This window comes from Psychrobacter sp. AOP7-C1-14 (genome assembly GCF_052376135.1).
Classification (GTDB): Bacteria; Pseudomonadota; Gammaproteobacteria; order Pseudomonadales; family Moraxellaceae; genus Psychrobacter.
Genome location: NZ_JBQSVH010000002.1, coordinates 1 through 115,343, shown reverse-complemented (window position 1 = coordinate 115,343; position 115,343 = coordinate 1). Strand labels below are relative to the sequence as shown.

Annotated in this window: 97 protein-coding genes, 1 pseudogene and 1 riboswitch (1 of these 99 running past the window's edge); of the genes and pseudogenes, 71 read left to right on the top strand and 27 right to left on the bottom strand. The window is 41.5% G+C overall.

What is annotated here, in order from left to right:
- Both ACT3QN_RS03225 and ACT3QN_RS03220 read left to right on the top strand, forming a co-directional pair.
- Positions 1-499: the end of an NADP-dependent oxidoreductase gene (locus ACT3QN_RS03225; RefSeq protein WP_444528875.1), read on the top strand. 527 nt of this gene lie to the left of the window's left edge; 499 of the gene's 1,026 nt are visible here — the last part of the coding sequence; its start codon lies off the left edge, out of view; it ends in the stop codon at positions 497-499.
- Positions 500-724: 225 nt separating this feature from the next.
- On the top strand, positions 725-1,537 hold the full coding sequence (locus ACT3QN_RS03220; protein WP_444528874.1) for an EcsC family protein: 813 nt from the start codon (positions 725-727) through the stop codon (positions 1,535-1,537).
- 63 nt (positions 1,538-1,600) lie between these two features.
- On the opposite strand, the gene ACT3QN_RS03215 is transcribed toward ACT3QN_RS03220, so the two are convergent.
- The 3 genes from ACT3QN_RS03215 to ACT3QN_RS03205 form a co-directional block, all read right to left on the bottom strand.
- Entirely contained in the window at positions 1,601-2,218 is a 618-nt protein-coding gene (locus ACT3QN_RS03215; protein ID WP_444528873.1) for an alpha-ketoglutarate-dependent dioxygenase AlkB family protein, read from the bottom strand.
- A 20-nt stretch (positions 2,219-2,238) separates the two neighbouring features.
- Positions 2,239-3,129, bottom strand: a complete 891-nt coding sequence (locus ACT3QN_RS03210) for an alpha/beta fold hydrolase (RefSeq protein ID WP_444528872.1) — start codon at positions 3,127-3,129, stop codon at positions 2,239-2,241.
- A 79-nt stretch (positions 3,130-3,208) separates the two neighbouring features.
- The gene (locus ACT3QN_RS03205; protein ID WP_444528871.1) at positions 3,209-5,131 is read right to left on the bottom strand and encodes an ABC transporter ATP-binding protein; all 1,923 of its coding nucleotides are present in this window, start codon (positions 5,129-5,131) and stop codon (positions 3,209-3,211) included.
- A 369-nt stretch (positions 5,132-5,500) separates the two neighbouring features.
- On the opposite strand from ACT3QN_RS03205, the gene ACT3QN_RS03200 reads away from it, so the two are divergent.
- Positions 5,501-6,349 carry an EamA/RhaT family transporter gene (locus ACT3QN_RS03200; RefSeq protein ID WP_444528870.1) on the top strand — a complete coding sequence of 283 codons (849 nt, stop codon included), beginning with the start codon at positions 5,501-5,503 and terminating at the stop codon, positions 6,347-6,349.
- 175 nt (positions 6,350-6,524) lie between these two features.
- Positions 6,525-7,415: a fructose bisphosphate aldolase gene (locus ACT3QN_RS03195; RefSeq protein WP_444528869.1), complete on the top strand. Its 891-nt coding sequence runs from the start codon at positions 6,525-6,527 to the stop codon at positions 7,413-7,415.
- Positions 7,416-7,510: 95 nt separating this feature from the next.
- Here ACT3QN_RS03195 and thiC read toward each other — a convergent pair whose 3' ends face one another.
- The gene (thiC, locus tag ACT3QN_RS03190; protein WP_444528868.1) at positions 7,511-9,637 is read right to left on the bottom strand and encodes a phosphomethylpyrimidine synthase ThiC; all 2,127 of its coding nucleotides are present in this window, start codon (positions 9,635-9,637) and stop codon (positions 7,511-7,513) included.
- A 246-nt stretch (positions 9,638-9,883) separates the two neighbouring features.
- Positions 9,884-10,028, bottom strand: a riboswitch (TPP riboswitch).
- 292 nt (positions 10,029-10,320) lie between these two features.
- On the opposite strand from thiC, the gene pstS reads away from it, so the two are divergent.
- The 5 genes from pstS (at position 10,321) to phoU (ending at position 15,521) form a co-directional block, all read left to right on the top strand.
- Positions 10,321-11,487: a phosphate ABC transporter substrate-binding protein PstS gene (gene pstS, locus ACT3QN_RS03185; RefSeq protein ID WP_444523569.1), complete on the top strand. Its 1,167-nt coding sequence runs from the start codon at positions 10,321-10,323 to the stop codon at positions 11,485-11,487.
- A 209-nt stretch (positions 11,488-11,696) separates the two neighbouring features.
- Positions 11,697-12,650 carry a phosphate ABC transporter permease subunit PstC gene (pstC, locus tag ACT3QN_RS03180; RefSeq protein WP_444519972.1) on the top strand — a complete coding sequence of 318 codons (954 nt, stop codon included), beginning with the start codon at positions 11,697-11,699 and terminating at the stop codon, positions 12,648-12,650.
- A 61-nt stretch (positions 12,651-12,711) separates the two neighbouring features.
- A complete protein-coding gene (gene pstA / locus ACT3QN_RS03175; RefSeq protein ID WP_444523567.1) occupies positions 12,712-13,617 on the top strand; it encodes a phosphate ABC transporter permease PstA in 906 nt (301 codons plus the stop codon).
- Positions 13,618-13,784: 167 nt separating this feature from the next.
- Complete coding sequence (gene pstB, locus ACT3QN_RS03170) at positions 13,785-14,621, top strand: phosphate ABC transporter ATP-binding protein PstB (RefSeq protein ID WP_444528949.1); 837 nt, start codon at positions 13,785-13,787, stop codon at positions 14,619-14,621.
- A gap of 117 nt (positions 14,622-14,738) precedes the next feature.
- Positions 14,739-15,521 (top strand): phosphate signaling complex protein PhoU, encoded by a 783-nt coding sequence (gene phoU, locus ACT3QN_RS03165; protein WP_444526734.1) that lies wholly within the window; start codon positions 14,739-14,741, stop codon positions 15,519-15,521.
- Positions 15,522-15,617: 96 nt separating this feature from the next.
- On the opposite strand, the gene ACT3QN_RS03160 is transcribed toward phoU, so the two are convergent.
- The gene (locus tag ACT3QN_RS03160; protein WP_057757820.1) at positions 15,618-15,908 is read right to left on the bottom strand and encodes an oxidative damage protection protein; all 291 of its coding nucleotides are present in this window, start codon (positions 15,906-15,908) and stop codon (positions 15,618-15,620) included.
- A gap of 316 nt (positions 15,909-16,224) precedes the next feature.
- The gene (gene argH, locus ACT3QN_RS03155; RefSeq protein ID WP_444528948.1) at positions 16,225-17,598 is read right to left on the bottom strand and encodes an argininosuccinate lyase; all 1,374 of its coding nucleotides are present in this window, start codon (positions 17,596-17,598) and stop codon (positions 16,225-16,227) included.
- Between the two features lie 239 nt (positions 17,599-17,837).
- Between argH and ACT3QN_RS03150 the strand changes: the two genes are divergently transcribed.
- From ACT3QN_RS03150 to ACT3QN_RS03125, 6 genes and pseudogenes are all read left to right on the top strand, one after another.
- Positions 17,838-18,863, top strand: a complete 1,026-nt coding sequence (locus ACT3QN_RS03150; RefSeq protein ID WP_444528867.1) for a histidine kinase — start codon at positions 17,838-17,840, stop codon at positions 18,861-18,863.
- A gap of 318 nt (positions 18,864-19,181) precedes the next feature.
- A pseudogene (locus tag ACT3QN_RS03145) lies at positions 19,182-19,899 on the top strand (LytR/AlgR family response regulator transcription factor).
- Between the two features lie 228 nt (positions 19,900-20,127).
- Positions 20,128-21,162 (top strand): hydroxymethylbilane synthase, encoded by a 1,035-nt coding sequence (hemC, locus tag ACT3QN_RS03140; RefSeq protein ID WP_444528866.1) that lies wholly within the window; start codon positions 20,128-20,130, stop codon positions 21,160-21,162.
- A 182-nt stretch (positions 21,163-21,344) separates the two neighbouring features.
- On the top strand, positions 21,345-22,280 hold the full coding sequence (locus ACT3QN_RS03135) for a uroporphyrinogen-III synthase (RefSeq protein WP_444528865.1): 936 nt from the start codon (positions 21,345-21,347) through the stop codon (positions 22,278-22,280).
- A gap of 60 nt (positions 22,281-22,340) precedes the next feature.
- Positions 22,341-23,375 (top strand): hypothetical protein, encoded by a 1,035-nt coding sequence (locus ACT3QN_RS03130; protein ID WP_444528864.1) that lies wholly within the window; start codon positions 22,341-22,343, stop codon positions 23,373-23,375.
- A gap of 52 nt (positions 23,376-23,427) precedes the next feature.
- Entirely contained in the window at positions 23,428-23,919 is a 492-nt protein-coding gene (locus ACT3QN_RS03125; protein ID WP_444528863.1) for an acyl-CoA thioesterase, read from the top strand.
- 142 nt (positions 23,920-24,061) lie between these two features.
- On the opposite strand, the gene ribBA is transcribed toward ACT3QN_RS03125, so the two are convergent.
- A complete protein-coding gene (gene ribBA, locus ACT3QN_RS03120; protein ID WP_444519963.1) occupies positions 24,062-25,174 on the bottom strand; it encodes a bifunctional 3,4-dihydroxy-2-butanone-4-phosphate synthase/GTP cyclohydrolase II in 1,113 nt (370 codons plus the stop codon).
- Between the two features lie 325 nt (positions 25,175-25,499).
- Positions 25,500-26,789, bottom strand: a complete 1,290-nt coding sequence (locus tag ACT3QN_RS03115) for a replication-associated recombination protein A (protein ID WP_444528862.1) — start codon at positions 26,787-26,789, stop codon at positions 25,500-25,502.
- A gap of 422 nt (positions 26,790-27,211) precedes the next feature.
- Here ACT3QN_RS03115 and ACT3QN_RS03110 point away from each other — a divergent pair, with 422 nt between their 5' ends.
- Positions 27,212-27,745, top strand: coding sequence for a type IV secretion protein Rhs (locus ACT3QN_RS03110; protein ID WP_444528861.1), 534 nt, complete (start codon positions 27,212-27,214; stop codon positions 27,743-27,745).
- A gap of 192 nt (positions 27,746-27,937) precedes the next feature.
- Positions 27,938-28,879 carry a hypothetical protein gene (locus tag ACT3QN_RS03105; protein ID WP_444528860.1) on the top strand — a complete coding sequence of 314 codons (942 nt, stop codon included), beginning with the start codon at positions 27,938-27,940 and terminating at the stop codon, positions 28,877-28,879.
- A gap of 132 nt (positions 28,880-29,011) precedes the next feature.
- On the opposite strand, the gene gltA is transcribed toward ACT3QN_RS03105, so the two are convergent.
- Positions 29,012-30,292 carry a citrate synthase gene (gltA, locus tag ACT3QN_RS03100; RefSeq protein ID WP_444519959.1) on the bottom strand — a complete coding sequence of 427 codons (1,281 nt, stop codon included), beginning with the start codon at positions 30,290-30,292 and terminating at the stop codon, positions 29,012-29,014.
- Positions 30,293-31,310: 1,018 nt separating this feature from the next.
- Here gltA and sdhC point away from each other — a divergent pair.
- The 19 genes from sdhC to ACT3QN_RS03005 all read left to right on the top strand — a co-directional run bounded on the left by sdhC (position 31,311) and on the right by ACT3QN_RS03005 (position 55,424).
- The gene (gene sdhC, locus ACT3QN_RS03095) at positions 31,311-31,697 is read left to right on the top strand and encodes a succinate dehydrogenase, cytochrome b556 subunit (protein ID WP_444519958.1); all 387 of its coding nucleotides are present in this window, start codon (positions 31,311-31,313) and stop codon (positions 31,695-31,697) included.
- A 2-nt stretch (positions 31,698-31,699) separates the two neighbouring features.
- Positions 31,700-32,104, top strand: a complete 405-nt coding sequence (sdhD, locus tag ACT3QN_RS03090; protein ID WP_444528947.1) for a succinate dehydrogenase, hydrophobic membrane anchor protein — start codon at positions 31,700-31,702, stop codon at positions 32,102-32,104.
- A 351-nt stretch (positions 32,105-32,455) separates the two neighbouring features.
- Complete coding sequence (gene sdhA, locus ACT3QN_RS03085; protein WP_444519957.1) at positions 32,456-34,306, top strand: succinate dehydrogenase flavoprotein subunit; 1,851 nt, start codon at positions 32,456-32,458, stop codon at positions 34,304-34,306.
- 224 nt (positions 34,307-34,530) lie between these two features.
- Positions 34,531-35,241, top strand: a complete 711-nt coding sequence (locus tag ACT3QN_RS03080; protein WP_444523554.1) for a succinate dehydrogenase iron-sulfur subunit — start codon at positions 34,531-34,533, stop codon at positions 35,239-35,241.
- Between the two features lie 930 nt (positions 35,242-36,171).
- Positions 36,172-39,051, top strand: a complete 2,880-nt coding sequence (locus tag ACT3QN_RS03075; protein ID WP_444528859.1) for a 2-oxoglutarate dehydrogenase E1 component — start codon at positions 36,172-36,174, stop codon at positions 39,049-39,051.
- Between the two features lie 155 nt (positions 39,052-39,206).
- Positions 39,207-40,454 carry a 2-oxoglutarate dehydrogenase complex dihydrolipoyllysine-residue succinyltransferase gene (gene odhB, locus ACT3QN_RS03070; RefSeq protein ID WP_444528858.1) on the top strand — a complete coding sequence of 416 codons (1,248 nt, stop codon included), beginning with the start codon at positions 39,207-39,209 and terminating at the stop codon, positions 40,452-40,454.
- A 260-nt stretch (positions 40,455-40,714) separates the two neighbouring features.
- Positions 40,715-42,169 carry a dihydrolipoyl dehydrogenase gene (gene lpdA, locus ACT3QN_RS03065; RefSeq protein WP_444523551.1) on the top strand — a complete coding sequence of 485 codons (1,455 nt, stop codon included), beginning with the start codon at positions 40,715-40,717 and terminating at the stop codon, positions 42,167-42,169.
- 158 nt (positions 42,170-42,327) lie between these two features.
- A complete protein-coding gene (sucC, locus tag ACT3QN_RS03060; protein ID WP_444523550.1) occupies positions 42,328-43,494 on the top strand; it encodes an ADP-forming succinate--CoA ligase subunit beta in 1,167 nt (388 codons plus the stop codon).
- 151 nt (positions 43,495-43,645) lie between these two features.
- Positions 43,646-44,521, top strand: a complete 876-nt coding sequence (gene sucD, locus ACT3QN_RS03055; protein ID WP_444528857.1) for a succinate--CoA ligase subunit alpha — start codon at positions 43,646-43,648, stop codon at positions 44,519-44,521.
- 105 nt (positions 44,522-44,626) lie between these two features.
- Entirely contained in the window at positions 44,627-45,745 is a 1,119-nt protein-coding gene (gene neuC / locus ACT3QN_RS03050; protein WP_444528856.1) for a UDP-N-acetylglucosamine 2-epimerase, read from the top strand.
- A gap of 14 nt (positions 45,746-45,759) precedes the next feature.
- Positions 45,760-46,449 (top strand): acylneuraminate cytidylyltransferase family protein, encoded by a 690-nt coding sequence (locus ACT3QN_RS03045; RefSeq protein WP_444528855.1) that lies wholly within the window; start codon positions 45,760-45,762, stop codon positions 46,447-46,449.
- Entirely contained in the window at positions 46,446-47,489 is a 1,044-nt protein-coding gene (locus tag ACT3QN_RS03040) for an N-acetylneuraminate synthase family protein (RefSeq protein ID WP_444528854.1), read from the top strand. Before ACT3QN_RS03045 ends, ACT3QN_RS03040 begins: the two co-directional genes overlap by 4 nt.
- Positions 47,490-47,503: 14 nt before the next feature.
- Positions 47,504-47,782 carry a hypothetical protein gene (locus tag ACT3QN_RS03035; RefSeq protein WP_444528853.1) on the top strand — a complete coding sequence of 93 codons (279 nt, stop codon included), beginning with the start codon at positions 47,504-47,506 and terminating at the stop codon, positions 47,780-47,782.
- A 1-nt stretch (position 47,783) separates the two neighbouring features.
- Positions 47,784-49,469 (top strand): HAD-IIIC family phosphatase, encoded by a 1,686-nt coding sequence (locus ACT3QN_RS03030; RefSeq protein ID WP_444528852.1) that lies wholly within the window; start codon positions 47,784-47,786, stop codon positions 49,467-49,469.
- Positions 49,462-50,466 (top strand): hypothetical protein, encoded by a 1,005-nt coding sequence (locus tag ACT3QN_RS03025; RefSeq protein WP_444528851.1) that lies wholly within the window; start codon positions 49,462-49,464, stop codon positions 50,464-50,466. The genes ACT3QN_RS03030 and ACT3QN_RS03025 overlap by 8 nt, the downstream gene beginning before the upstream one ends.
- A complete protein-coding gene (locus tag ACT3QN_RS03020) occupies positions 50,463-51,410 on the top strand; it encodes a polysaccharide deacetylase family protein (protein WP_444528850.1) in 948 nt (315 codons plus the stop codon). The genes ACT3QN_RS03025 and ACT3QN_RS03020 overlap by 4 nt, the downstream gene beginning before the upstream one ends.
- Before the next feature lie 3 nt (positions 51,411-51,413).
- The gene (locus ACT3QN_RS03015) at positions 51,414-53,054 is read left to right on the top strand and encodes a hypothetical protein (RefSeq protein WP_444528849.1); all 1,641 of its coding nucleotides are present in this window, start codon (positions 51,414-51,416) and stop codon (positions 53,052-53,054) included.
- Positions 53,055-54,257 (top strand): DUF6716 putative glycosyltransferase, encoded by a 1,203-nt coding sequence (locus ACT3QN_RS03010; RefSeq protein ID WP_444528848.1) that lies wholly within the window; start codon positions 53,055-53,057, stop codon positions 54,255-54,257.
- 24 nt (positions 54,258-54,281) lie between these two features.
- A complete protein-coding gene (locus tag ACT3QN_RS03005) occupies positions 54,282-55,424 on the top strand; it encodes a polysaccharide pyruvyl transferase family protein (protein WP_444528847.1) in 1,143 nt (380 codons plus the stop codon).
- A 68-nt stretch (positions 55,425-55,492) separates the two neighbouring features.
- Here the strand turns inward: ACT3QN_RS03005 and ACT3QN_RS03000 are convergent, their stop codons facing one another.
- On the bottom strand, positions 55,493-56,473 hold the full coding sequence (locus ACT3QN_RS03000) for a capsular polysaccharide export protein, LipB/KpsS family (RefSeq protein WP_444528846.1): 981 nt from the start codon (positions 56,471-56,473) through the stop codon (positions 55,493-55,495).
- A gap of 129 nt (positions 56,474-56,602) precedes the next feature.
- On the opposite strand from ACT3QN_RS03000, the gene ACT3QN_RS02995 reads away from it, so the two are divergent.
- The 3 genes from ACT3QN_RS02995 to ACT3QN_RS02985 are packed head-to-tail and all read left to right on the top strand — an operon-like array spanning position 56,603 to position 60,581.
- Complete coding sequence (locus ACT3QN_RS02995) at positions 56,603-57,475, top strand: UTP--glucose-1-phosphate uridylyltransferase (RefSeq protein ID WP_444528845.1); 873 nt, start codon at positions 56,603-56,605, stop codon at positions 57,473-57,475.
- Between the two features lie 3 nt (positions 57,476-57,478).
- Positions 57,479-59,158, top strand: coding sequence for a glucose-6-phosphate isomerase (gene pgi, locus ACT3QN_RS02990; protein WP_444528844.1), 1,680 nt, complete (start codon positions 57,479-57,481; stop codon positions 59,156-59,158).
- 37 nt (positions 59,159-59,195) lie between these two features.
- Positions 59,196-60,581, top strand: coding sequence for a UDP-glucose/GDP-mannose dehydrogenase family protein (locus tag ACT3QN_RS02985; RefSeq protein ID WP_444528843.1), 1,386 nt, complete (start codon positions 59,196-59,198; stop codon positions 60,579-60,581).
- A gap of 101 nt (positions 60,582-60,682) precedes the next feature.
- On the opposite strand, the gene ACT3QN_RS02980 is transcribed toward ACT3QN_RS02985, so the two are convergent.
- Entirely contained in the window at positions 60,683-62,170 is a 1,488-nt protein-coding gene (locus ACT3QN_RS02980) for a phosphomannomutase CpsG (protein WP_444528842.1), read from the bottom strand.
- Between the two features lie 138 nt (positions 62,171-62,308).
- Between ACT3QN_RS02980 and mazG the strand changes: the two genes are divergently transcribed.
- The 8 genes from mazG (at position 62,309) to yjgA (ending at position 69,921) form a co-directional block, all read left to right on the top strand.
- A complete protein-coding gene (gene mazG / locus ACT3QN_RS02975; protein ID WP_444528841.1) occupies positions 62,309-63,175 on the top strand; it encodes a nucleoside triphosphate pyrophosphohydrolase in 867 nt (288 codons plus the stop codon).
- Positions 63,159-63,533, top strand: a complete 375-nt coding sequence (locus ACT3QN_RS02970; RefSeq protein ID WP_444528840.1) for a ComEA family DNA-binding protein — start codon at positions 63,159-63,161, stop codon at positions 63,531-63,533. The genes mazG and ACT3QN_RS02970 overlap by 17 nt, the downstream gene beginning before the upstream one ends.
- Positions 63,534-63,699: 166 nt before the next feature.
- A complete protein-coding gene (pcnB, locus tag ACT3QN_RS02965; protein WP_444528839.1) occupies positions 63,700-65,922 on the top strand; it encodes a polynucleotide adenylyltransferase PcnB in 2,223 nt (740 codons plus the stop codon).
- A 1-nt stretch (position 65,923) separates the two neighbouring features.
- Positions 65,924-66,445, top strand: coding sequence for a 2-amino-4-hydroxy-6-hydroxymethyldihydropteridine diphosphokinase (gene folK / locus ACT3QN_RS02960; RefSeq protein ID WP_444528838.1), 522 nt, complete (start codon positions 65,924-65,926; stop codon positions 66,443-66,445).
- Between the two features lie 126 nt (positions 66,446-66,571).
- Entirely contained in the window at positions 66,572-67,372 is an 801-nt protein-coding gene (gene panB, locus ACT3QN_RS02955; protein WP_444528837.1) for a 3-methyl-2-oxobutanoate hydroxymethyltransferase, read from the top strand.
- A 66-nt stretch (positions 67,373-67,438) separates the two neighbouring features.
- Positions 67,439-68,341: a pantoate--beta-alanine ligase gene (panC, locus tag ACT3QN_RS02950; RefSeq protein WP_444528836.1), complete on the top strand. Its 903-nt coding sequence runs from the start codon at positions 67,439-67,441 to the stop codon at positions 68,339-68,341.
- Positions 68,342-68,447: 106 nt separating this feature from the next.
- Positions 68,448-69,359: an RNase adapter RapZ gene (gene rapZ, locus ACT3QN_RS02945; RefSeq protein WP_444528946.1), complete on the top strand. Its 912-nt coding sequence runs from the start codon at positions 68,448-68,450 to the stop codon at positions 69,357-69,359.
- A 49-nt stretch (positions 69,360-69,408) separates the two neighbouring features.
- Entirely contained in the window at positions 69,409-69,921 is a 513-nt protein-coding gene (yjgA, locus tag ACT3QN_RS02940) for a ribosome biogenesis factor YjgA (RefSeq protein WP_444528835.1), read from the top strand.
- A gap of 166 nt (positions 69,922-70,087) precedes the next feature.
- Here the strand turns inward: yjgA and ACT3QN_RS02935 are convergent, their stop codons facing one another.
- Complete coding sequence (locus tag ACT3QN_RS02935; protein ID WP_444519935.1) at positions 70,088-70,708, bottom strand: thiol:disulfide interchange protein DsbA/DsbL; 621 nt, start codon at positions 70,706-70,708, stop codon at positions 70,088-70,090.
- 505 nt (positions 70,709-71,213) lie between these two features.
- On the opposite strand from ACT3QN_RS02935, the gene ubiG reads away from it, so the two are divergent.
- The 4 genes from ubiG (at position 71,214) to ACT3QN_RS02915 (ending at position 74,246) form a co-directional block, all read left to right on the top strand.
- Positions 71,214-72,059, top strand: a complete 846-nt coding sequence (gene ubiG / locus ACT3QN_RS02930) for a bifunctional 2-polyprenyl-6-hydroxyphenol methylase/3-demethylubiquinol 3-O-methyltransferase UbiG (protein ID WP_444528834.1) — start codon at positions 71,214-71,216, stop codon at positions 72,057-72,059.
- Between the two features lie 67 nt (positions 72,060-72,126).
- Positions 72,127-72,837: an HAD family hydrolase gene (locus ACT3QN_RS02925; RefSeq protein ID WP_444528833.1), complete on the top strand. Its 711-nt coding sequence runs from the start codon at positions 72,127-72,129 to the stop codon at positions 72,835-72,837.
- Between the two features lie 156 nt (positions 72,838-72,993).
- Positions 72,994-73,830: a YciK family oxidoreductase gene (locus ACT3QN_RS02920; protein ID WP_444528832.1), complete on the top strand. Its 837-nt coding sequence runs from the start codon at positions 72,994-72,996 to the stop codon at positions 73,828-73,830.
- A 149-nt stretch (positions 73,831-73,979) separates the two neighbouring features.
- The gene (locus ACT3QN_RS02915) at positions 73,980-74,246 is read left to right on the top strand and encodes a DksA/TraR family C4-type zinc finger protein (RefSeq protein WP_444528831.1); all 267 of its coding nucleotides are present in this window, start codon (positions 73,980-73,982) and stop codon (positions 74,244-74,246) included.
- Between the two features lie 77 nt (positions 74,247-74,323).
- Here the strand turns inward: ACT3QN_RS02915 and ACT3QN_RS02910 are convergent, their stop codons facing one another.
- Both ACT3QN_RS02910 and ompR read right to left on the bottom strand, forming a co-directional pair.
- Complete coding sequence (locus ACT3QN_RS02910) at positions 74,324-75,541, bottom strand: CobW family GTP-binding protein (protein WP_444528830.1); 1,218 nt, start codon at positions 75,539-75,541, stop codon at positions 74,324-74,326.
- Between the two features lie 64 nt (positions 75,542-75,605).
- Positions 75,606-76,364, bottom strand: coding sequence for an osmolarity response regulator transcription factor OmpR (gene ompR, locus ACT3QN_RS02905; protein ID WP_444522669.1), 759 nt, complete (start codon positions 76,362-76,364; stop codon positions 75,606-75,608).
- Between the two features lie 378 nt (positions 76,365-76,742).
- Between ompR and ACT3QN_RS02900 the strand changes: the two genes are divergently transcribed.
- On the top strand, positions 76,743-79,277 hold the full coding sequence (locus tag ACT3QN_RS02900) for a helix-hairpin-helix domain-containing protein (protein WP_444528829.1): 2,535 nt from the start codon (positions 76,743-76,745) through the stop codon (positions 79,275-79,277).
- A 131-nt stretch (positions 79,278-79,408) separates the two neighbouring features.
- On the opposite strand, the gene ACT3QN_RS02895 is transcribed toward ACT3QN_RS02900, so the two are convergent.
- The 3 genes from ACT3QN_RS02895 to ACT3QN_RS02885 form a co-directional block, all read right to left on the bottom strand.
- Positions 79,409-79,837 carry a hypothetical protein gene (locus ACT3QN_RS02895; protein ID WP_444528828.1) on the bottom strand — a complete coding sequence of 143 codons (429 nt, stop codon included), beginning with the start codon at positions 79,835-79,837 and terminating at the stop codon, positions 79,409-79,411.
- 77 nt (positions 79,838-79,914) lie between these two features.
- On the bottom strand, positions 79,915-80,250 hold the full coding sequence (locus ACT3QN_RS02890) for a hypothetical protein (protein WP_444528827.1): 336 nt from the start codon (positions 80,248-80,250) through the stop codon (positions 79,915-79,917).
- A gap of 756 nt (positions 80,251-81,006) precedes the next feature.
- Positions 81,007-82,293: a saccharopine dehydrogenase family protein gene (locus ACT3QN_RS02885; protein ID WP_444528826.1), complete on the bottom strand. Its 1,287-nt coding sequence runs from the start codon at positions 82,291-82,293 to the stop codon at positions 81,007-81,009.
- A gap of 468 nt (positions 82,294-82,761) precedes the next feature.
- Between ACT3QN_RS02885 and ACT3QN_RS02880 the strand changes: the two genes are divergently transcribed.
- Positions 82,762-82,917 carry a DUF1328 domain-containing protein gene (locus ACT3QN_RS02880; protein WP_021814049.1) on the top strand — a complete coding sequence of 52 codons (156 nt, stop codon included), beginning with the start codon at positions 82,762-82,764 and terminating at the stop codon, positions 82,915-82,917.
- Between the two features lie 112 nt (positions 82,918-83,029).
- Here the strand turns inward: ACT3QN_RS02880 and ACT3QN_RS02875 are convergent, their stop codons facing one another.
- From ACT3QN_RS02875 to ACT3QN_RS02860, 4 genes are all read right to left on the bottom strand, one after another.
- On the bottom strand, positions 83,030-83,323 hold the full coding sequence (locus ACT3QN_RS02875; protein WP_444528013.1) for a 4a-hydroxytetrahydrobiopterin dehydratase: 294 nt from the start codon (positions 83,321-83,323) through the stop codon (positions 83,030-83,032).
- A gap of 158 nt (positions 83,324-83,481) precedes the next feature.
- Positions 83,482-83,775, bottom strand: a complete 294-nt coding sequence (locus ACT3QN_RS02870; RefSeq protein WP_444528014.1) for a GNAT family N-acetyltransferase — start codon at positions 83,773-83,775, stop codon at positions 83,482-83,484.
- A 200-nt stretch (positions 83,776-83,975) separates the two neighbouring features.
- Positions 83,976-85,424: a fatty acid desaturase family protein gene (locus ACT3QN_RS02865; protein WP_444528825.1), complete on the bottom strand. Its 1,449-nt coding sequence runs from the start codon at positions 85,422-85,424 to the stop codon at positions 83,976-83,978.
- 158 nt (positions 85,425-85,582) lie between these two features.
- Positions 85,583-86,785 (bottom strand): flavin reductase family protein, encoded by a 1,203-nt coding sequence (locus ACT3QN_RS02860; RefSeq protein WP_444528824.1) that lies wholly within the window; start codon positions 86,783-86,785, stop codon positions 85,583-85,585.
- A 445-nt stretch (positions 86,786-87,230) separates the two neighbouring features.
- Between ACT3QN_RS02860 and ettA the strand changes: the two genes are divergently transcribed.
- Complete coding sequence (gene ettA, locus ACT3QN_RS02855; RefSeq protein ID WP_444528017.1) at positions 87,231-88,892, top strand: energy-dependent translational throttle protein EttA; 1,662 nt, start codon at positions 87,231-87,233, stop codon at positions 88,890-88,892.
- A 106-nt stretch (positions 88,893-88,998) separates the two neighbouring features.
- Here the strand turns inward: ettA and plsB are convergent, their stop codons facing one another.
- Entirely contained in the window at positions 88,999-91,788 is a 2,790-nt protein-coding gene (plsB, locus tag ACT3QN_RS02850) for a glycerol-3-phosphate 1-O-acyltransferase PlsB (RefSeq protein WP_444528823.1), read from the bottom strand.
- 247 nt (positions 91,789-92,035) lie between these two features.
- On the opposite strand from plsB, the gene ybaK reads away from it, so the two are divergent.
- Both ybaK and ACT3QN_RS02840 read left to right on the top strand, forming a co-directional pair.
- Entirely contained in the window at positions 92,036-92,524 is a 489-nt protein-coding gene (ybaK, locus tag ACT3QN_RS02845) for a Cys-tRNA(Pro) deacylase (RefSeq protein ID WP_444528822.1), read from the top strand.
- 205 nt (positions 92,525-92,729) lie between these two features.
- On the top strand, positions 92,730-93,104 hold the full coding sequence (locus ACT3QN_RS02840; protein WP_444528821.1) for a 5-carboxymethyl-2-hydroxymuconate Delta-isomerase: 375 nt from the start codon (positions 92,730-92,732) through the stop codon (positions 93,102-93,104).
- Positions 93,105-93,299: 195 nt separating this feature from the next.
- On the opposite strand, the gene ACT3QN_RS02835 is transcribed toward ACT3QN_RS02840, so the two are convergent.
- The gene (locus ACT3QN_RS02835) at positions 93,300-95,120 is read right to left on the bottom strand and encodes an acyl-CoA dehydrogenase C-terminal domain-containing protein (RefSeq protein ID WP_444528820.1); all 1,821 of its coding nucleotides are present in this window, start codon (positions 95,118-95,120) and stop codon (positions 93,300-93,302) included.
- Positions 95,121-95,501: 381 nt separating this feature from the next.
- Here ACT3QN_RS02835 and ACT3QN_RS02830 point away from each other — a divergent pair, with 381 nt between their 5' ends.
- Positions 95,502-96,623, top strand: coding sequence for an FUSC family protein (locus tag ACT3QN_RS02830; protein WP_444528819.1), 1,122 nt, complete (start codon positions 95,502-95,504; stop codon positions 96,621-96,623).
- A gap of 32 nt (positions 96,624-96,655) precedes the next feature.
- On the opposite strand, the gene aroE is transcribed toward ACT3QN_RS02830, so the two are convergent.
- Positions 96,656-97,519: a shikimate dehydrogenase gene (gene aroE, locus ACT3QN_RS02825; protein ID WP_444528818.1), complete on the bottom strand. Its 864-nt coding sequence runs from the start codon at positions 97,517-97,519 to the stop codon at positions 96,656-96,658.
- A gap of 492 nt (positions 97,520-98,011) precedes the next feature.
- On the opposite strand from aroE, the gene ACT3QN_RS02820 reads away from it, so the two are divergent.
- Positions 98,012-98,674: a hypothetical protein gene (locus ACT3QN_RS02820; protein WP_444519913.1), complete on the top strand. Its 663-nt coding sequence runs from the start codon at positions 98,012-98,014 to the stop codon at positions 98,672-98,674.
- Between the two features lie 3 nt (positions 98,675-98,677).
- Positions 98,678-99,688 carry an aminotransferase class IV gene (locus ACT3QN_RS02815; RefSeq protein ID WP_444519912.1) on the top strand — a complete coding sequence of 337 codons (1,011 nt, stop codon included), beginning with the start codon at positions 98,678-98,680 and terminating at the stop codon, positions 99,686-99,688.
- A 3-nt stretch (positions 99,689-99,691) separates the two neighbouring features.
- Here ACT3QN_RS02815 and ACT3QN_RS02810 read toward each other — a convergent pair whose 3' ends face one another.
- Positions 99,692-99,877: a DpnD/PcfM family protein gene (locus tag ACT3QN_RS02810; protein WP_192520584.1), complete on the bottom strand. Its 186-nt coding sequence runs from the start codon at positions 99,875-99,877 to the stop codon at positions 99,692-99,694.
- 163 nt (positions 99,878-100,040) lie between these two features.
- Between ACT3QN_RS02810 and ACT3QN_RS02805 the strand changes: the two genes are divergently transcribed.
- Together ACT3QN_RS02805 and ACT3QN_RS02800 are read left to right on the top strand one after the other, a co-directional pair.
- Positions 100,041-100,607 (top strand): hypothetical protein, encoded by a 567-nt coding sequence (locus ACT3QN_RS02805; RefSeq protein ID WP_444528817.1) that lies wholly within the window; start codon positions 100,041-100,043, stop codon positions 100,605-100,607.
- Positions 100,608-100,935: 328 nt separating this feature from the next.
- Complete coding sequence (locus ACT3QN_RS02800) at positions 100,936-101,430, top strand: hypothetical protein (protein WP_444519910.1); 495 nt, start codon at positions 100,936-100,938, stop codon at positions 101,428-101,430.
- Here ACT3QN_RS02800 and ACT3QN_RS02795 read toward each other — a convergent pair.
- The gene (locus ACT3QN_RS02795) at positions 101,427-102,191 is read right to left on the bottom strand and encodes a DpnI domain-containing protein (RefSeq protein ID WP_444528816.1); all 765 of its coding nucleotides are present in this window, start codon (positions 102,189-102,191) and stop codon (positions 101,427-101,429) included. The genes ACT3QN_RS02800 and ACT3QN_RS02795 overlap by 4 nt on opposite strands.
- A gap of 170 nt (positions 102,192-102,361) precedes the next feature.
- On the opposite strand from ACT3QN_RS02795, the gene mltG reads away from it, so the two are divergent.
- Positions 102,362-103,648, top strand: a complete 1,287-nt coding sequence (mltG, locus tag ACT3QN_RS02790; protein ID WP_444528815.1) for an endolytic transglycosylase MltG — start codon at positions 102,362-102,364, stop codon at positions 103,646-103,648.
- 88 nt (positions 103,649-103,736) lie between these two features.
- Complete coding sequence (tmk, locus tag ACT3QN_RS02785; RefSeq protein ID WP_444528814.1) at positions 103,737-104,462, top strand: dTMP kinase; 726 nt, start codon at positions 103,737-103,739, stop codon at positions 104,460-104,462.
- A 155-nt stretch (positions 104,463-104,617) separates the two neighbouring features.
- On the opposite strand, the gene ACT3QN_RS02780 is transcribed toward tmk, so the two are convergent.
- Positions 104,618-106,891, bottom strand: coding sequence for a cation:proton antiporter domain-containing protein (locus ACT3QN_RS02780; RefSeq protein WP_444528813.1), 2,274 nt, complete (start codon positions 106,889-106,891; stop codon positions 104,618-104,620).
- A gap of 710 nt (positions 106,892-107,601) precedes the next feature.
- Here ACT3QN_RS02780 and ACT3QN_RS02775 point away from each other — a divergent pair.
- The 8 genes from ACT3QN_RS02775 to ACT3QN_RS02740 all read left to right on the top strand — a co-directional run bounded on the left by ACT3QN_RS02775 (position 107,602) and on the right by ACT3QN_RS02740 (position 115,167).
- Positions 107,602-108,966, top strand: coding sequence for a Do family serine endopeptidase (locus ACT3QN_RS02775; RefSeq protein WP_444528945.1), 1,365 nt, complete (start codon positions 107,602-107,604; stop codon positions 108,964-108,966).
- A 265-nt stretch (positions 108,967-109,231) separates the two neighbouring features.
- The gene (locus ACT3QN_RS02770) at positions 109,232-110,434 is read left to right on the top strand and encodes a hypothetical protein (RefSeq protein WP_444528812.1); all 1,203 of its coding nucleotides are present in this window, start codon (positions 109,232-109,234) and stop codon (positions 110,432-110,434) included.
- A 451-nt stretch (positions 110,435-110,885) separates the two neighbouring features.
- Positions 110,886-111,791 (top strand): 4-hydroxy-tetrahydrodipicolinate synthase, encoded by a 906-nt coding sequence (dapA, locus tag ACT3QN_RS02765; RefSeq protein WP_444528033.1) that lies wholly within the window; start codon positions 110,886-110,888, stop codon positions 111,789-111,791.
- A gap of 125 nt (positions 111,792-111,916) precedes the next feature.
- Complete coding sequence (locus ACT3QN_RS02760; protein ID WP_444528811.1) at positions 111,917-112,228, top strand: hypothetical protein; 312 nt, start codon at positions 111,917-111,919, stop codon at positions 112,226-112,228.
- Between the two features lie 128 nt (positions 112,229-112,356).
- A complete protein-coding gene (gene purC, locus ACT3QN_RS02755; RefSeq protein WP_444519902.1) occupies positions 112,357-113,070 on the top strand; it encodes a phosphoribosylaminoimidazolesuccinocarboxamide synthase in 714 nt (237 codons plus the stop codon).
- A gap of 319 nt (positions 113,071-113,389) precedes the next feature.
- Positions 113,390-113,860: a hypothetical protein gene (locus ACT3QN_RS02750; protein ID WP_444528810.1), complete on the top strand. Its 471-nt coding sequence runs from the start codon at positions 113,390-113,392 to the stop codon at positions 113,858-113,860.
- Between the two features lie 325 nt (positions 113,861-114,185).
- Positions 114,186-114,818 carry a DNA-3-methyladenine glycosylase gene (locus ACT3QN_RS02745; RefSeq protein ID WP_444528809.1) on the top strand — a complete coding sequence of 211 codons (633 nt, stop codon included), beginning with the start codon at positions 114,186-114,188 and terminating at the stop codon, positions 114,816-114,818.
- A 37-nt stretch (positions 114,819-114,855) separates the two neighbouring features.
- Positions 114,856-115,167 (top strand): NGG1p interacting factor NIF3, encoded by a 312-nt coding sequence (locus tag ACT3QN_RS02740; protein WP_444528808.1) that lies wholly within the window; start codon positions 114,856-114,858, stop codon positions 115,165-115,167.
- Positions 115,168-115,343: the final 176 nt, after the last annotated feature.

Sequence of the window (115,343 nt, the reverse complement as noted above, 5' to 3'; positions counted from 1 at the left end):
CGGTGTCGGTCATTTGTTAATTCAGTTACTCATGGATAAAGTGGCGCAAGATAATATCAAAGTGACAGTAATTTGCTCACCAGAGAAGTATGCCAAGCTTGATGAGTTAATCGACGTATCTAAACTAGCGGGTTGGATAGATTATACCAAAGATGAAGACTTTCCTGACCTACAAGCCGATATGTTGCTAGATTTAGTCGGTAATGAAGCAGGTGTTCGTGCGCTTAGCATGCTTAAGTCAGGTGCTCGAGTGAATGTATTACCAACTATCTGGGTGGATAAGCTCAAAGAAGCGGGTGAGCAAAAGAACCTAGAAGTATCAGGCTACAAGGCGCAGCGTAGTGGTCAAGATATGGCGCGTGTTTTACAGCAAGTGGCTAATGGTAAGCTGGCCTTAAAAATCCAGAAAACTTATCCACTCTCAGACGTAGTGGCGGCCCATCATAAATTACAAAAAGGTGATGCGTTCGGTAAAATCGTCTTAGACGCTGCTAAATAAATATCTGTACGGATTGATCTGTAGGTAGTGTTCAGTACATTTTATGAGCTGCGAGGTAGATGTTGAACCAAACTAAAACTGTGATCTAACAAATCATACAAAAGTTTTATTTTCGACAACAGAACATCCCTGCAGCTGTCTTTTATTTATCATAGGATAGAGTACGTATGATAACTATAATGACAAAGGAAACTATATGAACGCTAATAAAAAACAGACGACCATATGGCTTATGAAGCACAAGTCCGTAAAGATATAGAAGGGTGGAAAAATCCTGATAAAAGCATACTGGATAAAGCGCTTTCTGTGATCAATACGCCAATCGTTGAGGCAGGTGATGCGCTGATGAATGCGCCGCAGTTTGGCGAAGCATTAAAGCAGGCAACGGAACAGTCTATTACGACGCTGAGTGATGCAGCTAATTGGACATTAAACACGCAAGATGTCATTGAGGCTTATCATAATGAGTCCGATACTGTAGGGGCCTCTATCACAACGTTATCTGATATCGAGCGCTTACCGATTGCAGTAGTTGATAAGCAGGTCAAACACTTTAAAAGCAAATATGTGGCAATGACCAGTGCCCAAGGGGTTACGACAGGGGTAGTAGGTTGGGCAGGGATTCCTGCTGATGTGGTGGCTTTAATTACTGCTAACCTTCGGGCAATTGGAGAGTATGCGACCTATTATGGGTTTGATATCAATAACGAAGGGGAGCAGCTGTTTGCTATGTCTCTACTAGCGGTAGCGACGTCTAATTCTGCTGAAGAATGCCAAGCGGCGTTAGATGACACCTATGCGATGGTCAAGGATCCAGAGACGTTGGCCTTCAATAAAGTCAATGAAGAAGTGATGTCACGGGTCCTGCGTCAAACAGCAACCAAAGTTGCTACCAATATCGTTAAGACAAAAGCCGCTCAAATCATTCCGGCCGTAGGTGCAGTAGTTGCTGGTGGTGTTAACGCCAGCTATACCGCCAGTGTCTGTAAGGCCGCTTACCAGTGCTACCGCGAGCGCTTTTTAGATCGTCAGTCTTAAGATTCGAAAGTAGCAAAATGGTTCACAAGAAAATAGATAGAGTTGTAGTAGAGAGGGTAGCTATTAAGCATTGAGCATGCGCCGAAATGTTAAACTGATGCGGCCCGTTGCGACTTGCTTTGTTTTAGTGATAGTGTGCTTCCAAAATCTTTGTGTGTCGCCATGCATTACAACGAGCTGTCCAGACTCAAGATAAAGTTCGACTTTATCTTGAGTTTTTTTATGTTTAAAAACAAATTTGCGCGTGGCACCAAGCGATAAGGAAGCTATGATTGGTTGATGACCGAGCTCTTTTTCGTCATCGGCATGATAGCCCATACCATCAGCGCCAGTAGGATAGTAATTAAGCAGGCAAGTATTAAATTCGACGATAACACCGATCTCTGCTAAAGCTTGTTCGACTTTCTGTTTCACGTGAAACACTGCATTTGACCATGGAACGGCTTGCCGCACGTGTCCCGAATATTGGTAATTAGTATTTTCGTTTCCCATCCAGACAATTTGTCGAGTGGTTATATGTGTCTTACCAAACAACGTCACGTTATCTGACTGCCAAGGCAACTCGTTTAGTAAAGTATCATAAAGAGTAATGGCATCATCGATAAGCACTCCTAGATCGTTCACTTTACCATCATGGGGTAGTAGGTTATCTGTGGGAGCAGGGGCAAAGAGATCAGTCATAAATCAGTCGTTTTACATTCTTATTTGCTACTTTGGTAGTGCTCGTTGATGATTTGCGCGCATAGTTCAGGCGCTTCCATTGGCAATAGATGACCATAATCTGACAGCGAAATAAGACTGCTATTTGGGACAAATTTTTGCCATTGCCTTCGTACTTTATTATTGATGAATAGAGTAGGCTTACCTGTAATCAAGGTATAGGGACAGCGTAGTTTTTTGAGCGCAGCATCGATATGAGGTGCGCCAAAATAATTGGCCAGCTCTTGTTCTGGTGCAAATATAAGTGTATAGCTATCATCTGTATTTTTGCTCAGGCTTTGCTCTGCAAATATTTGCAAGTGCTCGTCACTGATACGTTTATAAGCACGCTGCGCACGTAGGTTTTCATAATAACTACGAATGCTCGGCCAAGTAGATTGTTTAGTTAACGTACTTTTGAAAGGCTCGCGATTCAGTAGAACAGAGCGTGGCAAAAGGTTATATAAGGTGGCTTGGCTCTTGGTAAATGTGACAGGTTCGATCAGGTATAACTGCGAAAATAACTCTGGACGTTTGGCAGCTGCCATTGCTGTGGCTGTTGCGCCTTGCGAATGACCAATACCTACGACAGGCTTGTCTTGTGTCTTTTCCAAAAACTCAATCAGCATATTAGCATCTTGCTCGCGCGTGAGGCGTTGGCTTTTCGGCTTATCATACCAGTAGCCACGTAGAGCAAGGGAGCTGATATTAAATTCAGTGGCTAGTTTGCTCAGTAATGGCGTGTAGGTGCCAACGGTAAAACTATTGCCACTATAAAAATGTGCTGGTGCGCGAGAAGTAGAGCTCAAGTTTAACGGCTGATTAAACCGGCTAAGGTCATAGTAACGTGCCTGTTTTCCGCCAATATTAATGCGGTTTGTGAATGCTTCCATAAAATAAACACTTCCTTGTGGCTTATTTTGAGTGATTTCTTTTTGTAGTTTCGCTTCTTATGATTGTTCTTTATAAGTCTTAGTTATCTTCACCTAAGAAGCCACCGCTTTGACGCTGCCACAGTCGAGCATAGACGCCATCTAGTGCCAATAGTTCATCATGGCTACCTTGCTCGATGATGCGGCCTTGATGCATGACAACCAATCTATCTAGTGCAGCAATAGTAGAGAGTCGATGGGCAATAGCAATAACGGTTTTGCCAGTCATAATGTCATTTAAGCTCTCAGTAATGGCATATTCAATCTCAGAGTCTAGTGCACTGGTCGCTTCATCTAAAAGCAAAATCGGTGCATTTTTCAGCATAACACGTGAGATAGCGATACGTTGACGTTGACCGCCAGATAATTTGACTCCGCGTTCACCCACTTGGGTATCAAGTCCTGTATTACCTTTATCGTCGTACAAGTCTTTGACGAAATCCCACGCCTGAGCTTGTTTGGCAGCGAATATAATCTCTTCATCCGTAGCGTCAGGACGACCATAAGCGATGTTTTCACGCACAGTACGATGTAGTAATGAGGTATCTTGAGTCACCATACCAATCTGTTGGCGCAATGATTCTTGCGTGACAGTATCAATCGCTTGACCGTCAATCAGAATCTTACCGCTATCTACGTCAAAGAAGCGCAATAGTAAATTGACCAAAGTTGATTTACCCGCACCTGAACGCCCAACCAGACCAATTTTTTCACCCGGCTTAATATCTAAATGGAAGTTGTCTAATAGTTTGATGTATGAGTCAGGAGTATGCTTAGCGATGCTAGTACCATCAACATTAACAGTCTTGTCAGTTTGTCCATTGTCTTCTTCGTCATTCTCATAACTGAAGTCAACATGGTCAAACACGATGCGACCATCCGTGACAGCTAGCGCTGGCGCGTCAGGTTTATCAACGATCGTCTGCGGTGCTGACAATGTACGCATACCGTCTTGAACTGTACCTATACTTTCGAATAAGCTGGCTGTCTGCCACATAATCCAACGCGTCAAACCATTTAGACGTAATGCCATGGCAGTTGCAGCAGCAATGGCACCGACACCAACGGCGCCTTGTTGCCACAAGTACAATCCAATACCTGCCGTGCTACTGACCAAGATTACACTGATAAGATGGGTCGATACTTCTAGATAGCTGACCCAGCGCATTTGTGCATGTACCGTACCTAGGAATTGTCCCATCGCGTTTTTAGCGTAGCCCAGCTCACGACGCGAATGGCTAAATAGCTTGACGGTCATGATATTGGCATAAGCATCAGTAATCCGTCCTGTCATCAAGGCACGAGCATCAGCCTGCACAATCGCTGTATCTTTGAGTTTAGGAATAAAGTACCAAATGGTGAGTGCAACCAGTACAAGCCAAACGACAAAAGGAATGAGTAACAAACTGTCTAAATTAAATAAAATCACCCCTGAGGTGATAAAGTAGACAGAGACATACATAAACATATCGGTGACAGTCATCACGGTATCGCGTACTGCCAATGCTGTCTGCATTACCTTCGCTGAGACCCGACCCGAAAATTCGTCTTGATAGAACTGCATGGACTGCCCAAGCATCCGCTGATGAAACCGCCAGCGCATCTGCATAGGAAAGACGCCTTGCAAGGTCTGAAAGTGGATAAACGATGATAAAGCAATCCATAATGGGCTCACTATCATGACAGCCAACATGATAAGTAGCATGTCGCCTTTTTCTACCCATAAGCTTTGCGGTGTATAAACGCCCAACCAGTCGACGATATTACCTATCCAAGCAAACAGCATAGCCTCGTAGATACCGATACCAGCAGACAAAATCATAAAGGCTAGCAGCCAGCCGCGTAAGCCGTTGGTACATGCCCACAAAAATTTCAGCATGCCATCGCGAGGTGATGGTAATGGCATAGGTGTGTCTGGAAAGGCGGGTAGGCGGTTTTCAAAAAAGCGAAATAAAGCATTCATAGGCAGTAATAAAACATCAATAGCAGTACGTCAAGATGAACGAGAGGACTCGTTATCTAGAATCTTTACTTTTGTGATTGGAATTAGGTGCTATTTTAGCAAAATTACTAATCATACCTGCATGCTAATTGTAATTTACTTAAGAATAGCTATGTTTTGAAAACTTCAGCTTCAGCCATAATAAATAGATTGCCGCAGAAGAAATATTTTGTTACATTCCACGTTTAAACTTATTCACAGTTTAAATATTGATTTTATAGGTATGATTTCATTGGAAAAATTATCTGATTAGCAGGTATTTTACTTAATGCATTTTATCGATATGCAGATAGTAATAACTTAATGTTGAAGTTCAAAAGGTAGCAGTTAATGATGTATTTAATAATTGCGGTGCTATGTAGTGTCGCCGTCTCAGTACTTTTGAAAATATTGCGCCAGAAAAATATAGATATTCGCCAGACCATCGTGGCAGGCTATCCTGTGGCTTTTTTACTGACTTGGGTATTACTAAAACCTGATATAGGGGCCATACATGCGCTTGATAGTGCTTGGGGTATCATCCTCGCGCTTGGGATACTATTACCTGCCGTATTTATCATTCTCGGACGGGCCATTGAAGCGGTGGGGATGGTAGCAACCGACGCCTCTCAGCGCTTATCACTCATTATTCCAATCGTGGCGGCTTTCTTGCTATTTGGTGAGGTGCTGACTGGTACTCGTATATTTGGACTGGTGTTAGGCTTTTTGGCATTAGGTGCGCTTGTCTATCGACCACAGCATAATGATATTGCTCGGCAAGCAAAGTATACGCCGCTATGGTTATTCGGGGTATGGGCAGGCTACGGCATTATTGATATTTTGTTTAAGCAAGTTGCCAAACAGGGTGCGGCCTTTCCGCTGACTCTATTAATCAGCTTTGGCGTAGCAGGTCTACTGCTTTTAATCTATTTACTTGCCACACGGGTACGTTGGCAAAAAGAAGCGCTTATGACAGGTGTGCTGCTCGGCGCACTAAACATGGGCAATATTTACGCCTATGTACGGGCACACCAAGTGTTGCATAATTCTCCTAGTATCGTTTTCACTGGTATGAATGTCGGTGTTATTGCAGTGGCGACCTTGATCGGCGTCGGTGTATTCAAAGAGCAGCTAAACCGTGTCAATATAGTAGGATTAGTATTGGCAATCTGCTGTGTAGGGGTACTATTTTTGGCGTAATGCCCCTTACCCAAAAGTATTGTTTTCATAATTTTAACTCTTATTGTCACGTATCCTATATAGGCATACAAATCATCCTATGATAAGGTTATCTACAAATAACACGGCTTGTATGGAATAAAAAAGCTTAGTTTATAATATTTAACTTAACCAATAAAAATAGGATGCAGGCTCAATGGAGTACGATAAGCAATTACAGCGTATAAAAAACAGTTCAGGTTTTATTGCTGCTCTTGATCAAAGTGGCGGCAGTACACCGAAAGCGTTAGAGACTTATGGTGTCAATAGCGACGCTTATGATAATGATGAGGCCATGTTTGATTTGGTTCATGAAATGCGTGCTCGTATTATGACTTGCGACTGTTTTGATAGTGAGCGTGTACTTGGTGCAATTTTATTTGAAGACACCATGGAGCGCGAAGTCAATGGCAAGTCGACGGCTAATTACCTATGGGAAGATAAAAATATCGTACCATTCTTAAAGGTAGATAAAGGTCTGGCTGAGCAAATGAGCGGCGTGCAAGTTATGAAGCCAATGCCGAATCTAGATCTATTATTGGATAAAGCAAAAAATTACCCTGTATTCGGTACTAAAATGCGCTCAGTCATCTATGAGCCAAACGTCGATGGTATCGAGCTTGTAGTACAGCAGCAGTTTGATGTGGCTAAACAAATTATCTCAAAAGGCTTGATGCCTATTGTTGAGCCAGAGGTTAATATTGATAGCACCCAAAAGCATGAGTGCGAGCTATTGCTAAAAGCAGATATTTTACGAAATCTGGAGCGCTTAAATAACGAACATCAAGTGATGCTTAAGCTAACATTACCAGAAGAGGCAGGGTTTTATCAGGAGCTGATTGATCATCCAAACGTACTCAAAGTCGTGGCGCTATCGGGTGGTTATAATCGTAGCGATGCTTGCGCTAAGCTCAAACAAAACCCAGGTATGATTGCGAGCTTCTCGCGTGCCTTTACCGAAGGCTTGAGTAAGCAACAAAGTGATAGCGAGTTTGCTGACACTATCAATAATTCTATCGAAGAGATTTATCAGGCGTCGAAAGTTTAGTAGTATGGTATCAACCGACAATAAAAAGCCCGAACCTGACGGTCAGGCTCGGGCTTTTCTTTGGTAAGGCTGTTCTTTAATAGAGTTATAAAATTCTACACCTCTTTATATAACTGACGTCCTTCGTTGTTATATTTTTTAGTCATTTCAGCCATGCCTTGGCGAATTTCCTCAGCAGTAGCTTCACCAACTTGTCCGACAAGCTCTGTATCTACCTCTTTGATTAGGTGACCAGCCTCGGTTAAGTCGCCCGTTTGCGGCGTTACTCTTTGGTTGGTAGCATCTTTATCTAACCCTGCTGCATATTCACGCACGTTTTGAGTGATTTTCATTGAGCAAAACTTAGGGCCACACATAGAGCAAAAATGTGCCGATTTGTGTGCGTCTTTCGGCAACGTTTCATCGTGATATTCGCGTGCAGTATCAGGATCGAGCGCCAGATTGAACTGATCATCCCAGCGGAACTCGAAACGTGCTTTAGACAGTGCGTTATCACGTGCCTGTGCTCCTGGATGACCTTTAGCAAGGTCAGCAGCGTGCGCAGCAATCTTATAGGTGATGATGCCATCTTTGACGTCTTTTTTGTTCGGTAAACCCAAGTGTTCTTTTGGCGTGACATAGCACAGCATCGCTGTACCAAACCAACCAATCATCGCTGCCCCGATGGCGCTCGTGATATGGTCATAGCCTGGGGCGATGTCTGTTGTTAATGGCCCTAAAGTATAGAAAGGCGCGTCAGCACACAGCTCAAGTTGCAAGTCCATGTTTTCTTTTATGCGGTTCATCGCGACGTGTCCAGGGCCTTCGATCATCACCTGTACATCGTGCTCCCATGCGACCTTGGTCAATTCACCAAGCGTACGTAGCTCACCGAACTGTGCTTCATCATTGGCATCTTGCAAGCAGCCAGGACGTAGGCCATCACCTAAACTAAATGCCACATCGTACTGTTTCATAATCTCGCAGATATCTTCGAAATGCGTATATAAAAAGCTTTCTTTATGATGGGCTAGACACCATTGCGCCATGATAGAACCACCGCGAGAGACGATACCTGTCAGGCGCTTTGCAGTAAGTGGTACATAGCGTAATAGTACGCCAGCATGAATAGTAAAGTAATCTACGCCTTGCTCTGCTTGCTCGATTAACGTATCACGGAATATCTCCCACGTGAGGTCCTCTGCCACACCATCGACTTTTTCTAGTGCTTGATAAATAGGTACCGTACCAATCGGCACAGGCGAATTACGGATTAGCCACTCACGGGTTTCATGAATGTGATTACCTGTCGATAAATCCATAATGGTATCCGCACCCCAACGCGTGGCCCACGTCATTTTGGACACTTCTTCATCAATAGATGAACCCAACGCTGAGTTACCGATATTGGCATTGATTTTCACCAAAAAGTTGCGCCCAATGATCATCGGCTCAGATTCAGGGTGATTGATATTGTTTGGGATAATTGCGCGTCCAGCCGCCACTTCATCACGGACAAATTCAGGGGTGATAATTTGAGGCGTGTTTGCACCGAAGCTTTCGCCATCGTGTTGACGCATATCGGTCAGTTCATGCTGCTTTTGCGTTTCGCGTATGGCGATATATTCCATCTCGGGGGTGATAATGCCGCGACGCGCGTAGTACATTTGCGTGACGTTGCCAGCTTTTCCATCGACATTTTTGGCACGGCTTGGTTTGTCGATATGAGCGAATCTAAGGTTGGCAGTGGTAATATCACGGGCACGAGCTTGTCCGTAAGAGCTAGACAGTCCGCTTAATTGTTCGGTATCACCGCGTTCATTTATCCAGCTTTCACGTAGTTTTGGTAGACCTTTAGTCAAGTCAATTTCGACATTAGGATCGGTATATACACCTGAGGTGTCATACACATAAAATGGCGGATTATGCTCACCGTCTTTATCTCCAGCACCGCCAACAGGCGTATCAGCCAAGCTAATTTCACGCATCGGTACTTGAATGTCAGGTCTTGAGCCTTCGATATAGACTTTTCTTGAGGCAGGTAAAATACGGTGTAAGTCGCGCGCATCTTCTTCGAAACGGGCATCACTTGCGGCACGGTGAGCAGGGGTTTTTAGCGCATCTGCTTTTTTATCTGCTTTGACGTTGTTCGTGTCAGTAGCATTTGAAGCAAGCGTTGTGTTGTCGGCTGAGTTATGCGTTTGGGCTTTCGGTGCAATTGAGGTGGTGTCTGCAGTAGTCATATGCTGTCCTAGCGTGTTGGTTTTTGAATAAAATCAACACCGCCAGTATCTGCGGGGGTAGGCATCCATCATCTAGACAAGTTTATATTATAAACAAACACCATCGACAAAAAAATTGTCGCGAGTGATGGTCATCAAATATTGGACGCAGCTTGATATCCTCTCTTCTTGTCTGATTATGCATCACGCATATTAAGACAGTAGTGACGATAAAAATGTATTTCTACGCGCCCTTTGTCATAAATAACAAAGTGCTTAAGACTTCCCTGCGTCGGTACTAACCGCATCAGGTTCGGCGGGTGATCTCTCAGCGAATGTATCAAGGCAGCTACTTTAATAAAGCAAATTTAATAAAGTGAGCCAAAAATACACCGCACCCCGAGTCTGTCAGTGTTGTAAATCAGTTTTTATACTAACAAAATTATGTAGTAACAGCTAATGATATTTGGATGTGAATATCCTATATCACACACGCGGATCAATATTTTCGTGAATAATTTTTCTGATGTTAATAGGTGAGGGTGCTCAGTATTACTAGGCTGCAGACAAATTGTTCAAATATTATGTAAAGCGAATTAAGGATTCTAGAAGTTGTCATTAAAGTGTCATAAAGATTTGGCAAGATAACACGCATATCACAAGCAATGCTTTTTTATACCGTTGTTAAACTTCAGGAGTCTTACATGCGTTATTCGTTATTAGCAGTGGCCGTCAGTTGTACATTAATGCTTACGGCGTGTAATCAGTCAACAGATACGACAGAGCCAACTGCTGACACTAGCAGTAGCGCTGTGACAACAGCTGAAACAACCTCTCAAACAGCATCTTCTGCTACGTCAGATTTTAAATCTGCTGAAAACATCGCTATGAACATTACAGGTGCAGGTGCGTCGTTCCCGCAGCCTATCTACGCGAAATGGTCATATGACTACAATGCTGCGACCGGCGGCCAAGTCAACTATCAGTCGATTGGTTCATCTGGTGGTATCAAACAAATTCAATCAAAAACAGTAGATTTCGGTGCTTCTGATGCACCGATGACGCCTGAAGAGCTAGACGAAGCAGGTTTGATTCAGTTCCCAACAGTCATCGGTGGTGTGGTACCAATCGTCAATATTGATGGCGTTGAGCCAGGTGCACTAAAGCTGGACGGTACAACGTTGGCCGATATCTATTTAGGTAAAATCAGTAACTGGAATGACCCTGCTATTCAAGCCATGAACCCAGACCTGACCTTGCCAGACGCAGCAATCACAACGGTTTTCCGCTCAGATGGATCAGGTACGACTTTCAACTTTACTGATTATCTTGCCAAGGTTTCACCAGACTGGAAAGACACCGTTGGCGTTGATAAAACTGTTAAGTGGCCGACCTCTGCTACTGGTGCAGGTGGTAAAGGCAATGAAGGTGTTTCAAGCTACGTAAACCGCATGAAAAACTCTATCGGCTATGTTGAGTATGCTTACGCTAAGCAAAACAAAATGTCACATACTGCGCTAGAAAATGCAGCTGGCAACATCGTACAGCCATCTGCTGAGACATTTGCTGCGGCAGGTGATATTGACTGGTCACAACAAGAAGGCTTCTATAAGGTCATCACCAACTCTGAGACTGACCAAGCATGGCCAATCGCTGCTGCGACCTTTATCTTGGTACATAAGCAACCAGAAAATCCTCAGCAAGTCGCAGGCGTGTTGAACTTCTTTGACTGGGCTTATAGCCAAGGTGATGATGATGCTATGGCATTAGACTACGTACCATTTTCTGACACAGCAGTAGCCTTGTTCAAAGAGAAGTGGAATGAAGTCCAAGGTAGCGATGGACAACCTGTTTACAAGCCAGCTCAGTAATTTGTTTCTGCTAAATACTATTTAGCATCCAACAAGTTACCCTCTCGAATAACTATTCTCCGGTAGTTGTTTGAGAGGTTTTAACACAGCAAATTTGTTGAATACATCTCGATAGAGATATTTACTCATACTGTTTAAGTTTGTTGTGTTAAAACCTGAGATACATCTTTTTAATATTTCGATTCATCCCATTCAATGCTGAGACACTTATGACAGACTTAAGGTCCCAACTGGCTAAACAAAAACGTTACGACGCTTTATTTGTGAATTCTACCAAAGCGTTTGCCATACTCGTCCTCCTATCTCTAGGGGGCATTTTGGTGTCTCTAATTATTGGAGCATGGCCGAGTATTCAAGAGTTTGGTTTGGGGTTTTATACCAGTAATAATTGGGATACAGTTGCCAATGAATACGGTGCATTAGCGCCTATTTACGGTACTTTAATTACTTCATTTATCGCCATTGTTATTGCTGTTCCAGTCAGTTTCGGTATTGCCATATTTTTAACCGAGATGTGTCCTAAGTTTCTCAAAAAACCCCTTGGTATCGCCATTGAGTTATTGGCTGGTATCCCATCTATCATCTATGGCATGTGGGGATTATTTGTATTTGCGCCATTCTTTGGTGATCACATTCAGCCGTGGTTCATTGAGCATATCGGCCCTTTACCTATTGTCGGTAAGCTTTTTGCAGGTGCGCCTATGGGATTGGGTATGTTTACCGCGTCCCTAGTGCTTGCCATTATGATCATACCGTTCATCGCCGCCACCATGCGTGATGTTTTCTCTGTTGTACCAGATTTACTTAAAGAGTCTGCATATGGTATGGGTGCGACAACTTGGGAAGTCATGTTCAAAATTATTCTGCCTTATACCAAAGCTGGTGTCGTTGGCGGCGTGATTTTGGGTCTTGGTCGTGCATTGGGTGAGACGATGGCAGTGACTTTCTTGATTGGTAATGCGTTTAATATCAGTCCAAGCCTATTTACTTCTGGTGTGACGATTACCTCGGCCTTGGCCAATGAGTTTGCTGAAGCGTCTAGTGAGCTACATCTGGCATCTTTACTACATCTAGGCTTAATCTTATTTGTCATTACCTTCATTGTGTTGTCTTTAGCAAAACTGATGCTCATGCGCATGGATCACAAAGCAGGTAACCGATAAGTCTATTACCGATTTATTGAACCTTGATAGATATTGATAAAAGATATGGGAAATAAACATTATGCCTGCTAACAATGCGATCAATGCACCACTACCAACTAAGCCAAACGGTGCTACCCGCTACAATCAAAGTCTTTACAACAAGCGTCGCTTGACCAACAAGTTAGGTTTAGGCTTTGCTATGACAGCGATGGTTTTTGGCCTGTTCTGGTTGTCATGGATTTTGGTAACTTTGTTTGTTGAAGGCTTCCAAGGCATGGTACAACTGCCAATTTTTACCGCTGATACGCCACCACCGATGAGTGCTGGTGGTTTACGTAATGCCATTGTTGGTTCGGTGATGCTCGCATTTTCAGGACTGTTTATTGGTGCGCCTATTGGTCTTATGACAGGTATTTACTTATCTGAGTTTTCTAGAGGCAGTACGCTTGGCAATGTCACTCGCTTCTTAAACGATATTTTATTGTCAGCACCATCAATTGTCATCGGTCTATTTATCTATGCACTGATGGTAAAAGGTCAAAGTTTCTCTGGTTGGGCAGGCGCATTGGCGTTGGCATTGATTGTTATTCCAGTGGTCGTGCGTACGACAGAAAATATGCTGAATCTAGTGCCTAATAGTCTACGTGAAGCAGCCTATGCGCTAGGAACTCCTAAATGGAAACTGGTCACGCAAGTTACGGTAAAAGCGGCTAGAGCTGGACTAACCACAGGTGTGCTATTGGCATTTGCTCGAATCACTGGTGAGACAGCACCATTACTGTTTACCGCACTCAATAACCAATACTTCAGTACAGATATGGGTCAGCCCATTGCTAACTTACCCAATACCATCTACCAGTTTGCGATGAGTCCTTACGACAACTGGCATACATTGGCTTGGGCGGCAGCATTGCTCATCACGGCGTCTGTCCTAGTATTGAATATTTTGGCAAGATTTATCGGTGGTAGAGGTCAGCCCAAATAAGAGCTGAGAGCAGACCGTAGCACGCTACACGCTAAGCATTTACTTAAACTTATACGAAATTAATTAAGCTAGGTTGAAACATTATGAATGATGTCCTAAGCAACGTCCGTACGAGCACGACTGCTGATAACTTTGATACGGCAACAGGTAGCCTATTAAATAGACCCATGTCTACTAGCGCACAAGTTCAGCAACCAAACACTGCTGATTTTAATAAGCAAACGATTCAAGATATTCCCAAGAACATGCCTGCGGCAAAAATGGAAGTTCGAGATCTAAACTTCTATTACGATGATTTTCAAGCATTGAAAAACATCAATATCGATATTGCTGATAAAAAAGTGACCGCTTTTATTGGTCCTTCAGGTTGTGGTAAGTCTACGTTATTGCGCACCTTCAATCGTATGTATGATCTATATCCTGGTATGCGTGCAGAAGGCAGTATCAATCTAGATGGCAAAAATATCTTGGGTAAAGACATTGATGTGAACTTGCTACGTGCACAAGTTGGTATGGTTTTCCAGAAGCCAACACCGTTCCCGATGTCAATTTATGACAATGTCGCCTTTGGTGTACGACTGTATGAAAAACTAAGCAAGGCCGAGCTGGATCATCGCGTAGAGTGGGCACTGAAAAAGTCAGCGCTATGGCCAGAAGTGAAAGACAAGCTAAAAGCATCAGGACTGTCGTTATCAGGTGGCCAGCAGCAGCGTCTGTGCATCGCACGTAGCGTCGCGACCAAGCCTGAAGTGCTGTTGCTTGATGAGCCGACATCAGCACTGGATCCTATCTCAACTGGTGCTATCGAAGATTTGATCGAAGATCTGAAAAACGACTACACCATTGCTATTGTCACTCACAATATGCAGCAAGCCGCACGCGTATCTGATTACACAGTGTATATGTATTTGGGTGATATGATTGAGATGGGTGAGACCGATCAGATATTTACCAAACCTACCCAAACCGCGACGGAAGACTATATTACAGGTCGCTATGGTTAATATTGATTGAGATTGAAATCGGTAAGCAGACAAAGCTGACTAGTATGTCATGAGCCGACTTTCTAAACTCACAAGCACATCGCGCTATTAAAACATGTATTTCAGGGAATACCTCTCATGCAAAGTGATAAGCATATCTCCAAAAGTTTTGACCAAGATCTTGATGAAGCCATCCGTTTATTTTTATACATGGGTGATAGCGCTGCCAACCAAGTAGCTAAAGCCATTCACGCTCTTATCGATAAAGACGAAACTCTAGCACAAGAGGTCATCGATATGGACTTCGATATCAATCGAATGGAGGTCGAACTCGACGAGCATATTTTACTATTGGTCGCCAAACGTCAGCCAACTGCCAGTGATTTGCGCTTAGTCATGTCAATCAGTAAAGGCGTGGTTGATTTGGAACGTATCGGCGATGAAGCGGTAAAAATAGCGCGAATGGCTAGTAAAATAGCGGCAGAAGGCAAGTCAGCATATGGTTACGCTGAAGTTCAGCATTTGAGCAATCAAGTCCGCCTGATGCTCAACAACGCATTAGAAGCCTTTAGCCAATCGAATGCTGAACAAGCATTTGAGGTCATGCGCAATGATAGTGTGGTCAATAACGAATACCAATCTGCTATCCGTGCTTTAATGACGTATATCATGGAAGACTCCAGACAAGTCTCAAAAGTCATCAATATCATGTGGATTCTGCGCTCGCTTGAGCGTATCGGTGACCATGCACAAAACGTTGCAGAGCTAGTGATCAACTATATCAGTGGACAAGATGTGCGTCATTCAGACTATGCCATGGTCGAAAAAGCGGTACAGGAAGCCAATGACCGCTTGGCTGCTCGTCAAGTTGGCACACTGTCAGCCAGTGAGCTTGAAACGTCAGATAGTGATGAAAGCTGATAGGAAGGACTATACTTTTTATCTTAAAAAAAACGCGCTATAGTAAGCGCGTTTTTTTATAACTACTAAATATGGCTGTCAAAAAGCGCGTAAATACTAGCTTTCTGGTGTCCAGCCTTGCGCGCGCTCATAGTCTTCATTATCTAAAAACTTATCACGCTGCTCTGTTAAAAACTTTTTGGCAGCAGGATCCATCATACTTAGATGATTCTCGTTAATGAGCATGGTTTGATGTTCAAGCCATTCTTTCCACGCCTTTTCAGATACTGTTTCTTGTAGCTCTTGACCTTTCTTATTAGGGAAGGGCGGGTGCGGCATCTTTGGCAGGTCTTGCTTATATTTGCGACAAAACACAGTATTTGCTTGAGGGTTAAAAGTCTCAGTCATAAGGCATTCCTTATTTATTATATTAGGTGGTTAAATCAAACGTCATATGAGTCTATGATAACGGTCTTGGTAGATTTAGCAAAGGGTACTAATGTATATCGTTAAGCCTCTATCTATTTGGCATAAAATTTTTGGTGGTTGATATACGACAAAGACTATCTACGTTTGAAGTTTTTATTTAGCTTTTCAAAGTTTGCGAGATTTTTAAAACGACATTGGCTAAACCAATAGAAGTCATAGAGCAAATAAAAACACCCGCATAGATAGCGGGTGTTAAATGTATATTGGCAAGTTAGCTTTTATTAAGAAGTACTGATTAGGCAAAGGCTTTTAAGCGAGCACGGCCATTGATTACTGCTTGCTTGACTTGGTTTGGCGCAGTACCACCCAAATGGTCACGCGCTGCTAATGAGCCTTCTAGCGTTAGATAATCAAAGACATCTTCACCAATGGCATCGCTAAATTGCTGTAGCTGTGCCAATGACAAATCACTTAAATCAACACCTTCTTCGATACCTAAAGCAACAGCGTTACCAACGACTTCATGGGCGTCACGGAATGCTACGCCTTGACGTACTAGGTAATCTGCCAAGTCAGTTGCGGTTGCGTAGCCTTTCATCGTAGCAGCACGCATACTTTCCTTGTTTGGCGTAATGTTTGGTAGCATATCAGCAAACGCTAATAGCGAACCTGTCAACGTATCAACGCAATCAAACAAAGGCTCTTTGTCTTCTTGGTTATCTTTGTTGTAGGCGAGTGGCTGGCTTTTCATCAAGCTAAGCAAGGTCGTCAGTTGACCAAAGACACGTGCTGCTTTACCGCGTACTAACTCAGGTACATCAGGATTTTTCTTTTGCGGCATGATCGATGAGCCAGTACAGAAGCGATCTGGTATCTGCACAAAATTAAATTGTGCTGACATCCAAAGAATAATCTCTTCACTCATGCGTGACATATGCATCATGAGGATAGACGCTGCTGAAGTAAATTCAATCGCAAAGTCACGATCTGAAACAGCATCAAGTGAGTTTTGGCAAATACCTTCAAAACCTAGTAATTCAGCAGTGATGGTACGATCGATTGGGAAAGTCGTACCAGCAAGCGCTGCGCTACCAAGTGGCATTTGGTTGATGCGGCGACGTGCATCGACAAGGCGCTCAGTATCACGATATAACATTTCAAACCATGCCATCACATGGTGGCCAAAGCTGACAGGCTGTGCCGTTTGTAAATGTGTAAAGCCTGGCATAATAGTATCAGTGTGCTGGTCAGCCAAATCAAGCAATCCACTCTGTAAGCGCACTAATAACTCAATGACATTATCAGTTTCTTCACGTAACCATAGGCGAATATCTGTGGCTACCTGATCGTTACGGCTACGACCAGTGTGTAGCTTTTTGCCAACGGCGCCTATGATATCAGTCAGACGTGATTCTACATTCATGTGCACGTCTTCAAGAGCGATTGACCAGTTAAACTCACCCGCTTCAATCTCGCGCAATACTTGCTGAAGGCCATCAATAATAGTGGCAACTTCCTCAGCAGTTAAAATGTCACATTCTTTCAGCATCGTTGCGTGAGCAATGGATCCCTGAATATCGTGACGGGCAAAGCGTTGATCAAAGCCCACAGAGGCAGTAAAGGCAGCAACAAAGCTATCGGTTGCTTCACTAAAGCGTCCGCCCCACATTTGTTGGCCTTGGCTACTAGTAGGTGCCGCCTGTGTTGTGGTACTTGTTATAGAAGCATCTGTGCTAAAATCAGAGCCAGATGAACTTTTACTTGATTCAGGATTACTAGGTTTTGAAGAATTGGCGTTCATATCGGTACAAGACAAGTCAAAAGAATAAGAACTCGAGTATAGCAAATGATGAGGTTGCCTTACTAGCCACACGCTTAGAGTTTTTTATTCCTAAACTTATGGAAATCATGAGGCCTTGGCAGTGGCTGACATATATCTTTTTTTGGTCCTTGTTTCTAACGGTAATGGAGCGCCATAGCTTAGCAACATGGTCAGACTTCATGGTTCAGTTTGTACGTAGCTTCACTCAAAACGCTCTAACGGTTATCCCATCACTGTATTTAGTTGATTACCTACGTCCTGTCTTTAAAAATGCCAGTATTCTTAGCGTAAGTATGCGGGTTGTATTATTACTGATGTTCGCTGCAGCGGTCTCTATGGCATTAGTAACATTAACTATGATTAATTTCGGTTGGCTAGCATATGATGGGCGCACGTTTGTAGTAAGTATAGTGCTCAATACTGTGTTGGCTGGCGGTTTTACGACTGTGTTTTTATTATATTTTTTGCGCAGCTATCGTGAATTGAATGCGCTCAAGTTATCCTTTGAATATAAATTGACTGCACAAAATGACCTAATAAAAGCGCGTACAGCCCCGCATTTTTTCTTTAATACGATCAATACACTTGTATCCCTGATTGAGTCGAATCCGCCAAAAGCTGCTGCCTTATTACAACATGTTTCTGCACTATTCCGCGCTAGTTTTAGTGGTACACGCGAGATTAGTTTTGAAGAAGAGATTAGCCTTTGTGAGCATTATTTAGCAATTGAATCCAGTCGACTAGCAGACAAGCTCGAAGTCAATTGGACGTTACCTGATGAAGATATCATGTATGACATGGTTATCACTGCGCTAACACTACAGAGTGTGCTAGAGAAAATACTGCTCAATGTGGTAGAGATGACCACAGAAACTATCTGTATCAATATCGAAGTCACATGGGAACAGCACCGAGTCAAAATATTGATTGATGTTGCGCTTCCCAAAAAGACGTTAATCATTAATCATGACTTGCGCCAACATATGAATTTTTATATTCAAGCTGACCGTTTGCGCGCCCATTTTGGTCAAAGTGCTGATATCCAAAGTTCGGTAGCTAGTACTCAAATCATCACTATCATCGACTATCCTCTACAAGATGTTGGCTTATAGCTTACTGTTTCTTGTTTAGTCTTATTGCTTATTTCCTCTCTTGAGAATCTGTATGGCATACTTATTGCATCACTATACATAGGCATCGTAGTCTATTTTTAACAAATACTAGTTACGAATAAGTAATATCATAACTACTGTGTAACACACTTACACCATATAAAACCTACCTATATTAGGAGTATATTATCGGCTGTAAAAATTGGTTGTTTTTACCAAAAATTTAGATTTTAGATTCTAAGTGATTGATAATGAGTGCTAATATAGCTGAAATGCTATTGAATAAAATATTAAGTATGTCCTTGGAAGGGAGTTTGCATGCGTATCGTAGTTTGTGATGATGAGCCCCTAGCGCGTGAGCGTTTGGTGAGAATTGTACAGGAGTCAGGCCACAACAGGTGCAGAGGCCATCATTGCTGTAAAAACCCAGCAGCCAGATATCATATTATTAGATATTCGTATGCCTGAGATGGATGGAGTGCACTGTGCTCAAGAGCTTGCCAAGCTTGAACATCCACCAGCGATTATATTTGTGACAGCATACGACCATTATGCGATTGCAGCACTAAAAGCTAATGCAATTGGCTATTTATTAAAGCCTGCAAATAAAGATGAGCTATTAGAGGCATTAAACAAAGCAAAGAGTCTAAACGCTGCTCAATTGAATGAAATTCGCAAGCTTGAAGATCCGACAGCACGTCCGATACGTGAACATATTGCTGCTCGTACACATCGTGGTGTTGAGCTGATTAAGCTAAAAGATATCTATTATTTTGCAGCAGATCAAAAATACGTCAAAGTGCGTCACAAAGACGGCATGGTATTGATTGATGAGACGTTAAAAGAGCTAGAGCAAGAGTTTGATGACCGTCTGTTCCGAGTACATCGAAATGCCATTATCAATCTGAGTTATTTGGATTTCTTAGAAACTCTAGACGCAGGCCAGTATCAGATACGTTTCAAAGGTATTGATGAGACGCTAGCGGTCAGCCGTCGTCATTTACCTGCCTTACGCGATAAAATTCAAAGCATGTAATAGGCTGTTCTGATAGCGCCCAATCATCCCATATCATCAAACCCTTATTTGTGCTTAAATAGGGGTATTTTTTTGCGTCAGCATTTACTATTAATAATCTGAGTTAGCTATTCTTGGGCAAATTTGTCCTATCGAGCAATATCGATTTTGATCAGTATAAATATGAACAGTACTGACATTGGGACAATAGCCATTATAGTATGAGTATCGAACTTATTGAGGCCTTTTATGAGCAATCTACAGCAACCTGTTTTGACTACTTTAAACATCGCTACACGTCAAAGTCCGCTAGCCTTGTGGCAGGCTGAGCATATCCGTGATCGTTTATTAGTGTTATACCCTAATCTGACGGTTAATTTACTAAAAATTGTCACTAAGGGTGACAAGATTTTGGACACACCTTTGGCCAAAATCGGCGGTAAAGGACTATTTGTAAAAGAGCTTGAGCAAGCGCTGTATGAAAAACAAGCAGATATCGCAGTGCATTCGCTGAAAGATGTACCCATGCAGCTTCCTGAAGGCCTCACATTAGGCGTCTATTGTAAACGTGCCTCGCCAACAGATGCGTTTGTATCCAATACTTATAATAGTATTGATGAGCTACCACAAGGTGCAATCGTTGGGACATCAAGTTTACGTCGTCAATGTCAAATTAAAGCCTACCGCCCTGATCTACAAATCAAAACGTTGCGCGGCAATGTCGGTACTCGTTTGGGCAAATTAGATGCTGGTGAATACGATGCCATTATTTTGGCAACTAGCGGATTGCAACGTATTGAGCTGGACGAGAGAATACGCGGTGAGCTAGATATCACAGCCTGTTTGCCTGCAGTTGGGCAAGGCGCATTAGCGATCGAATGCCGTGAAGGTGATGAAGAAATACTCAAGTTACTTGCACCACTTAATGATGATAAAGCTCGTATTAGGCTTATCGCTGAACGTGCCCTGAACCGTCATTTAGAAGGTGGTTGCCAAGTACCGATTGCCGCTTATGCAGTTCTGCAGACAGCAGAAGAAACCAGTGTTAATAATGACAGCAATGGTGAAAACGGCAATAACGATGATGGCAATGTGCTGTGGTTACGAGGTCGAGTGGGTCAGGCTGATGGTAGCGAACTATTGAAAGCAGATAAACGAGTTACGTTGGTTGGGATACAAAATGAGCAAGAGGCTCAAGCCAATCAACTGGGTATCGATGTCGCAGAAATGCTACTTGCTGATGGTGCAGGAGAAATCTTGTCAGCGATTTATCAGCCTGAATAGTACAAGCACTTTCGCTATAGGTGTAATCAACCGCAAGATAGGCTGATCCAAGCATCAGCCATTTTTATATGCTTAAGCTTTTTTCATTAGTTTTTTGTCATGGTATACCTATGTCATCAATGCCAACTCAATCTACATACACAACTTCTCATAAGAATTATTCTAATGATAAGTCAAAAGTCATGCCGAAAACTGTCATCAATACTCGCCCAGTAGAGCGAGCAGCACCGTTGACCCAGCACTTGCAAGCGGCAGGATTGACAGTGGTTGAAATGCCAATGTTGACGCTACAACCATGTCCAACAACTGATGTCGATATCGCATTCATGCGACAGTGGTTGGCAGGGGAGTACAAGGCACTTGTTATCGTTAGTCCAACTGCGGCGGCTGCAGGGCTAACTTTTTGGCAGTCACTTAAACATGAACATAAAGAACATGAGTACAAAGCGAAAGACAGTAATGGCAAGTATACGCAGCAATCGTCAGAAGGCTTATCACTATCTAGTCCTCTGATTGCGGTTGGTGAAGCAACAGCGGCAGAGTTCAGTCAGGTAAATATAGATACAACAGACTATCAAATACTTCAGCCTGGGACGGCCAATAACGAAGGCATGCTAGCAATGCCTGAAATCGATAGCTTACAAGCAGGCGATAAATTGCTAATCTGGCGCGGGCTTGGTGGACGACGTCTATTGGTTGATACATTACATGCGCGCGGTGTACAGGTTGATAGTATTGCTTGGTACGAGCGTACGATGCCTATCGATGCAAAGGCTCAATATAAGCAGTGGCAGCGAACGTTTCTGACTCATGATACTACGTCAGATATCGCTCTATCACAGCACACAAAGCCCATTGTCGTAATCAGTAGTGCGGCAGCTTTTGAGCATTGGTCAAATATCGTTGATGACAAACAGTCAAAAACAGTAGAAAAAGAGCAAAATACTGATGTAGTGGTTGATACAGCACAGCGTCTATCGCTTACGTTGAAAGACTTTTCTTACGTTGTACTGGGTGAACGTTTGGCCAGTATGGTTGCAGCACAGCAGTTAAGTTACTGGCGAGTAGAAGATTTATCGCCAGACACGATTCTCTCAGCCATCAATTCTGAAATATAATATCTTAAACCTCTCATTTTCTGTAAACATGTTTATCTATACCAATGACGGTACTGTCTTATGTCAATGAATTCTGAGTCCTTATCTAAGGATCCTTCTACTGTTCAGCAGCGCCGGCAGGCAAATATTTTGCTGCTACGGATACAATGGTTAATTATCTTAGTGCTGATCGCTGCTTTGTTGTGGCTATATACTAGCCAACAGCGCTTCCAGCATAGTGTCAATGATCGCTTGCAGAGTAATGAGCAAGTAATTAGTCGACTAAACGAAATGGATGATCGTCTATTTGCCATGAGTCAGCAGACGCTGCCAGAGCCTAGAGTTGAAGCCAGTAGCCAAGCTCAAAATCAGTTAGACCTGTTGCGTATACAAATTAAAGCTGCTGATAGGCTATTGGTAGATAGTAATGACAGTGCAGCGATTGAGTTATTGCGAGGTCTGCATTGGCAGTTGTCGCAAAGTAGTAATGAGATTGCGCCTGCGTTAACCATCGTTATTAAGCAAAGTTTGCTTAAAGATATTAAGCGTCTGCAAGCACAAAGCTCACAGCCAAGCCCTTGGCAAATACAAAATCTTGCGATTCAAAATATTCAGGAGTTTTTACACAGTCATGAGCGTCTTGGCAGTTATGAAGGCACCGACTTACAGCGTCGAAAGCTGGTAGATGCAGCTACTGAGAATAAACAGCAGCTAAAATTAAGCAATTCTACTGATACCTCAGCGACTAGCGACACAAATTTAACGCGTCGGCAGCTCACTATCCATGAAGTCATTATGACGTTGAATTTAGCAAGCCAAGCGAGCAATATGCGTAAGCAAGACCAACTTGTCAGCTATTTAACGCAAGCACGCAAACAATTGAAAACGTTGGTGCCTAAGGCATCTGTTAGCGACAATAAAAAGTCAGCACAAGCTGGTGCGATTGGAATTGTACAAGCTGATGAAAAACCAGTTGATGGTGAAAAAAATCTTGAGACAATGAACGCACCAAGTAACATACTAGAAGTAGTTATATGGCTAAATCAGTTGATTGCTCATGCACCAAAACCAACGCCGTTGTTAACGACTGAAATCTTAGATAAGCCGCAACGCTAACGAAAGCTAGTCACAATAGTTAATACAGAAAATATAAAAAGTAAGGTAAGTAATGACCCATTCTAATGAAAGCTCAATATCTATATCTCATGTAATAAACGGACACCGCCCTGAGTTATTAGCTCATTATCCTGTTATTCATCATCAGCCTATACAATGGGGAGAGATGGATGCCTTTAATCACCTAAACAATGTGGTTTACTATCGTTACGCTGAGTCAGCGCGTATCAGTTATTTACAAGCGCTAGGTATGTTTGACGGCAGTATGGTCACTGTTTTAGCCCAGTCAAATTGCCAATATTTACATCCAGTCACTTATCCTGACACGTTGTTATTAGGGGTTCGTTGTAAACGTTTAGGCAATACGAGTATGGCGATGGAGTATAGTTATTATAGTACTGCGCAAGAGACCGTTGTTGCTACAGCAGAAGCCGTGGTAGTACGTCTTGATAATGATGGAAAAGATAAGTTGCCGTGGACGGCAGCAGAGCGTCAACAGCTGCTAGCACTAGAAGCTGAGTTTGGCCATATACCTGAACTTTAGGTTAGTTTCTATAGAAACCACTTATTCATTTCTTCAAAAAAGCTATTTTGAATCAAAAGTCGAAAACAAAAAAAGGCACGCTAATATGATGTTAGCGTGCCTTTTTTAAAGCTCATTATTCAGCTAATTCTGTAAACAGTTTTTAGTCTTGCTGCGGTGCATGAACAAAATCAACCACGTTTAGATCAAAACCTGACAATGCAAAAAACTTCATTGGTGATGATAACAAGCGCATATCACGGACACCTAAATGGCGTAATATTTGTGCACCCACACCCACACTACGATATGGCTGTTGCGTGATGGTTGATTGCGATTCATTGTCAGTGGCTTTATCCAAAGCATCTCCCAAATCAACAGGCTGGTTGCTACCAATCCATACCAACACACCGCGATCTGAAGCACTGATTTCTTCTAGTGCTGACTGTACGCTCCAGCCACTACGGCCAGTCATATCGTTTTTAGCGGCAAATAAATCGCGTAATGGGTGGAAGCCGTGTACACGTACGGTACTGACGCCTTCGCTCACATCACCTTTTACCAAGGCTAAATGTGTTTCTTCCGCACCAAACTCACGGAAGCGATGTAGTGTAAAAGTACCATGTTCGGTTTCAAAAGGACGTGACTCGACTTCTTCTACGGTTTGTTCGTTTGCAATACGGTAGTTGATAAGGTCAGCAATCGTACCTATTTTGATATCATGCTCTTTTGCAAATACTTCAAGATCGTCACGGCGTGCCATGGTGCCATCTGCATTAATAATTTCTACAATCACCGCTGCAGGCTCTAAACCTGCCAAACGTGCTAAGTCGCAACCTGCTTCTGTGTGGCCTGCACGGTGTAGAACGCCACCATTTTGTGCCATGATTGGAAAAATATGTCCAGGCTGGACAATGTCTTCAGGCTTTGCGGACGAAGATACTGCCGCTTGAATGGTACGTGCGCGATCAGCCGCAGAAATACCCGTGGTAACGCCTTCAGCTGCTTCGATAGAGACAGTAAAGTTGGTACTAAACTTTGCTTCGTTACGATCTGACATTAGCGGCAGTGCCAATTGCTGACAACGCGCTTGTGATAAGGTCAAACAAACCAAGCCGCGTGCGTGAGTAATCATAAAGTTAATATCATCAGGGCGCACATGCGTCGCTGCCATGATGATATCGCCTTCGTTTTCGCGGTCTTCATCATCCATCAAGATGACCATTTTTCCAGCACGAATGTCTTCGATAATCTCAGGAATTGCATTTAAACTCATAGTAAATCTCAATGTTTTATTATTTATAAATAGGCGTAATTCAGAATCTAGGGTTCTATCTGCTTATTGTAGCAGTAGGTAATACAAAGCGCTGTTACGGTCAAGCAAAGCGCGCTATAAGCAATATTAGCTGATATAAAAGTGACTCATTTTATTGCTTGTATATTTCATTATGAGGTCATTTTAACGCTTTTCAGCGCAACGTGCTGCGCCATCTTCCCACTATATCGTTCAGTCTGTCAAAAATAGTCATAAATATTATCAATGCATACTAAAACTGACTCATAAATCTATATGCTATCTTTTTTATTAATTTATATCACAGTTAATCATTACTGGCTGCTTGGCTTTTTAGCCACTCCATAAATTGTTTACTGTGCTGCTCGCGCTGATTATCTGCAAACTCATAGAAGCTGGTACCAACCAAATTATCTGGCAAGTAGCTTTGAGGATAATAATGGTTAAGATAGTCGTGTGGGTAAGCATAACCCTGACCATAGCCTTGACTACGCATCAACTTGGTCACGCCATTGCGCAAATGTAGCGGTACAGGTGAAGCGTCTTTTTCAGCCAACGCCATTGCTGCATTGATCGCTTTGTAAGTGCTATTACTTTTGGCACTGGTCGCTAGATATACTACAACTTGCCCTAAAATTATACGCGCTTCTGGCATACCGATGGATTGCACACTTCGCAATGCCGCATCGGCTAAGAGTAAGGCATTAGGGTTGGCGTTACCGATATCTTCACTGGCCAAAATAACTAAACGCCGCGCAATAAAATCAGCAGGCTCGCCGCCTACGAGCATACGCGCCATCCAATACAATGCTGCATCAGGGTCTGAACCACGGACTGACTTTATCATCGCGGAGACGATATCGTAATGTTGCTCACCGTCTTTGTCATATCTTACCAAAGCAGTCTGTGCCACTCGGCTAACCAATTCATCATCAATAATCACTGGCGACTGCTTGGCGTCAGCTGTTTGAATCGCTAGTTCTAATAAGTTTAGCGCCTTTCGTGCATCACCATGAGCCAATTGACTGATGGTATCTTTTGCTTGTAAATCGATAGTTAACTTTTTGAGTATATTGTCTTCTGAGAGCGCTCGTTGCAGCACAGTGCCTATCTGCTCAGGTGTTAACGGCTCTAAACGATATACTTGGCAACGTGATAGCAGAGCATTGTTGACGCTAAATGATGGGTTCTCCGTGGTGGCACCAATCAAAGTAATATCACCAGACTCTACTGCACCCAAAAGTGCATCTTGCTGTGCTTTATTGAAGCGATGAATCTCATCAATAAAAACCACAGGTGACTCAAATGCTAATGAGTCCTCATTATCTAAGACTTCACGCAGCTGTTTAACGCCAGTATTTAATGCAGAGAGCGCATGAAAAGGTCGATTGACCGCATCGGCTAATAGCATCGCAATGGTTGTTTTGCCAATACCTGCTTCACCGTGCAGGATAATAGATGGTAAATGCCCTTGCTCTACCAAACGCCTTAGCGGTGCGCCAGCTGCTAACAAGTGCTCTTGACCAATAATATCAGTAAGAGACGTAGGGCGCATGCGCTGAGCAAGTGGGGTATCGGCATGAAAGTTAGGTGGCATAAGACTCTCTATCGAAAAATGAAAAAGCTATCTACTGGCTATGATGGTAGCAATGGCAAGGCTTTTATAGCTAAATCTAAATAGCATCATACTAAGCTACCTTTGTCGTTTTCATTGAACTTCGATACTCATATGTGTTTGGCATGATTATCGCAGCAGTTTAACGATAGCAATGAATATTAGACATCAATAGTAAAAGTAGGCTAATTTATAAGCATGGTACTTGTTATAAATCATACACGCTAGGCTAACGCAAAAATATGTTAATGAAAGCTAACTAAGCGTATAGCTTGTGTCCTGAATACTTTAGTTTTCATCATTTACCTATATTAATGGCTCTATCGTATTGATTGGGAAAGTTAGCCAATCGTAACTATTAATGGTTAGAGATAACCTATCAAATATAAGGTATTACATTAACGATGTCTGAACCGACTTCTAAACGCTTATTTAATCGTTACCTACGTAGTGAGATAGGGAAGCAAAAGTCACGCTATTTGACAGTTGGCGAGATAGCATTGGCGAAATCGGTATTTGGTAACGATATCAAACTCGATGAAGTACAGTTGAAGACAGCGTGGTGGGTACTAAAACATTATGCAGTCAGCCCTAATGGAAATATTTACTTTAATTCAGTCGATTGGATTGCAGATTTCAGTAAAGCCCCACTGAGCAAACAAAGCTGGCTTATACACGAGTTAACGCACGTATGGCAGTTGCAGCAAGGCTTAAAAGTTGTGCGCGGTGCTCTTATTAATCGAAAATACGACTATGTGTTAAAAACAGGTAAGTCATTTTTTAAATATGGTATTGAACAACAGGCACGCATGGTACAAGATTATTTTTTACGTCGTCAACGTGACCAGAATTGCCAAGAGTGGGAGGCTTGTATCCCATTTTTGACAGTGCAGCCTATTGTCAAGACGACGAATACGGATAATCCATCAGTCATTTAATTCTCCAAGTTGAGCATAGTGTCTGCTGTGATAAACCATAACCGTAATATAAAGCAATTAAAATATAGGTCAGTTAAATAAATATATTGGACGATTTAACAGTCAGTTGTGTCGCTAAAAATCAAAGAATAATAAACCGCCATTGTAACCTACCCTTTAATAATTTTGCTTTACCAAAGGATATACACTCTCATGTTTAAATTTTTATCAGTAAAGCCGAACGTCGATACTCGCTATCCACCGACGCTGCTTGTAGCCGCACTGTCAGGAGTATTGTTTTTGACAGGCTGTCAGCAGTCTGAGACACCGCCTGTACCTGATGACAGTCAAACCAGTGAACAAACAAGCGTAGAAGACACTAAGCCCATGCCAAAAAGTGACTCAGCTGCTGCGCGTATAGAACAGTTTCAGCCAATATATGTCACACAAGCGCAGAGCTTACAGAGACGTCTGCAAGCAGAGTATGAGTCATTGCAAGCGGCAGACGCGTCAGACAGTGAAGAGCTTTTACTACTGAATACTACTGATGACAACAGTCAAAGTACAGATGCTAACAACAAAGTGCTGGCCGATGATACTTCGTCTATCGCAAGTACTGCTGCTACCAGTTCTGAAGCGGTAGCGTTATCGGGTAATCCAGCAAATGACACGACAGACAATAATACGAGTGTAGATGCAGAGGTTGATGCTAATACCAGCACTGAAGTCGGTGAGCGCGATTTAACGGTATTAAAACGCATCAGTCTTGAACCACGTAAACCTGTTATGTTGACTGAAGCGCAGATCATAGAACGTTATCAGCAGACGATGGATGCCTTATATCAACCGGTGACAACACCGCTTAGCGCAGATGATTCTGATACATTAATCAATATGGCGACGTTGGTTCCGCAGCTATTTGAGCACGCTGAGATTGCTGGTAGAGTAAGTGCAAAAAGTCCGGCGCTGGCTCGTCTAATCATTCAGCATCAGGTATGGGAGCAAATAGAAGCCCAGCAAGTGATTGATATGCAGCAAATGAAGCAGAAGCAGCAACAAGAGTTTGAAGCGCTGATGTCCAAATTCAATGAAACCATCGAAGGATATGATGAACAGATTGCCAAATATGAGCAAACGTTAGAAGAATTTCAGTAACTGACGGTATTTTTACGAACTGATTTATTTACTCACTTTTTATAAAGTAGTCAGTATTGAATAAAGAGAATTAAGACAATAAAAAATCCCGCACGATGGCGGGATTTTTTATTGGGTAACGACTATTTTCGCTTACTTGCGATCTTCAACTTTTACAAAATCGCGGCGCGTTTCGCCAGTGTACAACTGACGTGGACGACCGATTTTGAACGGTGCACTGTGCATCTCTAACCAATGGCTGATCCAACCTGAAGTACGAGCCAATGCAAAGATCACGGTAAACATTGACGTTGGGATACCAATAGCTTTTAAGATGATACCAGAGTAGAAATCAACGTTTGGATATAGGTTACGCTCGATGAAGAACGGATCTTCTAAAGCGATTTTCTCTAGTGCCATTGCCAATTCAAGCTTAGGATCGTTGATACCTAGTGCTTCTAGGACTTCATCACAAGTCTCTTTCATTACTTGAGCGCGTGGATCGAAGTTTTTGTAAACACGGTGACCAAAGCCCATTAGCTTCACTTCACGGCTCTTCACTTTTTCCATGAACTCAGGCACGTTCTCAACGGTACCGATTTCGTCTAGCATCTCAAGAACAGCTTCGTTCGCGCCGCCATGTGATGGTCCCCAAAGGGCTGCGATACCAGCAGCGATACATGCATAAGGGTTTGCACCAGTAGAACCAGCTAAACGTACCGTTGATGTAGAAGCGTTTTGCTCATGGTCAGCGTGCAATGTAAAGATTTTGTCCATTGCGCGAGTGATAACGTCATTTTTCTCATAGTCTACGTCAGCAGGCGTTGCAAACATCATGTATAAGAAGTTTTCTGCGTAGTTGAAGTCGTTACGCGGATACATGAACGGTTCGCCTTGTGAGTATTTATAACTCATCGCAGCAAGCGTAGGCATCTTAGCAATCAGGCGAATAGCGGTGATTTCACGATGTTCTTCATTGCTCACGTCTAGGTCTTCATGATAGAACGCTGATAAGGCACCCACGACACCAACCATAATAGCCATTGGATGCGCGTCACGGCGAAAGCCTTCAAAGAACTTACGTAGTTGGTCATGAACAGCAGTATGCTTGCGGATTTTTTCAAAAAAGTCTGCTTTTTGCTCAGCAGTAGGTAGGTCACCATGTAGAAGTGCATAAGCGACTTCTAGGTATTCAGCGTTGTTTGCTAGCTCATCGATAGGGTAGCCGCGGTGTAACAACTCACCTTTGCCACCATCAATATAAGTAATTTTTGATTCAACAGGAGCAGTTACCTTAAAACCAGGATCATAAGACCAAAATCCTGAGTCTTGTAAAGCAGCAATGTCGATAACTGGGCGGCCTAAAGTACCTTTAATAATAGGAAGTCCGTATTCTTCACCATTGACGGTTAGTTTGGCATTAGTATCAGCCATAAATTGCTCTCCATTGATTTGACTTGTTAGAATAAATTACTACAGACGCATACCCTCGCGTCATTGTCGATTGAATGGTAAAAGTGCATTCAACTCATTTAGTACGCAGGGTATATTAGCAGCAATTCTTAATGATTTGAAAAAACTTTTATAGACAACGTGTCCAATTGGCGTGGTGTGGCGGTGGTTGTTCGCTGTAATTTTTGTATCAAAATATGTCTGTCGGGTTATTTTACTTAAATTTCCTCTCTTATTGAGAAAGTTTATAACAGTATTTTCAAGCTGATATTTTAGATTTTTGAATATATTTTAAGAACAAAAGTCATAAATAATGACACCAAAAACTGGCAGACCATGCCTAGTAAACGGATTAGAGTTTGTCATAATAATGACTATTGAAACCAGTGTTATCTTTACTCATTCATTTATTGATTAAATATGTATATATTCTTACTGAATGGATAAATTTGTAATTATCGCTCAGGCATTTTATAATTGTAGGAATTAACTGGCACTGGCTTTGCGCAAATTAATAAATGACCATGATATAGTGTCGCTCAGAGCGTCTTGTATTTATGCTTATTTTACGATTGTCTGGTGTTACGATAGACCAAACCGCATTCTATGGTTTGAATTTTCTTCTTAACCAATCTTTTTCATCTGTTTGGTACAGTATTTTAAGTGCTTAACACAAGGTCTGTCCTGATATAGAAGACATAGTAACGTTGTCTTGCTGTTCATACGACCTCTAAAATAGACTGGTTAGTCGATGTTACTCATGTTTATTCTCTTTGTTGTATAATAGATAGGTTGTTTGATAGGCCTGTCGATTCGACAAGCGACATTGAACAGTCTATCAATACCTTTGTATACATGATCCTTTCTTCATGTTTAGCGCAAACTAAACGAAGTCAGCTAGCTCTTCCTTACTTTATTCGTCTCGTGTGTTGCTCAATGCTTAATTGACACTATTTATGTCAGGCGTTGATAGCAGATACAGGAGTATAACCGCAAAAGGATGCCCGCTGTGAAAAGCAACCGACCTATTGATCTGCCTATAAGCCAAGTGATTAGCGTTAATCGCTCACCGATCGCGATCGCCTCTATCTTGCATCGTATCTCTGGCATTATTTTATTTTTATTGATTCCTGTCATGTTATGGCTACTACAGAACTCATTGGCATCGCCTGAGAGTTTTGCGACCGTATTTGACAACGTACTTGTGCGCTTTTTGGCATGGATATTTGTTGCCGCTATCGCATATCATTTTGTGATGGGTATCAAACATTTATTTGCTGATATGGGCATGAATGAAGAGCTGAAATCTGGCCGCACTGCGTCTGTGGTTAGTTTTGTGATTGCAGCGATTTTAGTTGTCGCGTCATTTATATGGGTGATGTTCTAATGATAAAAAATGATTCAGGAATCAAAAGTGCTACTGGTCTGACAGGTTCAGGCTCACGTGATTGGATTGTCCAACGTATTAGTGCCGTCGTTTTAGCCTTATATAGTGTGGTATTGCTGGGCTTCTTTTTGACCCATGGCGATGTTACCTATCTCGAATGGTCATCATTTATGACCAGCTTACCGATGCGTCTATTCAGCTTGGTTGCAGTACTTGCACTAGCAGGCCATGCCTGGGTTGGTATGTGGACAGTTTTCACTGACTATATTACGTCTGGCAAGATGGGCGAAAGTGCGCCAAAATTACGTCTGATATTACAGACTTTAATGATTATCGCTATTTTAGTATTTCTATTTTGGGGCATCATGATTTTTTGGGGTAACGGTTTCGGTATCGCTGCCGTTTAACCATCTCATAAAAAGCTCTGATATCTATATATAACGACGAATGCATTCAACGGGTACATTAGTTGCAAAGTATTCTAAAGACATTCGTTGATAGCCAAGAATAGTCATAGCATTGGGCAGTTTCTGACTTAAGCGGTCATTTAAAGACAGCTAATCAATTTGAAAGTAAATGAAACTGGCCTAATATAACGATAGATATGCAAATTAAGTGGCCAAAGGTTGTTTGCGTCATCGTATTAGATCATTGCATTTAACGGCTGAATAAATATGACATTTAGCCCTGCAATAAAGTGATGCTTTATACACCTTTTTATTTAATTCTAAGCATTAACAGGCATTAGGAAAACCATAATGGCAACTAGACAAGATAATACCATTAGTAATATCAAGACCCTAAACTACGATGCAGTTATCGTTGGTGGTGGCGGCTCAGGTATGCGTGCTTCATTGCATTTAGCGGAAGCGGGCATGAAGGTTGCAGTCCTGACCAAAGTATTCCCAACACGTTCGCACACTGTTGCCGCACAGGGCGGTATCGGTGCAAGTTTGGGTAACATGAGTAATGACAACTGGCACTTTCACTTTTATGATACCGTCAAAGGATCAGATTGGTTAGGTGACCAAGACGCTATCGAATATATGTGCCGTGAAGCGCCGAAAGTTGTGTATGAGCTTGAGCACATGGGTATGCCGTTTGACCGTAACGAAGACGGTACGATTTATCAGCGTCCGTTCGGTGGTCACACGTCTAACTATGGCGAAAAAGCAGTACAACGTGCTTGTGCCGCAGCTGACCGTACAGGTCATGCATTACTACATACGCTATATCAGAAAAATCTAGAGCAGGGCACTGAGTTCTTTATTGAATGGATCGCGCTTGATTTGATCAAAGACGAAGCTGGTAACATCAACGGTGTCGTAGCGCTTGAGCAAGAGACTGGTACTATTGCTGTATTCCAGTCACCAATCACTGTCTTAGCAACTGGTGGTGCTGGTCGTATCTTTGCCGCTTCTACCAATGCTTATATTAATACTGGCGACGGTATTGGCATGGCAGTACGTGCTGGTATTCCATTACAAGACATGGAATTTTGGCAGTTCCATCCAACGGGTGTTCATGGTGCAGGTGTACTATTGACTGAAGGTTGCCGCGGTGAAGGCGCTATCTTGCGTAACAAAGACGGCGAAGCGTTCATGGAGCGTTATGCGCCAACTGTGAAGGATTTGGCACCACGTGATCTCGTATCACGTTCAATGGACCAAGAGATCAAAGAAGGTCGCGGCTGTGGTCCTAACGCTGACCATATCGTAATGGATATGACGCATCTAGGCGTTGAAACTATTATGAAGCGTCTACCGTCAGTATTCGAGATTGGTAAAAACTTCGCCAACGTTGATATCACTAAAGAACCAATTCCAGTAATCCCAACTATTCACTACATGATGGGTGGTATTCCAACGACTATTCATGGTCAAGTGATTGTACCGGATCTCGAGTCGGGTACTGATGAAGATGGCCTATATGCAAAAGGCAATGTCGTTAAAGGTCTTTATGCAATCGGCGAATGTGCGTGTGTAAGTGTACATGGTGCTAACCGTCTAGGTACAAACTCGCTACTAGATCTATTGGTGTTTGGTCGTGCAGCTGGTAAGCATATCGTTGATGAGTTCCATCATGCAGATCATAACTACAAGCCACTTGATCCTCGCGTACTTGACTTTACAGTGCAGCGTTTAGACAAGTTGCAACAGTCTACTGAAGGCTACAATGCGCAAGACGTGGCTGATGAGATTCGTGCTACTATGCAAAAACACGCCAGTGTATTCCGTACACAGGCGATGATGGACGAAGGCGTTGAGAAGATTTTAGCGCTAGGTGAGAAGATCGAAAAAATCCATCTTGGTGATAAGTCTCAAGTGTTTAACACAGCACGTATTGAAGCATTCGAAGTTGCTAACTTGTACGAAGTAGCAAAAGCAACAATGATATCGGCTGCTACCCGTCACGAAAGTCGCGGTGCGCACAGTGTATCTGACTATGATCGTCCAGAAGATGATGATTACGCACCTAACGGCCGTAATGACCATGATTGGATGAAGCATACTTTATGGTACTCTGAAGGCAATCGCATTATTTATAAGCCAGTACGTAAAGTGCCATTAACTGTTGATTATATTGAGCCAAAAGTTCGCGTCTACTAATTTTAGACCACGTACTTTGTGCATAATCGATATATAGCAGCAGTGTTAACGTTTTATCCCTTATTAATTTTATTAAAAAGGTGACCGCCAGCTACATGCTTATGCCAGCGCTAGTACGCTATTAATCAGTATCCGATATTAATTATTAATAGTGGTTAATAGTTAGCGCAGACATGTTGCAATCTTTGTATGCCCGCCATCACCTACGTGTGGAGTTTAGCATTATGAGCCGAGGTACTCGCACCATCGAAATCTATCGCTACGATCCTGATGTGGACGCAGCGCCGCGTATGCAAACTTATACGATTGAGCTACTTGAATCTGATCGTATGTTGCTTGACGTATTATTACGCCTAAAGAAAGAAGATGAAACGCTTACTTTCCGTCGCTCTTGCCGCGAAGGTATTTGTGGTTCTGACGGCATGAATATCAATGGTAAGAATGGTCTAGCATGTTTAATCAACATGAACACGCTACCAGAAAAAGTAACGGTTCGTCCGTTACCTGGTCTGCCAGTAGTTCGTGACTTGGTTGTTGATATGAATCAGTTCTATGAGCAATATGAGAAAGTACACCCGTACTTAATCAACGATCAACCAGCACCGCCGACTGAGCGTTTACAGTCACCTGAACAGCGTGAGAAACTAAACGGTTTGTACGAGTGTATTCTATGTGCTTGCTGTTCAACCAGCTGCCCATCTTTCTGGTGGAATCCTGACAAGTTCTTAGGCCCATCAGCATTGCTACATGCTTATCGTTTCGTCGCTGATAGCCGTGATGGTGATACTCAAGCGCGTTTGGCTCGCCTAGACGACCCGTTTAGCTTGTTCCGTTGTCGCGGTATCATGAACTGTGTATCAGTTTGTCCAAAAGGCTTGAACCCAACCAAAGCTATTGGTCATCTACGTAGTATGTTGATTGATCAGGCTGGTTAAACGGAGTTAATTGCTTTTTATAGTTATCATATAAACAACACCACCTATTCATTAGGTGGTGTTTTTTGTTAGCTAAAAAGTTAATATATAAACTCGTTACTGTCGCTAATGCATTCTTTAAGTAAAAAAATTTACGAATATGACAAGTTGAAAGAAAATTGATAAGTAATCTAAGGGTAAAACTGTATGGTCAATACGTTGGTCGTATGTAAGAAGACATAATATATAAACAATCAACCTATATAATCGAATATAGACATAGTCGAATTTTGGTACAATGATATTATTTATTTAATGATACGATTGAAGCATCTTTTTTAGCTATTGATAGCTGTTGTTCAAGCATATCATGGCATTATCAGGCTAAAATACTATGCGTAGAATGATTATACGTTTATAATTGATGGTAGATATTCATTACCTAAATACTTAGTATTGAACAAACAAACTATGTCGTAAAAAATGGGCATGATAGTCTATACAGCAATGTATGTCTGTCTGAAAAAGCTAGATTTATCAGCCAATATCAAGACTTATAAAGCAGTTTAGCAATAATAGGCAATTTATAAGTTAACTGAAAATATAATTATCTATTAATAGCTTATCATTAGTAGATATGTTGGTTATGGCTCAAAGAAGTATATATAAATTAATGTTGTGAAACGAGCCAGATGAGAAAACTGAGCGTTCACAAATAATTTTATTTCTAGACGGGTATTGCAATAAGACTTGCTGCCACTATTTAGAATCACTTGTTCTTGTAGACAATGACAGTAGTATTTTATGGTGACGGCAATACTTAAGGATAAAAGTGTTTTATCGAACAGTATTTGACAGGATATGACACATTGTTTAACTGCCTGAGCGTACAACGACTGACACAATAATAAGCACGATTCCATTCATTTATCTATCAAATAGACGATTATTATGAATAGTATAACCAAAGAAAAATCCGACCAAGCACATACCGAACTGGCTGCAGATAACGCCATCTATATAGAAGCTCTCTACGAGCAATACCTCACAGACCCTGATAGTGTCGATACTGACTGGCAGACGTACTTTGAACAGTACAAGTCTCAAAACGATGCCCAGCATAATGCTATCAAAGATCAATTCTTGCTACTTGCTCGTAATCAAACGGCAAATAAGAGTAGTGGTACTGATAACAACACCAATAGTGGTTCCGTCGATTGCGATCCTAAGCAGATGGGTGTGCAGCAGTTAATCTCAGCATACCGTCGTCGCGGTCATCGCCGTGCTAAGCTTGATCCTTTAGATCTGCATCCACGTGCAGAAGTAGAAGATTTAACGCTTGCTTATCACAACTTGTCAGAAGCTGATCTCGATACTGTATTCCCAACCAATGATTTAGTTATCGGTAAAGATGAAGCAACGCTACGTGAAATTATTGAGATTATGGAGCGTGTTTACTGCGGCCACATTGGTGTCGAGTACATGCATGTTACCACCAGCACAGAAAAGCGCTGGATGGAAGAATACTTAGAGACCAATCTAGGCTATATCAAATTTGATAAAGAAAAGCGTCTGTCTATTCTTGAGCGATTAACCGCTGCTGAAGGTTTAGAGAAATACCTTGCTCGTAAATATACGGGTGTTAAGCGTTTTGGTTTGGAAGGTGGTGAAAGCTTCATTCCTGCTATCAATGAAATCATCCAACGTGCTGGTGGTTATGGCACAAAAGAGATGGTCATCGGTATGGCGCACCGGGGTCGCTTAAACCTACTGGTTAATATTTTGGGTAAAAACCCTGCAGACTTATTTGATGAGTTTGATGGTAAAGTACAGCCAGAAAAAGGCTCAGGTGATGTCAAATATCACAATGGTTTCTCATCTAATGTGATGACACCAGGCGGCGAAGCACATTTGGCTCTAGCATTTAACCCATCACATCTTGAGATTGTCGCGCCAGTATTACAAGGTTCAGTACGTGCTCGTCAAGTACGCCGCAATGATCAGCCTTCATTAGATAATACTGGTGGCAACTCAGTACTTCCTATCGTTATCCATGGTGATGCAGCTTTTGCTGGTCAAGGCGTGGTTCAAGAAACTTTCCAGATGTCACAAACCCGTGCTTACACCACTGGCGGTACTGTGCACGTCGTAATCAATAACCAAGTTGGCTTTACGACTAGCCGTCAAGAAGATGTTCGTTCAACTGAATACTGTACTGACGTTGCTAAGATGGTTCATGCTCCTATCCTACATGTGAACGGTGATGATCCTGAAGCAGTGGTATTTGCTGCTCAGCTAGCATTAGATTATCGCCATAAATTTGATAAAGATATCATTATTGACTTGTTTTGTTATCGCCGTAATGGCCATAACGAAGCCGATGAGCCTTCTGCAACTCAGCCATTGATGTATGCAATTATCAAAAAAATTCCTACCACCCGTACCCTTTATGCAAAGAAACTTATTGCAGAAGGTATCCTGAACTCGGAAGAAGAAAAGCAATACGAAGATGATTATCGTGAGTCGTTAGACCGTGGTGATTATGTTGTTAGTTCATTGGTTAAAGAGCCTAATGAGCAGTTGTTTGTAGACTGGAAACCTTATCTAGGTCATGACTTGGTTGATGAGTGGGATACCAGTGTTGATATTGAGAAGCTCAAAGGTTATGGGCGCCGTATGGCCGAAATGCCAGAAGGCTATAAGCTACAGCGTCAGGTTCAAAAAGTAGTTGATCAGCGTTTGGCTATGCAGACTGGTGAAGAACCGCTTAACTGGGGTGCAGCTGAGACATTGGCTTATGCGTCACTAGTTGATAACGACGACGTATTAGTACGTATTACTGGTGAAGATGTTGGCCGTGGTACTTTCTCGCATCGTCATAGTGAAATCTATAACGTAAACGATGGCAGTATGTATGTGCCGTTGGCTCACATGAGCGAGAAACAAGCGCGCTTTGCGACTTACAATTCGCTACTATCAGAAGAGGCAGTGCTAGCCTTTGAATATGGCTATGCAACCACAGTACCGAATGCATTGATCGTTTGGGAAGCACAGTTTGGTGATTTTGTTAACGGTGCTCAGGTTGTTATTGACCAGTTTATCTCAAGCGGCGAGACCAAATGGCAACGTGTTTGTGGTCTGACTATGTTGTTACCGCATGGTTTCGAAGGTCAGGGCCCTGAGCATTCTTCTGCACGTCTAGAGCGTTTCTTACAGCTATGTGCTGAAGACAATATGCAGGTGATCACGCCAACGACTCCAGCGCAAATCTATCATGCCTTACGTCGTCAAGCGATACGTCCTATTCGTAAGCCATTGATCGTTATGTCACCGAAGAGCTTGTTACGTCATAAATTAGCAACTTCAAATCTGGAAGAACTTGCCAATGGTAAGTTTGAAACCGTAATTTCAGAGATGGACGATCACAACGCTGATAAAATAACTCGTATGGTGGTATGTGGTGGCAAGGTTTATTACGACTTGCTTGAGCAGCGCCGTGCGTTAGGCCTTGAGCATGTGGCTATTGTTCGTATTGAGCAATTGTATCCATTGCCAGAGAAGCGTCTAATCGCTGAAATCGAGAAATACAGTAACCTAACGGAAATCGTATGGACGCAAGAAGAGCCATTGAACCAAGGTGCTTGGTATTACTTGGCACCGCATATGTTCCGTATTGTCGTACCACATCCAACTAAAGCAAAAGTCATGGAGCCAGTTGCACGTCCACCTAGTGCGGCACCTGCAACAGGATCACCAAAACTGCACGCTCAACAACAGCAAGCACTCATTGCTGGTGGTCTTGGCATAAGTGTTGATGAACTAGCTCAGTAATACTTTGTCTAATCAAAATTTTATAGAAGATAAATGAATCAGGCGATGACAGTCAGTGTTTTTTAATAAAATATAAGCGAAGTTATTAGAAGATTATCGACTGTCTATCACGACTTAATAATAAGTATGAATATCCAAATCTAAGGAGTATATCGATGGCTGATATCAAAGCCCCCGTTTTTCCAGAATCGGTTGCTGATGGCACAATCGTTGAGTGGCATGTTGCTGAAGGTCAACAAGTTAATCGTGATGACCTATTGGCTGAAATTGAAACTGATAAAGTTGTATTGGAAGTTGTAGCACCTGATGATGGTGTATTGACCAAAATCGTAAAGCAAGTTGACGATACTGTATTGTCTGACGAACTGATTGCTGAATTTGAAGCTGGTGCAAGTGCTGACGCTGGCGCATCAGAAGCGCCAGCAGCGGATTCAGATCAATCAGCTGCGCCAGCTCAAGAAAAACAAGCTGCTGATGGTGGTGAACCTGTTCAAGCAACAGATAAGAAAGGCGAAGCTGATCATAAAGATCAGAGCCCAGCCGTTCGCAAAGCAGCAAAAGAGTCAGGTGTAGATCCTAAAGAAGTTGAAGGTAGTGGTCGCGGTGGTCGTGTAACCAAAACTGATATGGCTAACCCAACATTGAAATCAGACAGCAGCATTAAATCTGATAGTGGCCGTCCTGTTGCTGAGTCAATGGGTGAGCGTACTGAAAAACGTGTTCCAATGACTCGTCTTCGTAAGCGTGTTGCTGAGCGTTTATTATCAGCATCACAAGATACAGCGATGTTGACGACGTTTAACGAAGTGAACATGAAGCCATTGATGGACATGCGCGCTAAGTACAAAGAGAAGTTTGAAAAACGTCATGGCGTACGTTTAGGCTTTATGTCATTATTCGTAAAAGCAGCAACAGAAGCATTGAAACGTTTCCCAGCAGTGAACGCTTCTCTAGACGGTGATGACATTGTTTATCATGGTTTCTATGATATCGGTGTAGCAGTATCTTCAGATCGCGGATTGGTTGTTCCAGTACTACGTGATACTGATCGCATGAGCATGGCTGATGTTGAAGGCACTATCCGTGAGTTTGGTGGTAAAGCACAGCAAGGTAAACTTGGTCTCGAAGACATGACTGGCGGTACTTTCACTATTTCTAACGGTGGTGTATTTGGTTCATTAATGTCAACACCTATTTTGAACCCACCACAAACTGCTATTCTAGGTATGCATGCTATCAATGACCGCCCAATGGCTGTCGATGGCAAAGTTGAAATCTTACCAATGATGTACCTAGCGCTATCTTATGACCATCGTATGATCGATGGCAAAGAAGCAGTACAGTTCTTAGTAACTATCAAAGAATTGGTCGAAGACCCAGCAATGCTACTACTAGACCTGTAAGCTTCTAAGCTTGTATTGGCAACCGCTGATACAAGCTTTTTAACTTTGGTATAGATAATGATTTTTACTAATCAGCGATTACCTAGTGCGCTGATAACTGTATTTAAATGAATTTATAATGGTGACTTGCTATCGATTATCGATAAGGAAGTCTTCGTCACTGATACAGTGTATTAACTGTTCAGTGTAGATGACGCTGATCTAACAGCGAAATGACAACCAGTTTAAATGACACATACAATTAAAAATAGGAACGTACTATGAAAGACAATTATGATTTAGTCGTCATTGGCGGCGGTCCTGGTGGTTACGAAGCAGCTATTCGTGCAGGCCAGCTTGGTATGAGTGTTGCTTGTATTGAAAAGCGCGTTTATAAAGGTGAGCCAGCACTTGGCGGTACTTGCTTAAACGTTGGTTGTATCCCATCAAAAGCCCTACTTGATAGCTCACATCGTTATGAAGCGACTAAGCATGACCTTGACGAGCACGGTATCAGTACTGGTGACGTTGCTATCGATATCGAGCAAATGATTGCTCGCAAAGAAGGCATTGTTAAGCAGCTAACTGGCGGCGTTGCAGCATTGCTAAAAGGCAATGGTGTTGACTGGCTACAAGGCTGGGGTACTCTAGTTGACGGTAAAGGCGCTGATAAAAAAGTCAAATTTACTGCGTTAGAAGACGAAAGCGAAACGACCATCACTGCTAAGAATGTCATTCTTGCAGCAGGTTCTGTGCCTATCGAGATTCCTGTTGCCAAAACTGACGGTGACCGCATTGTTGATTCAACTGGTGCACTTGATTTCACCGAAGTACCTAAACGTTTAGGCGTTATCGGTGCTGGCGTTATCGGTCTTGAGCTTGGTTCAGTATGGCGTCGCTTGGGTGCAGAAGTAGTTGTCTATGAAGCGCTTCCTAGTTTCCTAGCTGCTGCTGACAAAGATATCTCAAAAGAAGCTGGCAAAATGCTGAAGAAGCAAGGTCTTGATATCCGTGTTGATACCAAAGTAACCAACGCTGAAGTTCAAGGTGACCAAGTTGTCGTCACTAGCGAAAATAAAGGCGAGTCGAGCGAAGAGAGCTTTGATAAGCTAATCGTTTGTGTTGGCCGCCGTGCTTATTCTGAGAAGCTACTTGGAGAAGACAGCGGTATCACGTTGACTGAACGTGGCCTTATCGATGTTAACGACCAGTGCAAAACCAATCTTGATGGCGTTTACGCTATCGGTGATTTGGTCCGTGGTCCTATGCTTGCGCATAAAGCGATGGAAGAGGGCATGATGGCTGTTGAGCGTATTCATGGCGAAAAACCTCAAGTTAACTATGATACCATCATCAATGTCATTTATACTCACCCAGAAATCGCATGGGTAGGTTTGACTGAGCAAGAAGCTGAAGAAGCTGGCTATGAAGTTAAAACAGGTTCTTTCAACTTAGCTGCTAACGGACGTGCACTAGCACAGAGTGAAGCACAAGGTTCTGTGAAAGTCGTTGCTGATGCTAAAACAGATCGTCTGTTAGGTATGCACGCTATCTCTGCTGGTGCTGGTGATATTGTCCATCAAGGTATGATCGCGATGGAGTTTGTCTCTAGTGTCGAAGATTTGCAGTTGATGACATTTGCTCACCCAACTATTTCAGAAGCAGTGCATGAAGCTGCTTTGTCTGCAGATGGCCGTGCTATTCACGCTATCCAGCGTAAAAAGCGTAAAAAATAAGTCGTTGCTAATTTAGTTGTTATCGATTTACAACCTGATTGGGGTATCGCTATTTTGGTGATGCCACAATCATGAGTGCGTCAGACGTATGATTAATATGTATATGTACGCACTTGATTTCACTTTTTATTAATTGTAAAAAATAAAGGATACAATCAATGAATTTACATGAGTATCAAGCAAAAGAGCTATTAAAAAGCTACGGTTTGCCAATTCAAGAAGGCATCATTGCTCATAACGGCGAAGAAGCTGCTGCAGCTTTTGATAAAACCCCAACTGACATTGCGGTAATTAAAGCGCAAGTACATGCTGGTGGTCGCGGTAAAGCTGGTGGTGTAAAGCTGGTTAAAACTCGTGAAGAAGCTAAGCAAGTTGCTGAAGAGCTGATCGGTACTAACCTAGTAACGTTCCAAACGGATGCTGATGGCCAGCCAGTAAACTTTGTATTGGTTGCAGAAGACATGTACCCAGTACAAACTGAGCTATATCTTGGCGCAGTCGTTGATCGTGCAACTCGTCGTGTCACTTTCATGGCATCTACTGAAGGTGGTGTAGATATTGAAGAAGTAGCACACAGCACGCCAGAAAAAATCTTTAAAGTAAATGTTGATCCTTTAGTTGGTTTGATGCCTTTCCAAGCGCGCGACGTTGCGTTCAAACTTGGTCTAGAAGGCAAGCAAATCAATCAATTCGTTAAATTGATGACTGGCGCTTATAAAGCATTCGTTGAAAACGACTTTGCCCTAATGGAAATCAACCCATTGGCCGTTCGTGAAAATGGCGAAATCGTTTGTGTTGACGGCAAAATCGGTATCGATTCAAACGCTCTATATCGTCTGCCAAAAATTGCAGCACTACAAGACAAAACTCAAGAAAATGAGCGTGAGCTTAAAGCGGCTGAATTTGACCTAAACTATGTTGCCCTAGAAGGTAACATCGGTTGTATGGTTAACGGTGCTGGTCTTGCAATGGCGACTATGGACATCATCAAACTGTATGGCGGCAAACCTGCTAACTTCCTAGACGTTGGCGGCGGTGCAACTAAAGATCGCGTTGTTGAAGCGTTCAAAATTATCCTAGAAGACAGCAGTGTTGAAGGCGTTCTAATCAACATCTTCGGCGGTATCGTACGTTGTGACATGATTGCAGAAGCCATTATCGCTGCTATCAAAGAAGTTGATGTACAAGTACCAGTAGTTGTTCGCTTAGAAGGTAACAACGCTGAGAAAGGCGCACAAATCCTAGAAGAGTCTGGTCTGAAATTGATTTCAGCTCAAGGCCTTTCAAATGCGGCTCAAAAAATTGTCGATGCTGTAAAAGCTTAATAGATTTAAGGCATCGCCCTTTAAATATAAGCCTTTAAGCATAGTAGTCAACTTGTAATAGTGGTTTTGTAGCACAGACAGATTATCAAAATTTGGTGATAACAGTTATAGAGCTCACTATTACAAGACAACCGAATACAAGGAATAAATAATGAGTGTATTAATCGATAAAGATACCAAAGTATTGGTACAAGGTTTCACTGGTAAAAATGGTACGTTCCATTCTGAGCAAGCCATCGAATACGGTACTAAAGTCGTTGGTGGTGTAACGCCAGGTAAAGGCGGTCAAACGCACCTAGGCCTACCAGTATTTAACACTATGGCAGAAGCCATGGAAGCGACTCAAGCGGACGCTTCTGTTATCTACGTACCTGCACCATTCGTACTAGATTCTATCGTTGAAGCAATCGATGCTGGCGTTAAACTGATCGTAGTGATTACTGAAGGCGTACCGACTATCGATATGCTAAAAGCAAAACGCTATCTTGAAGAAGCTGGCGATGTACGTTTGGTTGGTCCTAACTGCCCAGGCGTAATCACGCCAGGTGAATGTAAAATTGGTATCATGCCAGGCCATATTCATCAGCCAGGTAAAGTGGGTATCATCTCACGCTCTGGTACATTGACTTATGAAGCAGTTGCGCAAACAACTAAACTTGGTTTTGGGCAGTCAACTTGTATCGGTATCGGTGGTGATCCTATCCCTGGTATGAACCAGATTGATGCACTGAAGCTATTCGAAGCTGATCCACAAACTGAAGCTATCATCCTAATCGGTGAGATCGGTGGTACTGCTGAAGAAGAAGCTGCTGCTTATATAAAAGACCATGTAACTAAGCCAGTTGTTGGTTATATCGCTGGTGTTACTGCTCCAGAAGGCAAGCGCATGGGTCATGCTGGCGCTATCATCTCTGGTGGTCAAGGTACTGCTGAAGAGAAGTTCAAAGCGTTTGAAGATGCTGGTATCGCGTATACGCGTGACCCATCTAAACTTGGTAACAAGCTACAAGAAGTTACTGGTTGGTAGAATAGGCATTAGTCTACAGTTAAACTACTAAATTTACATTGAAATACGACAAAGACACTCCTACAATGGGGTGTCTTTTTATTTTACTTAAGTGAAAATGTAATAATGAAAAAAATTCTATTCGTAACTGGTACAAGAGCAGACTTTGGCAAGATCAAAAGCTTAATGGACAAAGTCGAAGGTATGGAAGAGTTTGAGCTTCATGTCCTGGTGACAGGTATGCATATGATGAAATTATATGGCTCGACATTCAATGAGGTGAAAAAGCAAAACTATAAGAATAGCTATCTAATATCAAATCAACATACTGATGAGCCTATGTGTTCAGTATTATCTAATACGATTAGTATAATTTCACGATTAGTTAACTCTATAGATCCTGATATGATTGTTGTACACGGAGATAGAATAGAGGCATTAGCTGGCGCTACTGTAGGAGCCCTTAATCATATCCGTGTATGTCATATAGAGGGTGGAGAGCTGTCAGGTACTATTGATGATTCTATAAGGCACTCAATTACTAAACTTTCTCATATTCATATGGTTGCTAATGATGAAGCTAAGCAAAGACTGATACAAATGGGAGAGAATAAAAAGTCTATATTTATCATAGGGTCTCCTGACTTAGATATAATGGAATCAGGAAGTTTACCTAGTTTAGAAGCAGCAAAAAACCATTATGATATTACTTTTACTCGTTACAATATCGTAATGTTTCATCCTGTTACGAGTGAAGAGAAAGATATTGAAAAATATACTAGGAACTTATTTAAAGTACTCGATAGATCAGGTAAAAACTATGTAGTTATTTATCCTAACAATGATCCTGGTAGTCTAAAAATACTTGATGTAATCGATAAATATAAAGATTGTGAAAATTTCAGAGTTTTTCCATCAATTAGCTTCGAGTCTTTTTTAGTTCTTTTGAAAAACTCAGAGTTCATCATTGGTAATTCCAGTGCTGGTGTGAGAGAGGCTCCTTTTTACGGTTTGCCTAGCGTGAATATAGGTACTCGACAAAATTCTCGTTTTAGAGGACCTTCTGTATTGGATTGCGGATATTCACAGGAAGAAATTGAACAAGTCCTTACTCAAATAGACGAGCTTAATGTCGAAAAATCTACTTGGTTTGGTAAGGGAAACAGTACAGAGTTATTTCAGTCTCATATAGATAGTAAGAGAATGTGGGACATTCCTGTTCAAAAAGTCTTTGTAGACCTTTAAAGATAGGAAGATATATGAAATATAAATATGTAGCAGTGATTCCCGCTCGTGGTGGCTCAAAAGGTATCAAAGATAAAAATTTACAATTAGTAGGTGGTGTTTCATTATTAGCTCGAGCTATAAAATCTGCACAGCAGATAGATGATATTAGTAGGGTAGTTGTTTCTACAGACTCTGAGAGTATTGCAAAAGAGGCTATAAAATATGCTGCTGAAGTTCATAGAAGACGAGATTTGACCTCGTCAGATAGTGCGAAAACTATTGATGTTATAAAAGATATATACTGTGAAATGAGAATATCTGAGGAAATATGTGTTCTTTTACAACCTACTAGCCCATTGCGCCAAGTTAGTGACATACAAGCTTGTATAAATGAGTATAAAAAGAATTCTTTTTTAGGTTCCGTAGTTTCCGTAACACTATGCGATCATCATCCTTACAAAGTTCTTGTTCAAAATAGTGAAGGCGAAATGGCACCTATACGTAAAATGTCAGATTTGGAAGCCCCTAGACAGAAGTTACCAAAAGCTTTACGTGTTAATGGTGCAGTTTATATTAGCTCCTTCAAGGAGTTAATTAAAAACAATTCGTTTTTTAGTCACCCTACAAGTTTTTTTGAAATGGGTGAAAATGAATCTATTGATATTGATAACTACGAAGATTTAGAGAAAGCAAATTTAATTACTAAAGGTAAATTATTATGAAACCAAGTTTTAAAATAGGAAGTCGCAATATTGGCTATGACTTTGAACCGTTAGTTATTGCAGAAATCGGTATTAATCATGAAGGTTCTTTAGATGTTGCTAAAGAAATGGTTGATGCTGCACATCGAGCAGGTGCGGAAATGGTGAAACATCAAACCCATGTAGTAGAGGATGAAATGTCGGATGAAGCTAAATCTGTCATTCCTGGAAATGCTGATGTTTCTATTTATGAGATCATGGAACGCTGTGCGTTAAATGAAGAAGATGAAACTGCTCTCAAAGAGTATATTGAATCTAAGGGAATGCTGTTTATCAGTACACCTTTTTCTAGAGAAGCGGCTTATCGACTTGAACGTATGGGTGTGGAAGCTTACAAGATCGGATCGGGTGAGTGTAATAATTATCCGCTGATTAAGCTTGTTGCTTCGTTTGGTAAGCCTATTATCTTATCCACTGGTATGAATAGTATCGAAAGTATTCGTAAGTCTGTGGATATCTTAGAGGCCACGAAAGTTCCTTATTCACTTTTACATTGCACCAATGTATATCCCACTCCATATGAGTTAGTACGTTTAGGCGCTTTAGCTGAACTTGAAGAGGCATTCCCTAATGCTGTGATTGGCTTGTCCGATCACTGTGTAGATAATTATGCATGTTTAGGCGCTGTAGCATTGGGAGCTAGTGTATTAGAGCGACACTTTACGGATAGCTATGATAGAGCTGGACCGGATATAAACTGTTCTATGGATCCGGATGGTATGGCTGAACTTATTAAGGGTAGCAAAGCTATCGCCAAAGCTCGTGGTGGTTCGAAAGGTGCCGTTGCTGAAGAAAAAGTTACGAGTGACTTTGCATTTGCCTCTGTAGTTGCTTATAAAGATATAGAGGCAGGAGAAACATTAACGGAAGATAATCTTTGGGTACGTCGCCCTGGCACGGGAGATTTCTTAGTCGATCAATATGATTCACTAATTGGTAAAGTTGCTGAAAACAGTATTATTAAAGGTAGCCAGATTAAAGAAACAGATATTTCTATTTGAAGGAGCTGTAAGTAATGTTAGATAAAATTATAAATAATGCAATACAAAAGACGAATTTACAACTAAAAAATGAGCACCACATACAGAATGTCGATAGTCAACTTTTAATGAAAAAAGGCAGTAATGTTAGTTCGCTTGGACTAGCAATATTTATTTCTACGCTTGAAAGTGAAATTTCCAAAGAGACTGGCTTCAAGATTAAGCTGATAGACGCACTGAACACGGGAGCAGACGTTTCTTTCTTAGAAGACATAGGTAAGTTAAAGGCCTATTTGTCAAAGGAGGTTAAATAAGATGAATGTAACAGTTGTTTCAGACTTTAATTCAGAGCCTTTTGCCAACTTACTTAGTAATTATTTAGGTGAAGCTGAAGTAGTAAACATGCCTTATGGGCAAGTTTACCAAAACTTGATTAATATTATTAACGCTGCTGACAATAGTGAGCAGCTTGACATCGACTTTCTAGTAATATGGACTAGAGCAGAAAATCTCTTTCCTGAGTATCATAAAGCAGTAAAATTTGTTGATTGTAATATCAGTTCTCTAAATGAAGAACTAAACGATTTCATTTCTATATTACAAAAATGTTCTAAAGTTGTAAAAAATATTTTGATGTTTTCTTGGACAAAGCCACCGCAAAATTATCTGCATGGTATGCTAGATTATAAAACTTATGGCCCTCAATATTTAACCAATTATTTGAATAATAAGTTTACAGAGACGACTCAAGAGTACGGAAATATACATGTTGTAAATTTCAATGACCTTGTAGTAGGTCATAAAGAAAATGTATTTGATAATCAAATGAAACATCTAATAAAAATGCCATATAATTTGGACTTTCTTAAAAAAGTTTCAGAGTTCTTATTGTCTTGTATCGAAGGTGTATTGGGTAAGTCTAGAAGAGTGCTAGTATTGGACTTAGACAACACATTGTGGGGTGGAATCTTAGGAGACGATGGAACTGAAGGTATAAAAATTGGAGGCCATGATGCAGTTGGTGAAGCATTCTTAGATTTTCAGAAAGTTATTAAAACATTAAAAAATAGGGGAGTTGCATTAGCGATAGCCAGTAAAAACTATGAAGAAAATGCAATACATGCTTTAGAAAACAATCAAGAAATGCATCTGAAAAAAGATGATTTTTCAGCTTGGAGAATTAATTGGAAAGACAAAGCTGCTAATCTCGTAGAGATTGCGGAAGAGCTAAACTTGGGACTTAGCTCATTAGTATTTATAGATGACAACCCCGTAGAACGAGGTAGAGTTTCTGAAACATTGCCTGATGTTTACGTACCTGATTGGCCTGAGTCTCCAGCAGACTACGCTCAAGCATTGTTATCATTAACCTGTTTCAATGTATCTTCGATTAGTGATGAAGATAAAAAAAGAGTAGAAATGTTTGCTGCCGAGAAAGATAGAAAACAATTCAAAGAAAACTTGAGCCATGATGATTGGCTAAAGTCGATCAAGATAAATGTTGATCTTGAAGATATCAATGAAAATAATAAAAAAAGAATAGTTCAACTTTTAAATAAGTCGAACCAGTTTAATGCTATAAGCCGTAGGTTTTCTGAAGTAGAAATTGATAACTGGTTAGAAAAGCAGTCTAGGTATTGTTGGGCTTATCGTGTATCAGATAAATATGGTGAATCAGGGTTAACGGCTGTAGTTACTTTTGAGATATATGATAGTTGTTTACAAATATATGATTTTGTTATGAGTTGCCGAGTCATGGGAAGGAATATCGAAAATCTAGTTCTTAAGAGCATAATAGATTTTGCTATCATAAAAGATAAACCTGAAATCAGAATTAATTACGAAAAAACTGACAGAAATAAACCTATGAAAGATTTTTTAGAAAATAGATCTGGTTTTAGTAAAGTAGAAGATGTCTTTGTTTGGGATAACAGAAAAGAATATGGAGAATATTCATATATCCAGCTTAATGACACTAGATTGGGTACTCGTGATGATTGAATTTTGTGGAAAGGAAGATTCAACTAAAGTTATGCAGTTTATCAATGATTTTTGGAAAAAAGATCATATCTTAGCTACTAGCAAAGAAATGTTTGATTATCAATATTACGATCAAACAGCTGGTAGATATAATATGATTATATCTAAAGATGATAATAATGAACTGGAATGTGTTTTAGGTTTTATTCCTACTTCTCGGTTTAATAAAGCATTAGTCGAAAAAAACATCATATGGTTATCTCTATGGAAAAGTAGGGAAGATGCATCAAATCCATTTATAGGCATTATGGTATATTCTTTTTTACGTCAAAATTACGAGCATTCATTCATTGCAACAAATGGTATGAGCGCTATAGCTGAGCAATTATATGAGCATTTAGGATTCGAAGTTCAATCTCTTTATCACTTATATATAGCTAACCCTACTATTGATGATTTTAAAATAGCTCATAATCCAAAATTCAGTAATAATAATGCTGGCCTCTTATTTGAGCTGGAATTAGTTGACAGTGTTGAAATTCAAAGTATAAGCCGTCATGAAACCACTTGCTATAAAGATAGTACATATCTAATTAATAAATATTTAAATCATCCACACTATGTATATTCATTCTTTAACATTCCTGAAGAGGACTTAATAATAGTTTGTAGAGAAATTATTATAAAAAATAGAAAAGTCTTAAGAATTATAGATTTCTACGGTCGACCATCATCACTGATAAGAGTAAGTAAAAGCTTGGAATTTTTCATAATTAAGAATAATTATGAATATGTAGATATATTAATAAGTACTGATATAAGCAGTAGCGTTCAATCCAAGTTTATACTCAATAACACAGACTCCACAACTATAATACCCAATTATTTTGAGCCATTTGATTCTCGAAATGTGGAAATAAAATTCGCTATGCATCCAAAATTAATGGAAGGTTATTTTGTAACTAAAGGTGATGGAGACCAGGACAGGCCATCCTTAGTTAAGGAACGTAATATATGAAAGCGATAATGTATCATTATGTTAGGGAAGCAAGCCCTGAAATACCAAATTTTATACATCTCGATTATTCTGATTTTCAAAAGCAAATAGATTTTTTATCTAAAGAATATCATATATTAACTCAAGAAGAGTTTTATAACTGTTTAAGAACAGGTAATACGATTGATAAAGGAATTATACTCACTTTTGATGATGGATTAGCTGACCATTATAATTACGTATATCCTTATTTGAAAAGTAAAGGCCTTTGGGGAGTGTTTTTTATATCAACTCTTCCATTCATATCTAAAAAACTTCTTGATGTACATAGAACGCATTATTTACTTGGTAGATATGACGCAAGTATGCTGGTAGATTATATTAAAAGTATAATCACCAAAGACGATCTCATTGATGGTACGGATATAAAATTCACTTCAACGACTTACACAAATCAGTATTCTGATGAAAGTATTAAAGATTTTAAAAGAATAGTGAATTATCAGTTAAATCCTATTAAAAAAACGACTGTTCTCGATAAAGTCGTGAAACACTTCCTTGACCGTCCTGAAGAAGATTTAGCTAAAGCTTACTATTTATCTGAAAAAAATATTTCAGAGATGCAAGCCAATGGAATGGAAATTGGATGTCATGCACACTCTCATAACTTGCTTTCTAATTTAGAAGACAGTAGTCTTTTAGACGAACTGTCAATTGCAAATTCGTACCTAAAAAAACTACTAAACGTTGGGGAATTGAATGGTTTTTGTTTTCCTTATGGTGGAAAACAGTCTTATGATCAAAGAGTGCTAGATATACTTTCTCATCAAAACTATACGTATGGGTTCAGTGTAGACTCAAGGGATATTGATAGAACAGATATTATTAATAATAAATTTGAGTTGCCTCGATATGACTGTAACGAGTTTCCTCATGGGCAAGCAACATTCAATTTTAAGGGTTAGAGTATGAGTAAGTTAACTAAATTAATTAATGATCCATCTGTTTTTTTTAAGGATTCTTTTGAAAAAAGAATCTTGCTATTTAATAAAAACAAAAAAACAGAAAAGTCAAATAATAAAATAGCCGCTAAGCATAGTGATAAAGTAATTAAAAATAAAAGTAATACAAGAGTACAGAAAAAAATAGATAATAAAATACCTCAAGATATATATAATAGTTATTTACTAGAAGCAAAAACTAAAGTAGCTTTAAATAATTTTAAGTATGAAGATTTGAAATTGTGGCCGTTTCTTAGAGCTGAGCTGATGGTTCAACTAGAGCTAGCTTTTAATAAACAAGTTAGGGGTAGTAATTTTTTCAACCCTTATCAAACTCAATTATGTAGACCCGCAAATGTACCTTACGATATGGCTGACGACCTAGCTAAAAGCCGAGAATATATGTATCTAGCAGAAGATATAGCTTCTCAGGAAACGGATATACTTTTTTTTTCTAATTTAAATTCTACTGATCATGTAAAACATGGAGATAAAATCTATAATAGATTAATAGACCCACTTTTAGATGAGTTAAGTAAAGATTTTAAGTGCAAGAAAATTGAAATAATTAAAGCAACATCAAAAGCAGTAGATAAAGTACCTTTATACTATAAGCGCCCTATATGTGTTTTACCGCCGAACTTGTTTACGGCAGGTTATAGTAGTAGAGCAGAGTTTCCACACGGATTTTTAGAAAAACTTAAGAAAAGTATTCCAGTTATAGAGTTTACAGAAGCTAGAATGAATAGCTTTGTTGATTGGCAAATGCATATGATAGATTTCTATACAAAAATTCTTAGAAAGCTCAATCCGAAAATCATTATATTCCATCCTTATTACTATAATATACCTTTAATAACAGCAGCAAAAAGAATGAATATTCTAACAGCAGATCTTCAGCATGGTGTTATGCATGGATATAACAGTGTTCTCTATGATAACTGGCAAGAGCTGCCTATTGATGGGTATACAGCTTTACCAGATATTTTCTTTACATGGAGTGATAAAGAGGCTGATTATCTCAATAGATGTGTTTTTGATCAAAACCCACATCATAAAGCAATTCCTTTAGGTTACAAGTGGCTTGAATTTGAAACGAATAAGGACAATAAAATTGTTAAGATGATAGATAGTTGGAATTGTAATTATAAAGTATTAATATCCTTACAAAAAGATGCTCTGTTACCTAATAACATCCTCCAAATAATGAAAAAACAAGATGGAATTTTGTGGATAATAAGATCTCATCCTAAAGGCAATAAGATTAATGAGTCACAGGTTCAGGGTGTGAGTAATGTACTATTTGGAAATGTTATTGACGAGGTTTTAATCTCAGACTTATTCAAAACTGTAGATTTTAATATAACTCCAGGATCCACTACTGTTCTTGAAGCAGATTTTTACAATGTAAAGTCTTTTGTATATTCTAAAGAAGGTTTCCTAAATTACAAAGATTATATTGATAATGGACTAGTAAAATATATAGATTCAAATACGCAAAGTATTGATTTAGAAACGTTAAATGAATTCAGAAAAAAACCATCTATAGGGTATTTCAAATGTGGAATAGATACTAAGAAGATATTTGAAGAATTAATAGGCCTATGAATGGTTAATATTTTAATAATATCTGATACTGATTCTAGAGTAAACTGGTCCAAAGAATTAGCTACATCTTTGGCTAAATATTATTCTACAGCTTTAGTAAGTTTAGTATCTAAAGGTGATAAACCCTATGATTTGAATAGTTTGGACTCAAAAGAGGTTTGGAGAAAGCTGAAAGATGCAAGAATTTTGATTATTGCTCTAGGGGGAGGGGCAAACTACAAATGTATCAAGAAAGTTAGAAGTATATTTGAAACAAGTAAAGAGCCTAAACGACCTATAATTATTACTGGCTTTAATGGTATTACTGATCCACATAATATCCACTCTCTTAATTGTAGGCTAGGCTCTGATATAATTTGTGTAAATACTATTTTTGATTATGAAGTTTTTAATGAGTATCTCAGAAAACTAAGTTATCAACAGTCTCCATTGCATTTATTAGGGTTCTTACAAACTACAAGTACCATGAAAGTTAATTTTTTTCAAAGGTATGAGTGTTATGATCGAAAGTTAGTATTTATAGTCCAGCCAGATGTTCCCAATAGTTTGACCGAAAGGTTTTATATTATTGAAAACTTAGTTCAACTTGCGAAAAAAAATCCCAATTGGGGCGTGTTTATTAAGGCACGCTCACAAGTAGGTGAAACTAATGTTACACATCGAGAAAGCTATCCTTACGAAATAATATATGAAAATTTTGAACAGCTGGACAATATACATTTTATTTATGGAGACATGATGCTCATCCTAGACTCCTTAGTTGATAAAGATCTTGTCTTATCAGTAGGCTCGACGGTGATTATGCACTGCTTAAAGAAAGGTGTTAATGTTGGGGTAATATCAGATTTCGGTATTCGTGTAGACTACGGTACTGAGCACTTTGTAGGAAGTAATATTTTTATTGAGTTTAGTGCTGTTAATGAAATCAATATTCAAAAGTTAATACTGGATAAAAATTGGATGGAAAAGTATATTGATTTTAATACTGACGAGACAACAAGTCATTTGTATGATGTAGTTGAAAGTTTGTACAAGAAACAAAAAACTATATATAGTGCTTTGCCTTTTCCTAAAATGATTTATGGAGATAGCTTTTCAAAGTACTTATCCCTAGGATATTCTATCAAAAAGTCTGATAGGACTAATTTTAAGTTGTCTAGAAAGTATCCTATACTTTCAAAGCTTATTAGAAAATTCAAATAAAATAAATGTATAAGAGAGATTATCATGCGACGAGTACCAAAAGCGAGTTTACTGGTTTATGGCCCATGTTCGAATGCAGGTGATGTATTAATTCACAAAACAATTGAAAAGTTATTTGAAGGTGAAATTGATTTTAGATACCATCATATAAGAAACGATAAGCTAGAACATGTAGAAGATAATATTGTTATTGGTCCAGGTGGAATTTTATCAGGATCATATACTCCTGAAAAGAAACCAGATGAGTGGCTCATTAGACACTTGACGCAGTCCCGCGTAGATGAATGGAGCAAAAAAGGTAAAAATGTTACATTTTTTGGTACTGGTACAAATACACCTCTTAATCCTAACAAAAACCAAAAACCATTCTCTCTTAATAGTGAAAAAATTGTATCTGATTTAATATCTATGTCTAGTGGTGCCTTTGTACGAGGAAACTATGACCGGATGCGTTTACAGACTATTTGCCAGTCGGAAGATGTTTCAAAATTAAGTTTTCAGCCATGTCCATCGGTATTCATTGATACTATGGTAGCTTCTAAACGTGATAAGTTAGATAAGATTGCAGTAAACTTCCCATTTTTAAAGTCGATTACATCAGAGAATGTCGATAAACATCCCATCAAACGATTTATTACTTATGCTAGATCATTAGGATTAGATTGTGTATTTTCGCCTAATCATACTCAGGACATAAATCCCTATGTTTTTGATCTCTTTGACGAAGTTGACGTTAGTGAGGGTTTAGCTAACTTTATTTGTAGTTCGGAATTCGACTACACCCAAGGACAAGTTAAAATGCAGGATGAATGGGAAGGTATTGACTGTATCTTTAGTCGCTTTTCAGGATATAGATTTGCGTTTGGTGCGCGATTGCATTCTTTTTTACCATTTATGGCGTTTGAAACACCATCTCTTTTTTTAACGGGTAATGTAGCTAGAATGCCAATGCCTATTGACTACTTTAACAACCCAGTCTATCTAGCTAAAAACGGATTCCATCCTGATATTAATAAGATGGAAGAAGTAGTTGATGGCATGATAGAAAGGCTCAATTATTTTATAAAAAATGAAGCTAGTCTTGTCTCAGAAATACGCCGAGAAAAAGAAAGGTTATGGGAAGTTACAGAGCTTAATAAAATTCGTTTACTTTCTAATCTTAGCTGATATTAGCAATATTATTATGCGTAGAGTATAAAAATAGTGAATTTGTCACATCTCATGTTAAAGATATATTATTTGTGATAGATATTAAGACAATGTAAATATACTATTACGAAAAGCCCTTGTCTGTAGTTTGTTTTTATAGAACGGAAGCCTTTTTTCATATAGAAAGGCTCTCCTAAGGTCGTAACTTTTTTACCTCTCAACAAAGCTTCAAACCCACCTAATGACGTAATTGTATAAACATGGTCGATAGTTTCTAAGGCATCAACCAAATGAATAGGTTGAGTCAATATAAGGCAGTCTAGCGCAGTGAGTATGCTGACAAGAGAAGTATCATCGAGTGTCATTGGGTGTGGTTTGACAATGATTTGTGCATCAGAATTTTCTTCGATTGCTTGATTAACCACATCGAGTAAAGTAATACCCTCACCGCCACCATATTTCAATGAGTCATCATGTGGTACTTGCCCAAGTACCAATATACGTTCTTTACTCTTGATTCCGTATATAGGTACAACGTCCACATACGGCTGATGATTGTATTTACTTACTCTATGTGACACGTAATAATCAAGCATCTCCTGTGCCAACGTCTCATCATAGCCATTCTGCTCAAAGTCAAAATTGGCAATCAAGTCGGTCAAATCGTTTGGGCGAGTAGTGTCGAAATATGGTGCTTGGCTATCCATCACAATAGATAACGGTGGTGCGCTACTATCATCATCAGGACCTGAACGGATAAAACCATCTTCTAAGAAAAAAATGTCTAAACCTTGCTCTCGTACATATTCAATAAAGTACTGAGGTGCTTTATAGCCCCAAATATAAATAACTGGATTGACCTTTGTGATGAAAGGTTTGAGCCAAGTATTAAAATACGACTTATCAAAGTGTCGTTGTATTTGTACATGTGCAGACTCAAATACCCATTCGTTGACGATATCTTTCCATGGCAGCATACCAACCACTAGCGCCAAACGCTGGTTAGGGTAGCGATAGTGTCTATAGTAACCTGATAATAATGGCTTGAAGTAGTTATTGAATTTCATGAGAGAGTATAAGCTTCTATTGATATCTAGCAATTCTTGTTATGATACGCTATAGCACCAGCATGTTAAATCATATCCACAGTAAATAAGCTAATCACATATTATAAGCACTAACAAGGTTGCTCAGACATGCATAAAATCACTCACGCTGTTATCCCCGTCGCAGGCTTTGGTACCCGTATGTTGCCGTTGTCGAAATCTGTGCCAAAAGAGTTGTTACCGCTTGGCAATCGTCCTGCTATTCACTACGTGGTCGAAGAGGCCATCGCTGCCGGTATCAAGCATATTGTCTTGGTTGGTCATGCGCAGAAAAGTGCGATAGAAAACTACTTTGATATCAATGCTGAATTGGACAATCAACTACGTCATAAAGGCAAAGACGAGCTGGCTGATAGTCTCAACTGGCTGCCAGAAGATGTAACAGTATCGATGATACGCCAAGGTAAAGCTTTAGGTTTGGGTCATGCGGTACTGGCAGCGCGTCCAATCATCGGTGAGCATGACTTTGCTGTATTATTGCCTGATGTCGTGCTTGATCCATTTACCACTGATATGTCTGCTGACAATTTGGCCTTTATGCTGAGTCAGTTTGCTACAGATGGTCACTCACAGATATTGGTTGATCAAGTAGCGGATGAAGAAGTGCATAAGTATGGTATCGCTAAGTTAACTAGTGAGAGTGACGTCAGCGCTCCCGCAGATACTAATGCCAGCTTTAAAGTGGCTGGTTTTGTAGAAAAGCCCAATTTAGCTGATGCTCCCTCAAATTTGGCCGTCGTAGGGCGCTATGTCTTTAGCAACCATATCTTTGATTACTTAGCCAATACTAAAGCTTCAGTCGGTGGTGAGATTCAACTGACAGATGCGATTGATGCGCTCATTAGTGAGTATGGTGTCCATGTCACAACTATGCGTGGTGATAGCTATGATGCTGGCGATATGCGCTCGTATATGCAGGCGTTTATTTACTTTGCCGAGCAGCAATTAGTAGATGATGAGTAGCTGATGAATGAGACAAAGGGCGATAAGGTATATAGTAGTGCTCGACATTCTAAATACTGGCAGCAACTACAGACACTTGCAAAGCATCCATGGTCGCTTGCACAGCTATTTTCGCAAGATGACAAGCGCGCCAAGCATTTTAGTGTGCAGGCTGGGGCGCTGTATATGGATTTTAGTAAGCAGCGTATCGATCAGACAGTAATGTCTAACTTACTGAGTTTAGCTGAGAGTTGTGAGTTAGACGCTCGTATTGACTCGTTACTGCAAGGGGCGATGGTAAATACCAGCGAGCAGCGAGCAGCGTTGCATACGGCGCTCCGTCTACCAGAGACAGCCACATTACAAGTCGATGGACAAAATATCGTCGCTGATATACATCATAGTTTGTCACAAGTAGCACGTCTATCTGAGCGTGTGCGCAATGGTACGTGGCGTGGCTTTTCGGGCAAGGCAATGACAGATGTTGTCAATATTGGGGTCGGGGGTTCTGACCTTGGCCCACTTATGGCAACTACGGCGCTTGATGAATGTGCAGATACCAGTATTGAGGTGCATTTTGTCTCCAATATGGACGGTACGCAGCTTGATAATCTACTCAAGCATTTGAATCCTGAGACCACACTATTTATTATCTCTTCCAAATCCTTTGGCACGGTTGATACTTTATCAAATGCTAAGACGGCACTGTCCTGGCTACTTGCAACGGCAAAACTCCGTGCAGGTACAGAAGACAGTGTATTGCGTCGGCATTTTATCGGCATCTCAGCCAATAGTGAAAAAATGAGCGCTTGGGGAATTCATCCTGAACATCAGTTGCAGCTTTGGGAATGGGTCGGTGGGCGTTTTTCTCTATGGTCGGCGATTGGCCTTGCCATTGCTATTCGTATCGGTATGAGTGGCTTTAAGGCGCTATTAAGCGGTGCCCATAGTATGGATGAGCATTTTGCACAAGCTGACTTTGCTGATAACTTACCAGTGTTGCTAGGCTTACTGGCTGTTTGGAACAGTACTTTCTTACAAGTAAACGCGCACACTGTATTGCCTTATGATGGCAGGCTAGGCTATCTACCCAGCTATCTTACTCAGCTAGAGATGGAGAGTAATGGTAAGTCAGTCACTCGGAACGGGGATCATATTGATTACGATACTTGTCCGATTCTATGGGGTGAAATTGGCTCAAATGCGCAGCATGCATTTTATCAACTGCTACATCAAGGCACGCAGCAGGTTTCCTGTGATTTTATCGCCTGTGTACGTCGCTATGGTGACGAGGTTAAAAACTCTTCTTTGCAACAACAGCATGAATTGTCTTTAGCGAATTGTCTGGCCCAAAGTCGAGTATTGGCATTTGGTAATGCTGCTGTGACAGATCTAGGCAATCCAAAGACAGTGTCCGAAGCAGACAAATACAAGTACTACCGTGGGAACCAGCCGTCAACCACATTGCTGATTGATGAGCTGACGCCGCATAGCTTAGGATCATTGATAGCACTATATGAGCATAAGGTCTATGTCATGGCTAGTATCTGGGATATCAATCCATTTGATCAATGGGGCGTCGAGATGGGCAAGCAAATGGCAGACTCCGTGCATCATGCCATGCAGTACACTCAGAAAGACTCTCAAGGTCTATTCGATACGTCTACTGACCAACTGCTACAGCGTATCAAACAACTGTCTTAGCGATAACGGTGTGTTAATAATATAGGAAAGCACGCTCATGGAGACGGCTTTAGATGGTAGCCATATGAATAAATATAACAATAATTCTGAACCAAACCAGTTAACTGATTCCACAGTTTGTGTGCTTATTGGTCACAGCATAGAGGCAATTACCAGTGCAGTGGTGCTGGCAAGTCTTGGTCAGTGTGTGCATCTTTACGCAGACAGGGCGCTACTGACGCAGCAGATACAACAGTACGGTTTTGAGCATCATCTGCAAGCTCTATGGCAAATGTATGAGCAGCAGCAGGTTATTACTAGTAAGGAATTACCAGCTAGTGCTGATACGTTAATAAAAAGCTATGAAGCAGCAGGTCACGACAAAGCTAATACCCAAAATACTGTGGCATTGTATTGGATGTTTTTAGATAGTATTAAGTCAGTATGGACAGAAGATGGTTGGATTACCGCTTTTAATCAAAGCCATCAGCAAGCGCTGCCTATGATTATGAGCGGCATTGAGCAACTAGGCCATGTAGCAGGCTTGGCTCAGCGTTTGCAGCGTGCTTGGGTCTATTATGTGCCATTTGTATTCTTACAAGATGGCGATGCGTATAGCTCGATGTTGAACCCTTCATTATGGCTACTGGGTGAAAAAACAGCGAGTAGCAGCCAGCACTTGAATGTGTTGAAACCTTTAATGCAGCATGCACGTGCTACTCACCATGCTGATATCGCAACGATAGAGTTTGCTCGCAGTAGTATCATGGCGATGCTAGCGACCAGAGTGAGCTTTATGAATGAGATGTCACGTTTGGCTGATAGTCAAAATGTCGATATCAGTCAAGTCAGTCGTATTATGGGATTGGATGAGCGGGTAGGCAGTAGTTATCTACAAGCAGGGTGGGGATTCGGTGGTAATACTCTGCCTACTGAATTGGCTAAATTGCAACAATCAAGCCGTACACACAGTTTGGATATGCCTTTATTGCAATCTATCGTGCATATTAATGAAGATCAAAAAGAGCTGATATTCCGCAAATTTTGGCAGTATTTTGATGGGTTCATCGATAATAAAACCGTCATGATTTGGGGCGGTAGTTATAAATCAGGTTCAGGACGTACTACTGGCTCAGCTATCCATCCATTATTATCATTACTGTGGTCTTATAATATTCGCACGTTGGTTTATAGTGATAAGGCACAGCACGAGCTTGCTGAGCTTTATCAGCAACAACCATTGCTTGAGCTGATTACTAGTCCCTATCAACGGCTTTGCGATACCCATGCTATTTTTGTTATTAGCTGGTCACCGCGAGATCAATTGGATATTGCTAAAATAAATCAGCAAGCAATGCCAGTATTTGATGCGCAAAATGCCCTGACACGCTCACAAATTAGTAGTTTGGTAGGCGATTACATGGGTATTGGTCGAACTAAATAGTATTTTTTAAGTTTATCCATTTATAGAAAAGGGCTCGCTAATACTTGTTAGCGAGCCTTTTTCGACTGACAATCAGAACTGTTTATACTGGATTAATCACTTTATGCTGGTACGGCACCTTGAGTTGCTAGCCACTGCTGGATTTCTTGTGTTTTGGTAGCCAGTAGCTGCTGATCGCCGCGACTTTCGATATTCAATCTAATAAGTGGCTCGGTATTTGATGCACGTATATTAAAGCGCCAATCACCAAAATTTAGACTGAGGCCGTCAAGCATCGATTTAGTTGGATTATCGGTACTAAATTTATCTTCAATCGCGCTAATAATCGTCGGCGCATCATGAGTGGTGAGGTGGAAGTTTAGCTCACCTGAGCTGGGATAAGCAGCAATATAGCCTGTGACCAATTCTGATAAGGTCTTACCGGTGATAGACAACAGCTCAATAGTCAATAACCATGGAATCATACCACTATCGCAATAGAAGAAGTCTCGGAAATAGTGATGTGCAGACATTTCACCACCGTAAACCGCACCTGAGTCACGCATGACTTGCTTAATAAATGAGTGTCCAGATTTACTAATGATAGCCTTACCGTTGTGTTTTTTGATTACTGCTTCAGTATTATAAATTACTCGTGGATCATAGACGATTGATTCACTCGGGTATTTGTTCAAAAATGCTTGAGCGAGCATACCGACGATGTAGCTACCATCAATAAATTCGCCGCGTTCATCAAATAGGAAGCAGCGATCAAAGTCTCCATCAAAAGCAATACCAAGATCAGCGTTGTTTTCTAAAACGGCCTGCTGAGTGGCCACTCTATTGGCCTCAATCATTGGATTGGGGATGCCGTTAGGGAAGCTACCATCAGGCGTGTGATGCAATTTAATCACTTCGATCGATGCATCTGCTTGTGCTAGCTTATCAACTAATAAATCGACCACAGGACCTGCACTACCATTGCCTGAATTAACGACCAGTTTGAGTGGTTTTAGTTTATCAGTATTGATAAAAGTCATGACATGATCGATGTACGCGCTTTTATCCGTCAATAATTGTAATTTACCTGACTGATTATCCGTTGTGAATTGTCCAGACTCTGCGAGTGCTTGAATTTCTGCCAAACCATCATCGGCACTGATTGGTTTTGAATGCTCTTTGACCAGTTTTAGGCCATTATAGTTGATAGGGTTGTGACTGGCAGTAACCTCAATACCACCCAATGCCTGATAGTGACTGGTAGCAAAGTATACTTCCTCCGTACCACTCATACCCAAGTCGATCACATCGACGCCAGCGTCCATCATACCTGCGATAGCCGCCTGTTTTAACTGCTCACTAGAATGGCGAATATCACTACCAATGACGATAGTAGGTTTTAGAGTTGTTATATCATTGGTTTGAGTCTGAGCCGCTGCCTGATAACGCTGATATAAAATCTGTGCAAACGCGCGCCCGATACGGTAGGCAATCTCTGCATCGAGATTGACCCCAAGCTCACCGCGAATGTCATAGGCTTTAAATGAGCTGATAGTAATAGGGTTGAATGTCGCGGCTGGTTGGTAGCTGGTGGTCACAGAAGTGGGCATAATAATAAAGTTCCTCGCGCATGAGCAGTGGTAAAATGAAGCTATCAGTAGCACAATTATAAGCCAAGCTGTGTTCAATGATACACTAACTATGAGACAAGTCAGCAAACAACACATAAAACGACAAGAGCAGTCCTTATGAGTATTTCAGATAACACCATGACCGTACCTAAGCCCGTACAAGGAACACCAGAAGCCACTGGCGAGCTTGACGATTTGTTAGCGTTGATGGCACGATTACGTATCGACTGTCCTTGGGACAAAAAGCAAACCAACCATAGCCTTATTCCTTACGCTATTGAAGAGGCTTATGAGCTAGGCGAAGCGGTACAAAGCGATGATGATGAGGATATTAAAGGTGAGCTTGGCGATGTGCTGCTACAAGTGGTGTTTCATTGTCAGATGTATGCGGAGCAAGGGCGCTTTGATATGAGCGATGTCATTACGACCTTACAAGAAAAGCTGGTTCGCCGTCATCCACATGTGTTTGAGGCCGAAACGCTCAAAGACGATGCAGCGGTAAAATTACGCTGGGATGAAATCAAGCTCGAGGAGCAGCAGGCACGCGAAGCACGTGGTAAATCAAAACGTCGCTTAGATCAAGTCAAAGCGGGTAGTGCCTTGATACAGGCGCAAGATGTACAAAAGCAAGCGTCAAAGTTGGGTTTTGATTGGGAAGGTATTGCAGGTGCCGTAGATAAGCTAGACGAAGAGATTGCTGAGCTAAAGCATGAGCTAATAGATAAATCTACAGCCGAGGTCAAAGCCAATATCAGAGAGGTCGAAAAAGAATTAGGCGACTGTATGTTTGCACTCGTAAACGTTGCACGCAAATTGAATCTTGATGCAGAAGCGGCTACCTTAACCTGCGTGCACAAGTTTAAGTCCCGCTTTGGCTATATTGAAGAACAGTTAGCTGTTGCTGGCAAGCGACTAGAAGACAGCGATATAACTGAAATGGATGCACTGTGGGAAGCGGCGAAACAACATGAACGCTCATCGTAAATTTTCATTTGCCAGTTTACTGAGGACCATCGCTTTTGGTCTCCTATTGTCTGTGGTCTCACTCAGTAATGCGAATGCAGATCCTTGTTTTGATGACCCAAAACGTGCCTATGAGTATTTAATCAAAAAAGAAAAGGCTGTCACACAAGCGCGTGAGCAGAAAGTCATCAATATAAATCGAGCCAGTGAAGGTGAGCTGGTTTCGTTAGATGGTATCGGCAGCAGTAAAGCACAGGCAATAATTTTATATCGTGATATGTTTGGCGATTTTAAGACAGTGGGCGAGTTAGCAAAGGTAAAAGGTATCGGTCCAAAAACAGTCGAGAAAAACCAAAGACGTTTAAGCGTTCGCGATTAATGAGGGTGTTTTGCATTAATAAACCCCAATATTGACAAAATAGCATGTAAGTAAATGTCATAACACCCCCAGTAGGTCCAAAATTTGTTAAACTAGCGGGTACATCCGCCTGATAAACGCTGTGTTATTCAGGGGTAGTTAAAGAATACCGGCGAGGAGTAGATGCATGGCCGAGCGTGCCGCCAAGCAGTTAGAACTGAACAAATCTGAATTACCCAATTCCATTACTGAAGTGATTGCCACATTGACCCGTGCTGGGTTTGATGCGTATATCGTTGGTGGTGGTGTGCGCGATACTTTATTAGGTCTGCGCCCGAAAGACTTTGACGCTGTCACCGATGCCAAGCCGCATGAGATTAAAGACGTCTTTGGTAAGCGCTGCCGCATTATCGGTCGCCGCTTCCAGTTAGCGCATGTATATTCAGGTCGCGAGCTGATCGAAGTTGCTACTTTCCGTGGTCCACCAACCAGTGCTGCCAATACCAACCAAGACGGTATGATTCTGCGCGACAATGTTTGGGGCGATATCCAACAAGATTTCTCCCGTCGCGATTTCTCTATTAATGCGCTTTATTATCAACCGCTCAAAGGCATCGTTCATGATTTCTGCGGCGCGCTTGATGATATTGACAACAGAGTCATTCGTCTATTGGGCAATGCGCCAGTACGTATCGAAGAAGATCCTGTGCGCCTGCTACGTGCCTTACGTTTCAAAGCCAAGCTGGGCTTCGAGTTTGATGAAGCATTGTCCGCGCAATTTAATGATGGGAACTGGTCACTGCTTGAGCAAATATCACCGCATCGTCTGTATGATGAAACGCAAAAGATGTTTACTGGTGGCTATCTAGTGCCTTTATTGCCGCTATTGTTTGAATCAGGTGCGATTGATAGCCTTATTATCTATCCACCGTCTGAGCCAAGTGCTTTAGTGAATCAGGTGGCTATTAATACCGATAAGCGTATTGCAGCGGGTAAGAGTATCAACCCTGCATTCTTCTATGCTGCCTTACTGTGGGAAAACTATCTGCATCAATTGGCAAAAGCCAAAAAGCGCAATATGCCATTTGCTGAAGCGCAGATGCATGCGGCTGGTAAAGTCATCGACCGTCAACGTATCAAAACTGCTATTCCGAAGTTTGCTGAGCAGTTTATCCGTGATATTTGGATATTGCAGCCAAAACTTGCCGCCCCGCGTAGCAAACAAATCGTCCAGCTGTCTGAGCATCCGCGTTTCCGCGCTGGCTTTGACTTTTTGTTATTGCGTGAACAATGTGGTGACGCAGAGCATCCGCTATCAGAGTCAACCAACGATATGGGTGACTGGTGGCAAACGTATCAAACCTTGTCCGAACAAGAGCAACAGCAAGCGATTGAGGATTTTGACGAAAATATTCGTCGAGGTGCTTATAAAAAAGGGCAGCGTGGTCGCGGACGTAATCGTCAAGAATCAAAAACACAGACTACTGATAAGGTAACATCTAATCAGCACAGTACAAAGCAGAATAAAGCCGATGACCATGCCGGAAAAGGTAGAAATGATCAAACAATGGTAAATGATTCGTCAAATATTCCAGCTCGTCGTCGTCGCGCTGCAAGCCAATCTAAAGCTGACCGTAATGACAGCGCAAGACACAACGTGCAGCAAGTAGAACAAGACAATAACGAGCTTGCTCAGTTACAGCAGTTGTCTCTTGCCAGTAATGCTAAACAACCGACAAACCAACAGGCTAAACCTAAGCCTTTATTTGTTATAGAGCATGAAAACGTTGTGCCACCATTGCAAAAGCAACTATCAGTTGACGATACGTCGAAGCGCAGCAAAGCACCTGTACGAAAGCAAGCATCAACCAATCAAGATGCACCAAAGCAAATGGTTAAGTCTGAACACTCAAATAACGTTCAATCATCTAATACTAACCAGCCAGAAGTTCAGGTATCAGCTAGACCAGCACGCTCGATTGCAAGATCACCTGCGCTAGTCAGTATGAATAATGAGCCGATTCCGCATAAGCGTCGCCGTCGTCAGCCTACTGTAGATGGTACAAGCAGTGTCGAAGTACAAGGCAGTAACGATACGAAGGGCAGTAATGACAAAGCAAAGTCAGCAGCGAAGTATGCGAAAAAAGCGCCCAAGCCTGCAGTTGAGTCGACTGATAAAAGCGATACTAAAGTTGTAAAGGCAGTAGGTAGTCAGGCAGTAGATAGCAAAGATGCGGTAAAAACCGCTGCACCTGCGAGAGCCAAGAAGTCGGTGAAAGCAACTACTGCAAAGGCTGCTAAAGCGAAGCAAGATACGAGTGATCAGATGCCTGCTGTGAAAGCAACTGATAATAAAGGCCCTGTACCATCGAAGCGCCGCCGCCGTCAGCCTAGTACTGAAAGCGCATAATATGGATAACAGTACAGATAATAGTAACTGGGTTACCTGTTATGTGGGCTTGGGTAGCAACCTCGCTAATGAGCTGGGTTCGCCTACCGATCATTTGCAGCAGGCGCTTGCAGTAATGCGAGCACATGAGCAGGTACGTGAGGTAAGTGTCTCTTCTTTTTACGCTTCAGCACCGATGGGTCCGCAAGATCAGCCGGATTTTGTTAATGCAGTAGCTGTTTTTGAGACGACACTTGCCCCTTACGAGCTGCTTACTTTTTGTCAGCAGTTAGAGAGCATGGCCAAGCGCGCACGTTTACGCCGCTGGGGTGAACGTAGTCTGGACGTTGATATTTTGCTATACGGTGAGACGCAGATTACTGATCCAATACTGACAGTACCGCATGCTGGTTTAAGTGAGCGAAATTTTGTCTTAATACCACTGCGAGAGTTGTCGCCAAATTTAACCATCGCAGGTAAGTCGATAGGTGACTATTCCCAAAGTCGCGATTGGACAGGTTTAACATTATTATCAAGCAATTGATTATAAGTAAATGATGCTAGGTGATAGACGATAAATGATTGGGAGATCGGTCTAAGACATCTTGATCACAGCTAGAATAGTATCAATATTGACAATTAAAGGCATGGCAGATTAATTGAGGGTCATATGACGACATTATCTACTCTAAATAAGTTTAAAAAAGAAGGTACCAAGTTCACTTGCTTGACTTGTTATGACTCGATGTTTGCACGAATGATGGAAAAAGCTGAAATTGATACGATTTTAATTGGCGATAGCTTGGGCATGGTTGTACAAGGCCATGACTCAACGCTACCTGTGACAGTTAAGGATATGGCTTATCATACTGCTAATATTGCCCGTAGTAACAAACATGCGCTGATATTAGCTGATCTTCCATTTATGAGTTATGTGACATTACCAGAAGCCGTTGCTAATAGCCGCACGCTAATGCAAGCAGGGGCGCATGTCGTAAAAATCGAAGGCGGTAGTGAGCTGTGCGAATTGGTAACGACCTTGGCGCAAGCAGGTACACCAACTTGTGTACATCTTGGTTTGACTCCGCAATCAGTCAACGTGTTTGGTGGTTATAAGATTCAAGGTCGCGGTGATGAAGCGGCTGATAAATTGCTTGCTGATGCCAAAGCAGTCGTAGCCGCTGGTGCTGCACTGCTGGTATTAGAATGTGTGCCTGCTGAGCTTGCAAAAGCCGTTACTGAAGCCGTTGCCGTGCCAGTTATTGGTATTGGTGCTGGTGCAGATACTGATGGCCAAGTGCTGGTGATGCACGACATGCTTGGTATGGCTCATGGCCGAGTGCCACGTTTTGTCCATGATTTTTTAACAGATGAACGCAATAGCGCGCACAGTATCGAAGGTGCTTTTGCACTCTATCAGCAGTCAGTACGCGAAGGTAGTTTCCCGACTGAGCAGCACCAATTTAGCTGATTTTGAAGTTATTAAAGTCATTTAAGCTATTGAACAACAGAACGTTTGAATAGAAGAAAAGTAATCATGTCTCCAATTATTCATCATGATATCTCATCACTACGTGAAGCGCTTCAGCCTTATCGTGGTCAGCAAAGTGACAAACAAGAGCGTCAGCAGCGTATCGCGTTAGTACCAACAATGGGTAATCTACATGACGGTCATCTTGAGCTTGTAAGAATTGCCAAACAGTATGCAGATGTAGTGGTAGTCAGTATTTTCGTAAACCCCACTCAGTTTGGCGTTGGGGAGGATTTTGACAGCTATCCACGTACGCTAGATGTAGATGTGGCCAAGCTTGCGACAGTTGGTGCAGATTACGTATTTGCACCTAGCATTGATACAATGTATCCAGTATTACCACCACCTACTGCTGTGTTGGCTGGAGATATCGCAAATCAACTATGTGGTCAATCACGTCCTGGACACTTTGATGGTGTTGGCATCGTTGTCTCTAAACTGTTCAATATCGTACAACCAGATGTGGCAGTATTTGGACAAAAAGACTATCAGCAGCTTTCCATCATTAAGCAACTGGTACGTGACCTGAGTTATCCTATTAACATTATCGGCGCACCTATTGTTCGTGCTGATGATGGTTTGGCGCTATCATCGCGCAATCAATACTTAAGTGCAGATGAACGACAGGTTGCCCCTGTACTACATCAAGAATTGCAAGAATTTGCTCTACAATTAAAACGTACTGATCTTAGTCAACAAGCATTCGACCAACTGTTAGTAGATACGCGGGCACGCATTGGTGATGCAGGTTTTATTATTGATTATTTGGAAGTAAAGACTGAAGAGCTGGGTTCTGTCGTAAGCGATTCTATAACCTTCAATACAGAAAACAAAAACATCGTTATTTTAGTTGCAGCTTGGCTAGGACGAGCGCGCTTACTAGACAATCAGTTAGTAGTGGTAAATTAGGCTCTTATGACATATCAGTAGACTGGATATAATAGACTTGGATGAGTAGATCATGGGTGTAAGTCAGGATCAAAATATTAATACGTCAGTATCGGTAGCGGATCAGATGTCTACAAATAAGCTCAGTATATTGGTGGTGTCAGGGCGTTCGGGATCTGGTAAAACCTCAGTATTGAATATTTTAGAAGATTTGGGCTATTACTCTATTGATAATCTGCCACTGTCTTTATTACCTAATGCTGCTCATAAACTGGTTAACGAAAGCGGCATTCATCGTATAGCGCTTGGTGTTGATATTCGAACGCCACGTGCTGATCTATCTAATTTTGCAGTAACGTATGCCTCTCTTAAGGAAACTTATGGATCCAATGCGGTACAGATTCTATATGTGACTGCACAGGAAAGTACGCTGATAGCTCGTTTCAATGCAACGCGCCGTGTACATCCTTTGATGTCTCAAGATACTGACAGTGATAATGCTAAGCATATTGCCTTTAATTTACCTGCCGCTATCAAAAAAGAAGTTGAACTGTTAGAGCCGATTGCTAGTCATGCTGATATTAGGATTGATACCAGTAGTTTAAATATTCACCAATTAAAAGATAGTTTGCGTGAACATATAGGCATGGACAACCAGATTGTCATCAATCTACTGTCCTTCGGTTTTAAATACGGTAGCCCTATTGATGCTGACTTTGTTTTCGATGTTAGGGTTTTACCGAATCCTCACTGGAACCCTGAGTTACGTGACTCGACAGGTTTAGATACTGAGGTAGGCAGATTCTTTTCAGATTATCCAGAAGTAGCAGAAATGATGGATGATATTGATAAGTTTTTGACCCGTTGGCTACCAGAGTTTTTGCACAATAATCGTCATACGGTCACGGTTGCCATAGGCTGTACGGGCGGCAAACATCGCTCTGTTTTTATTACTGATCATCTACAACGTCGCCTTGCTAATGCTATGCCTAAAGGCTTGAAAGTATTGGCAAAACACCGCGAAAAGAGTCGTTGGTAGTGATATCAGACACTATTTAATTTATTAATTATTATTTTGGAAAGCTTTTATGATTGACTGGAAAGAACAGGACATGCGCGTCTCGCGCACAGAACTCAAAAAAGCCCATGAGCGCTTGCAGCAGTTATCTATACCGCTTGCCAGCCTATCGAAAAAACAGTTAAAAGCCTTACCTGCCAGCGATTACTTCATGGCAGAGCTAATGGCGCTCGCTGATATTACTAGTGCTAATGCTCGCAATCGTCAGACCAAACGTGTTGGCAAACTCATGATTGAAGAGAATCGTCATGAGCTGATAAAAGCACTATTTGATGCCTTTTTTCCTAAAGAGCAAGTCTCAAAAATAGAGAGCTGGTACGAGCGTCTAAATATCAACGATGAAGGTACACTCAAGCAGTTTGTGAAGCAATATAAAGCTTCTGAGCACCACAGCATGTACCAGTTACTATTGTGGATAGAGTATGCCAAACATATACAAGATGATGAGTTGCTAGCAGAGTCTGAAGAAGATTTGGCGAGTTATGTTCGTGAAGTGGCTATTTTATCGCAGCTAAAAAAATAACACTTATACCAAGCTAGAATGCTATTAGTTAAAAATTGATAGTTAGAAAATAACTAGCTAAAAAACTATGCACAAAAAAGCCAATCATAAATTGATTGGCTTTTTTGTGCATGACGTACAGATGGATCATACGTCACGTGTATTATTTGAATCTTTATTACTTGAGTTATTTCTTTTCGGCACGTACTTTATCAACTAAAAAGTCAACGATCTTAGGTACAGTAGCGTCTTGACCGCTGATGACATATTTACCTTGTACCACCACGGTTGGTACACCCGTTACTTGATAGCGTTTAGCGCCAGCTTGTGAGCGACCAATTTTTGTACCAACAGCGAATGAGTTGTAAAGGCTATTGAATTTTTTCTCGTCAACACCTTGTGAGCCATACCATTTACTTAGTGACTGTTGGTCAAACAGTTTTTTACCGTCTTTATGGATTGCGTTAAACAAAGCATCATGTGTTTTATTTTCGAATCCTAGTAACTGCGCTGCATAGAAACCGCGAGCGTTGGTTTCCCAAACAGGATTCATTGCCGCTGGCGTTTTAAAGAAGGCAACATCTTTATCTTTGTTCTTTGCCCATTTTTCCATATGTGGGTTGAGCGCATTACAATGTGGGCAACCATACCAAAAGAATTCACGAACAATGATAGCATCACCGCTGATTTTCTCTGGGTTGTCTAGCACACGATAATCTTTTCCAGCGACATAGTCTGCAGCTTGTGCGCCCATAGAGGCAAGTCCGATGGCCATGGCTAGACCAGTCAGTGTGATGACACGTTTCATACTTTATCCTTGAGGTGTGGAGACTTAGAATGGGTTAAGAGGTTGGTGCCTGTATAGTTGTTAAACATGTGACACTCTAAAATATATAACTTTTAAAGCGTCTAAACTAGACAGCGCCGAGTATAATCGAACAATAACAAAGTATCGACTATGATAACGTAAAAAGTATGTACTTGTGAATCGCATTCTTAACCGATAGTTGTAAAGCTGTTAGCCATTATTTAAGGTATATTGCTTGTTAGTTTCTGAACCTACTGTTTCTTAAACGTCTGCTTTATTTCTATGCATGGTGTAAAACTGTTCAGAGTATTAGGATGCAATATTATTATAAGGATATATATCTTTTATATATTAAAATACTGCCTAATAAATAGGGTGAAGTTTAAACTTATTCACAATCGGTGACGATGTGCTTACGACAAAAATGCTACTCTCATGCTAACATTAAGTACATAATCGTACACGGTAAACGATAATAACTATAGTGACAATCAAGGAACATACCATGAACTCAGCTTTAAATTCTTCGTCAACTTCAAGTGATCAAAATAATAATGCTGCTTTCAATAATGCAGAGTCTAACACCATAAACGTAGATCCTAGTGAAGTCGAAAAATTTAATAACTTGGCAAGTGAGTGGTGGAGCAATACAGGCGCGTTTGCAACGTTACACGAAATTAACCCATTACGTTTAAATTGGATAGAAGAAAACGTTAAACGTGGCTATCAAAATGCTGCTAGCAATAACGATACTGCTAACAAGACCGCTGAGCAAGGACTTACCGGCAAAAAAGTACTTGATGTAGGATGCGGCGGCGGAATATTGTCAGAATCTATGGCACGCCGCGGTGCTGATGTGACAGGAGTTGATTTAGGTACAGAAAACCTAAAGGCTGCTGCGTTACATGCTGAACAAAGCCATTTAGAGAATACGCTTCGTTATCAGCATATACCCGTTGAAGAGTTGGCAAAAACGCATGCTGGTCAGTTTGATGTGGTGACTTGCATGGAGATGCTAGAGCATGTGCCAGACCCTGGCTCGATTGTGCAGGCTTGCTATGAGTTGCTAGCTCCTGGCGGGGTTTGCGTACTATCAACGATTAATCGCAACCCTAAGTCTTATCTGTTTGCCATTGTTGGTGCAGAGTATGTACTGCGCCTACTGGATCGTGGTACCCATGACTATGCCAAATTTATTACGCCCGCTGAATTGGATAAAACGGCACTCAGCACCGGTTTTGTCCGTCAGGATATTATTGGTTTACATTATAATCCGTTGACTAAACGCTATTGGCTTGCCCAAAACGTTGATGTCAATTATATGATAGCCGTACAAAAGCCACTGGTTTAATGCTACATACAGTCGTTTATTTACTATACTTTCACTAAACACGTCATCAATTTCAAGAGCATTCACTATGACCCAATTTGTAAAAGCTGTTTTATTTGACCTTGATGGGACATTAATCGATACTGCTGCTGATTTTGTTCGTATCATTGGTAAGATGAGCCTCGAAAATGATTGGCAAGCACCGCCTGAAGTGGAAATTCGTGAGCAAGTCTCTGCGGGTGCCTCAGCCATGGTACAACTGATGCTAAGGCATAATGACCAACTTGAAGTCAGCGAAGAGGCGTTGCTTGAATTTCGTCAGCAATTTTTAGACGATTATGAAGCAGATATCTGCGTCGATAGTTGCGTGTTTCAAGCACTTGAAGCGGTATTGACCGAACTTGAAGCAAAGGGTGTGCCGTGGGGTATCGTTACCAATAAGCCGCGTTACTTAGCCGAAAAGCTACTAAGTGAGATGCAACTGGATCAACGTTGTGCGGCTCTGGTATGTCCAGATGATGTATCACGCACCAAACCAGACCCAGAGCCTATGTATATGGCGTTAGAAAAGCTTGGTATACCTCGAGGTGCGGCGGGTTGCGTACTCTATGTCGGTGATCATGTACGTGATATTGAAGCGGGTAATGCAGCTGGTATGCCAACGATTTTGGCTGCTTATGGGTATATTCCACCTGAAGATCAAAAGTCTTTGAAAAAATGGGGTGCCGACTATATTACGGATACGCCTGAGCAGTTAAACAAATTATTGCTCTCTTCTGGTAAATTTGAGTATTTATAGACTGCACTTTTCTAAGTCACCTTTTTTCTAAGTTGCCTTTTTATAGGCAGTTTTAACAGCGTTAGTAGTAAAGCTAGAATACCAATTATATATCACCAGTTTTATAACCATAAGCATATATCCTTAACGATTTGATGATAAGTAGTGAGTAATGCCATGAGTGACAATAATGATCAACCAGTCGATCAGAAAGACAATAAAAAAACGGTTCAAAGTCCTATTCAGCCTTTGACTCATGACGATATTCGTAGCTTTGTGCCACCCAGTAATTGCCTAGATGGTAAGACTATCTTAGTGACTGGTGCAGGGGACGGTATTGGCCGTGTTGCTGCATTGGCCTATGCTCGTTATGGTGCCACTGTTCTATTGTTAGGGCGCACTAGTAGCAAGCTTGAATACGTCTACGATGAGATTGAAAGTCTTGGTGGTAAGCAGCCCGCTATGTTGCCGATGAATTTAGAAGGGGCAACTTACGCTGAAATGCAGCAGCTTGAAGGACTAATTAATAAAGAAATCGGTCAGTTAGATGGTATCTTGCACAATGCCGGTGTGTTGGGCCAACTGACGCCACTTGAGATGTATGACGTCGATACTTTCGCTCAAGTGATGAAAGTCAATTTCACAGCGACTTTTACGCTGACCCAAGCGTTATTGCCACTATTGAAAGATGCTGATCATGGCTCTGTTGTCTTTACCTCTAGCACTGTAGGTACGCATCCTCGTGCTTTTTGGGGGGCTTATGCACTCTCAAAACAAGCAGTAGAGGGTATGAGTGATATTTTTACTCAAGAAACTCAGAACACCACTAATCTACGCTTTAACTGTGTAAATCCAGGTGGTACTCGTACCAATATGCGTGCGCATGCTTATCCGGGTGAAAACCCGATGAACTTAAAAACGCCTGAGGAGATTATGGCAGGCTATGTCTGTCTGATGAGTGATGAAAGTATTGGCGTACGCGGCCAAGTGGTTGAGCTACAACCTAAAGATTAGCAGTGCAGTTCTTGAATCGATTACGTCATTATTTATTGATGGTTTTATAAACTATCGCAGGTTGCAATTGTTTATATCTAGCCCCATCTATTTGTTATTAAAGACATTTGTATTGTCTGATTATAACGAATAAAAAAAAGGGTGAAATTATGGCAGGTGGTTGGTCAAGAGATGGTGCTGAGCACGAACAGATGGATGCAACTGTAAATGATGCGTTGGAACGAGCGCGACGTTCGTTACCGACAGGTGTAAGTGCTGAGCTGTGTGATGAATGTGGTAAGCCTATTCCGGAGGCAAGGCGACTGGCAGTGCCTGGTATTCAGCATTGCGTTAGCTGCCAGACAGAGCTTGAACAAGAAGCAAGAGCAGCTGAGCTGTTTAATCGTCGTGGTAGTAAAGACAGTCAGTTGCGCTAAAAAATAGTTAGTTGCGTTGAAAAAAAGGGCGGACATTGCTAGGTAAGATAGCAATGTCCGCCCTTTTTTGTCTGTTGCTATATAACCATTGCCATCAGTTCGCGATCGCAATCTTCCCAGTTTATCAAGGATGATAACGCTTCAGCATCATTCTTACTTTCTGTTTTTTCTATAGCTGTGTCGACATCACCATCTGATTGTAAAATAATTTCTAACCGACTATCAGTCTGTGGGTCAATAGTTTTGGTAGTTAGACTACCAGGGTTAAAATTGATCTGCATCCATCCGTCCGAGGTATGCACCACGCCCTTGATACGTTCCCAGTTTGGCAATGCTAATAGCCAGTTCTGTAGGTCGTCAGCGTTTAGTACGTAGTATGCAGGTAGTCGCCATCCAGCCAATTGAAAGTCTTGCTGCTCTTCATGATAGCGATAGGGTAGGTCATTATTAATATTGTCTTGAGCTTCGTGCTCATCTGTAGATGGACTCGACACTGGCATAGCGGCTAAAGAATTGCCTTGAGACCGCAAACCAATCATCGATTTTTGAGAGTGAGCGATATTGACTTTGCGTTGATTCAAAATGATATAGCTAGGTTTGTTCAGCTGATCTTTCAACGTTGCTGAGTATGCGTCTGTTAATTGGCCATCTGATAAATCTGTTGTTTCAGCTGACGCCAGTCTTGATACTGTCCAAATGATTTTTACTTGAGAATTTAGCTTGGTTATCCATTCTACTAAAGCTTGTTTTTCGCTAACATCTAATTGGGCATAGCGGTTGATGACCAACACATCGGCATCACGGACATGCGCCTGAAAACCATCATGATCACGATACTTAGTCTGTTGCCACTGCTCGCCACTCAAAACGGTTATCACGGCATTCATTTTTAGTGCGGTTTGCCAATGCGGCGCACTGAGTTGTAGTATTAGCTCGCGTGGATGTGCCAATCCTGTAGGCTCAATAAGCAGTCGCTGCGGATGATGGTCACTGAGCAGACGACTGATGGCAATTTGTAAAGGCAGCTGACTGGTGCAGCAGATACAGCCACCACTGACTTCACGAATGGCGATATTTTCTTGCTCAAAACCACTGTCTTGAGAACTCGCTAAAAGTGCACCGTCGATACCGATACGGCCAAACTCATTGATCAGTAAAGCCCAGCGCTCGTTATTAGGTTTTGTAGTCAGTAACTGATTAATAACAGTGGTTTTACCAGCACCTAAAAACCCTGTCACTAATGTACAGGGTATGTTTTGAAAAATCATAGGTTTTTTCACAGGTATACTCATCATATTGGCACGTGCTTGTAAGTAACCAAACACGGCCTATACTGAAAGAAATTAAACCAATCAAAAGTTATTCACTTTCGATGGTTTCTATCTCAGCTTCATCAGGAACGAACACATAACCTACGCCCCAAACCGTTTGGATATAACGCGCCTGTGAAGGGTTGTCTTCGATCAGACGACGTAAACGTGATACTTGGACATCGATAGAACGCTCCATCGCACCCCATTCACGACCACGAGCAAGGTTCATCAACTTGTCACGGGTCAATGGCTCACGTGGATGCTGTACGAGTGCCTTTAGGACTGAAAATTCACCAGTCGTCAAAGTAACGACATTACCGTCGCGTTTAAGCGTACGGGTCGACAAATCCAGTGTCCATGGCCCAAATTCAACCACTTCAAGTTGATGACTTGGCGCACCTGGCAACTCTCGGTTTTGACGACGCAGTACTGCTTTAATGCGAGCCAAAAGCTCTTTTGGATTAAATGGTTTAGGTAGATAGTCATCTGCACCTGCTTCTAGACCTGCGATACGATCAGCATCGCCACCTTTAGCGGTAAGCATAATGATAGGAATATCTGCATTGTCTTCACGTAGACGCTTGCAGATACTGATACCGTCTTCGCCTGGTAGCATTAAATCAAGCACGACCAAGGAGAAAAGCTCACGCTGCATGAGTTTATCCATCTGACTACCATCATGAGCAGTACGAACAACGAAACCATCATCTTCTAGAAAGCGTTGTAACAAAGAGCGCAGACGAGCATCATCATCGACGACTAAAATACGCTGCGTCAACGTGTCAGGGCTGTTGTTATCGGTCATACAGACATCCTTTTATAAAAATTATTGTTATCAGAAACGACAAACAAATAGCTATGAGCAAAAACATTGCCATCAATCGTCGTTATTTAATTATTGGTTACGAATAAGCGCATTATAAAATTAAAAACTATTGTTCAATATGTCAGCACATATCAATATTTGTGTTATTACTACTTTAGTGTATAAGATTGCACCGTGAATTGCATCACCCATGACAATAAATGCTGTATGCGTTTGTTTAATAAGTCCATAGGATGTGCGATATAGAAGGATTTACGCCATAAAATGCGCAATAAATAACGAAAAGATAAAAAGGATTTTTATTCATGCAGCTTTTGCTATAATGCAAAGCTACATTTCTCAACGATTGATACGTATATGAGTAGCACTGATACCTTAACGTCATCTCAAACCTCGACAAATGCACAGGTTTTAGATGCAACCACACACGCGAATATTCACGACAAGCTTGCTCGCGCGCTTGGCATTAAGACTGCTCAAGTCAATGCGTTTGTCAAACTTTATGATGAAGGCGCGACGGTTCCTTTTATTGCGCGTTACCGCAAAGAGAAGACTCAGAATCTTGATGATGCGCAGCTGCGTGCGTTAGAGAAGTCTCTTAATTATGAGCGTGACATGGCAACACGTCGCCTCAAAATTACTGAGCTACTAAACACACAGGGCAATCTGACTGATGAGCTACAGACGCGTATCGATAATGCGACGTCTAAGCTTGAGCTTGAAGATATCTATCTGCCATATCGCCCGCGTCGTCGTTCGCCTGCTGCCAAAGCTCGCGCCGCTGGTCTTGACACTGCTGCCCAAGCGGTCTTGACACAAGAAGTCACCCCGACGGATGCCTTGGCTGACTATCAAGTCCAGTCAATTATCACTGATGACAGTGGTAATGAAATCGAGGTTGATTTTAGCGACATCGAAAAACAACTCGCTGGCGTACAAGCGATCATCGTTGATGAATGGACACAAGCACTGGGCTTGTTGGACAACTTACGCAGTGGTTTTGCCAAAACAGCCAGTATCGTATCGAGCGTTGCGAGCGAAGAAAAGCGCGAAGTTGGCGAAAAATTCAAAGACTATTTTGAGCATAGCGAAAGCCTTGCTCGATTGCCAAACCATCGCCTATTAGCAATGTTGCGCGGTCGTCAAGAAAACGTCTTGGGTCTAAAAATTGAAGGCGAAGACACGCCATTTATCGAAAAAATTATCAACCATTTTGATGTTGATACCAAAGCACCAGCAGCACGTCGCGAGTTTTTAGCAGAGGCAGCCAGTAGCTTGTGGAAAGACAAATGGCGTCCGCATATCGAGCATCGCTTGTTAACTGAAAAGCGTCTAGCCGCAGAAGCGGATGCGATTGATGTGTTTGCTAGCAACTTACAGCATTTGCTAATGTCTGCGCCAGCAGGACCGAAAGTGATCTTAGGTGTCGATCCTGGTATCCGCCATGGCGTAAAAATGGCTATCGTCGATGCGCAAGGTCATGTGGTGTCAGATAGCGAAGAGAAACCTGTGATAGCGACCGTGTATCCGTTTGCACCTGATAATAAGATGGATGAAGCCAAAAAAGTCATAGATGCGCTGTTAAGCACTTATAACGTTGATTTAGTGGCCATCGGTAATGGTACTGCAAGTCGTGAAACAGATGTGATGATCAAAGAGATTTTGGCCGCGAACGATGCACTAAAAGCCAAAGCTGTTATTGTTAATGAGTCGGGCGCGTCTGTTTATTCGGCAAGTGAACTTGCGAGTGATGAGCTTGCTAATCTAGATGTTTCGGTACGCGGAGCGGTTTCTATTGCGCGTCGCTTGCAGGATCCATTGTCAGAGCTTGTTAAAGTTGATCCAAAAGCCATTGGTGTGGGTCAATATCAGCACGATGTTAATCAAAACCAGCTTGCAGACAGCCTTGATAAAGTAACTCAAGACAGTGTGAATGCCGTTGGTGTGGATGTGAACACAGCCAGTCCAGCTATTTTGGCTCACATCGCAGGCCTCAATCGCAATGTGGCGCAGCAAATTGTCACCTATCGCAAAGAGCACGGTGCATTTGATAGCCGTGAAGCGCTTAAAAATGTCCCACGCCTAGGCACTAAGACATTCGAGCAAGCAGCTGGTTTCTTACGTATTCATAATGGTAGCAACCCACTAGATGCCACTGGTGTGCATCCAGAAAGCTATGCATTGGTCGATAGCTTACTCGCACAAGCGGACAAGCCATTGTCGGAAGTCATCGGTAACGATGGTGTGCTCAATACTATCGATACGACTACATTGGCTGCTAACGACGATAATGTCAGCGTAAAAGCGATTGTCGAAGAACTTGCTAAGCCTGCTCGCGATCCACGTCCTGAGTTTAAAACAGCCAATTTCCGTGATGACGTCAATAGCATTAAAGATTTAAGCGAAGGCATAACGTTAGAAGGAGTGGTTACTAACGTGACGGCTTTTGGTTGTTTCGTTGACGTTGGCGTGCATCAGGATGGTTTGGTGCATATCTCGCAGATGGCCAATGACTTTGTCGCAGACCCTATGAATCGTGTCAAACCTGGTGATATCGTGTCGGTACGTGTCATCTCTATCGATGAGAAACGTGGCCGTATTGGGTTTAGTATGAAGCCTGAATCTGAAAAACCTGTACGTACTGCTGCCAAGTCTACGACAGCTAGTGCAGATGGTGAGAAAACCAGTCGTACGCGCAATAATAATAATACAAATAGCAATCGTCCAGCTGCTGACAAACGTCCATCTAAGCTACGTAGTAAGCGTCACGATAAAGACAGCGCGAACAATCGTAGTAAACCGGTGAAAAATGATAAAGCTGAAACCCCAAGCAAGATGGGTACACTCGGAGCTCTATTACAAGAAGCTGGCGTCACCAAAGCTAAGAAATAAGTACTATTGAAAGTAGCTATAATTTATAGTCACGTATAACAAAAAAGGCAGCCGTATGGCTGCCTTTTTTTGACTTAAAAATACAATACGAAATTACTGTTTCAAGTAATGCATTAGCCGATGTTGCCTAACTATCTGATGGCAGGTTGCTGCATATCTGGCTGCTGCATATCTGGCTGCTGCATGTCTGGCTGCTGCATGTCTGGCTGCTGCATATCTGGTCGTTGCATATCTGGTCGTTGCATATCTGGTTGTTGCATATCTGGTTGTTGCATATCTGGTTGTTGCATATCTGGTTGCTGCACACCTTCTACCTGCATAGCCATATCTGAGTTGCTATTGGTTCTCGCAATAGAGATGGTTTGAGTTTCGCTGATTTGAAATGGACTAGATTCAGCAGAAGCGACCTCACTCTCTGCACTTTCCACTTCAGCTTGCATTGCACTATCAGCAGCTGCTTCTTGCATGTTAGCTGGTGTCATATCTGTTGGTGCTGCCATTGCAAGTGTAGGTAATGCAAGTGTAGTGCCTAAAATTAACGATAAAATATTCTTTTTCATTGTAAAGCCTCGATACATATTGTTGGTAATAATTAGAAATTGCGTTTTAGATATCATTTATTTTTTGACTATCCGATCTAATTATAATCGCTCGCTTCAACATCCATATTTGTATCGTTAGTTTCTTCAATTTCTTGTTCAACTTCGTCAGTTTCGCCATTCATTTCATCTGCTTCATTACCCATTTCCATATCGACATCAGCAGTATTTGACTCTTCGACATCTACAGCGCCAGGTTGAGTAGCTAGCAGCTCACCATTAGGACCTTCTACTTCGGCTTGTACAGTGCTCTCGACAGGAGCATTACGCATATCTGATGGTGCTAGATCGCTATTATTGACAGGTGCTGCCATTGCCATAGTTGGTAGTACAAGAGTAGCGCCTACGATTAATGATAAAACATTCTTTTTCATTGTAAAACTCCATGATATATAATTAGATATAGTTAGAAACGATAACTCATATTTATTCAATAATGGGTCGTTTCTATTTAGGTGTGTCTGTAAATACCGTATGCAAATTATCAACGATGCAGTTTATATTTCAGTAGCAAACTCATTAAAGTTCTAACAGCTTAATGTTTTCTTGTGACGTTATGAAACTGTCACATTTAAAGTTTAGTTAGTATTTAGCCTTTTAAGTTTGCTAAGGTTTTATAAGTAATGAAGGTTAATTATCTGATTAGGTTTGCCAATAAATAGTTCTATTAGCAACAAATATACAATAAGACGATTAGTATCTAAAAATATGAATGTTTAGATAGTTAAGATATGTATTTTATCTTAGCTAGTTGTTATTAATAGTTTTTTAGAAATTATCTATTCATATGATATTGACTTCTTCTGTAGGGTTTTACTTCTGTTTTAAAACTAATGTCTGAGTAAATTTCAAATTTTGACATATATATATTTTAATTTGGTTTATTTTATTAAACTAATGTTTGTATCTTATTCTTCCAGAAAATCTATAGAATGGTAGTAGCAATATTAGATTGGTGATTAATATCTTAAAGTATTAAATAATTGGAAAACAGAAACATTACTCACCAAAAAAATACGTTATTTTTTTCTTAACTCCGATCTGAGTTCATAAAGTAGACCATAAAAAACCGTATCTCGATAACAAGATACGGTCATAAAAATGTTGAGCCTGTATTGGAATCTGCTAAATTAACTATCAATCACTTCAAAGCTAAGGCCAGAATGCGCTTCTAGGCGAGTGATTAGCTTATCACCCATTGCTGAAGCAGGCGTCCAAAATCCACCACCAACGTCCTCTTTACTGATGTCTTGTGCCAAACATAATGCTGCCTGCGAAATCATACGAGAGGTACTGCCATAACCAGGATCTCTGTCGCCTGTCACCTTAACGGTGATGGTGTCATTTTTAGCTGTTTGTCCAAAGTGACGAATATCAAAGTAGCCATTTTCTTGTTCGTCCTTGGAAGGTCCCGAACCTGCCTTTGGTAATACGTGCTTGGACAGTAACTCGCGACTTGGTTTAATCATCATCGCAGTGGCAAAACCTAATAAACCTGCGCTCATGGCATAGCTAGATAGTTGCCCTTTGACGCCATCCTGCATCCACATGGCTTCGTCGTATTTGAAATCGCGACCGTACTCATAGCTGAGCAATTGGTTGGTACGATGGACAATACGCGTATTGATGGTTGCCATAACGAAAGGTGCTAGCCAGCGTTTATGGTTGCTGTCATATACTGGTTTGCTGACATTATCCTGACGTACGTTTGGTACATTGGCATCATCGTTTAACAAATAAGGGTTGGCCACTTGTTTGCGGCGCGATTTGTCCTCGCCAGCCTCTTCAAATATTGATGCCATCGATGCAATAGTGCCGCCTGAAATACCACCTTTAGCTGCTTTGACACGCATATGAATAACATTACAGGTTTTGCCGAACTTCTCTTCTGCTTTGGCTTGAGTAAAGTATGCGCCCAAATCTGATGGAATAGAGTCAAAACCGCAAGAGTTGACGATACGGGCACCGCTTTGCTTAGCCGTATCTTGGTACTTGTCCATCATATCTTTGATAAAAATGGCCTCACCAGTAAGGTCGACATAATCAGTACCATTTTCGGCACACGATTTGATCAATGGCTCACCATATTTCAGATACGGTCCTACAGTTGAAATGATGACTTGAGTTTGTTTGGTCATCTTATTAAGACTGGCGGTATCGTTGCTGTTGGCAATAATAATGTCTACCTTGCTCTCAAGTTTGGCCTGTAGCTGATTGAGTTTGTCTTCATCGCGACCTGCAATTGCCCATGATATATTTGAGTCGTCTTTATTCTTATTATTTGACAAAAAATTGGTTAAATAGTGAGCAGTAATCTGACCGACAAAGCTTGTTGCACCATATAGAACGACTGCATAAGGTCGTGTGTCGCTGCCAGTTTTTTGTATAGGGTTTTCATTATCCGTATTGGTATCCATATGTATTGTCCTTAATAGGTTTGAAAATAAGTGGAAATTAAACTATAAACCAAGTCGTTTAATTAGGTTAGGGGTTTATGAGGTCGCTACAGTTTATAGTTTGATGTCTATATCATATACAACATCACGTATAACGTTAGAAATTTAAAATAGTTCTGCACACGGCCAGGAAAGTAGCTTTTAATAAAAGAGCGCTAAATAAAAAAACTTAGTTAAAGAGCATTATATTCAAAAATATAGTTATATCTTAAAAGTATCATCTATTAAATAGAATTTGGTATGAGACATTAACAGTTACTACAAAATTTACATAACCTACCGATATTATTACTAAAATGAACGTTTTTTGAAGATGAACATTGCTAATCTATAAGCGTAAACAGTAATAACTAGCATTAGATAAAAACAAGTTAATAAGTGCTATATAAATTCTAATATCTGTTTTTATAATCAATTAAGGAGAAGGTTATGTTTCGTTGGGCTATTATTTTTGCAGTGATCGCACTACTAGCGAGTTTACTAGGTTTCGGCGGTGTCGCAGGATTATCTGCTAATTTGGCATATATTTTCCTAGCAGTTGCTGTCATCTTATTTATCGTTGCCTTTGTCAGCCGTAAGATGTAAACACGGCTTATATTGATAAATAACTACTATAAAAAAGACCCTCAGTTGAGGGTCTTTTTTGTTTGCTCTAATCAAGATAATCAGTACAGAAGCATATGTTATAGACTTGCCATCATAACCGTTTGGGTTGAATAATATGCTCCATACGTTTGGCTAGACGAATATCCTGACTAGATATACCGCCCGTATCATGATTGGTTAAACGGACTTCTACAATATTATAGGTGTTACGCCATTCAGGATGGTGCTCAAGCGCTTCAGCATGAAATGCCGCTTGATTCATAAAGCTCATAGCTTCGATAAAGTCGCTAAAGTGATAGGTCTTGACGATACTATTGCCGTCACGCTGCCAACCAGCAAGCTCTTCTAGCTGTAGATTGATTTGTTTGTCAGATAAACTACTCATATTAATAACCTTTATTGTTATGTCGAATTGGTTTATTAAAAGTGGTGCTAGGGTATGTTTCCTATGCTACATAAATATCTACATATTTTGTCCTGCTTGGCGCAATATCATTTACGGGGTCTAGTCAATGAATTGACTAACTCCGATTTCATTGCCAGTTAAGTTAAATCCTGATACTCGGGATGCTTACTAATATATGACGCGACAAATGAGCATTGCGGCACAACTTTTTTATTTTGTTCGCGTGCATAATTCAATGCATGCTTAACGAGGGCTGAGCCAACACCGCGTCCACCCAATTGTTGCGGTACGATAGTATGGTCATAGACCAGCTTGTCAGCACTTTCCTGATAGCTGATATAACCAGTCTGACCGTCGATAGATGTCTCAAAGCGTTTCGCTGCTTGATTATGAACAATTTCTAGATTTGGTTTAGATGTTTGATTACTCATTAATGTATTCCTTTTCTTATTATCGAATTTTTATTATGAACTAAATATTTTATTGGTTTTAATACCGCGATTTCAGTATGCAAGCTTGACGATCGACAATCTAGGCATTTACCGTAATAGTTGATAGGAAGACTGTTAGAGTTATCCATGTCTTTTGTACTACCTTATCATGGCAGTATCTGGTTGCAAATCTGAATGTGTCACCATGCATACAATATGGCTTTACGAACGACTGGAGGCAAAAATCGAATCAGACCACCAGTATTTTCTATCGCTGATTCAGTATCTAAATTAGCTTCTAACTTAACCTCTTGATGAGCATCACTGTCAGCATTCTCCGTTGACTGCACGTAGGCTTGCCACTCTTTTTCACTAGGTTTGCTAAAGTGGTAAATACGCCCCAGTACTTGCTTGAGTTGTGTACCAAAGCGCCCTGTATTGTAGGTTAAACTATATTTACGGCATATGTCCTGTACCTGCGGCGCAATCTTTGCATAGTGGCCAGCTGGCATATCAGGAAATATATGGTGCTCAATTTGATGAGATAAATTACCCGTCAAAAGGTGAAACCATTTGCTGCCTTTGATATTGCTAGAGCCAAGGATTTGTCGTACGTACCAGTCGCCTTTACTTTCATTGGCATCGAGATGGGTATAGATATGCGCTTGCTCAGTGAAATGTCCGCAAAAAATTACTGCCCACGTCCATAGATTACGGACAGTGTTGGCCGTCATGTTACCGCTTAGCGTACTAAAGGCGCTACGACGACCTAGTGTCAGCGCTACCACAGACGGTAGGGCAATGTAGTCTTTACCTATTTGTCGTCCGATTTTGGAAAATAGCGCGCGCGATTTTTGCTGCATGATTTTGTGCAAATCAGGAGAGTCAGCATATTCATCGGCACTGATTTGAATGTCATGAAACGCTACTGCCCATTCAAAACCAAATGCCAGTACTGCTGTGCTAAACATATTGTAGCGATCTTCTGGCGTCCAAGGCTGTTCATCAGTCACCCGAATCAAGTGATAGCCTACGTCATGATCACGGCCAACAATATTAGTAAAAGTATGATGTAAATAATTATGAGAGTGTTGCCATAATGGAGCAGGGCAAACAATATCCCAGTCAAACCTTTGGCTATTAAGGTGCGGGTGTTGCATCCAGTCGTATTGACCATGCATGACGTTATGACCCAGCTCCATATTATTCAATATTTTGCTAAAACTAAGTAAAGACGTACCAAGTAGCCAAGTAGCAACCAGACTGCGTTTCGACGGCACACGCCCAGCTGCTGCGAGTAGACCACGGGCGACAATCTCACTATATACGACAGTGGCATATATTCGCTGTATATAGCGTGCATCTTTACTACCTAGCGAGTCCATAACGATTTTGTACAAGGCGTTGAGCTCTACGGCTAAAGCATCACTCTGAGACTTTGATAAGGGTTTATCAGTCACTGTTGGGTAGCGAGTCCGTGTTGACGTGTCTGGTTGATTGCTATCATTGATTGCCTCATCGTTAAGCTGCGAGTAAGGTATTTGCGGCGTTAAAGGTAAAGGCGCATTTTTTGCTAGCCGTGTATCGGACAGTGGCGTCAAGATAGGCACAGCAGATTGTGGCGTAGTAACGGGTGGTAATAAGCGCATAAATAAATCCTTAACCGAAACGGCATGAATAAACAGCACTGCATCCGGTTTGATAAGTTATCTGAGTTTTAGCCCATAAAGTAACGTTTGTCTTTTATGTCACACAGGTTGTCTAGCATATGCCCTCTGTTGAGCCAGTCGTTATATTAAGCCAGTCATTAAATGTCGAGTACCACATCAGTCATGGCAATATTGATGCAAGTCTGAATAGATTCGTAACCGTCATCACTTACTTTTCCTGTTTGAATATTTTTGACCACGCCGCTGATTTTATTACAGCGACATAATTGGCAAATACCTTGCCGGCAACCATGCGCTAGTCGTACATCTGCATTTTCAGCTGCAATCAGTATGGTCGTGTTACTGCTGAACTGCCGTTGCCGTGACCGCAAATAGACAGTATGTTCTTCTACAGATACTGTTTTGTCGAATACTTGATTGCTGCCATTATCAACATCAGTCAGAGCAGTGCCAAAATCCTCTACGATAATATTATCGCGCAGCTGTTTGTCTGTAGGTAAAGTGATCTCCGCGGCGGCTTTATATAAGCCAGTTAATAACGCTTGTGAACCGCAAGCAAATATCTGCGTGTCTGCTAGAGATAAATTTAGTGACAGCAGACCCTCTGCACTTAAGTACCTCTTGCCAGCCAAATAGGTAGTCGAGTCTTCAGTATGGATCAGATGATAAATGAAGTCTGGATATGTATCATTCAACTGTTGCCACTGATGTTGCAGTTTAGGTAAAACGGTCCGACTGTAATGCAGTAGCGTCACATGGTGTCCCTTACGCAATGCTTGAATGATAAGTCCTAGCATGGGCGTGATACCGCTACCGCCAGCGATAAATAGCAAAGAGGTAGGTTTGTTATTATCTAAATTTTCCTTTGCTATTACTGACGTTTGTTCTAAAGTAAAATGACCAAGTGGTAGGCTCGTATCAACGACTTGAGCCAGTGGCATCTGCTTGGTTAAATAATTAGATACTAGCCCTTGCGGCTTAATCGCGATAGTCACCGTATTACGTTGGCCTGCTATATTGCTATCAGAAGTATCATCAAGCCACCAAAGGGGTTGGTTCGTCAAGCCTACTATCGAGTAACTACGTTGGTGGTAAACTCCATCAATACAAACACGCAAATCAAGATACTGACCGCCTTGCCAATCGTTGCTTATTTTAGAAGTTTGCTGCTTGAAGGCTCTATTGGTTTCAAATTGTAGTGCTATCAGATCATTACTTAATGTATAGCGTGCGATTAGGCGTAACTTAGGAGTCGTCAATGACCAAAACGGATGTAAGCGCGATCCGATAAAGTCGACAAACGCACGTTGAACAATTTCAGGGCGATAGCCGTTGGCCATGTTATCAGTACCTTTATAAATGCTATTAAAATAAATGTTGTTACAAGTAGAAGAGCACAGCTGATTTTATTAATCCAATACGAAATCAACTTATTTGAACTTGTTAAGTCACACTAACATGCTAACGGCTATTGATTAAATTTGCGAAAGGTTTGATGCTATTTTTTGTGGTCTTTATAAAACGTTAATGAGTCAAAATGTTAAGTTAGTTCATTAAGATAGGGTTTTCTAGGTTACTTTTCTAAGTGAGTTCTATAGCTGAGAGGTATAGGCCACTGTCAAAAACAGTAAAACAATCGGTAAAACAACCTGTCAGCTTGCAGGGTATGCGTCACAATGCGATAATGACCTATAATTTGTAACCCTGATTTTGAGGTACGGCACGCTTGGCATCATCGCTGAGTTGCATTTGCTGTTCTCTTCTATGCAGTCTATCGGAGTGTTAATGGCTCAATATATTTACACGATGAACAACGTGTCAAAACTTGTTCCGCCTAAGCGTGAAATTCTAAAAAATATTAACCTATCATTTTTCCCAGGTGCCAAAATTGGTGTCTTAGGTATTAATGGTTCAGGTAAATCTACCTTGCTACGTATCATGGCAGGCGTGGATACTGAGTTTACTGGTGAAGCACGCGCTCAGGCAGGTACCAAAGTTGGCTACTTGCCACAGGAACCACAGCTGGATGATAGCAAAGACGTTCGTGGTAATGTCGAAGACGGTATGCGTGAAGCACTAGATGCGCTAGCACGTCTAGATGCTATCTATGCTGAATACGCAGAGCCTGATGCGGATTTTGATAAGCTTGCTGAAGAGCAAGGCAAGATGGAAGACATCATCCAATCTTGGGACGCGCACAATTTAAATAACCAGCTAGAAAAAGCCGCCGATGCGCTGCGTCTGCCACCATGGGATGCTGACGTTAGCAAATTGTCAGGTGGTGAGAAACGCCGTGTGGCATTGTGCCGTCTACTACTGTCGCGCCCTGATATGCTATTACTTGACGAACCGACCAACCATTTGGACGCCGAGTCTGTTGCATGGCTAGAGCAGTTCTTGCAGAACTACAGCGGTACTATCGTTGCCATTACCCATGATCGCTATTTCTTGGATAATGTTGCTCAGTGGATTTTGGAGCTTGACCGTGGCCATGGCTACCCATATGAAGGCAACTATACTGAGTGGCTCGAGCAGAAAAACAATCGTTTAGAGCAGCAGAACAAGCAAGAAGAATCATTTGCTAAAGCCTTGAAAAAAGAGCTTGAGTGGATTCGTAAAAATCAAAAAGGTCAACAGGCTAAATCTAAATCTCGTGTACAGCGCTTTGAAGAATTGAACTCAACTGAGTTCCAAAAACGTAATGAGACCTCTGAGATTTATATTCCACCTGGTCCACGTTTGGGTAACAAGGTGATTGAGGTTAATGATATCTCTAAATCATTCGGCGATCGTCTGCTGTATGAAAACCTAAGCTTTAATGTTCCAGCTGGTGCGATCGTTGGTATTGTCGGTCCAAATGGTGCGGGTAAAACCACACTATTTAATATGATTACTGAGCGCGATACGCCGGATACTGGTTCAGTTGACTTGGGTGAAAGTGTTAAAGTGGCTTATGTCGGTCAGGTACGTGATCATTTAGATGACGACAAGACGGTATGGGAAGAAGTCTCTGACGGTCTTGATATTATTACGGTTGGTGATTACACCACGCCAAGCCGTGCCTATATCGGTCGCTTTAACTTCAAAGGCTCAGATCAGCAAAAGCACGTCGGTCAGTTATCAGGTGGTGAGCGTAACCGTCTACAATTAGCGAAAACGCTAAAGCAAGGCGCGAACGTCTTATTACTCGATGAACCATCAAACGATTTGGATATCGAGACCTTACGTGCGCTAGAGGATGCGATTCAAGTATTCCCAGGTACGGTAATGGTCGTATCGCATGATCGCTGGTTCCTTGATCGTATCGCGACTCATATCTTGGCATTCGAAGAAGAAGGTCCAGTGTGGTTCGACGGTAACTACACTGAGTTTGAAGCGTATCGTAAAAAGACCATGGGTGATGATGCCACTCCTAAGCGTGCTAAGTATAAGAAAATTACGAACTAATACAGCTGTTTAATTTATTAGTAGTACATAAAAAAAAGACCTCTAATCTTTAGAGGTCTTTTTTTGTTTAGCTGAAAATTTCAAAGAGTTTGGGTAGTTGTTAAGACTAACGCTTACGTCCGAACTTACGCTGTTTTTTATTACCAATTTCAGTAATGGCGTGAGTAATTTCTTCTTCATTTAAGCTCGCGACGTGCTGCAAGATTTGCATCATATCAGGCGTCAGTACGTACTTAGCATGATGAGCAATGTCGTTGATACGATGGTCAAATGTCAATATGCCTGTTTCATCGTCTTTTTGTAGATAGTTAAGACGGGTCAACGCACTAATGAAGCTGGTGAATAATGCACGATCAAAGAAGTCAGGAATGTCATCTGCATAGAGCACAGACAAGCGCTGCCCGAGCAGGTGACATAAATCAACCACTTCGTTTTCAGTTAAGTTACCAGAGCCTTGTTGAGCGAGTAGGGCAAGTGTCATAAAGTAACGCTCAAGACTTTGACCAACTGGAGTTGCTAGTACTTGTAGCTGTTGATAATGCTTACTATTAGATTCAGGAACGCTGAGCGTGTCATCGCCCAAATCAACGATAAGTCCATTAGACAGTAAGCTATCAACTTTTTTATCAAGCGTCTCAGCTAAGCCGTGAGCAGGATAATATAAGAAAAGCTCACCTTGTAAGAATGGATACAACTGTTCAGCGATACTATCTAAGCGACTGCGTTTGATACGACCGTTGCGTGCGACGAGCGCAGACAAGAAAGACAGTAGGATGAAGACATGCAAGATATTATTACGGAAGTAGCTGAGCAATGCTGCTTGCTTACCTGCGACCTGAATAATATCGCCCAAGATATGCGGAGTGCGCTCAATAAGCTTTAGCTTAATACCATAATCGATGATTTGCTGCGGCGTCATGTCAGTGATAACCGTATCATCTGAGTAAACCAGCTGCTGAGCAAGACCTTGGTACAAAGCGATTTGCTCACGGCAAATGTTTTCATCCAATGCCGCTTTCGGTGCGGACAGTAAAACCAATGACAGCAGCGATACAGGAGTCACTACTGCGGCTTTGTTGATATGCTGCATAACCTTTACGCCGATGTTATCAACCATGGCGCTGGTTTTTTCATCGAGCGGTGAGTCCGTACGATCGGATGGCAGACTATTGGCTGGCACATCGAACTTGGTCATAAAGTCGCTAAGGTGCAACGGTGTACCAAAGCTCAAGTGTACATTACCAAAGATACGCTCGATTTTACGTCCAACTTTGAGCAGGCCCATTAAAGACTCTGACTCTTTCGGCTTGCCTTTTAGCTCACCGACGTACGTGCCGCCTTCCATGATGCGCTCATAACCAATATAAGTCGGAATAAATACCACAGGCTTATTGGTTTGACGTAGCTGGCTATGTACGGTCATCGCTAGCATGCCCATCTTTGGTGGGAGCAAGCGACCTGAACGTGAACGGCCACCTTCGATAAAGTACTCAATCGGAGTGTTGCGCGTAATAAGCGTATGCATATATTCGCGCAATACAGCGGTATATAGTGCATTACCACGAAAGCTACGACGAATATAAAAAGCGACCGCACCGCGTAATAGAGGGCCCAATACAGGTACGTCAAGGTTGTCACCCGCTGCGACATAAGGAATACTCAAGCCGCGTTTATAGATAACATAGGATAGTAATAGGTAGTCCACGTGGCTACGATGACACGGTACATAGATGATTTCGTAATCAGTCGCTAGCTCTCGTACTCGTTCAAAGTGGTGTACTTCTACGCCATCATACAACTGCGTCCACAGCCATGTTAAAAAGCGTTCAAATACTCGAATAATAGGATAAGAGTAGTCGTTGACCATCTCGTTTGCATAGCCTCTGGCCTGACTACGAGCTTCTCGAACGTTAGTCCCTTTTTCTGCCGCTTCCATCTCGATCGCATGCTTTATGGCTGGCGAGTACACCAGTTTGTCTACCAAGTTGCGTCTATCTGATAAATCAGGACCAAGCATGCTGGCGCGCTGCTTGTCTAAATAAATCGATAATTCCTGCTGTAGCATACGAACCAGTTCACGATTACTATCAGTCGATGAGACTAGCGCGTAGTTTGTTGTTTGCGCGGTGTCAGTTTCTGCACCACCGTTAGTAGCCACTGATTCTGTTTCGAGTGACTCCGTTGCTACCAAGTTTTCTTGGACGCCATCTATAGCGACTGAGTCAAAGGTAGCAGGTCCTTCCACATCGCCTTTGATGCTATCGTTAATAATAGTACGCAAATCTTGCGGTGGGTGGAACTGTACGAAAGTATCGCGGCCCATCACCCCAATATTAAATAACTGCTTAGTAATGCTAGGGTCTTGCCAGTTGTCAGTGGTTAATAGCTTAAATAACGAATCTTCTTTTTCAGGTGCACGTCCCCATAGAATCGATACCGGTACCAAACGTACCTTTAACTCTGGATGTTGCAGTACAGCAGAGACTAAACGAGAAAGGCGAGGGGACAATTGACTGTCTTTGGCACTTGGATGATTCAAGAATATAATGGCCGCATTCTCTTTAATATTATGAGCGGCATCATTTACCCCGACCAATGCAGGTGGTAAGTTATGCTCTTGCGTCTGTAAATCAATCAGAATACTGTTAGAACGAGAATAGTCCTGTAGTACATAAAACCTTAGTGTTTGATCATCATGGTCGAACTCGGGCAGCTCACCTAGTAGCTTGGGTTTTACGGCGACATCGAGCATCTGACCTGACAGCTTACGATACAGCTGGTTGATCGGTGCATTAGAATAAGTCTTAGTAGCAATTGGATTGCCGTCAGTTTCAGCAGAGCTAGTAGCCGCGTCCGACGCTTTAAAAATCCGTTTTTTCAGGAACTTCGGTATCATAATCAGTATCAAAAATAGTCAAATATGTTGCGCTTATGATGCCATAAAAGCCACCAAAGCGATATATAGTGTCTGTATATACTACCAATATTAATACGGTTTGGTTACGCTGTAGTGAGTGACAAATTATACAAAATGTCCAAATATTTGAAAGTTAACATTTTTAGCGTAATAATATATTTTTATCATACATGACTCCTAAAGATAGTATCCATTTCTCAATTCCATTTTATTAAGCCTAAAAACTATGACTCCAGCCATCGATCTCGCCAAAAAACATAACCTTGATTACCAAGTACATGAATATACTCATGACAGTAATGCCGCTTCGTTTGGTTTAGAAGCCGCAGAAAAACTTGGCGTAGCGGTAACACAAGTGTTCAAAACTTTAGTGGTAACGACTGATACAGGCGTGCTCGTTGTAGCGATATTACCAGTTGATAAAACGCTTAATTTTAAAAAAATGGCTAAGGCTTTATCATCTAATAAATTACTGTCTTGCAAAAAAGTGCAGATGGCCGATCCCAAACAAGTAGAGCGTAGCACGGGCTATGTGCTGGGTGGTGTTAGTCCGCTGGGTCAAAAAAAACGGCTAAAAACCGTGATAGATAGCACAGCGCAAGATCAGCCTACAGTCTATGTGAGTGGTGGTCGCCGCGGTCTGGAGATTGAATTACCGCCTACACAGTTAGCCGCAACGCTTGATGCTTGCTTTAGTGACATTACGGATGAGTAAAAGATTCTACGGTGGCTGTAATCTGCCTATTATAAATTTGCCATATCGACAATTTCGCTAACTATATCCATGAGTAATCTATACTGAACTTTCTTGTATTGAAGACATTTGGTAGCAAGATTGTTGTAGATTGGCCATAGCGATAAGGCGTAGACTTATACCTCCGTATACCTGCTATTTTCTATCTACATTCAAGGACATACTTATGCCACATCTAACCATTCAAGTGACACCCAACGTTAGTATCGCTCACGAAGAGTCATTGCTCAAATCGCTAAACAAAGTATTGTGGGATAGTGGTCAGTTCAAGCAGCCTGCTGATATCAAAGCACGCATTGTGCCTATTAACTCGTTTCTAGTAGGTGTTGAAGATGATGAGCAGGCCAATGGGTTTATTTATGCTCATCTAAAACTGATGAGCAGACGTGATATGGCCACTCGTAACCAGTTGGCTGAGCTGTTGGTCACTACTATCGAAGAAAAAATAGGCGCAGAGCAGTCAGGGCGTGCATCATTACAGATATGTGTAGAAGTTGAAGAGATAAGTGCGGTCTATCATAAGAAAATGCTTGGTAGTTAACAGCCGCTGTCCTTTTAAAGGCTACTTTATTCAGCTATAAAGAAGTCAGTTTATAATTAATTAGTAGCATAGCTTTCCTCCAAAACCTATAGTTGCTGTCTATTGTTTTGAATAAGTAGATTTTCGGTTAAGCATAAAAAAGCGCCTAAATAATAGGCGCTTTTTTATTAGTTATCGATGCAGTTTTAGTCGGTCTTAGTCTAAGAAAGCAAAGTGATCGATTTCCATAGATGTCATACTTTCGCTTGGTGCGACCATCGATTCTGCGTGACCTGAAGTACGTGGTAGTAGCTTATCGAAATAGAATTCAGCAGTTTGAATTTTTGCTTTATAGAATTCTGGTGCTTCTGTACCACCATTTTCTAGCTTTTCATAAGCAACAGCTGCCATACGAGCCCAATGATAGCCCATCATCACGTAACCTGAATACATCAGGAAGTCATCTGACGCTGCTGAGATGATTTCACGGTCTTTACGCGCCATTAGCATCAAGCGTACGGTCAAGGTATTCCACTCAGCACATAGTTTGGTTAGTGCCCAAACGAACTTACGCATGTCTTTATCAAGCGCATACTCACCACACCATTTCATGATGCTAGAGGTGTAATCACGGATGATTTTACCTTTAGACTGCAAGATAACCTTACGGCCTAATAGATCAAGCGCCTGTACGCCAGTGGTTCCTTCGTACATCGTTGCAATACGGGCATCACGAGCAATTTGTTCCATACCCCATTCTTTGATATAACCGTGACCGCCATAGACTTGCTGACCGTGTTTGGCAGCTTCAATACCGAGCTCAGTCAAAAAGCCTTTTAGGATTGGCGTGTAGAAGCCCAATTTGTCGTCCCACTTTTCGAACTCTTCATCATCGCCATTGACAATACCTTGTGCCATTTTGTCGGCATAACGTGCTGAATGATAAATCATTGAGCGACCACCTTCAGCAAAGGCTTTTTGCGTCAGTAACATACGGCGTACGTCTGCATGATGGATGATAGCATCAGCGACTTTTTCAGGATCTTTAGTACCAGATAGCGTACGCATAGAACGACGCTCTTTAGCATATGGTAATGCATTCTGGAAAGATAGCTCAGTATGCGCTAGACCTTGGATACCAGTACCGATACGAGCCGTGTTCATAAATGTGAACATGGCTTTTAGGCCTTTGTGTGGTTCGCCAATCAAGTAGCCAGTAGCACCATCAAAGTTCAATACACACGTCGAAGATGCGCTGATGCCCATTTTGTGTTCGATTGACCCACAAACTACGGCATTGCGCTCGCCAGCTTCACCTTCAGCGTTCGGCGTGAATTTAGGTACGATAAATAATGAAATACCGCGTGTACCTTCTGGTGCATTTGGTAGGCGTGCTAAAACGATATGGACGATGTTATCTGTTAAGTCATGCTCACCACTTGAGATAAAGATTTTGGTACCGCTGATCTTATAAGTACCGTCATCTTGTGGAATGGCTTTTGATTTAACTTGACCCAAATCTGTACCACACTGCGGCTCAGTCAGACACATGGTACCTGCCCATGAGCCTTCGACCAGCTTAGGTAAATAAAGTGCTTTTTGCTCATCAGTACCGTACTGAAGCAAGGTGTTGATACAACCTGTTGACAGACCAGGATACATTGACCACGACCAGTTAGCAGTACCGATCATTTCAGCCTTAATAAGGTTAATTGACGTTGGCAAATTCATACCACCGAACTCTTCAGGGTATGAGATACCTTGCCAACCGCCTTCTACAAACTGGCTATATGCTTCTTTAAAACCTTTTGGCGTGGTTACTACGCCATCTTCAAAATGACAGCCTTCTTCGCCACCTGATTGGTAGAGAGGGGCAATGACGTTTTCAGCAAAGTCAGCCATACCTTGTAGAATCATGTCTACGGTTTCAGGATCAGCGTTTTCGCCGTTGTCTAAGCTTTTATAATGTGTCTGATAGTCAAACACATCATTAATCAAAAATTTGATATCACGTAAAGGGGCTTTGTAAGTTAACATAATCGCTCTCTTTGGTTGGTTCGCTATCATAGATTTATGGCGCAATACTTGAGTCACAACTTATGTAAGCGATATTTACTTATTTTAGATGAAGTAGACGTTATATTAGTCATCAAATGAATTATTAATGAACAGCTTCCCAGTGTGTTAGTTATTAGAACGTCTTTAATAGCGGTCAGCTGTTATGGCATTGATATGATTATAAATCTTATAAAGCGACAAATATACAACTAATAACTATTATTCATAACTTATTATGTTATTAATTCATTTTAGTTTGTATAGGTAAATTGTATCTGTACTTGAAACTATTGTATAAGGAGTTATGTAGACTCATCCAAATCTAAAGAAAATGGACTTATCAAATAGGAAAAGCCATTTATGAATACCTTAAAAGAACAACAGCGATCCTCTTGGCTGAACACATTATTAACTCGTATTAAGTGGTTGATCGATGGTGAGCTAAATCATTTACTGACAGTCAATCGCAGTCAGCGACCATGGCATATGCCAATCATTGCGGCGATTGCTATCAGCTTTCCGGTATTTGTAGGGGCTTATTTTGGTGACTTATCTTCAGGTATCAAAGCCTCGCTAGGCTCGATGATTATTTTAAACCTACCATTTGCAGGCGCGCTACCACATCGTCTAGTGACGGTGATGGCTTGGGGATTTGCGATGATACTCAGCTTTGCGCTGGGTCTGATCGCGCAGCTGTTGCCAGTGTTACGGCTACCTGTGTTTATGTTGATTGGTATTGGCGTAGTGATGTTAGGTCGTTACTATCGGCAACCGCCACCAGCAGGACTGTTTGTGTTGATGGCAGGTGCGATTGCGCTCTTTATCCCCGTATCGATTGATCAAGTGCTCTCAGCGATAGGGCTTGTAATATTAGGTAGCGGCTCCTCGATGTTGTTAGCGTTACTATACAGTTTGTTTTTATTGGCGACGCGTCCAGTGGCTTCCGTACCTGTTTATGATTATCAGCCTGATATGATTAGCGACAGTCTTATCGTGGTAAGTTTCGTTAGTTTGGCGTTGGTCGTTGCTGTTCTGTTAGCGCTGCCTTATCCATATTGGGCAGCGATGAGCTGCTTTATTATCATTCAAGGTATGCAGCTACGAACCATGTGGATCAAACAGCTGCATCGGTTGTTAGGTACATTGGCTGGTATGATAGTGGCAGGTTGGATGTTGTCTTGGGGGCTCTCGGTATGGGGCATCGCTATAGCGATACTGTGTATGATGTTTTTGATTGAATCATTTGTCGATCGGCATTATGGACTGGCAGTGGTATTTATCACGCCATTGACTATATTTATCGCCGAGTATGGTAGTACGATGTCAGCACCACCAGTCGCGAGTGACGTTATTCAAGCGCGTATGATTGATACAGCGCTTGGCTGTGTGATTGGACTGATTGGTGGTCTGGCGATACACTCTACGAAATTACGTGTACCGCTCCGCCGTTTTGAAAACTGGCTGTTACTGCGTTTTAGTTAATAAAATATAGCTCTGCAAAGACTTATCTTTGATTAACTGTTTCTATTTAACACTGTTGTCACTTGTGCCACATCGATAGCATGACCAGTCCAACGCTCAAAGCTTAAAGCGGCTTGCCCAATAAGCATACCGTAGCCTTCAGACGTCTGTGCGCCGCGAGCGGCAAAATGCTGTAAGAATGGCAGCGGACGACCATACATCATGTCATACGCGTACTGACAATTTAGAGCATCATCCAGCGGCAACGTATCACCTGATAAACCAACAGAGGTGGCATTGATGATAATGTCAAAAGAGCTGTTTAGTTCGTTGGTGGCACAAACCTCGATATGTTGTTCATCGATTACTGAGCTTGCTGCACTTAGCTCATTTACCAAATCGGCCGCCTTAGACACGGTGCGATTGGCAATCGTGAGAGAGGCAATACCTGATTCAAATAATGGCAATACCACGCCACGCGCTGCACCACCTGCACCTATTAGCGCCACACGAGCGTTGGTCAAAGGCCAATCCATACTCGTAATGTGGTTGATAAGTCCTTGCCCATCCGTATTATCACCATAGAGTGCTTCAGTAATTGGTGCGCCGTTTTCTAATAGTGTTTTGTTCAACAACAACGTATTGACCGCGCCTGCCGTTTTGGCATGTTCTGATAATCCACCACGCGCCGCACAGCAATCATAAGCGACTTGTTTAAAAGGAACTGTCACATTGGCACCCACACCGCCACCGCAAAAGAATGCTTCAACAACAGCCGTAAAACTGGCGGTATCATTAGGGCAGTACTGACGCTGATAGCTAATATCAATCCCTGCTTGTACAGCAAACTGCTTATGAATCTCAGGAGATTTACTATGAGCGATTGGATTGCCAATAACGATAAAGTGTTGGATCATAAATAGTCCGCTGGCTAGAGAGTAGAAATACTATAAAAGAAGCAATAAGTGATGCTCAGTCATCATAAGGGATAATGCTATGATTGACAAATCAAGTGGCTATAACCAATACATTATGAAATATTGGTAGCATTTGTTAGAGGTTGACTGGTCATTTTTGAAAATAGATTGTGAGATTAAAATAGCTTTAAGTAAGTAGCATACAAATAGCTTTTTATTTTCCATTCAAAAAAAGAGACAGTTTTAGTACGTTATATATTTAACAAATCTGTACTCGCGGCGAGTGCTCCGCGTAACGTAAAAGGTAGTCAAGTACTGAGCAGTTGGGTAAACTATAAAATATGGAAACTTATATCAATATGCTGTAATGACTGCTAGATTATAATATTTATAAAATATGCTCTATATTGAAAATTATTCGTTATCGGCGGCGTTCTTGCCAGCTCGTTAATACTATTTTGAGATCAATCTAAAAATGTGAGTAAACTATTCATGTGGAACCCTAACCTACAAACCCTTCTAGTCGGTACGATAATAGCAGTTGGTATGACGCTCAGTGGCTGTGGCAGCACTGAAGACGATGTGCAAAATCCAGATGCTGAGACCAGTGAGCAAGCAACAACGAATGAGCCAATACAGGACAGTGCAAACAATCCTGATCTAGAAGGTGCCACTGTTCCGCAGGGTACGCCAGTGAAATATGATATCGCAGCATGGGGAACTGGTGAGGTAGAGTCGCTCGCTGTAGATGAGTTAGATAGTATAAAATCCGTGTTTGGAGAAGTGGTGAGCACTGACGAAAACAGCCTAGACTATGCCAGTAACCCAGCGGCTAAATATCGCTTTATGAAAACGGACGCACCGTATCTGGATATTATTGACTCTGAAAAATACTTAGAACTGGGCTGGTACTATGCCAATCCTACCGACACAGACAAAGAAAAAGAGTTGAGCCAAAATCATGCTAAAAAAGCCTATCAGCTATCGCGTCAACTGATGGGCAATGATGGCGGTAAAATGGTTGCCGATATGCTCAATAGTCAAATCATCAAAAATAGAATGGTTGGTGGACAAAAAATAGAGCTAGCAAAATGTGAGTTTTATAGCTGCATGCTGGTTATCAATAAAGCCGCCGCTCAAACAGATAATAGCTAAACCATGACTGATATAACGTCAGTGCCAAACGGCTGGGTATGTCTGTACCCACAAGACAGCAGTTTGACCGAAAACGATAGTGTGACCGAAACTAATAGGACAACCAGCCAAACGGTAACCATGTCTCTAGATAATCGCGGACTGGCATACGCTGACGGTTTTTTTACTACGATGGGTGTCATCGATGGTTTGATGCTATGGTCAGATTATCATTATCAGCGGCTAGTCTCTCATGCTGAAGCTTTGCAGCTAAATATAAACAGCGAAAAGCTACTAACGGTACTGCAACTGTATGCACAACAGTTAGAGCAAGGTATGCTCAAATTGGTAGTAACCCGTGCTGCGCAGGATGTGCGCGGTTATGGTTATACACCTAGTGCAAGTGGTAGCAACTGTGAGATATGGCTAAAGGCTACGGCAATAAAAGTTTCTACGGCGCTCCATCTGTCTTTGCCTGATGGGAGTCTGGTACCCATACAACCTAACGCCTCGTCGATATGTTTGTCCTCTCAAATTGCTTGCTTACCACCATCGCTGGCAGGTCTCAAGAGCCTTAATCGTTTAGACAATGTCCTCGCGAGTGGTGAGCTACAGCAGATAAAATCTGAGCCATTGGCTACTCAACTTGCTTCAACGCTTAGTGAAGGGCTACTGCGCGATATGAACGGGCAGTGGGTCGAAGGTACGATGAGTAATGTATTCTATCAATTGGCAGAGGTACCACTATCAGAATCTAAGGCCATATCGAATGTCCATAAGGATGGTGACAACTACCTAACCACCGGTCAGTGGTACACACCTTCTATGGCTCAATCGGGAGTTGCTGGCGTCATGCGTCAGGTAATTATCGATGCACTATCCACGACACAATATCCAGTCATAATAAGACCGCTACAAGATAAGGATTTACCTAAACTAACGCAATTATTCTTTTGCAATGCACTACGCGGCATCATGCCAATGAGCAGTCTGACGTTATTGTCAGGTGATGTTGTGGATTTTGAATCTGCCTAGCTGTTATTGAAAGATATTGAATTTAGTGTCGATAAAATCATCTGGGTATAAAACAATATCTTCATTTCGATATATTCCTCGCGCTTTTAGTAGGGCCGTCTCACTATCTTCTGCAACCACTTCTATAATGGCACTCATCGTTTCGACCACCTCTATTTGATAAGTATTCAAATCGCCTTTCTTTATCATAACTGTTCTCAATAATTAAAAGTTGTCATATTCAAAATCTGTTTTTTATCGATGCCAAATAGATTAGCAAAAGCGCTCAAAAGAAGTGATCGTCTTTTGTTACGTGGTCTTGTGTCGTACAGCAAATCAATCAATGCTGCTTATCTAATAAGGAGATAAGTCAATGTACGAAGTTTATGAAAATGAAAGTATCCCGCTACAAATCCGGCGTTTGATGGTTTTCGATGAAATCTGTAAATTAGCGAAGAAAGAACCTGATCAAATTATTCATTTATTAAAATTTACTCAGTTATCACTCGGAGTTATATATCTAAAGGATTTCAAGAAATTTATAGCTTTTGGTGGTGTGTTTGAGTATGCACAAACACCCGAAGAAGTTATTGAGCAACGTATTCGCATTTTTCCTAACGACGAGCCAGTAAAATGTGCGCTAACTGTTAATTTAAAGCAGTTTACTCGTCCAGCTAGTACACCTATACAATTAGTGTGGTATTGGAATAAATATGTAAAGAATAGAATGCATGCTTATGTTGACTATCGTGAAGAAGTTTTTTTTCGGATAAATGATGAAATTGATTCGGATTACCCACCGCATAAGTTTCATGACCGTCTAGTTGCGACAGCGCGTCTGCCACTATGGGACGATAGAGATGAGTTAATTGCAGATGTATATCGTGACAATCAAGGCGAACCTAGACCTAAACGTTATAACGAAAGGCGTCTGATATAATTCGAAATAATTACTATGTTATACGAAACTCACAATTAAGTTACCACTTATAGTTATAGCTGCTAATAAATTTTAGCGGCTGTAATATTATAATCTTGATACTGTGTTCATATGACGTATCAGCCTTCTTACATAAATCATCACTAGCCTTTGTGGCTCCGTCAATTGAAGTTAGTGCACTGGTGCTTTTGCAAGAAATCTATTGAGTGATGAACATCTCCAATAACGTTCTTCATAATTGATCGTCTTTTGTTAACGAGTATTGCGTACTGATGTTAATCGATCAATGATTGCATTCTATCCAATATTATCTAACAGGGGATAATAAATGCGCACTACATATGAAGATCAACGAATTCCACTACAAATTCGTCGATTGATGATATTTAATAAAGTTTGCTGTGCAGCGAAAAGACATCCTGATGAAATGATTCACTTACCTTGTTATTCACAGATAGCATTTAGTATTGTTTATTCTAAGAAAGATAGAAAATACACAGCATTTGGGAGTGTGTTTAATTATGCGCATACCCGTCAAGAAGTCATCGAACAAGGTTTAGATAAGCGATTTCACGAAGATACTGTGATGTGCGCGATTACAACCGAAAGACAGGCTTTTACTAAATCTTCTCGCACTCCGTTAGGGCTGCTAATTAGCTGGAATAAACAGGTAAAAAATCGAGCTTATACCTGTCTCGATGGCAATGTGAAAGACTTCTTTAAAGTAAATGACGAGCTAGAGCTAGATTACCCGCCTCATAAATTTTACGGTCGTTTGGTTGCTGCCAAAGGTTTACCATTATGGAGTGATAAGTGTTCTTAGTATAACTTTCGATAATGACCACGGCTCACAAATTCAATGATGCCTTTATCTCGTAATACTTGTAACTGTTGGCGAATTTTATCTTTCACATGGTTGTTATCAGGATGTTTGAGCTGCAACTCACCAGAAAAACCATAAACTTGCTTTAGAGAAAAATGAGTATCGAGTCTATCTATACATTGCCAGACATCGAGTGTCCAGCCACGTGAAGCCATAGATTGCTTGCGTAAAAATAAAGTCTTTTGGAACTGTTGGGTGACATTTTCACGCGGTATAACTTGTTGGTTTTTGACCAAAAACACTTTGCCCGATTCGGGTACTTGGCGTAAGTCAATATTGCAACCAACCCAACCTGCTCGTTTGGCCGTCACTGATAACGGCTTACGCTTAACAATAATATCGGGCGTAAAGAAGTGCTTGGGAATAATCAGAAAATTATTAACAGTGTATTCTTTTGAGTAGGTTAAAAAGAAGAAGCTGGGGTTATCCTTACTATTGATACGCTCAATCATCGTCTTATAAGCACCATCATTGACAATATTGCTTAACTTGGCTTTTTTACTTTTTAGCTCATATTGCTCATCACAATTTTCGCAATAAAAATCAGCGACAGGTTTATTGTTAGCAAACTCAGCTAGCGATTGGGCGTTACAATTGGTGCAGTAACTATTTTCTTTTACCCACGCTTCACTGAGTACGCGAACTTTTTGAGGTTCAGAGTGATAATTTTTGGCAAGACTTTGATTAAAATGTAGGTTCATAAGATTTTTTCACTATTAATAGATAAGCTGAGAATACTGTAAAAAATGCCTAAGTATTAAGCCATATCAACTATTACCAATAGCAAGATAATTCATAAGCTAAGCAAATACCATTGAAAATCGCACGGTTCAGTGCTAAATTCTAGCAAACATCTGCCTCGCGAGTTGCCATGAGCAAGCCCACACCCAATATACCACCTGAACGTCCCAATGAGGCGCCGTCGAACAAGCAAGATGGCACAGTCGAGGAGCGTGTCGATACTACGCTACCGGACGATCAAACCGTGGCAGATGGGGTAGAGGACACACCTGCAACGCCAGCAACCAACGTCTCGCTCATCAGTGGCGACAGTAAACCGCGTCAATATAAAGTTAATAACCCATCGTTTTTTATGCAGCGCGGCTATCAAGTACTGCTGGTGTTAGGGCTTATTGCTGCATTTTTCTTGATCATGGTTTATCAGACGTTGTTTGGTCGTATTGAGCAGCCGCAGCAAATGGTGACGATTGAGACAGGTCAGACTTATTATGGACTACTACCGCAGTGGCAGCAGATTCCACTGTTTTCGGCAGGTGTGGCCAAACTATATATCAAATCGCAAGTCGATGCGCCATTGCATGCTGGGACGTATCAATTACCTGAAAACCCGACTATCGCTGAGGCGCTACAAATACTAGGTCAAGGTGCAAAAGCGGCCATGGTCAAAGTACAAATCATCGAAGGCAAGACCTCTAAAGACCTTTATCAAGCGCTGCGTGATAATGACAAAATCGAAAAAGAAGTCCTGACCACAGATAGTGATAATGCCAGTATCGCCCAAGCATTAGATTTGACGGGTATATTGCCAGACAGTGTGGCTAATAGTAACGACCCGATTGTTAACTATAATCTTGAAGGTTGGTTCGCGCCTAATACCTATTATTACGGTGAAGGAAGTAGCGATAAAGAAGTACTTACTGACTTATATAAACGTCAGCAGCAGGTACTGACTGATGCGTGGGAAAACCGTGCGCCGAATCTGCCTTATAAGAGTCCGTATGAAGCGTTAGTCATGGCATCTATCATTGAAAAGGAGACTGCCGTTGCTGATGAACGTCCTTTAGTTTCTGCCGTATTTAGAAATCGCTTGAATAAAAATATGCGCATGCAGACAGATCCAACTATTATCTATGGTATGGGCAGTCGTTATGATGGCAATATCCGCCGCAAAGACATCAACGAAAAGACGTCTTACAACACCTACCAAATTGATGGTTTACCACCAACGCCAATTGCGCTACCATCAGCGGCCTCTATCGAAGCGACCTTACATCCTGCTGATAGCGAAGCGTTGTATTTTGTGGCAACGGGCAATGGTGGGCACAAATTCACCAATAGCTTGGCTGAACACAATGAAGCGGTAAAAGACTATCTCAGCGTCATGCGTGAGAAAAAATCTCAAACGCCATCGCAGTAATATTCCTTTTTAATATTCTTATAAAACTTATCGTTTATTGAGTGCTACAAAATAGATGTAGCGCTCACCAATGACATAAGGTCATATCATGTCAGTATCTATGCATACCAGCGCAATACCGTCACATAGCAGCACACCATTATCGAATCTACCTGAATCAAACGCTTTAAATACAGCATCTACTTTAGGGCGCTTTGTTAGTTTTGAGGGGACTGAAGGCGTAGGAAAAACCACCGCAATTGAACAGTTGTGCTTGCGGTTAGAAGATAATGGTATTCCATATCTGCGTACTCGTGAGCCGGGTGGTAGTCCATTTGCTGAGCAGTTGCGTGACATATTACTAGATCCAGCGACTGATATCGAAGACGATACCGAGCTGTTGCTATTATTTGCGGCGCGCTGTGACCATATGCAGCAGGTTATCTTACCAGCACTCCAAAATGGTACGTGGGTGATATGTGATCGGTTCACCGACTCTACTATTGCGTATCAAGGGTTTGGGCGTGCCTATGGCGACGAGTTGGTACGCGGTAAAATCGATATGCTTATTAAACAATTTGTGACGCAGCTTCCTGAGCTAACCTTGTGGTTGGATTTGCCAGTAGTAGAGGGTATGCAGCGTGCCAATAAGCGCAGTGCGGCAGATCGTTTTGAGCAGCAGGCTACGGAATTCTTTACTTGGGTGCATACTGGCTTTAGTCAGCTTGCGAATGAGTATCCCGAGCGCATACAGCGTATTGATGCGTCAGGCAGTACAGATGATGTAAGTGCGCGTATATGGCAGACCGTTATGAACAAATTCGATATTAAATAATTAAATTTCGCCAAGTAGATTTATAAGGCAGGTAGATGTATCGATAATTAGTTAGACAGCCAGCTAGTATTAAAAAAAAGCCCCAGCATATTGCTGGGGCTTTTTTTGAGGTAAGTTTTGCATCTTTAAGTTAATAAATCAGATAACACCGCAGACTATTGGTCGTCTGGTTTGCCTACTTTCACATCCTCATCAGTAGTGCTAGAGGCATCGCTATCTTGACCTGAGTCAGGTAGACGGTTTGGGTCAAGCGCTCCTTTTTTATTTTTAGGTGCACTACCATTGCCATTACTGTTCGTGGAGGTTTTGGTCTTCGAAGTCGCTGTCGAGTTTGCAGACATGACGCCTTTATTATCCACATTAGTAGCAGCCGTTTTTGGTGCTTCTACTGACTCACTTTTCTCTGTGGCAGTACTAGAAGTTGACTTAGTCTCGGTGCTACTGCTTTGTGTCTTTGATGACTGATTAGCGGTATTTTGCTTATCATCTTTATCACTATCTGCCGAAGACTCTGAGGCTGCTGTCTGGTTGCCATCAGGGCTAGGCTCTTGCTCTTTGCGCTTGTCAGGAGCTTTTGAGTTAGACTCAAAGTTAGCATCTGCTGCCATGCGAGCCTGCTCTTGCTTAGGCGTTACATCGACTGGCTTTGGCTGTACCTCATCGTCTACCACTAGTGATATAAGCTTACGGTCACGAGGTACGGTACCGTCAAATTTATCTGTAATGACATGCAGTTTGCCTTCTTTGTCCACCGTATACAGCGGTACGAATTGCTTATTGTCCGCTTTATACTGCTCAAAGCTATAGCTATCCGTGATGTTGGTGATTTTAATTCGAGCTTTTTTGGACAGCATACTAGCAAGCTTGGTATAGGTCGCATCTTTGCCAAACAACCATTGTGAATGGAAGTTTGATTGCTTATCATCACGCTCGCTTTTGACTTTTTCGTCACTGAATTTAAGACGGTACAGCTTACGCTCACCAAATTCATGGCGATAGTGAATCTCGGACAACGTGTTCATTTCTTTGTCCATACTCATCGCAAACAGACGGCCAATACCGATTAGATCCAGATGATGATCTGCGTGATCAGAGATGGGATTACCAAAGTAAGTACGCAGACCGCTCATGCGTGCGCGTGCAATATTGGTGTAGTTATTGTGCGCAACGATGACGTCGAAGCCCTGATCTTTGAGAGAAGTAGCAATCAGTAGCGCAATTGGGTTTGAGCCAACGATAAGGATACCGTTGGTCTCAGGTTCACGTACGCCAAGTAAATTACCGACGAGCTTTGCACCCAAGCCCTGAATCATGACCGTACCAATGATGACCATAAATACCAGCGGTACAAGCAGCTCAACGCCTTGGATATCATACTCTTGCAAACGAATTGCAAACAGGGATGAGATTGCAGCAGCGACGATACCACGTGGGCCAATCCAGCTAATCATCAGCTTTTCATTGGTCTTAAGGTTGGAGCCGATAGCCGATGCCCAAACCGATAATGGACGTGCCACAAACATCACGATAGCGAGCAGTACTAATCCTGCGAAGCCGACGCTGAGCAAGCTTGCCAGTTCGACACGTGCCGCTAGAATAATGAACAGCACTGAAATCAGCAAAATGGTCAACGACTCATTAAATTCTAAAATCGTCTCACGTGGGAACTTTGGCCAGTTCGCCAATGCCACGCCCAATACTGTGACGGTCAATAGACCGGATTCATGTTCTAGATGATTTGATATCGAAAATAAAACCAGTACAAATGCTAAGGTAAAGACATTACGCAAGAACTCAGGAATCATATGACGGCGCATAAGGAACGCAAGTAGCCAAGCGCCGGCCATACCCATTGCAGTAGCCAATACAACAATCTTAGCAAATAGTAGAATGCTACTGGCTTCGCCGCCTGAGATAATGTACTCATAAACCAATACCACAGCGATAGCGCCGATTGGATCAATGATAATACCTTCCCATTTCAAGATGTTGGAAATGGTTTTGTTAGGGCGTACACTACGCAGCAGCGGCATAATCACTGTTGGCCCAGTCACACAGACCAATGCACCGAAGAGCAGAGCAATCAGCGGATCGACATCGAATAGTAAATAAGTCGATAGTGCCACGATAGCGATAGTAATCAGTACACCGACTGATACCAACATCTGTACCACGGTACCATGTTGCTTAATCTCATCGAACTCTAGCGTTAACGAGCCTTCAAATAGGATAATCGCTACGCCCAAAGAGATGAAAGGAAACATCAACTCGCCCAATACTAAATCTGGGTCAAATACACCCAGCACCGGACCGACGATAATACCAATCAGTAATAAAAATAAAATGGATGGTTGCTTTAAATACCAAGCCAACCATTGGGCGGCAATGCCAATCCCAACCACGCCGGATAGCAAAAGGGCGGTATCCATAAATTAATCCTTTTATAATCTTGTCATATTTTATATCTATCGATAGCAGTTATAAGATAGTTGCTATCGTGTATGTAGCTATAGGTTGTCATTCGTTTCTATTGTAGCTAGGCCGTCGCACGGATAGCCATCGTGGAATCACAGCATAAGCTAGATATGATATAACTACGATAAAGTAGCAAAGACAAAAGCGCTTCTAGATAAATAATAATATTCTAGAAATGCAAAAGATGGAAAACAAGAGTGATGATAGTCAGTTTATAATCCTGTAATAAACAGCCTTATAAAAAGACTAACTTTTGTTTGTTTAGTAAAATATTTGGTTTGACATCATACCATGATTTTATTTCAAGCTGATGTAAGCCGTACCTGCTAAAAAGCTATCTTGCAGCCATAAAAATGTATAAGACCTATATAAAATAACGCTGCCGTGGGCTATCCTGCACTATGTAAAAAGTCTTAGCGCAATGATTTAAGTTTTTATTTATCATACAGTAGCTGCGTTGGGTGTGCACGTCACGCACAGGGTAATATTGTTAGCACCATAAAATGGCATATACTGATCGCTGACAATCATAATGTGGCTGTGGACAACAGCGATTAATCATATGGAGGACAAAATGCCTATCAATATGTTCAAAGGACAGACCACCGCCAATATGCAGCGCTGGTTACAACGTAGTGCCTTGGGACTCGCTGTCAGTACAGCGATGTTCGCTAGTATTAATGTCACGACGATAAACAGTGCTCAGGCTGCAGTCACTACGGCTGACTTCTCTGGTTTGGTGCAACAGGTCACGCCAGCAGTTGCACGCGTTAATGTCACCAAAACGATTAGTGAAGCTGAGCTTGCTAAGGCTCAAACTGCTGAAGTATTGCGTCAGTTCTTTGGTGATCGACTGCGTATTCCAGATCGAGTCGCGACGCCAGCGATTGAACATGCTTATGGTACGGCTTTTTTTATCACCTCCAATGGTTATATGCTGACCAATCATCATGTCATCGCAGGTGCGGACAAAATCACTGTGACGCTCAATGATAGAACCGAGCTTGATGCAACTTTGGTTGGTAGTGACGAGCGCTCAGATGTGGCCGTGTTAAAAGTTGAGGGCAATCAATTTCCTGCATTGCCTATTGGTGACTCAAGTGGTCTAAAAGTAGGGGAGCCAGTATTGGCAATCGGTTCGCCATTTGGTTTTGACTATTCAGCTTCTGCTGGTATTGTTAGTGCCAAGTCGCGTAGCTTCTCGCGTGAGACCAGTGTGCCGTTTATCCAGACAGATGTGGCACTAAACCCAGGTAACTCTGGCGGGCCCCTATTTAACCAGCGCGGTGAAGTGATTGGTATTAATTCACGTATTTTCAGTGGTACTGGCGGTTATATGGGACTGTCATTCTCGATCCCGATTGATGCTGCCATGGATATCTATGAGCAGTTAAAGAACGATGGTGAAGTAGCGCGTGCGTATCTAGGGGTTTATCCACAAGATATCGATCGTAATTTGGCTGAAGCTTACAATTTAGAACGCCCTCAAGGTGCCTTACTGACTCGTGTATCGCCAGATTCGCCAGCACAAAAATCAGGCCTCAAATCTGGTGATATCATTTTGCAATACAATGATGTAGAAATCATGGAAGCATCCGATTTGCTGAATTTGCTCAATCGGGCGCGCCCAAGTGACTCCTTCCGTGCACGGATTCAGCGTGATGGTAAGCAGATGATGATTAGCGGTAAGCTTGCTTATGCGCCTAATGATGTAAGAGCACAGAGTGGTGATGAGCAAAATGATGATGTACAGTTGGGCCTGCGTTTACGCGAGTTGACGGCAGATGAACAAGCAGAAATAGCTGTGGATAATAAAACAGGCATATTGGTTACCACAGTGGATCCTACTGGATTGGCTGCGCGCTCAGGGATTCTGGCAGGCGATGTCATTACTAATTTTCATCAAAATCCGATCGAAACAGTGGCAGACTTTTCAGGTGCTATCTCTTCTCTTCCTAAAAAAGGCGTGGTCACTATAGAAGTTATACGCCAAGGCATTCCTGCTATTATTGGTTTACGTATTGAATAGGTGTCATGATTAAAGCGTGACTGTTAATGGTGCTAATTATTTGGCTTAGAATATGGTTAAGCATATAAAGGCAGCGCGCACGTCAATAATTGTGCTTGTCTATCATGGAGGTCGACCTCTATAATGTTTGGTTTTTTATCAAACAGCTAAGAGTGCGACCTCAATAGCAATCCATTCGTTAAGTGAGTTATTGATCAATCAATACGCTCTAAGGTGGCCCGAGTCGCTTAGTAGGCTCGTACCATTATGCAACCGCTAGGTAATTATGACTGACCCCGCTCTACATACGCTTATTACAACGACGTCAGCAGGATTGCTAGCGTACATTGCACTGTGGTCAGGGCTACAAACGTTTAATGCCAATCCTACCAATCGTTTTATGCGTATTTGGGTAAAGCTAGCATTGTATTATGCCGCTTACACAATGCCCGTTTGGGCAATATTGCTTATCATGGTTTGGTCACAGGGCCTGATACTGGCACAGCTGTCTCTACCTACTGTACTGATGGCAATACTGATGATGGGTTTATATTTTTATACTGTCATTGTGCAACCCAACCGTTTACGATTAGAACAACATTATATTGATTTAGATTTGTCTACACCGCTCAAAGTTGCGGTACTGGCAGACTTACGCATAGGAATATATGGCGGTAAGCCGCGTCATATTCGTAAGCTGGTCTCTACTATCAATGCCTTATCAGCAGATGCCGTACTAATTACTGGCGACTGGCTATACTATCCAAGCGCAGATTTAGTAGGTCAGTTAATGCTGTTCAAAGGGGTTAATAAACCTGTTTATACAGTCATGAGTACCTCGGACTTGTGTTACCAGTCTATGAATACGACCAAACAAGGTCAGCCACTATTAGAGGATACATTGGCCAGTACTTTTGACGTACTTGATATCAAATATATCGGTCAGCAATGTACGTCGTTGCCACTCAGATGTGCGAGAGCGACAAATGAGCAGTCAGTCACCAGTCAACCAAATTCTAAAAGCAATAAGTCAGATAACATTGAGCAAGACCATTCAAAGATAAACTCACTAGTAGCGGTACTTTGTGGCTGGCAAGATATGCCTAAGAAGCCAACAGATATCGTCACGTCAGAGGCGGCTGATAAAGCAGCGCTTGGAACAGAAATTGCCAATGCCACCAGTCCCGTTATTATTTTGGCTTCAAGATTTGATAGTATCAGTGATCTACCAAAATCTTTACAGCCACGTCCTTTATTGATAACTGGCGCTGCAAAAGCTATTCAAAAAAACATATTGCTGGCTCAAAAGCAGAACGATATTCGACGAAGTAGTGAGCAATCGGTGTTGTTCTATAACAGTCGTATGGGCAAGCAGCGTGGTTTGTACCAACATGCAAATGCACAGATATTTGTCAGTAGCGGCATCGGTACGAGAGGGTTGCCTTTTCGATTCTATCGACCTACTATCGATGTGTTGACGATTCGTTAATATTACATAAGAGACTTATCAGCGCACATTGATTACGCTAAACTGCTTCTTTAGTAGTACGATTGTTTATTTTCAGGGTTTTTGGCCAAGTTTTATATATTTCAGCAAAAAATAATGCGCGTTTTTTTGGGTATTAAATTTATGTATTGACTGCTAATTGATTGATAGCGGTCAAATCAAAATATGCTACACTAACGAGCACTCTTATTATTGTATTTCTATCGGTTGGTAAGTACGCCCATTACTTTTGGTAGCGTGCCATCACGATATCGATTTGTATATATAATGATTTATGACACAAACGCTATTATAGTAAATAGAGACACAGCATTAACATCAAGCAAGTTACGCCATCAGCGTTGTTCAACACATATAAAGCAATGGCCACTTGCAAACGACCTATCATGTGACAGCTTTAATAAAAGCTAGGATAATACAGTAAGGCACGGTTATGAGCACAGCATACGACGAGATAAAAACCCGACTACAAGGCTCAATGGTAGCTTTGGTAACGCCCATGCACCCTGACGGCACGGTCGACTATAAACGTCTCGCAGATCTCATAGATTGGCAGATTGAGCAGGGTACGCATTGCCTTGTGGCTGTTGGTACTACTGGTGAATCAGCGACCCTATCTATGCAAGAGCATAGCGATGTCATTCGCTATTTTGTTCAGCATGTCAAAGGTCGTGTACCAGTCATCGCTGGCACAGGTGCCAATAACACGATGGAAGCTATCAAGTTGACTCAGGATGCTGCTGATGCAGGTGCAGACTGTGCGTTGCTCGTTGCTCCCTACTACAATAAGCCGCCACAAGAAGGTCTGTTCCAACATTATCAAGCCATTGCTAAAGCCGTAAATATACCGCAAATGTTGTATAACGTGCCTGGACGCACAGTGGTTGATATTGCTCAAGAAACGGTTGAGCGTTTGTGTGATATCGATAATATCGTTGCTATCAAAGATGCGACAGGATCTGTCGGTCGCGGTGAGCAATTGATTAAAGCCGTTGGCGATAGAATGGTTGTGTTGTCTGGTGACGACGGCACTGCGTTTGATCTAATGAAAGTAGGTGGCAAGGGCAATATTTCAGTCACGGCTAACGTAGCGCCAAAAGCCATGAGCGAGACTTTCGCTGCGGGTTTGCGTGGTGATTTTGAAACGGCTGGTAAAATCCATGACGTGGTCAAACATCTGCACCGTGACCTGTTTATCGAGTCAAGTCCTATTCCAGCAAAGTATGCGCTGCATAAAATGGGCATTATCGATAAAGGTATTCGCTTACCATTAGTCTGGTTAGCGGAACAGCATCATGCGACGATTGATGAAGCTTTGATTCGAGCAAACATACGATAAACTGATCTTCAGTGACTTGAGGTTTGTTGCTAGTTTAATGCCCATCATTCGACTAGCAGCAGGTCAACTTATCAGGACAAGTCAATCGCTTAAATAAGCAATAACTGCTAATTCAGAGAGACAACATGATGAAAGTATCATCAACGACAAAATTATTTCCAGCCATGCTGACCTTGGTTTTGGGTAGCACTTTGGTATTGAGTGGCTGTCAAGCGACTAAAAACTTGCTTGGTAAGCGTGACAACGGTAGCTTAGATTACCAACAAAGCAAAAAGCTTGCACCGATAGAGCTACCTGCTGCTCAAGAAACGGCGCCTTTTGTGCCTTTGTATTCAACACCGAATGCTGGGGCGAACACGCTCAAACTACAAAATGAATCTGGCAATCAGTATCAGCTGCCAAAACCTCAGCGTGCTGTTAGCAACACTTCGAACTAAACTTATTCCCTTATCTATATCGCTGACTTTTGCGTTTTTTATCACAGCCGCAAACCATGTACCTTACATCAGTCAGCGGTAGCTGCGCGTTTTTACCACATAAGCTTGAACGAACAGGAACCCCCATAATGCAAAAGCAACAACTGCTGTATAAAGGTAAAGCCAAATCTGTCTATGAAACAGAAGACAATGATCTTCTGATTTTGCACTTCCGTGATGATACCTCAGCGCTTGATGGTAAGCGCATCGAACAACTGGCACGTAAAGGTGTGGTTAATAACCGCTTTAATGCTTTTATCATGCAAAAGCTGTCTGATGCTGGTATCGAAACACATTTCGAGAAGCAATTATCTGACGACGAAGTATTGGTTAAACGCTTGGATATGATTCCTGTAGAGTGCGTGGTGCGTAACTTTGCAGCTGGTAGTTTGGTACGTCGTTTAGGCTTAGAAGAAGGTCAGGCACTGACGCCGCCAACTTATGAGCTTTTTTATAAAGATGATGCGCTAGGTGATCCGATGGTCAACGAATCACTTTCTGTCTCTCTTGATTGGGCGACCAAAGAGCAGTTGGCAAAGATGGAAGAGCTAACTTATCAAGTTAACGATGTATTGAAGGCGTTGTTTGATGCAGGTGATTTAATTCTAGTTGATTTTAAACTAGAATTTGGCGTATTCCATGACCGTATCGTATTAGGTGATGAGTTCTCACCAGATGGTTGCCGTATCTGGGATAAGAACACTAAGAAGAAACTTGATAAAGACCGTTTCCGTCAGTCATTAGGTGATGTCATCGAAGCTTATGAAGAAGTCGCTGACCGTATTGGTGTACCATTAAAATAAGTAGCTGATACTTAGCGTGTAATAAAAAACTGAGCCATGTGCTCAGTTTTTTTATTGCATTATATTTATTATGGTTCCCTAGTGAGGACTTGAATCTTTGGCTATGGGCTAATAGTATCAACGGCTTTGCTCACTGAAACAGTCGCAGTGTACTTCATGGTGTACTTACCATAAATATTCCATTAGTGATCGGTGCGCTATACAGGCATCGGAATACTAACATTAGGTATAAATTTATATACCATGAAATTGATAGTATGAGTCGTTACGAACGTTATGTTAAATGGTTTTGACTAAATTATTCTGAGACGAAAATAATATGAAACAAGAAGAAATTAGAGAAAAAACGACCATTCTTATTGATAAGTTATTATCAAATACTTTAAGTGAGCAAGAAGATGACAAAGTTTTGGATGAAATCAGTCGAATTTCTCCATATCGATATTGGAGTGATTTAATTTTCTGGACTAACGACTACGTTGATGAGATTGATGGAAACCTTAAGTTAAAGCACGACGAGTTTTTTGATGAGGTATTTAACGGTTCTAAATTAAATGAAGAACAGGAAAAACAGAAAATCAAAGAACTTTTGGCACATTTAATAACAAATGATTTTTCAGGTTTGCCGATACAGTCTAGCATGGCTGTAAGCGCTGAAATTGATAGACTATCTCCTGATAAGAATTGGTGGGCAATTCTATATCCGAATACAGGCGTTTTGAATCCAGAGTTTATGGATAGAGAAGGTGATTTTAATTATGAACTGTTTGTTGAAAAGCTATTTGATTAGCATGAGTCTATTATTTGAGAGTATAGTTCCCATGTAGGGTGTCGAACCAGCGAAAGCACCAGATTGGTCATCCTAATGTATACTCTAGCGGAACCAGTTGTTTTGCGCTCTAAACCTATTAACAGACTACTTATAACAGACTGTAATTCTCGTTTATTTATCAACCAACCAGTATCACTCTTTAGGCACAGGTTTGTTGTTTAGCTCGTATAAAAAATCAAACATAGCGCCAACACTATCCTCGATACCTTATCTTACTTTTGTGCTAATTTATGAGTACTTATTCATATTAATTAGACCATAAAAATAAGAAAAGGTTTAGCTAATGTCTATTGCTTCATCAATTATTTTAGAGCCTAACTGGTTTACTCGCCCCACCTGCGTGGTCGCTGCTGATCTGATTGGTAAGGTCTTATGTCGAAAACTAACCGATAGCGATGGATCAGAAAAAATATTGCGTATGCGTATCTCTGAGACCGAGGCCTATATTGGTCGAGATGATCACGCCTGTCACTCACATGCAGGCACTCGAACGGCACGCACAGAGATTATGTATGAGCAAGGCGGTGTGTTTTATGTCTATTTGACCTACGGTGTGCATCATATGCTAAATTTTATTAGTGGCTCTAAAGAGTCGCCTGAATCGGTACTGATTCGCGCCGGTTTTTTGACCGATGATAGTGACCGTCTGATTGAAGAACAGCAGCTCAGTCCAGATAAGCAGTTTACACATCCTAGGCAGTTCGCAGGCCCTGGCAAATTAACCAAACGCTTGCAAATCGATCGGGATCTATATGGCAAACCTATCTCTCCGACATCAGCTGTTTGGATAGAGGATGATGATTGCCAACCTCCAGTATCATTGCGCACGCGTATTGGTATTGATTATGCAGGTGACGCCAAAGACTGGCTGCTACGTTATATATGGACCGATCATCCTTCCTTATCTAAGAACTAATAGATTGAGGTTTCAAACTATTTAATGAGGTAAATCGATGTATAAGTTGACCGTGTTTATTCCTGATGAAGCGTTAGACCAAGTAAAGTCTGCTCTGTTTACTGCTGGTGCTGGTAAAATCGGAGACTATGAGCAATGCTGTTGGCAGATACAAGGAACTGGTCAGTTTGTGCCCTTATCAGGTAGTGAACCGCATATTGGGACACAGGATAGTTTAGAAACGGTCAATGAATGGCGAGTTGAAATGGTTGTTGATGAAGCATTTATCGATGCTACTATTGCTGCGTTAAAAGAGGCGCACCCATATGAAACACCAGCTTACGATGTGATAAAAGTTTTAGATTTCTAGTTTTATGTAGAAAAGTATTAGCTTATGGGGTGTAAAACTTCTCATAAAAAAACCAAATAAGCCACTTGATGATTTATTTGGTTATACCGTTCTTGGTTATAAAGCTTGATGTCTAAACTAAGTGTTGGTGAAGAATATTGAACCTTAAAAACTGCTTATTGTTTTTTCAGTTTTGA

What these genes read in the sequence shown, in the direction of transcription:
- ACT3QN_RS02885 (WP_444528826.1), bottom strand. Translation starts at nt 82,293, where the DNA reads ATGGATACCAATACGGATAATGAAAACCCTATACAAAAAACTGGCAGC.
- odhB (WP_444528858.1), top strand. Translation starts at nt 39,207, where the DNA reads ATGGCTGATATCAAAGCCCCCGTTTTTCCAGAATCGGTTGCTGATGGC.
- gltA (WP_444519959.1), bottom strand. Translation starts at nt 30,292, where the DNA reads ATGGCTGATACTAATGCCAAACTAACCGTCAATGGTGAAGAATACGGA.
- ACT3QN_RS03030 (WP_444528852.1), top strand. Translation starts at nt 47,784, where the DNA reads ATGAATGTAACAGTTGTTTCAGACTTTAATTCAGAGCCTTTTGCCAAC.
- ACT3QN_RS02985 (WP_444528843.1), top strand. Translation starts at nt 59,196, where the DNA reads ATGGAGACGGCTTTAGATGGTAGCCATATGAATAAATATAACAATAAT.
- ACT3QN_RS02920 (WP_444528832.1), top strand. Translation starts at nt 72,994, where the DNA reads ATGAGTGACAATAATGATCAACCAGTCGATCAGAAAGACAATAAAAAA.
- ACT3QN_RS02910 (WP_444528830.1), bottom strand. Translation starts at nt 75,541, where the DNA reads ATGATGAGTATACCTGTGAAAAAACCTATGATTTTTCAAAACATACCC.
- ACT3QN_RS02890 (WP_444528827.1), bottom strand. Translation starts at nt 80,250, where the DNA reads ATGAAAAAGAATGTTTTATCATTAATCGTAGGCGCTACTCTTGTACTA.
- ACT3QN_RS03110 (WP_444528861.1), top strand. Translation starts at nt 27,212, where the DNA reads ATGTCTGAACCGACTTCTAAACGCTTATTTAATCGTTACCTACGTAGT.
- thiC (WP_444528868.1), bottom strand. Translation starts at nt 9,637, where the DNA reads ATGACTACTGCAGACACCACCTCAATTGCACCGAAAGCCCAAACGCAT.
- ACT3QN_RS02865 (WP_444528825.1), bottom strand. Translation starts at nt 85,424, where the DNA reads ATGCGCTTATTACCACCCGTTACTACGCCACAATCTGCTGTGCCTATC.
- mazG (WP_444528841.1), top strand. Translation starts at nt 62,309, where the DNA reads ATGAGTATTTCAGATAACACCATGACCGTACCTAAGCCCGTACAAGGA.
- ACT3QN_RS02895 (WP_444528828.1), bottom strand. Translation starts at nt 79,837, where the DNA reads ATGAAAAAGAATATTTTATCGTTAATTTTAGGCACTACACTTGCATTA.
- ACT3QN_RS03015 (WP_444528849.1), top strand. Translation starts at nt 51,414, where the DNA reads ATGAGTAAGTTAACTAAATTAATTAATGATCCATCTGTTTTTTTTAAG.
- ACT3QN_RS03220 (WP_444528874.1), top strand. Translation starts at nt 725, where the DNA reads ATGGCTTATGAAGCACAAGTCCGTAAAGATATAGAAGGGTGGAAAAAT.
- ACT3QN_RS02925 (WP_444528833.1), top strand. Translation starts at nt 72,127, where the DNA reads ATGACCCAATTTGTAAAAGCTGTTTTATTTGACCTTGATGGGACATTA.
- ACT3QN_RS02830 (WP_444528819.1), top strand. Translation starts at nt 95,502, where the DNA reads ATGAATACCTTAAAAGAACAACAGCGATCCTCTTGGCTGAACACATTA.
- ACT3QN_RS02860 (WP_444528824.1), bottom strand. Translation starts at nt 86,785, where the DNA reads ATGGCCAACGGCTATCGCCCTGAAATTGTTCAACGTGCGTTTGTCGAC.
- ACT3QN_RS02970 (WP_444528840.1), top strand. Translation starts at nt 63,159, where the DNA reads ATGAACGCTCATCGTAAATTTTCATTTGCCAGTTTACTGAGGACCATC.
- ACT3QN_RS02760 (WP_444528811.1), top strand. Translation starts at nt 111,917, where the DNA reads ATGATGAAAGTATCATCAACGACAAAATTATTTCCAGCCATGCTGACC.
- rapZ (WP_444528946.1), top strand. Translation starts at nt 68,448, where the DNA reads ATGTCTACAAATAAGCTCAGTATATTGGTGGTGTCAGGGCGTTCGGGA.
- pcnB (WP_444528839.1), top strand. Translation starts at nt 63,700, where the DNA reads ATGGCCGAGCGTGCCGCCAAGCAGTTAGAACTGAACAAATCTGAATTA.
- ACT3QN_RS02810 (WP_192520584.1), bottom strand. Translation starts at nt 99,877, where the DNA reads ATGATAAAGAAAGGCGATTTGAATACTTATCAAATAGAGGTGGTCGAA.
- ACT3QN_RS03205 (WP_444528871.1), bottom strand. Translation starts at nt 5,131, where the DNA reads ATGAATGCTTTATTTCGCTTTTTTGAAAACCGCCTACCCGCCTTTCCA.
- ACT3QN_RS03200 (WP_444528870.1), top strand. Translation starts at nt 5,501, where the DNA reads ATGATGTATTTAATAATTGCGGTGCTATGTAGTGTCGCCGTCTCAGTA.
- ACT3QN_RS02740 (WP_444528808.1), top strand. Translation starts at nt 114,856, where the DNA reads ATGTATAAGTTGACCGTGTTTATTCCTGATGAAGCGTTAGACCAAGTA.
- panC (WP_444528836.1), top strand. Translation starts at nt 67,439, where the DNA reads ATGTCTCCAATTATTCATCATGATATCTCATCACTACGTGAAGCGCTT.
- ribBA (WP_444519963.1), bottom strand. Translation starts at nt 25,174, where the DNA reads ATGAGTTTAAATGCAATTCCTGAGATTATCGAAGACATTCGTGCTGGA.
- ACT3QN_RS02770 (WP_444528812.1), top strand. Translation starts at nt 109,232, where the DNA reads ATGACTGACCCCGCTCTACATACGCTTATTACAACGACGTCAGCAGGA.
- hemC (WP_444528866.1), top strand. Translation starts at nt 20,128, where the DNA reads ATGAGCAATCTACAGCAACCTGTTTTGACTACTTTAAACATCGCTACA.
- ACT3QN_RS03045 (WP_444528855.1), top strand. Translation starts at nt 45,760, where the DNA reads ATGAAATATAAATATGTAGCAGTGATTCCCGCTCGTGGTGGCTCAAAA.
- ACT3QN_RS03040 (WP_444528854.1), top strand. Translation starts at nt 46,446, where the DNA reads ATGAAACCAAGTTTTAAAATAGGAAGTCGCAATATTGGCTATGACTTT.
- ACT3QN_RS02870 (WP_444528014.1), bottom strand. Translation starts at nt 83,775, where the DNA reads ATGAGTAATCAAACATCTAAACCAAATCTAGAAATTGTTCATAATCAA.
- ACT3QN_RS02805 (WP_444528817.1), top strand. Translation starts at nt 100,041, where the DNA reads ATGTACGAAGTTTATGAAAATGAAAGTATCCCGCTACAAATCCGGCGT.
- sucC (WP_444523550.1), top strand. Translation starts at nt 42,328, where the DNA reads ATGAATTTACATGAGTATCAAGCAAAAGAGCTATTAAAAAGCTACGGT.
- ACT3QN_RS02750 (WP_444528810.1), top strand. Translation starts at nt 113,390, where the DNA reads ATGAAACAAGAAGAAATTAGAGAAAAAACGACCATTCTTATTGATAAG.
- ACT3QN_RS03010 (WP_444528848.1), top strand. Translation starts at nt 53,055, where the DNA reads ATGGTTAATATTTTAATAATATCTGATACTGATTCTAGAGTAAACTGG.
- ompR (WP_444522669.1), bottom strand. Translation starts at nt 76,364, where the DNA reads ATGACCGATAACAACAGCCCTGACACGTTGACGCAGCGTATTTTAGTC.
- panB (WP_444528837.1), top strand. Translation starts at nt 66,572, where the DNA reads ATGACGACATTATCTACTCTAAATAAGTTTAAAAAAGAAGGTACCAAG.
- ACT3QN_RS02935 (WP_444519935.1), bottom strand. Translation starts at nt 70,708, where the DNA reads ATGAAACGTGTCATCACACTGACTGGTCTAGCCATGGCCATCGGACTT.
- ACT3QN_RS03080 (WP_444523554.1), top strand. Translation starts at nt 34,531, where the DNA reads ATGAGCCGAGGTACTCGCACCATCGAAATCTATCGCTACGATCCTGAT.
- ACT3QN_RS02980 (WP_444528842.1), bottom strand. Translation starts at nt 62,170, where the DNA reads ATGCCCACTTCTGTGACCACCAGCTACCAACCAGCCGCGACATTCAAC.
- ACT3QN_RS03035 (WP_444528853.1), top strand. Translation starts at nt 47,504, where the DNA reads ATGTTAGATAAAATTATAAATAATGCAATACAAAAGACGAATTTACAA.
- argH (WP_444528948.1), bottom strand. Translation starts at nt 17,598, where the DNA reads ATGTGGGGCGGACGCTTTAGTGAAGCAACCGATAGCTTTGTTGCTGCC.
- ACT3QN_RS02775 (WP_444528945.1), top strand. Translation starts at nt 107,602, where the DNA reads ATGTTCGCTAGTATTAATGTCACGACGATAAACAGTGCTCAGGCTGCA.
- ACT3QN_RS02815 (WP_444519912.1), top strand. Translation starts at nt 98,678, where the DNA reads ATGACTGATATAACGTCAGTGCCAAACGGCTGGGTATGTCTGTACCCA.
- pgi (WP_444528844.1), top strand. Translation starts at nt 57,479, where the DNA reads ATGAATGAGACAAAGGGCGATAAGGTATATAGTAGTGCTCGACATTCT.
- pstB (WP_444528949.1), top strand. Translation starts at nt 13,785, where the DNA reads ATGTCTACTAGCGCACAAGTTCAGCAACCAAACACTGCTGATTTTAAT.
- sdhA (WP_444519957.1), top strand. Translation starts at nt 32,456, where the DNA reads ATGGCAACTAGACAAGATAATACCATTAGTAATATCAAGACCCTAAAC.
- ACT3QN_RS02745 (WP_444528809.1), top strand. Translation starts at nt 114,186, where the DNA reads ATGTCTATTGCTTCATCAATTATTTTAGAGCCTAACTGGTTTACTCGC.
- sdhC (WP_444519958.1), top strand. Translation starts at nt 31,311, where the DNA reads ATGCCCGCTGTGAAAAGCAACCGACCTATTGATCTGCCTATAAGCCAA.
- ACT3QN_RS02900 (WP_444528829.1), top strand. Translation starts at nt 76,743, where the DNA reads ATGAGTAGCACTGATACCTTAACGTCATCTCAAACCTCGACAAATGCA.
- pstS (WP_444523569.1), top strand. Translation starts at nt 10,321, where the DNA reads ATGCGTTATTCGTTATTAGCAGTGGCCGTCAGTTGTACATTAATGCTT.
- ACT3QN_RS03075 (WP_444528859.1), top strand. Translation starts at nt 36,172, where the DNA reads ATGAATAGTATAACCAAAGAAAAATCCGACCAAGCACATACCGAACTG.
- ACT3QN_RS03150 (WP_444528867.1), top strand. Translation starts at nt 17,838, where the DNA reads ATGAGGCCTTGGCAGTGGCTGACATATATCTTTTTTTGGTCCTTGTTT.
- pstC (WP_444519972.1), top strand. Translation starts at nt 11,697, where the DNA reads ATGACAGACTTAAGGTCCCAACTGGCTAAACAAAAACGTTACGACGCT.
- ACT3QN_RS02795 (WP_444528816.1), bottom strand. Translation starts at nt 102,191, where the DNA reads ATGAACCTACATTTTAATCAAAGTCTTGCCAAAAATTATCACTCTGAA.
- folK (WP_444528838.1), top strand. Translation starts at nt 65,924, where the DNA reads ATGGATAACAGTACAGATAATAGTAACTGGGTTACCTGTTATGTGGGC.
- ACT3QN_RS03135 (WP_444528865.1), top strand. Translation starts at nt 21,345, where the DNA reads ATGCCGAAAACTGTCATCAATACTCGCCCAGTAGAGCGAGCAGCACCG.
- ACT3QN_RS02780 (WP_444528813.1), bottom strand. Translation starts at nt 106,891, where the DNA reads ATGGATACCGCCCTTTTGCTATCCGGCGTGGTTGGGATTGGCATTGCC.
- ACT3QN_RS03000 (WP_444528846.1), bottom strand. Translation starts at nt 56,473, where the DNA reads ATGAAATTCAATAACTACTTCAAGCCATTATTATCAGGTTACTATAGA.
- ACT3QN_RS02820 (WP_444519913.1), top strand. Translation starts at nt 98,012, where the DNA reads ATGTGGAACCCTAACCTACAAACCCTTCTAGTCGGTACGATAATAGCA.
- plsB (WP_444528823.1), bottom strand. Translation starts at nt 91,788, where the DNA reads ATGATACCGAAGTTCCTGAAAAAACGGATTTTTAAAGCGTCGGACGCG.
- ACT3QN_RS03215 (WP_444528873.1), bottom strand. Translation starts at nt 2,218, where the DNA reads ATGACTGATCTCTTTGCCCCTGCTCCCACAGATAACCTACTACCCCAT.
- lpdA (WP_444523551.1), top strand. Translation starts at nt 40,715, where the DNA reads ATGAAAGACAATTATGATTTAGTCGTCATTGGCGGCGGTCCTGGTGGT.
- ACT3QN_RS03005 (WP_444528847.1), top strand. Translation starts at nt 54,282, where the DNA reads ATGCGACGAGTACCAAAAGCGAGTTTACTGGTTTATGGCCCATGTTCG.
- ACT3QN_RS03025 (WP_444528851.1), top strand. Translation starts at nt 49,462, where the DNA reads ATGATTGAATTTTGTGGAAAGGAAGATTCAACTAAAGTTATGCAGTTT.
- neuC (WP_444528856.1), top strand. Translation starts at nt 44,627, where the DNA reads ATGAAAAAAATTCTATTCGTAACTGGTACAAGAGCAGACTTTGGCAAG.
- purC (WP_444519902.1), top strand. Translation starts at nt 112,357, where the DNA reads ATGCAAAAGCAACAACTGCTGTATAAAGGTAAAGCCAAATCTGTCTAT.
- dapA (WP_444528033.1), top strand. Translation starts at nt 110,886, where the DNA reads ATGAGCACAGCATACGACGAGATAAAAACCCGACTACAAGGCTCAATG.
- ACT3QN_RS03020 (WP_444528850.1), top strand. Translation starts at nt 50,463, where the DNA reads ATGAAAGCGATAATGTATCATTATGTTAGGGAAGCAAGCCCTGAAATA.
- mltG (WP_444528815.1), top strand. Translation starts at nt 102,362, where the DNA reads ATGAGCAAGCCCACACCCAATATACCACCTGAACGTCCCAATGAGGCG.
- ACT3QN_RS02800 (WP_444519910.1), top strand. Translation starts at nt 100,936, where the DNA reads ATGCGCACTACATATGAAGATCAACGAATTCCACTACAAATTCGTCGA.
- ACT3QN_RS02915 (WP_444528831.1), top strand. Translation starts at nt 73,980, where the DNA reads ATGGCAGGTGGTTGGTCAAGAGATGGTGCTGAGCACGAACAGATGGAT.
- ACT3QN_RS03195 (WP_444528869.1), top strand. Translation starts at nt 6,525, where the DNA reads ATGGAGTACGATAAGCAATTACAGCGTATAAAAAACAGTTCAGGTTTT.
- ACT3QN_RS03130 (WP_444528864.1), top strand. Translation starts at nt 22,341, where the DNA reads ATGTCAATGAATTCTGAGTCCTTATCTAAGGATCCTTCTACTGTTCAG.
- pstA (WP_444523567.1), top strand. Translation starts at nt 12,712, where the DNA reads ATGCCTGCTAACAATGCGATCAATGCACCACTACCAACTAAGCCAAAC.
- ybaK (WP_444528822.1), top strand. Translation starts at nt 92,036, where the DNA reads ATGACTCCAGCCATCGATCTCGCCAAAAAACATAACCTTGATTACCAA.
- ACT3QN_RS03105 (WP_444528860.1), top strand. Translation starts at nt 27,938, where the DNA reads ATGTTTAAATTTTTATCAGTAAAGCCGAACGTCGATACTCGCTATCCA.
- ACT3QN_RS02880 (WP_021814049.1), top strand. Translation starts at nt 82,762, where the DNA reads ATGTTTCGTTGGGCTATTATTTTTGCAGTGATCGCACTACTAGCGAGT.
- ACT3QN_RS03115 (WP_444528862.1), bottom strand. Translation starts at nt 26,789, where the DNA reads ATGCCACCTAACTTTCATGCCGATACCCCACTTGCTCAGCGCATGCGC.
- tmk (WP_444528814.1), top strand. Translation starts at nt 103,737, where the DNA reads ATGTCAGTATCTATGCATACCAGCGCAATACCGTCACATAGCAGCACA.
- ACT3QN_RS02875 (WP_444528013.1), bottom strand. Translation starts at nt 83,323, where the DNA reads ATGAGTAGTTTATCTGACAAACAAATCAATCTACAGCTAGAAGAGCTT.
- ACT3QN_RS02995 (WP_444528845.1), top strand. Translation starts at nt 56,603, where the DNA reads ATGCATAAAATCACTCACGCTGTTATCCCCGTCGCAGGCTTTGGTACC.
- yjgA (WP_444528835.1), top strand. Translation starts at nt 69,409, where the DNA reads ATGATTGACTGGAAAGAACAGGACATGCGCGTCTCGCGCACAGAACTC.
- sucD (WP_444528857.1), top strand. Translation starts at nt 43,646, where the DNA reads ATGAGTGTATTAATCGATAAAGATACCAAAGTATTGGTACAAGGTTTC.
- ACT3QN_RS02835 (WP_444528820.1), bottom strand. Translation starts at nt 95,120, where the DNA reads ATGTTAACTTACAAAGCCCCTTTACGTGATATCAAATTTTTGATTAAT.
- ACT3QN_RS03210 (WP_444528872.1), bottom strand. Translation starts at nt 3,129, where the DNA reads ATGGAAGCATTCACAAACCGCATTAATATTGGCGGAAAACAGGCACGT.
- ubiG (WP_444528834.1), top strand. Translation starts at nt 71,214, where the DNA reads ATGAACTCAGCTTTAAATTCTTCGTCAACTTCAAGTGATCAAAATAAT.
- ACT3QN_RS03125 (WP_444528863.1), top strand. Translation starts at nt 23,428, where the DNA reads ATGACCCATTCTAATGAAAGCTCAATATCTATATCTCATGTAATAAAC.
- ACT3QN_RS02840 (WP_444528821.1), top strand. Translation starts at nt 92,730, where the DNA reads ATGCCACATCTAACCATTCAAGTGACACCCAACGTTAGTATCGCTCAC.
- ACT3QN_RS03160 (WP_057757820.1), bottom strand. Translation starts at nt 15,908, where the DNA reads ATGACTGAGACTTTTAACCCTCAAGCAAATACTGTGTTTTGTCGCAAA.
- aroE (WP_444528818.1), bottom strand. Translation starts at nt 97,519, where the DNA reads ATGATCCAACACTTTATCGTTATTGGCAATCCAATCGCTCATAGTAAA.
- phoU (WP_444526734.1), top strand. Translation starts at nt 14,739, where the DNA reads ATGCAAAGTGATAAGCATATCTCCAAAAGTTTTGACCAAGATCTTGAT.
- ettA (WP_444528017.1), top strand. Translation starts at nt 87,231, where the DNA reads ATGGCTCAATATATTTACACGATGAACAACGTGTCAAAACTTGTTCCG.